Genomic DNA, 115343 nt, shown 5'->3' with positions numbered 1-115343 from the left:
ATCGACCAGTGTAAACTCACCTGATTGCCTACCAGCGCACCAGCGCCAATACCGATATTAAAGATACCTGAGAATAGTGCCATTGCGACGTCAGTCGCATCCGGAGCAAGCGCCAGCACTTTCACCTGCATTCCCAGACCTATCAGCATGATGGCGACGCCCCAGAAAATACTCAGGACAGCAAGGTGCATTTCGCTGTCAGCAGCGGGAAGTAACAGCACCAGGCATACCGTCAACAGGGCAATGGCACTGCTAATCAGCACGGACGCATGTAGATTCCCCAGCTTACCGAAAATGACGCTACCGACAATTCCCGCGCCACCCAGAACCAGCAACAGCACGGTAGCAAAGTTTGCGCTCAGACCCGCGACGGTCTGCACAAACGGCTCGATATAGCTGTAGGCCGTGTAATGTGCGGTGACCACAATCACCGTCAGTAGATACAGACTCATCAATGCCGGACGATGGAATAACACCGGCAGGCTTTTTAAAGAGCCGGAGTGCTCACTGGGTAGTTTGGGCAGGAGCTTTATCAGGCAAAGCAAGGTAACTAACGCCCCCATACCGATGGCGAAGAAGGTCGTGCGCCAGCCAAAATACTGACCGACGATACGCCCGATTGGCAGCCCCAACACCATCGCCAGTGCGGTGCCAGTGGCAATCAGGCTGAGAGCCTGTGCACGTTTACCGGCAGGGGCCAGGCGGATCGCCAGCGATGCGGTAATCGACCAGAAAATAGCGTGCGCAAAAGCAATACCAATACGGCTAATTACCAGCACGGTAAAATTCCATGCCAGGAAAGAGAGCACATGGCTGGCGATAAACACAACAAACAGACAGATCAGCAGTTTTCGGCGCTCCACCTGACTGGTAAGTAACATAAAAGGGAGCGACATCAGGGCGACAACCCAGGCGTAGATCGTCAGCATGATCCCGACCTGAGCGGTCTGCATATTGAAGCTTTGTGCGATGTCGGACAGCAAGCCGATAGGGACAAACTCGGTGGTATTGAAAATAAAACCGGCAATGGCAAGCGTAACTACCCGTAGCCACGCGACCTTGCGGGAAACAGTGTCTGTTGTCATATCAAATAAGAGGATTAGCTGCGAAAAGGTAAGGCCACGATCTTAAAACGTTTGCTGGCGAAAATACAATCATTTTGTGATATGGATCTCATTTCATTGGCAGGGCGCCACAATGTGCTGCCGAACATTCCTCGGATTTTTAAGTATTTCAATAATAATGAAATTCCGGGCGTATGACTTCACCCGGATTTACAGGTATTCATGTTCTTTGAGGATTGCCAGTTACTCCGGGCTCTGTGATAACTGAGGGTTCAACACCTCAATAAACGCTTCCAGCTGACGTGTCATTGCACCTCTGCGCCAGACCAGCCATGTATTCAGCCAGCGCCAGTTCTCGCTTAGCGGCCAGGCGTTGACCTGATGATGCCCTGGCATGCTCTCCAGCATCGAACGCGGGATCAGTGCGATACCCGCGCCGGCAATGACGCAGGCCAGCATGCCGTGATATGACTCCATTTCATGAATGGTGCCGGGCATGGCGCGATCGGCATGAAACCAGCTTTCAAAATGGCGGCGATAGGAACAGTTGGCGCGAAAGGCGTAAATACTGCAACCGTTGACGTCGCTGGCCCGCTGAATGGGGGGATGGCCGTGCGGCGTCACGATCATCATCTCTTCACGGTAGACCGGCATTCCTTCAAGTCCCGGATGGGTAATCGGGCCATCGACAAAGGCCGCGTTCAATGTACCGTCGAGTACTCCGTCCAGCATTGTGCCTGAAGGACCTGTCGCCAGCGCGAACTGAATTTTGGGGTAACGCTGGTTATATTCAGCCAGCGTGGCGGGGATGCGTACTGCTGCTGTACTTTCAAGCGAGCCGAGAGAGAAGAGTCCTTGTGGCTCATCCCCGGCGACGACCATCCTGGCTTCCTCAACCAGTGCCAGGATCCGCTGGCTGTAGCGCAAAAAGTTGTGCCCGGATGGGGAAAGCCGCAGGCGCTGGTTTTCACGAATAAACAGATCAACGCCCAGGTCGGCTTCAAGCTGACGTATACGGGTGGTGAGATTGGATGGCACGCGATGCACCTTCGCGGCGGCCTGCGTAATACTGCCAGTCTCCGCGACGGCATTGAACATTTCCAGCTGCGTCAGATCCATAATCTTCTCTATTCGTGAATGGTATGGTTAATATTATTCATTTTTCAGAAAGAGTAAATATGCTCATGATATAACCATACCCTGCGATAAAGAGAGGCACTTATGACTATCACAGCAGCAACACATGCGATTTCCATTGACCCTGCCAGCGGTGAAAGGCTGACGGCGATACCGTGGGCCAGCGCGGAAGAGATTGATCATGCGCTGAACCTTGCCGCGAATGGCTATAGCGAATGGAAACACACTTCCGTTGAGCACCGTGCGCAAACGCTGCGCCAGATCGGGCAATCTCTGCGCCATCGTGCGGAAGAGATGGCGCAGTGTATCTCACGTGAAATGGGTAAACCCATTAAGCAGGCGCGTGCTGAAGTCGCCAAGTCAGCTGCATTGTGTGACTGGTACGCCGAGCATGGACCGGCGATGCTCAATCCGGAACCTACGCTGGTTGAGAATAACCAGGCAGTGATTGAATATCGTCCGGTAGGAACCATTCTGGCGATCATGCCGTGGAACTTCCCGCTCTGGCAGGTAATGCGAGGTGCCGTCCCGATTCTGTTGGCCGGAAATGGCTACCTGTTAAAGCATGCGCCTAACGTAACAGGCTGTGCTGCAATTATTGCGCAGGTTTTCGCTGATGCTGGTGTACCCGCGGGGGTTTACGGTTGGGTGAATGCCGATAACGCCGGGGTCAGTCAGATGATCAATGACCCGCGTATTACGGCGGTAACGGTGACAGGCAGTGTACGTGCCGGTGCGGCGATTGGTGCTCAGGCTGGGGCCGCTCTGAAAAAATGTGTGCTTGAACTGGGCGGCTCCGATCCGTTTATTGTCCTCAATGATGCTGACCTCGATCTGGCCGTTAAGGCGGCGGTCGCTGGGCGTTATCAGAACACCGGGCAGGTTTGTGCGGCAGCCAAGCGCTTTATTATCGAAGAAGGGATTGCGGCAGAATTTACTTCACGCTTTGTGGCCGCTGCGAGCGCGCTCAAAATGGGCGATCCGCTGAACGAAGAAAACGATCTGGGGCCGATGGCGCGATTTGATCTGCGTGATGAGCTGCACCAGCAGGTAGAAGCTACCCTTGCCGAAGGGGCACGGTTACTTCTCGGCGGGGAAAAAATTGCGGGTCAGGGCAATTACTATGCCGTGACGGTACTGGGCGATGTCACTCCAGAGATGACGGCGTTCCGCCAGGAGCTGTTTGGTCCGGTTGCGGCAATTATCGTGGCGAAGAATGCTGAACATGCCTTAGCGCTGGCGAATGACAGTGATTTCGGCTTATCCGCCACGGTGTTTACTGCGGATGAAGCGCTGGCGCAGAAGATGGCGTCACGCCTGGAGTGTGGTGGCGTATTTATCAATGGTTACAGCGCCAGCGATGCTCGCGTTGCGTTTGGTGGTGTGAAGAAAAGTGGCTTTGGCCGCGAACTTTCTCACTTTGGCCTGCATGAGTTTTGTAACGTGCAGACCGTCTGGAAAAACCGCCTTTGATGGTGTGGGTGCCTCCGCTGGGGGCACCTGTCTTATTTCTGCAATTTTTCTGTCATTTACTCTCCGTACACTCGCGGCTAACGCTTTGATACAGAAGAGTAATATGAACATAACGCAAATTTTCCATCGTCTAATACCCCGTCAGTTCGGTCTGTTAACCGGCATTTTTTGCATTATTGCGCTGTTCTCTGTTTTGCAGGTCGTGTCCTCCTTGATGCTCTCGGCCTCAGTCAGCGACGCACAGCATAATGAAGGGCGTAATCAACTCGCGCTTTTGCAGCAGGCAAAGGTCGATGAAGCGCGGGTGGCGTTATTATCTGCCAGCGATTTACTTAACCGTGCGGGAATTTATTTTATGCAGGATGCCGCCACCGGTTCGGACGGGAGTTGGCGGCCGTTAATGGAAGAGGCGTACCGGGCACTGGCGCAGTCAAAAAGTGCATGGGATGCCTGGCGGGATATGAAGCCGCAGTCGGATCAGGAACTAACTGAGAGCTATCAGCGTTTTTATAGCGGTATTCAGGAGCAGGCGGATGGGCTGATGCAGTCAGGTTCCATTGATGCGTTTTTTGCCGTACCCGTGCAGGCCTTTCAGACAGACTTTAACGGTAATTACGCGCGCTTTCAGCAGGACAGTGGGCGACATGCGGAAGCTGGACGTCAGCAGCTGTTGACCAGTCTTGAGCGTTTACAGAATCTATTTTTGTTTATTCCTCTGGTGCTGGTGGTTATCGCCTTTCTGGTCTGGCGTAGTATGTTCCGTTGGGTGATTATGCCGCTGCGACGGCTGATCGATCATATCGATATTTTAGCGGCGGGTGATCTTTCTCGGCCAGCCCCGCAGGTGAGTCAGTTTAATCGGGAAGTGACGCAATTAAGTTCGCGTATTGCTGCAATGCAGCAGGGGCTCTGCGCGTTGGTGCGGCAGGTGAATGATGCCACCACCGCAATGGTAGGAAATATCAACGAACTTGCGCAGAACAATAAACAACTATACCAGCAGTCGGCAAAACAAAGTGAAGAGTTGAGCACTGTGACATCGCATATTTCGGTTCTGGAAACGCATGTTGAGGATAACAGTGGCTTTGCTGAACTGGCGAATCAACGCGCAGTGCAGGCGCGTGATATTGCGGCAGGTGGAGACCGAATGATGGCGACGGTAAATGCGTCAATGCAGGCGATTGTGACTCGCTCGTCTGAAATGCGAGGGATTACAACGCTTATCGACAACATTGCATTTCAGACAAATATCCTGGCTCTCAACGCCGCAATCGAGGCAGCACATGCCGGGGAGCAAGGGCGCGGGTTTGCCGTAGTTGCGAAAGAAGTTGGGCTGCTGGCGCGAAAAAGTGGTCAGTCTACGCAAAACATTCAGACACTGATTAAACACTCGTTACAGGGCATTGAAGAGGGCTTTCACGCGGTTAACGGACTGGATAAGAATTTGCAGCAGGTTATCGCACTGGTGGAAAACCTCGGCGCGTTACTGAACGACATTTCGACTGCAACGTTAAATCAGGGGAACAGTATTCACCAGTTAACCCGTCAGCTTCATGTCCTGAACGGCGAAGCCCGACAAACCAGTGATCTGGTGAATGCTGCATCTGATTCTTCCTTACAGCTTCACCATGAATCTAACCAGCTTATGCAGGCCGTGGCCAGATTCCGCCTTCCGGCCTGACGCTGCGTATTCAGCTCTGTTATACTCGCAGGCCTTTCATACCTGCGAGCAAGGAGCATGTTGTGGCCAGGGCCATGGACAATTCAATTTTAGAGACCATTGTGCAGCAGGTTCGTCCGCTGATTGGTCAGGGTAAAGTCGCTGATTACATTCCGGCATTAGCCTCCGTCGACGGTTCAAAACTGGGTATTGCTATCTGTACCGTTGATGGACAGCACTATCAGGCGGGAGATGCGCAAGAACGTTTTTCTATACAGTCGATTTCAAAGGTGCTCAGTCTGGTCGTGGCGATGCGTCACTATCAGGAAGAGGAGATCTGGCAGCGCGTTGGCAAAGATCCTTCCGGTCATCCTTTTAACTCCCTGGTACAGCTGGAAATGGAGCAGGGTATCCCTCGCAACCCCTTTATTAATGCCGGGGCGCTGGTGGTTTGCGATATGCTGCAAGGGCGTCTAAGCGCACCGCGTCAACGGATGCTGGAAGTGGTGCGGGCATTAAGCGGCGTTTCGGATATCGCCTATGATGCGACGGTCGCGCGATCGGAGTTTGAGCACTCGGCGCGTAACGCCGCTATTGCCTGGCTGATGAAATCCTTCGGCAATTTTCACCATGACGTGCCCACCGTTTTGCAGAACTATTTTCACTACTGCGCGCTGAAAATGAGCTGTGTGGAACTGGCGCGGACTTTTGTCTTTTTGGCAAATCAAGGGCATGCCTTTCATCTTGCTGAGCCTGTGGTCACTCCGATGCAGGCCCGGCAGATCAATGCGCTGATGGCGACCAGCGGCATGTATCAGAACGCAGGGGAATTTGCCTGGCGGGTCGGGCTTCCGGCGAAATCAGGCGTGGGTGGCGGCATCGTGGCGATCGTGCCACACGAGATGGCGATTGCTGTCTGGAGTCCGGAACTGGATCCGGCGGGAAACTCACTGGCCGGTATCGCCGTGCTGGAGCAATTAACACAACAGCTGGGGCGCTCGGTTTACTGATGAAAACGCTCGATCCTCTTTTTGCCCGGCTGGCGAAATCAACGTTTCGCTCGCGGTTTCGTCTTGGTCAGAAAGAAAGGCAGTATTGTCTGGATAAAGGGGCACCAGTTATCGAACAACATGCTGCGGATTTTATAGCTAAACGACTGGCACCTGCGTTTCCCGCCAATGATGGAAAACAGACTCCTATGCGTGGTCACCCGGTATTTATTGCTCAACATGCTACGGCGACGTGCTGTCGAGGGTGTCTGGCGAAATGGCATGATATACCTCAGGGTGTAGCGCTAAACGATGAACAGCAACGTTACGTTGTCACGGTTATTTACCACTGGTTAGTGCTCCAAATGAACAAGCCATAGATAACATTATCCTATGATATGCCCCCTTGAGTTGTGTAATTGTTAAAAGCAGTATGAAGGGGTCAATCTAAGGAGAAACCATGGCTTCCGGCAAACCCTGCATTGTGCTGAGCGCGGCACAGATTCTGTCGAGAATCGACGAGCTCAGCGATGTTCTTGAACAGTGCGTCAATGACGGCGCCTCCATCAGTTTTATGCTGCCCTTTAATCGCGAAAAATCAGAGCCTTTCTGGATGAAGGTCGCGCAAAGTGTTTCTCGCGGTGAACGGATCGTTCTTGGTACGCAGAATGCGCAGGGGGTGCTTGTCGGTACCGTCCAACTCATTATCGATCAACCCGAAAATCAACCTCATCGTGCTGATGTCGCCAAACTGCTGGTTCACCCTTCAGCGCGACGCGGTGGCCTGGCCCGTGAATTGATGAATGAACTGGAAAGTTGCGCGCGTCAACAAGGTAAAACGCTGCTGGTGCTTGATACGGCGACGGGCAGTGGTGCGGAGTTGTTCTACCACAATTGTGGGTGGAAAAAGGTAGGGGTGATACCTGACTATGCCCAAATGCCCGACGGGACGCTGACCGGAACCACACTTTTCTATAAAACGCTCTAATTTGTCGCCGGGGATTGATCAAAACAGGGTTTCAATGTATTAAAGTTTGCTAACCTATTGGACCAATTCAATCAGGTTGTATGACTAATCATAAATGGAACCCATTGTGCAAACACTAAATCGTCGCGATTTCCCCGGTGCTCAGTATCCTGAACGCATTATTCAGTTTGGTGAAGGAAACTTCCTGCGCGCCTTTGTAGACTGGCAGGTAGATCTGCTCAACGAGCATACCGATCTGAACGCTGGTGTGGTCATTGTTCGTCCTATCGAAAGTTCCTTCCCGCCATCGCTGAGTACGCAGGATGGCCTCTATACCACTATCATTCGTGGTTTGAATGAGAAGGGCGAGGCCGTCAGTGATGCCCGTCTAATTCGTTCAGTTAACCGTGAAATCAGCGTCTATAGCGAATACGATGAGTTCCTGAAGCTGGCGCATAATCCTGATATGCGTTTTGTGTTCTCTAACACCACGGAAGCAGGTATCAGTTACCACGCGGGCGATAAGTTTGACGACGCGCCAGCGGTTAGTTATCCGGCTAAACTGACGCGTCTGCTGTTCGAACGCTTCAGCTATTTTAACGGCGCATTGGATAAAGGCTGGATTATCATCCCTTGCGAACTGATTGATTATAACGGTGATGCGCTGCGTGAACTGGTTCTGCGCTACGCTCAGGAATGGGCGCTGCCGGAAGCGTTTATTGAGTGGCTGGATCAGGCCAATGCATTTTGCTCCACGCTGGTGGACCGTATTGTTACCGGCTATCCGCGTGATGAGGTAGCTAAGCTCGAAGCTGAACTGGGCTATCATGATGCTTTCCTCGATACCGCAGAACATTTCTATCTGTTTGTCATTCAGGGGCCGAAGTCATTAGCCGCAGAACTACGTCTGGATAAGTATCCGCTGAATGTCCTGATCGTGGATGACATCAAACCGTACAAAGAGCGCAAAGTGGCGATTCTCAACGGTGCTCACACCGCGCTGGTCCCTGTTGCCTGGCAGGCAGGGTTGGACACCGTGGGCGAGGCGATGAATGACGCTGAGATTTGTGCTTTCGTGGAGAAAGCGATCTATGAAGAGATCATTCCGGTACTGGATTTACCACGTGATGAGTTAGCTTCTTTCGCCAGCGCGGTAACCGGTCGATTCTGCAACCCGTATATAAAACATCAGCTGCTGTCGATTGCCCTGAATGGCATGACCAAATTCCGCACCCGTATATTGCCGCAACTGCTGGCAGGGCAACAGGCCAGCGGTAAGCTGCCGGCGCGTTTGACGTTTGCACTTGCCGCGTTAATTGCTTTTTATCGTGGAGAGCGCAACGGTGAGTCTTATCCGGTTCAGGATGATGCGCACTGGATAGAACGTTTTCAACAGCTGTGGTCCCAGCATCGCGATCGCCAGATAAGTACCGAAGCGTTGGTCAAATCTGTACTGGGTGTCAAAGAACACTGGGAACAAGATCTGACGCAGGTTTCTGGACTGGTGGAACAGGTCTCTGCCGATCTGGATACCATTCTGGCAAAAGGTATGCGTGAAGCCGTTAAGCCACTGTGCTAAGACGACTACCGATAACCCGGCTCAGGCCGGGTTTTTTCCGGACATGCATTAGTTACAACATACTGTATGGTTTATATCATAAACCCGGTCTGTGACTTAGGTGCGGCTTCATTTTAAGCAGGGCCAAAGTTGTTGGGATAATGTTGCGATTAACTTGCAACATTGATCGCTATCGCGTCTAATGTGACGGATTTCACATTTTCCCGAAGATAACCATGATCGTTCGTCCCCAACAACACTGGCTGCGCCTGATATTCGTCTGGCATGGTTCAGTATTATCTAAAATATTCTCACGGTTGCTGCTGAACTTCCTGCTCTCCATCGCCGTTATCATCATGTTGCCCTGGTATACGATGTTGGGTATCAAATTTACCCTGGCACCGTTCAGTATTCTGGGCGTGGCGATTGCTATCTTTTTAGGTTTTCGCAATAACGCCTGCTATTCACGTTATGTCGAAGCCCGACACCTGTGGGGGCAGTTGATGATTGCTTCCCGATCGCTACTTCGCGAGGTGAAAACCACCTTACCGGATGACGCCGAACTGGGACAGTTTGTTCGTCTGCAAATCGCATTTGCCCACTGTTTACGCATGACATTACGTCGAAACCCACAGGCAGAGCCGTTGGCGAAATATCTCAGCGAGAAAGATCTGCAGACGGTATTTGCCGCACAATCGCCAGCAAACCGCATTTTATTGCTGATGGGGGAGTGGTTGGCCGTACGCAGACGTGATGGACAGCTGTCCGATATATTATTTCATAGTTTAAACAACAGATTAAATGATATGTCGGCAGTACTGGCAGGTTGTGAGCGAATCGCGAATACACCCGTTCCGTTTGCTTATACTTTGATCCTTCATCGCACTGTTTATCTTTTTTGTATCATGCTGCCATTCGCGTTGGTGGTGGATCTTCACTACATGACGCCGTTTATTTCAGTGCTTATTTCCTATACTTTTATCTCGCTCGATGCGCTTGCGGAAGAGCTTGAAGATCCGTTTGGTACTGAGAACAATGACCTGCCTCTGGATGCGATTTGCAATGCAATCGAAATCGATTTACTGCAAATGAACGATGAAACCAATGTGCCAGCAAAACATATGCCGGATAAACATTACCAACTAACTTAGTTTCGTTCAGTTTCCCACCATGCTGGCCGCATATCAGAAAACGAATGAAACTCCGGCGCCAGATCTTCATCATTAGGATCGTCAAAAGCGCCGGCTAAAAGCGCAATGACCGGAGCGTCATCGATGGCGCCCACGGAACTACCGCACTGAGGGCAAAAAGCCCGACTGGTGGTTTCAGATGAGCGCCAGGTTGTCGGTTTTCCGGCTTTTCCCGTCCATTCTACATTTTCTGCATCAAACTCAATCCAGACGACGGTCGGGGCACCCGTATGTTTTCGGCATATATCGCATGAGCAGGTATGGGAATTATTAGGACTGCTGGCAGTGAAGCGGATCGAGCCACACAGACACCCACCAATGTAGACTTTAGACATAACAACCCCCGTCAGAAACATGTGGCAAGACACTAGCAGATGCCTGACATAGCCACTAGATCCTTATGATAAAAAGGCGAGGGCGCGCATACTCGGTAGCCCTGTCCTGTGATCTGTCTGATGATAAACGCTTAACTATTGCGTCTGGCAACAATAAACAACCGCGGAAATGCCAGCAAAATATTGCCGTTTTCCTGCAACGGATATTGATCCTGAAGCAGTTCATGGTAGCGAGCCAGGTAATGACGCTGCTCGCTTTCGCTCAAATCCTGCAACCAGGGGCGTAGTCCCGTTGAGCTTACCCAGTCGATAATCGCCTGATGCGAATCCATAATGTGATAATACGTTGTACGCCAGATATCCACATCACAACCCGCTTCGGTCAAAATATCATAGTAGGCGTGAACGCCAGGAAGCGGAGCACGCCCCCGGTCGGGGTAATCTTGTTCATAAGCCACTTCGCGCATCAGTACATGCGTGGGCTCCAGCCAGTTATCCGGCATTTGCACGGCCAGAACGCCGTTGTGACTCAGTTGTGAGACCAAATGTGGGAATAATTCATAGTGATCGGGCACCCACTGTAACGACGCATTTGCATAAAGCAGATCCACGGGATGCTCGGGCTGAAACTGGCTAATATCCGCTTCGATAAAATGGCAGTCAGGTAATGCGTTGCGCGCTTCATTCAGCATAGCAGGTGAAGAATCGACACCTGTTGTCTTTGCCGTGGGCCAGCGTTGATGCAGCAATGCCGTACTGTTTCCCGGACCACAACCTAGATCAACAACTGAGCGGACATTTTCTAACGCCACACGGCTGAGTAATTCTGCTGCGGGTCTTGAACGTTCAGTTGCATATTGCAGATAAAGCGAAGGGTTCCAGTCGGCCATGTATAAATCTCCAGTATGAGAGGAAAAGTCGGAAAAGGACGGTATAAGACCTTGCCGATGAGCCACTTATTTTAGAAGATTATATGAAAATGAATGATAAGGGCAGGAATATGCTGGAAACATCAAGGTTGATATTACGACAGTGGGAGGCTAAAGACCGAGCCCCTTTTGCTGCACTCAATGCCGATTCTGACGTGATGCGTTTTTTCCCCGCGCCGCTACAGAAAGCTGAAAGCGATAACCTGGCCGATAGATTTAGTGAAGGTATTGCAGAACGCGGCTGGGGATTTTGGGCCGTAGAGCTAAAAGAAACACACCAGTTTGTGGGCTGTGTGGGGTTGCATCCACAACCTGATAAATTTCATTTTTCACCCTGTACCGAAATTGGCTGGCGCCTTGCTAAAGCATACTGGCACCAGGGTCTGGCGTTAGAAGCCGCGCAAGCGAGTCTTGCATTTGCTTTTGACGTACTGGCGCTAAATGAAGTCGTTTCATTTACTTCTGTGCTGAATAAACCGTCAGAGAATCTGATGATACGACTTGGTATGAATAAAACAGAAGAGTTCACGCATCCCGCGTTGCCGCCAGATCATCGATTGGCACAACATGTTCTGTATCGTCTTTGCCGATAATTAATCAGTCTATTTTGCTCCTTTTCTCATATCAGAGAAAATAACTAAGCCAATTCCAGCCAAAATAATGACGCTTGCGAGAAGGATTCTGACGGTGAGCGTTTCGCCCAAAAATAGGATCCCACCGAGAGTGGCCAGACAAGGTACGCTGAGTTGAATAGTACTGGCCGTTGTGGACCTGAGTAAGGGGAGCAATGAATACCAGAGCAGATATGCACCTCCCGATGTAATTGCACCAGAAAGCACGCCCAGAACTAATCCATATATATCAATATGAAGATGAGAGCGGAAGAACAGAGGGATAATCAATGCGACCGGGATTGCCAGGATGAAATTCCCCCCGGTTGAGGCAGCAGCATCCGTGATTTTTTTCCCTGTGATACTGTAGAAAGCCCAGGCTAACCCAGCAATAACCATCATTATTGCAGCATACAAGGAAGGGCGTTCTGCACCAGGAAGCAGCAATATGGCTATTCCAGCCAATGCCCCGAGTATTCCTGTTATTTTTAAAATTATGAGCTTTTCTCCCTGAGCTATCCCCCATACTGTCATGACGAGCTGAACGGTACCAAAGAGCAGCAGGGCACCAGCACCGGTGCTGAGAGAAACATAGGCAATGGAGAATGAAAAAACATAGATACAAAGGAGCAGGGCATTTAACCACTTGAACTCAAATTTTCTGCTGTCAGATGTTATCGCAATAAAAAAGAAAAGGGCAATTGCGCCACTTATCAACCGGAGGCTGCTGAATGAAATAGCATCAGCATGCATCCCCTTCAATGCGAGTCGGCAAAGTACGGAGTTGCCGGCAAATGCGACCATTGCGATGATGATTCTGATGAGCAAGATAACGTCCTTTAGTCGATACGATAATTAGCGCAAGATGCAGGTGTTGTCTTTAAAAACAGGTGTGTTGATTAACATAATTGCCAACATCAACGACTCTATTCGTGTTGGGATCGACATTAAGAACGACAAAACGCATTTGCGGGCAGAACAGCTCTGCACTTTTCTTGCTGCATTCAGTTTGTAGCCATCGATGCTCACCCTGTTCGGTTACAACCGTGTTCACGTTTCCGTATTCGCTGCACACAAAACCTTTTTCAGTTGCTCTTTGCCTTGCTCCCTCCAGGCTCAGACCAATAACATTCAGCTCATCGACCTCTTTGGCATGTGTGCTGTCGGAAACACGGGTTAATGTGCAGCTCGACAGCGTAGAGGTAGAAAGTAGTAATAATATGATACGTAAGAAGATGTTATCGTCTTTTAGGAACATGGACTGATGCCTTAAACAGATCGTTATGGTGATGATTTCACGACGCACTGCGCCGGGTCAAATACGGTCTTCCAGTCCTGTTTCATATCAACCACGGTCCAGCCATGCGATTTCGCCTGCGTTAATCCATCAACAAGTTTTCCGCTTGCGGGTGGGTGACTATCATAGGCGTATTCACGTGCGGCATCGGTATGATGGACCAGCAGTCCGAAGGTTTTCGCGTCCGGATTGGCGGCCGTGTACTGCAGCATGGCGAGATCGCCATCGCTATTGCCAAATGCGCCCACGGGGCGCTGCCCCATAAACAGGTGGATCGCCACGGGCTTGTTCGCCGCGTCATCATTGAAGGCTCCCGACATCGTCTTGGTGATTGTTGTCCCATCTCCGGATAACGCGAACTCGCCGAGCGCGAACGATCCGATCACCTGTTCTGGCGGAATACCATACATTTTTTGCGAGAGCACGCGCATGAAATCTATCCCGCCGCCGGAAACAATCCAGGCTTTAAAGCCATTCTCTCGTAGATAATCCAGCAACTGACGCATAGGTTGATATCCCATCTGGTCATACTGGCAGCCAAAACGTGGGTCTTTATGCGTTGAAACCCAGTTGGTAACGCGCTGAGTAAAGTCCTCCGTTGTCATGCCACTGTGCGTGAGCGATAGCAGGTGCATAAGCCCTTTTTCTCCTGAACCGACGACGCTTTTGAGGTCGTCTTTCAATACGGCCTGCACCAGCGGATCGTTCGACCAATTGGGATTTTCTGGGGCAAGACGTTTAATCTCGTCCAGCGCGAACTGGATCTGAAACGTCATCGGCGCTTCCGGCCACAGTGTCCCGTCATTATCAAATACGACGTAGCGTTTATCAGTGGGAATAAACGTTGGACGATCGGGGTTGGTGGCATTTTGTACCCATTCTTCAATAGCGTGTTTGGCTGCCGTGTCATTCCATGCGGAGAGGGGCTCAGCCGCGGCGGTGCTGCAAAGGCCGCATAAAGCCAGTGTAATTAACGTACGCTTCATTGTGAGTTCCTGTTATCTGGGGTTTGTCCCGGTAACGAAATCGGCTGCCAGAATCGGCACCAGCGGTGAGATAAATAACGCGCGCTACGCAGCAATGTGCGGCGGAAAATAAACATAAGAACGAGTAAAGCGAGGCTGCCCGTCAGCAGCAGCACGGTCGACCATGTGAAGGTGTCGCGGCTGCCTTTTAACACAGATTCTGCCCCAGCGGTGCGTGAAGCGGCAACGGTATATTTACTGCCGGGCAGTTCAGCGATTTGCCATTGCTGATGGGTTGTATCCCACCAACGTAATTTAATCGGCGGTAGTGTGATTTCTCCTGCAACAACCGGTAAATAGCGGAGTGTTTCCACGCGTTCAGCGCCTGTAATGTCACCGCGCCCCGACGTCAGCATACGGTTTTCAGGTGTCAACCGTTGGGTGTGCGTGCCGTTTATAGCATACAGCAGCTGTGGGATCTGAGCGGGCATGACATCGGTAGCGCTGGCGGTGACGACGCGTTCGATTACGTCACCGGCGCGCAGCGTTTTATCTTCACCACTGCGGTAAATATTGACCTTCTGGCTGAGCGAAAAGCTGGAAGCGGGCAGAAAACGGTCCGGTTGTTGGACACCTGTCGGCCAGCTAACCGCCGTTTCCAGTGCAGGCAGTTTGACCGTAACGGGTGCTTGCCCGGATGCGGTTAATGTCATTTCGAAAGCCGGTAAATCCAGCTTACCCTGATCCCATGCAGTGATTTGGCGTTCCATGCGCACGCCGCTCCAGCTTGTACCGCCATCGTGACGGGTCAGCAATTGATTCGGTGACGTGCTGGTTAGAATATCGCCATTTTCTACTGGGAAATCAGGCCACTGCGGCGGCGGGTTAAACCAGGAATCTGTCCAGAACGTTACCGCTACCCGCACCGGCTGGCCAGGGACAACGTGTTCGGGGGCGATCAATTCGCGGGAGACCGTCATTGCCGCCTGGCAGGGAAGTACCGCCAGCAGTAATAACCAGATAAGCTTCATTGGTCTTCTCCTGGCTGGGTTCGGTAGAGGCTTTCTAACAGCCCAGAAGGTGAAACCGCCAGATTTTCATACCACTGATTCACCTGTGGATTCCCTCCGGCAATGGGCTGAATATCCTTTTGTTCTGCCCCCTGGTGGGGCTTCAGGTCGTGCTTAATTTCATCGGGTTTGTAATCTTCTTCTTCTCCCTGAGCCGATTTATTTTCGCGCTCCTTTTGTCGCAGTTGCATGATGATTGCGGCGATTTTTGCGCGGTTACCCTGCGCCAGCTTCCAGTCCGGGCGCAGGCTTAATGCCCGATCGTAGCTGTTCAACGCCTGTTGCCACTGTTTTTGCTGGGCGTAGCTATTGCCTGTCCAAAGCAGCGCTTCCGGGGTTTGTTCAGCCTGTCGGAACGCGGCGGTAGCGGCGGGATAATTTCCCGCCCGATACCATGCGATACCTTGCCGGAGTGGATCGTTAAAATGCTGGGCCGCGCGTGTGTAATCCCCCCTGGAGAACGCACGCTGCCCCTGCACATCGGGGCTTATCCAGGCATCCAGCCAGGCGGCGTGGCCGGAAGGCTGCCAGAACAGCATCGGCGCGACCAAAACCCAGCAAAAGAGCTGGCGTCGCCAGATTAACAGCAGGGCAAGTATTGGGATCGTTAGCATCCAGCCATCGTTCCGCCAGTGTAAATCGCTGCGGGCATTGTTTTGCGCGGTGACACTTTGCTGGATGTGGCTCTGTACCACGGGCAGGTCTTCACCATCGGTGGTTACCAGCGTGACCGGAATTCCGTCGTCGCGCATCTGCTCGAAGCGCGAAACGTTCAACCGTGTATCCGTACCGCTGGCGGCATATTTCTCGGGCAGCGCGCCCCCTTGCGCGGTTCCGGGCACCCAGATTTGTAGCGGCGTATTTTGTTCACCAAGCCATCTGGCGTCTTCCGCGCTTAAGGTATCGGTCACCAGGATAATGCTGCGCGGCGCGGCGGGCATATTGTGCATTGCCAGCGAGACCGCATGTTGTAATCCAGAACCTTCGCCAGAGGGTAATAGTGCAGGCGTTTGCGCATGCAGGAACAGCGAGTAAAAGGCCGTATCGACGGTAAGTGGAGTGGTAAGCCAGGCCCCGGCGTTATAGACCACCAGGCCAAAGCGTGTTCCCGGCATGCGTTCCATCAGCGACATGATTTTGGTCTGCATCCGCTGATGTCGGCTGGGAGGCAGGTCGCTGGCAAGCATCGCGGTATCCTGCTGCAAAATCACCATCACGTTGCTTTCTGGCGTCAGGGCGGCGGGAAGCTGACGCTGCCAGCTTGGGCCTGCGAGCGCGATAACACCAAGCATCACCAGCCACGGCAGCGCCCGACTGAGTTTACGTTGTCGCCCGACGATCAGCGCGTTTGCCAGCGACTTATCCATAATGCGCGACCAGGCGCTACGCCCTGCAGAGGGTAACCACCACAGCGCGATGGCAGGAATCAACAGCAGCAAACGCCAGGGGTATAAAAAGTGAAAATCACTCATGCCATTCTCTCCCTGAGCGCGCGATAAATATTAAAAGCCAGCAATAAAACCAGTGCGGCAGCGAGAGGCCAGGCAAACAACGGTATTCGCCATGACCAGCCAATACTCTTCACCTGCACCGGCGTGATGGCGTCAATTTCTTGCCAGACCGCATCCAGCGACGCACCGCTGTTCTGCGCCGTCCATGCGCGCCCGCCGGTGGTATGGGCGATATCCTGCAAAAGACCTAAATCCACCTTGTCATCGCCGCTGCTGTTGACGTCGCCAAAAGCGATGGTGTGGACCTGTACGTGATGGCTGGCCGCCAGCTGTGCGGCAAGGCGAGGTGTCAACTGCGAAGCGGTGTCGTTACCGTCGGTCAGAAGAATGGCCAATTTGCTGGCTTCATTATCGCCGCTGGAATCTAACAGTTTCACCGTCACGCCCAACGCGTCGCCAATCGCCGTCTGTTGCCCCGCCAAGCCTGGCGCAAGCTGATTGATACGGGTTTCCAGCGCCTGTTTATCCTCACTGACGGGCGCAAATGGCCAGGCGCTGTTAGCAAAGATCACCAGACCGATACGATCTGATTTGCGGGCGGCCACGAATTTTTTAACCGATTCCTGCACCGCCTGTAGCCGGGTAATGCCCCCCGCAACATCGTTTTCTTCCATTGATCCAGAAACGTCCAGAATCAGCATGATGTTGCGCATTGGTTTTTCAATATGTTGTGGCGGAGTCAGCAATTCCGGGCGGGCAAGCGCGCAGACCAACAGCGCCCAGACCAGCCAGAACAGCCCGGTCGATAACTTTCCGCTGTGGGCAGGCTGGCTATTGAGCTGGAGTTCATTGATCAGCCCGGGCAAAAAAGGGACCCGAACATACTCTGTAAGTGAGCGCTCTTTGGCCATCACAAAGCGGCCTACCAACGGTAGGATAAGTAGCAGCCAGGCCCATGGCCAGGCGAACGCCAGGCGTGAGAAGTATTCAGACATGGGGTAGTCCTTCAAGCCAGGTGCGAAGCTGCACACGCAGCCGCGCGGTATCGGCATCACTCAACTGGTTGTCTGGTTGACAGTATCGTTCGCAAAGACGTTGGCGCAGCGCATTATCCAGTGGGACGGACGGGAGCCATTGGGCAGGGTCCAGCGCACCGCTAACCTGTTCACGCGGCTGATGCACCAGCAAAATACGTTTCATCAGCAGCAGCCAGCTGTCCACCGTTTGCGGTTGAGTGAGGGCCGTCAGGGCCTGACGACGCCACAGATTGCGGCGCCATCTGGCGACGCGAAAGATGAGAAAAACCAGTATCACGAGGAGCACGACGCCGCCCAGAGCGAACCATCCCGGCGGCAGGGGAAACCATGACGGTGAATCGGGGAGAACCGGTTCCGCCAGTTCGGGTACCGTAAATCCTTTCTCCAGCATCTAAACCCCTTTTTGTAGCTGTCTGAGCAGATCCCCGGCGACAACAATCTGCTTCACCTGGACGCCAAGCCGCGTGAGGCGCGACGCCTGCGCCGAAAGCCGCGCTGTAATACTCTGTTTGATGCCGTCCTGTAGTGCAGGCGAGAGTGAAAATGCCGCCTCTTGCCCTTCATAACGGGCCGCCAGTCGCCCGTGAGCAGGCAGGCGCAAATGCAGATCGTCGAGTATCACGAACGCGCTCACTTCTCCCCGACGGCGCAGGGCCGCCAGCAGTGCATCGCATTCACTATCCATATCGTGAAAGTCGCTGATTAACGCGACCCAGCAGCCGGTTGGAATCAACGGCAGGCTGTGGCGCAGGATGGCTGCCAGCGTGAGCGGATGGGGAGCTTCATGCGGATAGTTGTCCGCCACGGCGTGGTTGTACTGCACTAAATCGTCGAGAAATGCAGGGAGTGAAGCGTTTGGCGCACGGCATTTGCGCAGGGAAAAGTCCTGGTCACCAAAGACGATACCGCCTAAACGATCGCCGTCGTGCCAGCTGCGCCAGGCCAGCAGCCCGGCGGTTTTAGCCGCAGCGACGGATTTTGTCTGCGCGCGCGTCGAAAAAAACATATCCCGCCGCTGGTCGACCAACAAGAACACGGGACGTTCTTTCTCTTCGTTATACAGGCGAATCCACGGCGTACGCATGCGCGCGGTGGCCTGCCAGTCAATCAGCCGGACGTCGTCGCCGGGCTGATAGCGGCGTAGGCTGTCAAAGTTCAGCCCGCGACCTTGCTGTCGTGATGTGCGCTCTCCGCCAAGTGCACCTGGTGGGATCTGCCCTGGCGGATTGGCAATGGCTCGCGCATCGCCAGCGAGCTTCAGCAGCGTATCGCGGTCAACGCGAACGGCACTGTTCATCACGCTACCACGGCATCAAGGAGCATCCGTACGGCATCATCCGGCGTGCAGTTGTCGGCGCTGGCCTGGTAGCTGAGCATCAGGCGGTGGCGCAACACGGCCGGGGCTATCTTTTTAATGTCTTCTGGCAGCACCGCATCCCGACCTTCCAGCCAGGCCTGAGCGCGACCGCAACGCTCAAGGGCCAGGGTGCCACGGGGACTAATGCCAAAGGTCAGGTACCCGGCAAGCGTATCGCTCACCGACTGCGGATGGCGGCTTAAGTCCACCAGATTGACGATATAGTTTTCGACAGTAGAGGAAACATGAACGGCGGAAATAGCCTGCCAACATTCGGCAATTTCTTGTTGGCTCAGCATCAGCGCATCGGGTTGTTCAGGTGCGGCCGGTGTGACGTTCGTCAATTGTTGGTACTTTTGCTGCTGTTCTCTGCGCACCAGTTGCATCACTTTCTGTTCGTTTTCTTTAGACGGGTAATGCACCAGCACCTTCATCAAAAAACGGTCCAGTTGGGCTTCCGGCAGCGGCCAGGTTCCTTCCTGATCCACCGGGTTTTGCGTGGCAAGGACCATAAAAACACCGGGCAGAGGCCAACTGTTGCCCGCCACCGTTACGTGACGTTCTTCCATGGCTTCCAGCAGAGCGGACTGCACGCGCGCCGAGGCGCGGTTAATTTCATCGGCGAGAATGATATTGCCGAACACCGGGCCAGGGCGGAAGCGGAACTGATCCTCTTCGCGGGAAGCGTTTTGCTGATAGATTTCGCTGCCGGTGATGTCTGAAGGCAGAAGATCCGGCGTGAACTGAATACGGCGGTAATCCCCCTCAACGTGGCGCGCAAGCTCACGCACAGCGCGAGTTTTCGCCAGACCCGGTAGGCCTTCCAGCAGAACGTGTCCATCACAAAGCAGGGCGATGATCAGCATGCGCACCAGCTCTTCCTGACCGAGAACCTGCTCATTCATGCGTTGTTCAAGCTGTAATAATTTTTCTCGATTTATCATCGGCGTAGCCCTGCAAAATCACGTTTAAGTAAGGTTGTGATGCCCACCAGAATCGGCTCGGCATAGTTAAAAAAGGCTTTAATGCCCGGGCAAAGGTAGTTCAACCCCAGTTCGCCGTCCGGTGCGCGTACAATGCGGTTTTTCGGGCATTCGCCCCAGCACAGCTTCAGATAAGGGCAGGTTTTGCAGTAGTTGGGTAGCGTGTCGCGCTTGCCCATGCCGAAGGCTTTTTGCCGTTCGGAAAAAGCCAGGTGTGAAAGTTGGGCATGTTCAATATTGCCGATCTGGTACTCGGGATAGACGTAGTGATCGCAGGAAAAAATATCGCCGTTTTTCTCGATCGCCAGCCCTTTACCGCAGAACTCTGAATGGGTACAGATTTGAGCAGGCATTCCCATAGTCTGCGCGACCGCCGTTTCGAACAGATTGACCTGTACGCGGCCCAGATCGTTATTAACCCACTCTTCAAACACGGCGATCAGAAATGTGCCCCAGTCCTCCGGGTCAACTGACCAGTCGGTGACGATCGAATCGAGATCGCCAGGGCGCGCGCGGCGGCTACCGGTTAACGGGATGCTTTCGTCCTGCCAGAACTGTGGTGCGGTTTGCTTGAAATCGACCGGTTCGACGCACGGGTTAAACTGTACGTAGGTTGCGCCCAGTTCACGGGTGACGAAGCGGTATACTTCCAACGGAAAGCGGGCATTGGTGCGGTTTACCGTGACCAGGGCGTTAAATGGGACGCCGTGACGCTTGAGGGCCTCAACGCCCGCCATCACTTTGTCGAATGTCGGTTTGCCGCTACGGGTGACACGGTAGCGGTCATGCAGTTCTCGTGGACCATCAATGGACAGCCCCACCAGAAATTGATGTTCTTTAAGAAATTCAGCCCATTTGTCGTTCAGCAACACGCCATTAGTTTGTAAATCGTTCTCGACGCGCTGGCCGGGCTTCTGGTACAGCTTCTGAAATTTGACTACTTTCTGGAAGAATTCCAACCCCATTAACGTGGGTTCGCCACCTTGCCAGGAAAAGACCACCTGGTCGCCGTCCTGGCCATCAATGTACTGGCGAATGAAATTCTCTAGCACCTCATCGCTCATGCCAGTATGTCTGTCCTGATGCAGCAGCTCTTCTTTGTGCAGGTAAAAACAGTAGGAACAGTCGAGGTTGCAGGTCGAGCCGGTGGGCTTGGCCATTACGTGAAAGCGGCGCTTGTATTCTGGTCCTTTACCGTCATATTTTTCCGCCGACGGAAGCGCTTTAACCGGTAGTGTGGTGCTGTACTTCATATAGCAGACCCCTAACAAGAAAACGTCACTACTCTTCAAAAAACGGGCAGGCTGTCTGAACAGCCTGCCCGGAGGCTTAGGTTATTTATTGATATTAGAGCCTTGTTCCAGCATCGCCGAAGCGTCGGAAATGGTGAACGAACCCGGTTTCTGACGCGGTGGGAACTCTTTGAAGGTTTCCAGCATCTCTTTCGCGTATTTCTGCGCGCCGCCCATAAGGAACAGACGGTCGTAGAACCAGGAGTTGTAGCCCATACCGTCGCTGCCTTTCTCCAGCGGATCGACCTCAAGGTCAAAGATCAACGGCGTACGCAGCTTGGTGAACGGGTATTTCCACAGATCAAGACCGGTATGCTCCTGAATCATAAAGTGAACTTTCCAACGCTCGTAGCGCATAGCCAGCAGATCGCCGTCATCGCTCCAGTAGAAGAATTCTTTACGCTGATTCGGGCCTTTGCCCTGGAGGTAGTCGAGCTGGTTGTAGCCATCCAGGTGCACCTTGTAGGTAATGGACGGCGTTTTGTAGCCTTTTAACAGCTCGTTTTTAATGTTCGGATCGCCCGCAGCCGCAACCAGGGTAGGGAACCAGTCGTTACTGCCGAAAATGCCGTCAACAATGGTGCCTGGCTTAACGTGGCCCGGCCAACGAATCATCGCCGGTACGCGGAAACCACCTTCCCAACCGGTGTTCTTCTCGCCGCGGAAAGGCGTTTCGCCTGCATCAGGCCAGGTTGCTGTCATCGGGCCGTTATCGGTGGTATAGACGAGAATCGTATTGTCTTCGATGCCGAGATCTTTAATCTTCTGCAGCACTTCACCAATCATCTTGTCATGTTCCACCATGCCGTCGGCGTAGGTTCCAAGGCCCGTAGCACCAATGCTCCCGTCTTTCAGGTGCGTTTTGTTATGCATACGGGTGGTATTGAACCAGGTGAAGAATGGCTTACCGGCTTTAACCTGACGTTCCATGAAGTCGTTGTTGGCCGCGAGCGTTTCTTCGTCCACGGTTTTCATACGCTGGACGGTAAGCGGACCGGTATCTTCAATCTTGCCATCGGCGGTGCTCTTAATGACGCCACGTGGGCCAAACTCTTTGCGGAAGGCCGGATCTTTCGGGTAGTCCGGGTTCTCCGGTTCTTCTTCGGCGTTCAGGTGGTAAAGGTTACCCATGAACTCATCGAACCCGTGCGCGGTTGGCAGGAATTCATCGCGATCACCGAGGTGGTTTTTACCAAACTGGCCAGTAGCGTAGCCCAGTTGCTTCAGGATGTTCGCAATGGTCGGATCTTCTTTTTGCAGACCCTGCGGCGCCCCCGGCATCCCCACCTTACTCATCCCGGTACGGAACGGCATTTGTCCGGTAATGAATGAAGAACGGCCAGCGGTCGAGCTTTGCTCAGCGTAGTAGGAGGTGAACTTGGCACCTTCGGCAGCGATGCTGTCGATATTTGGGGTTTTATATCCCATGGTGCCCTGATTGTAGGTACTCAGGTTCCAGTAGCCGATGTCATCACCAAATATAACGACAATATTTGGTTTAGATGAGTCTTGCTTTGGCGCATTTTCCGGTGCGGTAGATGTCGCCGGTGCAGCATGAACAGTGGACACAGCGCCAGCTGCTAACGTTAGCACACTGGCAATCATCGTCCTTCTAAAAGGGACACTTTTATGCATGGTGGGGAACTCCGTTCATTAGGAAAGCCTTTTGAGTATAGACACGAAAAAAATCCTCCAAATTTTTTCTAATGGAGGTTAATTACTTTCACAAGATAACTATTCGAGAATTCCTGCAAAAATATGAATAATGCAGGGCATATCTTTCGCATCGTGATTAATTTAATGCAGCTTAATTAAGGCGGAGGGGTTATTCCATCTGGAAGTTATTTAATAATAAATTATGGAAGAAGTTATCATTATTGGATTTCAACATAATGCTGAATCGATGCAACACACACTGACAGTTAATTTTATGCACCAGGACGCTATGCAAGCCACGCGGATACATAGCTGCCAAATGCTCTATTCAGGTCAAAGAGGCGCTATTTCTTTACGAATGGATACGCTGACTGACCCCGTAGGGAAGCGTTATTTACCTTTTTATCAGAGGGGATAATCGAACGCTTATATTTAGTAATGAGGAAAAGAACCTTTGAAAGGCAATGTCATCTTTCACATGAAATGAAGATCTCTTTATCACTAACATTGCGTAAGTGAAAGGCTGGTCTATGCTAAAAAAAGCAATCAAATTTGCGTTGGCTTTTTGAATAATAACGATAATTCTCGTGTTTTCGGTGGCGAATATGAACAGGATTGTGATCGCTTTTTTAATGTGCTTTCTTTCCTCTTTGGTTGTTAACACATATGCGGCGGAACCTCGTCAGGAGCCCACCGAAAAGGAACGCGCGCGAACGGTTTATATTTTTCATCAACCGATTGTCATGCTCCAGGCGAAATTCGGCCTTACCACGCCAGAAGAGCGGGTGCTACGCATCCGCAATACGCTACGAAATTTCACTGAAGCCGATGTTCGCGAACCGCTACAGGTTGTGTCGGTCACGCGTTATAACCAGCCGGGAAGGCTTATCGTGATGAACGGTAAACCGGTGATGTTGCTGACACAAGGCGATCTCGACGAAGGAGACGATCTTACGCTCGACCAGGCGGCGCAGCGCGTACTGGCGCGCATGGAGGCGCAGCGGTCTGCATTGAGCGATCAGTATAACAGCGGCTGGCTGGCGCTGTCGGCGGTGAAAACGGTGGCTGGTCTGGTGGGACTGGTACTGTTTTGGTTCGGTGCATACCGTTCCTGGCGTTGGGTCAGACGCGTTTATCGTCGTCGCATTTTTGAGAACAAAAGCTGGATCCCCCAGAGTTGGCGGCGTTTTATCGGCGCTATCGAGACACGCCTGTACGCACTGTTGATGATCCTGCTGGGTATCGTTGCACTTTACGTTTGGCTGAGTTGGGTCTTTAGCCTGTTTCCCTGGACGCGCGTCTGGGGAGAGTCCCTTGGTGACTGGTCTGTACGCGTAGTGCGTGATATTGCATTGTCGATTGTCTCAGCGTTACCTGGCTTGATGATCGTCCTGATCATTTTTCTCATCACGGCCTTCATCCTGAAGTTGCTTAAAGTGGTTCTCAACCAGGTGGAGGCAGGGCGTTTGCAGTTGCCTGGAATTCACCCTGAAACCGTGGGCGCAACCCGGAAGTTGATCTCTGTGGTGGTGTGGCTCTTTGCGCTATCTGCAGCCTATCCCTTTTTGCCCGGTGCCAATTCACTGGCGTTTAAAGGTATCAGCGTTTTCTTTGGCCTGATGCTCACGCTGGGGTCGGCCGGGGTGATGAACCACGCAATGAGTGGACTGGTTTTGATCTATTCGCGCGCGCTGCGCAAAGGCGACATGATTCGGGTAGCGGACAACGAGGGATTGGTAAGCGAAATTGGTATGCTCGCGACCAAAATTATCACTCGTGAAAATTACGTGGTCACCGTGCCAAATGCGGTAGTGGTTAGTGGAAAAATTACTAACCTTAGCGCACAAAGCACTAACGGCGGCGTCAACCTGACGGTCGGCGTTACCATTGGCTACGACACGCCCTGGCGCCAGGTCCACGCAATGCTGGAGTTGGCAGCCAAGCGGGCCAAAGGAATCGATCTTTCACAGCCGCCGTTGGTGCGTCAGCTGAGTCTGATGGACTGGTATATTTCCTATGAATTGCAGGTGCGCCTGCTGCCGGATGTATCACTGGCTGATGCCCGTAATGAACTGCACAGCAATATTCAGGACGTCTTCAACGAATTTAACGTGCAGATTATGTCTCCGAATTTTGTGCTACAACCAGAAAACAGCGTGATGGTGGCCAAAGAGAATTGGTATACCGCACCCGCAACACCGCCTGAAGGCGGGAAATAATGCGTTGGCTTTTTCTGCTAATTCCTCTGCTGTGCTGGCGCGCTATGGCGACAGGGCTTATCGATCCTGAAGACGGCATGGTGGACATGAGCCGTTATTTACAAGAAAACCCGTACGGTTTTCTACCGATTCCGCTGGTTATTACCGAACCGGCCATTGGTTATGGCGGCGGCCTGTTCGGTCTGTTTCTGCATGGCAAGGGACGACAGGTTGATGGGCAGTTTATTCCCCCGGCCATGAGCGCGTTTGGCGGTGGCGGAACGCAAAACGGTACCTGGTTTGTAGGTGGAGGGCATCGCCACACCTGGCAGGATGACCACATTCGCTATCTGGTTGCAGGAGGCTATGCCGATGTCAATCTGGATATATATTCTGGTGACGTATTGGGCTTTGGCAATAACCGAGCCGTGGAAACCGAAACTCGCGGTTATGGCGGTATGCAAAAGCTTCTCTTTCGCGCAGGGGATTCTCCCGTTTTTTTGGGAGCATCACAGTTCTGGGCAAAGATGGATATCTCTGCCCGCAATAATCCGCTCGTCAACCAGGTATGGCGGCAGCTATTGGGTGAAAGCAGCATCACCTCTGCATTGGGGCTGGTAGCGGAATACGACACAACCGATAACTTCTTTTGGCCCGGACGCGGGCTTTCTCTTAGCGGCGAGTATCAATTCTACGGCCACTATCTTGGGGGCGACTATCGCTATGACCTGCTGACGCTCGAAGGCAAGTTTTTCCTGCCACTGAACGCCGACTGGACGCTTTCACTTGCAGGGGACTATCAAACGCTGTCGCAGCAGGATAAACATCTGCCACCAATGGCGCGCCCTTATATCGAACTTCGTGGTATCTCTCGCTATCGCTATCAGGGGGATGACGTGAGTACCGTTCAGACGCAGTTAGCCTGGCAAATGTCGTCGCGTTGGATTGTTTTGGGTTTTGTCGGTGCTGGAAGTGCGGCAGACAGTACATCAGAGCTTTACCGTAGCGCAGAAGTGGCCTGGGGCAGCGGTATTCGATATTTGATTGCGCGCGAATACGGACTGCGTACCGGTGTAGATGTCGCTTTTAGCGATAACGAACAAGCAGTTTATTTTAATGTTGGCTCTGGCCTGTAGGGATGAGCGGAATGAATGAGGACAAATAATGAAATGGTTCCACGCGGTTGTTCCGTTGCTGTGGGTTTCCGGCGTGGCCAGCGCAGCTGAAACTGATGCCAGCACGTTTCCGATTTGGGGCGAGGAGGCCAGGGCGCGGGGATATGCCATTCCGCTACCGTTTGGCATCAACCTGAGCTATATGAACATGCGGCAAAATATTGATGTCGATAGCATCAGTTTTTCCGGACTGGCGCTTGGCAATCACCCGATTCCTGTCGATATGTTCAATATTGATGCCGGCCATACGCGTGAACAGAGCAAAACTGAAAACCTACGTCTGGACATGTGGGTCTTCCCGTTTTTGAACATTTACGGGCTGGTAGGGCACACACGCGGATCGTCGGTCTCGAATGTTTCAGTAGATGCAGACCCTTCGCGCTACACCGGTGTTGACCGCATTATCGCATCATCTGTGCATCAGCTTTATCAGAGCGGTGAGCTACAGGATATTGATTTTGTTCTAGATTTTAAAGGCACAACCTGGGGAACCGGTATTACTTTGGCAGGAGGATACGAAAACTGGTTTGCCCTGGTGGATACCAACTATACCCGTACTGATTTTGACATTCTGGATGGCAAAATTTCAGCCCTTACCGTGTCTCCCCGTGTTGGGTATCGCTTTAAATTTCAGGGGCCGGTGGGCGAATCGCATCTGAGCGTCTGGGTGGGGAGTATGTACCAGAACGTGCAGCAGGAGTTCAGGGGTAGCCTCTCCGATCTGCATATGCCCGCTGAGCTTCAGCCACTGATCCAGGCCGTAAACCAGGATGGCAACGGGCGATTTGATGTTAAACAGAATCTGACCTCTCCGTGGAACATGCTGCTGGGGACTCAGTTTGAAATGACACCACAATTTAACGTCCTGACGGAGTTTGGATTTAACGAACGCAATAGCTTCTTTATTGCCGGTGAATATCGCTTCTGATGAACGGTTATCGCGTCATGTTGACATCGCTATTGGCTCTGACGACCTGGTCTGCGGAGGCGTTAACATTGGATCAACCCTCAATTGACGCTTTCCTCGGGAAGCTGGGTGCGGATAACCAGTACGATCCGGCAAAAGGGGTGAACTGGAGCGTGTTGCCGGGGCCATTTTACACTCCAGAGCTGAAGCTGGGTCTTGGCATGGCGGTGGCGGGGATCTACCGGGTGGATGCGGCAGATAAAACAACTCAGAACTCTTCTGTTTCCTTGACGGGTTATGTCAGTGCCAGCGGGGCGTTGGGAATGGGGATCAGCAGTTATACCTTTTTTACCGACGACCGTTGGCGATTGTTTGTGGACGGCTCAGTGAACAAAGTGCCAACGGGTTTTTGGGGCATTGGCTACGACGCAGCCCAGGGTAATGAACAGGATTACACCAACAACTCCGTGAGTTTGCATCCTGTATTGATGCGAGAAATCGCTGAACGCGTTTATCTCGGCGCGGGTTGGGATTTTTCTTCTATGCAGGCGGACGTTGACGATCCGCATCAGGGGGACGTGTTCAGCCTAAATAATGCGCAGACATCGCCGTTATCGTCTGGACCCAGTGTAAGTCTGAGTTACGACACGCGTGACGTTGTCACGCGGCCACAGCATGGACACTATTTTAAGCTGGAGTACACCTGGTTTGATCCGTCTTTTGGTTCAGATACTCATTTTACGGCAGCACAGATTCAGTACGATCGTTACCTTTTACTTGATGACAGGACTGTGCTGGCGTTCGATTTATGGGGACGTTTCACTCGTGGAGACGTGCCGTGGGATCGTTTATCAATGGCCGGAGACGACCGCCGTCTGCGGGGGTATTACCAGGGGCGTTATCGGGATAAGGATGTGGTAAGTGGGCAGGTGGAATATCGAAAAAAACTCAACTGGCGACATGGTTACGTGTTGTGGTTGGGCGCAGGAGCTTTAGGCAGAAACATTGACGATATGGGACATCATCCGATCTTACCTAATGCGGGTGTCGGTTATCGCTTTGAAGTGAAGCCCGCCATGAATATCCGCCTGGATTTAGGTTTTGGGAGAGAGAGTGCAGGATTCTATTTTCAAATTGCGGAGGCATTCTGAATGGCTAAAGGATTTCTGTTTTTACTGCTGGTAGCCGGATTTGCCTGCGCGGAAGTTCCTGGCCTCACTCTTAAACAAGCGCATAAGGCATATCCCGTTGTCGGCCATTTAGCACCGCCGGAGTCACTACGCCCATGCTGCGCGTTTGGCTATGATCTTCATGTCAGGGCGATAGGTGTGCCGATCCCTGTCTACCAGATTGGCAATGTATTAACGTTAGATTCACTGGGGCGTCATCACTATAACGATAGTGCGTTGGGGGCCGTGAAAAATATCGTTGGACTGAGTGAGGAAAAAAACGGACTGCTTTATACCCACCGTGGGGGTTTTATCGACATAGCGCACGTTCGCGATACGGCGGATAACACCTTTTACCTCTTTTCTCGTATTTATCCAAAACTTGGTCAACAGTGGCGTTTTTTTTACAGCGAAGAATTGGGCGTCAGACGGATACAGCTACACGGTTTCACACCTCCTGCAGCAATGGCGCAGCGTTACACATTGGCCGCCTGGTTGGCGGGGAATCTGGCCTTTGAACTGGCTCAATGGCACGAAATTGCACAGTGGTATGGATTCGAGTCTGTTCCCGGTTTTTCTGAGCAGATTTCTGCATTTTCCCCGGAAGATCTCTATTCAAATCTACTGGGTGCTCGTATCGCCATCAACGTGATTTTACAGGGCAGGGTGGAATCCATTGCGGCCTACAACGCGGCGGTGGATCGCGAACTGCAGCGGGTTTTACTGCAACTTGGCGTCGCAACCCGGACTGAAACTGAGCGTAAGTTTCGCGAATTGGACGGTGACTGGTGGAACAGTAAACGTAGGGTTCCAGATAAATTTCTGGTGTTAAAGCGTAACTATAATCTTGAGCATAACCGGTTACCAACCCCAGTTTCGTACGAGAACGCCACGCCACTGCAACTGACTTTTCCCGCCGTGATCGAAGGATATCGGCTTGCGCGCCTGGGCGAGTTACAAATTTACCCGGGCACTTCCATGCAATCGCTTCCGCGACCGAAAACTTATTACGCACCAGATAGTTTTCAGTCCCTGGCTGACACAGCGAGTGAAGCAGACAAAATCCAGCTCGAACGTATGCACAAGTCGCGCTTTTAATCCGGTGCTTTTGCCTGACAATTTAAATGCTGCGAGCTACGCTTTTACAGACGCTAACTACTTCAATAATGAAGAAATTCTGCAGGTGGCCTATGAAAAAATTGACCTTGATTTATCTTAGTCTTTTTTGCTCGCCGTTAGCACAAGCTAGCGCACTCTATTTTTATGAAATAGGCACCGAAGATACGGCTTTGGCAGGGGCGGGGCAGGCAGCACGTGCGCAGGATGCCTCCACCATCGTGACTAACCCCGCAGGAATGACGCGACTTCCGGATCATATGTTCACCGGTGGATTACAGGCAATGGATGGTGATGTGTCCTACACACTTGAAGACGAGACGGGGCGTAAAAGTCCCGGTGACATCATGCGCTTCTTTCCAAATGCCAGCGCATTCTATGCCCAGAAGGTGAATGACGATCTTTATGCTGGTATTGGGCTATACGGAAATTACGGTCTGGGGATCGATTTTGGCAATTGGTCCGGCGACCGGCTGATTAAGAAAAGCACCATGGTTGCGATGACGCTCAGTCCATCGCTGGCTTATAAGCTTAGTGACAGGGTTTCCGTTGGGGGCTCTGTTAACGTCAATTACGGTTTTCTGTCACTCACTCGAAATGTTGATGGCAACGATGAAAAAGAAAAGGATCATGACTGGGCGATGAGCTATCGTCTGGGATTATTAATGGAACTGACCGATCAAACCCGGGCCGGTATCTCCTGGACCAGCAAAACTGAGTACGATTTTGATATTGACGGCAAAGCGCGTTTCCCGAACTTACCGAACGTGGAATACGATTTGCCTATTTCTGCGCAGGTACGTGCTCCACAGCAGATTATGTTAAGTCTGGTTCATGACATTAATAAACAGTGGTCAGTGATGGGCGATCTTGGCTGGCAGGACTGGAGTCAGTTCGGCGCGCCGCAAATAACGGTGGTCGGGCAAGAAGTTGATAAGTCCAGTCGTCTTAAGGATTCGTGGCATACGGCTTTAGGTGTGCAATTTCGACCTACGGAACAATGGCGTTTGAATGCGGGCGTAGCATTTGATAGTACGGTCTATAATTCGCAAAGCGATGTGGCGCTGACGTTGCCGACCGGTGATGAATGGCGATTTGCTACCGGAGCGCAATATCAAATTACACCACAAAGCAATATCGGTGCTGCCGTGTCGTATCTGCATATGCAGTCGTCCCACGTACAGTCACCATCAATTTATCAGGGGAGTTACGATAATCCGTATCTGTGGTTTGCCAGTGTGAACTACAGTTATCAGTTTTAATGTTCAGTGAAGTGAGAGTCGCGGTGGAATTGTAGAAGACATAAAACAGCTATTTGCATAACCAGCTGTAGTCGAGAGCCATCATCCAGAACTGTTAGCGCTGTTGAGGCAACTGTGCTTGAAAGGGTTTTGAGGCGTCATTATTGAGCAGCACAAGGATGACCATAAAACATCAGATTCAGCCTTTATCTACGTTAGTGCGCATAATGTATATTATGTTAAATGCAATTTGATACGTACTCAGTTGAATCCCCATGTGGCCCACGTTTGGCCATTGACCTCCTCTGCTCATTACAATCATGAAAGCCTGAGAAACAGAGTTCGTCCCTGCAGTTGAGATGCTTTGAATCCGTGGTGAAGATAAAAACGTTTAGCTTCGTCTGTGAGCGCATGCACCATAACGGCACGCACGCCAATATTTTCTGCCACTTTGTAACACCGCAGTACCGCATCGTGAAGCAGATCGGCCCCTAACCCTTTTCCACGAACAGAAAGATCTACGGCCAATCTGGCAAGGATAATTACGGGGATTGGATCTGGCATGTTACGCCGAAGATTGCCTGTTGCTTCTGTGTGGTTGACGCTACCAGTGGCCAGTGAATAAAAGCCAGCGACTTGTCGCGTGTCTGTTTTGCAGACAACAAACGTCCTGGCTGCGCCGAGAGCCTGATTTTTTAGCCCTTTTTGCTTTAACCAATCATCGAGAACAATTTCTCCGCTGACAAATTCCGCCAATTGATGAATGTGAGTTAGCGGTTCTGGTGCGGTTACAAATCCCACTGTGGTTTCCTTGCCAGTAGCTTCCTGATAGCGGGATCTTCGGCAACCGGAGCATCAAGCATCTCGATAAACTCAGCGTATTGTTCATCATTAAAATTAAACACTCGGCGATCGAGAATAACGTTCTCTGCCGCCTGGCAGGCCATTTCCAGAATAAAGTCTGTACGCGATTTATGTAGAATCTCTGCGGCCGCATCAATAAGTGCGCGTTGGGATTCTTTAGCTCTAAGGTTGAGCTGGACATCTGATTTCATTATTAAGCCTCTTGTATAGCAATTGCTTTACAAGCATATCATAAGGCTTATGTATAGCAACTGCTATACAGTCTCGTACAACTCAATACTCTGATAAGCAACAATAAAAAACCCGCCAGTGCTGGCGGGTTATGGCATGGTTTGTCTCTACAGTTAAGGCGTTACCATGTTAAACCAAAAATCAAAGCTATCTAAATACCCGAGGAACTCATCAAGCTTGGCATGATTGCCGGAAATTTGTACATCACCCTTCTCTTCTGCCTGTTTCAGCGATTCTTCCTTGAGAATAATTTTGTTCAACGTTGCACGGTTAAGCGTAATGGAGGCATCAGCATTGCTGGCCTGTGCATCAGCGCTATGGTTAAGAACACCGTTTTCCAGTTCCAGTTTGTATTTACCGCCGTCAGCACCTAAATCGACGTTGAAGACTGCCTGCGCATTTGCCGCTTTTTCTCCGTTAATATGTACCGCGAGATAATCAAAGAACATCTCAGGTGACATGGCTTTAACGGTATCCGGGCTGGCGGTATTTGGCGTCGCGCCTTTCACCACACCGTTGCGTAATTCTTGTGCACCAGTCAGATAAAAATTACGCCATGGACCGGACTCAGCCTGATAACCCATTTGCTCAAGGGCATCTGCTTCCAGATTACGGGCTTCTTTATTGCTCGGATCAGCAAAGACGATATTGTTAGTGACTTGCGCCACCCAACGGTAATTGCCCTGGGCGTAATCAGTTTTCGCTTTTTGCATGATTGCATCGGCGCCGCCCATATAATCGACATATTTCTTCGCGGCATCAACGGGCGGTAATTCATTCAGTGTTGCCGGATTACCATTGAACCAGCCGAGGTAAAAGACATACGTTGCTTTCACATCATGGCTGACAGAACCATAGTATCCACGGCTGGCCCATGATTTTTCCAGGCCAGACGGCAGTTTGAAGTTAGCGGCGATTTCGTCACGGGTCAGCCCCTGGTTAGCCATGCGCAGCGTCTGATCGTTGATGTAACGGTACATATCACGCTGACTTTTCATTAACTTCACCACATTTTCATTACCCCAGGTCGGCCAGTGATGCTGAGCAATAATAATGTTTGCCTTTCCACCCCAGCGGCCAATAACGTCATTGATATATTTTGACCATGCCAGCGGATCGCGGATCTTCGCGCCACGTAATGAATAAGTGTTATGCAGCGTATGGGTGACATCCTCTGCAGCTTCGATCATTCCCTTCTCTTCTACATACCACAGCATTTCAGAAGGTGCTTCCGATCCCGGCGCCATCATGAAGTCATAGGTTAGACCGTCGATAACTTCTTTCTGCCCGGTGTGGGTAATATAGTTAGTGGGTTCAATCAGCGTCACCGTACCGGCGGAGGTTGTCGTCCCCAGACCCGCACCGACCTGACCTTTTGCATCCGGTTTCAACAGATTGCCATACATGTAACTGGCTCGGCGACTCATGGCGTTACCTGCCATAATATTTTCAGATACAGCTTCCTTCATAAAACCAGCCGGTGCATATACCTTCACTTTACCGGATTTCACATCCGCTTCATCAATCACGCCGCGGACGCCACCGTAGTGGTCAACATGGCTGTGCGTATAAATGACGGCAACAACGGGTCTTTTACCGCGATTCTTATAATAAAGGTCCATTCCCACTTTCGCGGTTTCTGCCGATACCAACGGATCAATGACCGTAATACCCTCTTTCCCTTCCATAATTGTCATATTCGAGAGATCAAGATTACGGATTTGATACACGCCATCGGTGACCTGGAACAAGCCGCCAATATTGATCAACTGCGACTGACGCCACAGGCTTGGATTAACCGTGTCGGGGGCTTTTTCGCCCTCTTTGATAAAGGCATATTGCTGAGGGTCCCAGACAACATTTCCCTGCTTACCTTTAATCAATTCACTGGGAAGCGGAGCAATAAAACCTTTATGTGCGTTTATAAAATCGGTTTTATCAGTGAATGGCAATTGACCATATAAGGCGTCATTCGCACTTTTGGTCTGAGCAGTCGCATCTTTTGCCCCTTCCTGTGCCAATACAGGTAGTGATATTAATGATGTTGAACACACACCAGCTAAAGCCAGATAACTTACTAGTTTATTAAGTTTCATAAATCCTCGCTAATAATATATTATCAAGAAGAAAGAAACCCTGCTGCTCTGATTGTTGAGAAGCTTCCGTAATACTGTATTTATCAGGTTTCTATGATCTAATGCTCGTAGGCTAACATGGTCTTATGAAACAATGTAATGCAATGACATTTATTTTTAAATTTCCTTTTGTTTTTATTTAAACAAAATAGCTGTAGACACCTGACTGTATAAAAAGATAATGGCTGGCATCCATTGCCTTTAGAACACTATATATGCGCACTCTCTATCTACTTCTCATCACTTGGATACTTTCTGGCTGTAATACTTCTCCCCCAGAGAAAGTTGTTAAAATCAATAAAATGGTGATCCCTGTTGTTCAGGCACAACCCGAGTCAAAATCAAGTAGTGACTCGGCATCCCTGTCCTTATACCAGGATAATAAACAGCAAATTGAAAACGTCGTGATTTCGTTAAAAAATGAATATCTTCATGAGGTTAAGCCAAGAGAGATGTTTGACGTTCATAGCCAGGCATACCAGGTTTATGCTTCTTTAACCAAGCTCGAACAAATGCAGCAAATGAACAATTTTTATTATAAGGAGCATAATCAAACAGGACTGTTAAGCATTAATCAGTCCGTGAACTCTCTTATTGAATAACAAAAAATCCTCCTCAGAGAATGATGAGGAGGATTTCTTGCGATTGATATATAGCATGCCACTACAATAGAATATTAAAATTAGAAAATCGATTTGTAACTTGTTTGTGGGTTTATTTAAAAGCGCTCAGGTAATTTATTGATGGAAGTAAGATACCCTCCGCGTTCAAAATCAATATACCCTCCTTTTTTTAACGCAGATACAACATTTAAAACACTGCTGCGCGATAAGTGGGTCCGATCCTGAATATAATCCAAAATAGAAACACGCTTGCGCGTCTCTTCCGGCAACAAAATCATCTCTTCGAGGTGGTTACGTATCACTGAATAAGTACGCTGCTGTACGACTAAATCATCACGATAAAAGAGATAACCCGTATGATATGAAAGCACTGCCGCCGCATCTTCCCACAAGCCTTGTTGATGAAAGAGTTCTCGTGCTTTATCGGCATCGACGCGTAATAAGGTTGATTCAGCTTCAGCGCGCAATAAATGGCCGTGTACCGGTTGGATCATTTCGGCAATACCGAACAGATGGGGTTCATAGACGGTCACGATTAACAGACCATCAGAAGAACGTAAAATGGACAGCTCCCCTTGCAAAAAAAGGTAGAGTTGAGGCTTATTCTTGTATTTCCACATGATACGCCGCCGCGGCACAACCTTCATCTTTTCTGCAATCGGTTCAAGTGCTTGCATTAAACGTTGTATGCTTTGTTCTGGGCGTACCGGAGGTGAAATTTGCATAATCAAACCTGTATTATTTAGATTGAAAACAATATGCTTTTACCTATATTCCATGAAGGTAGTACAGATTCATATTAAAACCATAAATAGCTCAATAATAAAAGTACAAATTTATTTTTATTTAAACGAGCGTGTGTGATACGACCACCAGCAGACGGTTACCAGACACTGTCGGATAGATAATCCGCTATGGTGACTATTAACAATGCGTGAGATATTTAATCGGGAATAACGGCGCTAGAATTGATAGCTGTAGTTGACACTGGCAAACCATAACCACGGGTTCTTATACTGGCCTGCAAAGATATCAGATTTGACGTTGGACGACTGCATGTGCAAATACTCAACGGCAACGCCAATATTGCTGGCTGGCGTAATCTGGTACTGTGCACCGGTGGCAAGTCGCCATTCATCGCCGGTTGGCATCGAAAGCACTACATCACTTTGCGATTTGTACGGTGAACTGTCATACGCAATACCGGCATTAATGCGCCACTGCTCATCGGGATGATATTGCACGCCCAACGCTGTATGCCATGTATCTTTCAGACGATTATCACGATCGCTTTGCTGACCATTTATTGTAATCTGCGGGCTGCCAAACTGACTCCAGTCCTGCCAGCCAAGATCGCCCATCACTGACCATTGACAGTTGATATCGTGAACCAGACTAAACATCACCTGCTGCGGAGCACGGACCTGTGTGGAGATCGGCAGATCATATCCAATATTAGGTATATTGGGAAAACGCGCTGTCCCGTCTATATTAAAATGATAATCAGTCTTGCTGGTCCAGGTTACACCCGCCCGAGTATTGTCAGTTATGTCCATTAATAACCCAAGGTGGTAATTCATCGCCCAGTCATGATCGCTTTGTTTCTCATCGTGGCCATCGACATCTCTGCTTAGCGACAGAAAACCATAGTTTAGCCCTGCAGCTGCGCCAACCGACACCTTATCACTTAGTTTCCATGCAACAGCGGGACTCAGCGTCATCGCAACCATGGTACTTTGTTTAATTAACCGATCCCCTGCCCAGTTGCCGAAGTCGATACCTAACCCATAGTTGCCGTACAAACCCAAACCGGCAGAAACGGTATCACTCAGCCGTTGCGTATAAAACATGCTGGCATTGGGGAAAAGCGTCATTACATTACCGGGGCTTTGTCTGCCATCTGTTGTATTATTCAGCGTATAGGGAATATCTCCGCCCATCGCCTGTAATCCTCCGGTGACCATATGCTCAGGTAAACGAGTCATCCCCGCAGGGTTTGTTAACAGCGTAGAGGCATCCTGAGCACGAGCGGCCTGCCCTGCACCAGCCAGTGCGGTATCCTCCGTTCCGATTTCATAGAAATAGAGCGCACTGGCGTGACCGACCGATGAAAAGATTATCCCGGAGAGAAAAATTATATTTTTTTTCATTGTATTACCTGTTTGGAGAGGTCGTTCTTTACTAAACGTAGGGTCAGCTATCACACGGTATTGATTTATGCTAATAGCATAATCAGGCATCAGGAATGATGTCGTGTTAAATTTTATCCAATATTAAATTTTATAATTCAACACAACGACATCTTAAAAGTCGACTTAATGAGAACTCTTCTTAATAAGTGATTTGACATAAATTCTAATGTAAAGAAATGAAAATTTAATCTTTTCATAAAAAAGTATGAGTGAAGTCGCCAACGGAAAAACCATAGTTATGATCATCACATAACTGTAATATGCGTTTTAAAAAGTAAAACCTTTACAGCCTTGAGGAGACCTTGTCTTCTCAAAACTTCGTGTCTCAAATATGTCTTTGATTTCAATGAGACACGATGATCATTAACCTCTAAAACCTAATATATAAGTGACGTGAATATCTTATTGTGCTAACTAATCTTCAGGAGAATAACGCTAATCTGGTCATGGATACATCATTTTTAAAATATGGACTTTTAATCATGCAATAACAATCAGGTATCTGATACGACTCATTCTTCTGTCATTTTTTGTAAGCGGAAGAAAAGAGTGATGATAGCTAATACAGGTAAAGATAGGGGTAATGACTTATGGCCTCACAATATGACTTTACTGTCACCCTGCATGATCTTGCTTTTATTCTTAAGCAGATCAAAATATCCGAAGCGGCAACTAACCCAGATGGTAGCGTTAATGCTGAATTGCTTAGAGAATTAGTTTCCAGCCCGCTATTACCTTATGGACTTCGCACGGTAGATGGTTCATGGAATAATCTTCTACCGGGTCAGGAGTTATATGGCTCTGCCGACCAGACAATGCCGAGATTAACCGCGTTAAACTGGCAAGATGCGGACCAAATGACCAGTTATATCCAAATTGGTGGCACAGTTATTGATGCCGACCCACGTATTATTAGTAACTTAATTTCCGATCAAACGGCATCTAACCCAGCCGCACTGGAGGTATTTAACGCGTTAAAAGATGCTCCCGGCGGGGGGACTATTACAGGAGACGGAGAAACGTTATCCATTCCTAACCAGTCTCCCGATATCGGTCTCTCCCCTGCTTTTAACGGCTGGATGACCTTCTTTGGCCAGTTTTTTGACCACGGTCTGGATTTGATTCCCAAAGGAGGCAACGGTATCGTTTTCATTCCGCTACAGCCGGATGACCCTTTATATGTTGAAGGGTCGTCGACAAACTTTATGCTATTAACCCGGGCAACGGTGGATGAAAACCGAGAGACAGTAAACCTGACTACCCCCTTCATCGACCAAAACCAAACCTACACCTCCCATCCTTCACATCAGATTTTCATCCGCGAATACGTCATTATTGATGGGAAACCTGAGCCTACCGGGAATTTATTAGGCGGTGCGAACGGTGGACTGGCGACCTGGGCCGACGTTAAAAACCAGGCTGAAACTCTGCTTGGCATTAAACTCACCGATCAGGATGTGTTTAATGTTCCCCTGCTGGCTACGGATCGCTATGGTAATTTGATTTTAAGTGAAAATGGAAAGGTACAGATTGTTACCACCGGGGGACTGGTTGAAGCCAACGGCGGTCTGTTGCCTGAGGGAACATTCCGCACCGGCCATGCGTTTCTTGATGATATTGCGCATACTGCCGCGCCAAAAGCGGGTCTGCTGGCAGATGATGACACTGCGATTGGGGGCGAAGGAGCGCAACCGGCAGGAACCTATGATAACGAACTGCTCGATCGTCACTTTATTACCGGTGACGGGCGTGGGAACGAAAATATAGGTTTAACCGCGGTGCATGCCGTTTTTCACAGCGAGCATAACCGTCTGGTTGAGCAATATAAAACAACACTGCTGGAAACCGGTGATATCGACCTCATTAATCAGTGGTTGATGCCCAATCATCAAATCACGGAATTACCTGCCGATACCAGTACGCTGGTATGGAACGGTGAGTACCTATTCCAGGCAGGTCGTTTCTCCACGGAAATGCAATATCAGCACCTCGTATTCGAGGAGTTTGCCCGTACCGTACAACCCGCCGTCGATCCGTTTGTTTTCTCCAACACGGCGGATATAAACCCGATGATCTTTGCCGAGTTTGCGCATGTGGTTTACCGTTTCGGGCATTCAATGCTGACAGAAACCGTAGCGCGCACCGACATTGATATGCAAAGCGGTGATATTGACCTGATTTCAGCATTCCTGAATCCGGTGGCATTTAATCAAATCAACGGGGCCACCGTCACAGACGATCAGGCTATTGGCGCAATTGTGCGTGGTATGACGCGTCAGGTGGGTAACGAAATTGATGAATTTATTACCGATGCTCTGCGTAATAATCTCATCGGCCTGCCCCTCGATTTAGGCGCGCTTAATATAGCCCGTGGCCGTGACACCGCAATGCCGACGCTGAACCAGGCCCGCGAGCAGTTTTTTGCATTAAGCGGTGATAGTCAACTGAAGCCTTATACCAGTTGGGCTGACTTCACTACCTACCTGAAAAATCCCGCTTCAATCATTAACTTTATGGCCGCCTATGGTCAGCATGAGCTGATCCTCAATGCCACCAGCCTTGAAGGTAAGCGTGCAGCGGTAAACTTCCTGTTGTTTGGTGATGCTAACAATGCCCCGCCTGCGGATGCGATGGATTTCTTTAACAGTACCGGAGCGTGGGCAACCAAAGAGACCGGCCTGAATATGGTCGATTTCTGGATTGGCGGGCTGGCAGAGCGCAAAAATGAATTTGGCGGCATGCTAGGCTCAACCTTCAACTTCGTCTTTGAAACACAAATGGAAATGCTTCAGGACGGCGATCGTTTCTACTATCTGAGCCGCGTTCAGGGACTGAACTTACTCAATGAACTGGAGGCCAACTCGTTTTCCGCACTAGTAATGCGTAACAGCGATCTTGGTGATGAGGGATCCTCCCACCTGCCCGCAAATCTGTTCCAGACACCGGACCATATTTTTGAAGTGAACCGCGTGCTGCAAACGGAAATCGACCCGAAATGGGGTAATCCGCTGAAGGATCTGCTCTCGCCGTTGTTGGTGCGTCGCGACCCAGGTGTGGATGTTGACGGCGATAGTTTTGCCGATGGCGGGTATCTGAAATATACCGGCGATGGGCATGTGGTGCTTGGAGGGACGGCAGGCAATGATACGTTAATCGGCGGTAAAGGGATCGACAGTCTGTGGGGTGATGGCGGAGATGACCGACTGGACGGCGGCGACGAAGCAGACGTGGTCCATGGCGGTGACGGTGATGACATTATTACCGATACCGGTACGCCTGTTGGTGATGCGGACTTCCTGCACGGTGATGCCGGACATGACGTTATCTTCTCCGGTAACGGAAACGATCTGGTCTTTGGTGGCAGTGGTAGCGACTTCGTGGTGGTCGGCGAAGATGCACAGGAGGTCTTCTCGGGTCAGGATAACGACTTTGCGCTTGGCGGTTCAGGTGGTGATTTCCTGATGGGCAACGAAGGCGATGACTGGCTGGAAGGCGGTGACGGGTTTGACACGCTGGCGGGTGACAACTCTGAGTTGTTCTTCAACAGTACCATTATCGGTCACGATGTCCTCAACGGTCAGGGTAACGACACCGACTACGATGGCGAAGCCGGTGACGACATCATGGTTCAGGGCGCGGGGATCCAGCGCAATAATGGCATGGCCGGTTTCGACTGGGCTATCCATAAAGGCGACCCAAATGGCGCTAACTCTGACCTTGGGATCCCTATTTTCGTCAACCAGCAGGAGTTTATTCTACGCGACCGTTTTGATCTTGTTGAAGGGCTGTCGGGCTGGAAATACGACGATATCCTGACCGGGACAGAACAGCCGATAGGTACTGCGCCTGTTCAGGGCGTTCCCCTCTCTAACAACCTGACCCAGGAAGGTGCGGATCGGATCACCGGTTTACAGGCTATTCTCGGCGTAGAGCGTTCTACAAATCCGGACGCGGTGCTCCTGAATCCTGATGATGGTAGCGATATTTTACTCGGCGGTGGCGGTAGCGACCGCATTATGGGTAAAGCCGGTAACGATATCATTGATGGTGATGCATGGCTCAACGTGCGTATTGCCGTTACGGGTATGGCGGGACTCACCAGCGCCGAAGGTATGGCTGAACTGAAATCGTACATGCTGGCCGGCACGCTGAAACCGAATCAGCTGTCGATTGTGCGAGAAATCCTGCATGAAGGTAACGGCACGGAAACTGACGTCGCGGTGTACCGTGATGTCAGCAGCAACTATGTCTTTACCCGTATGGCGGACGGTAGCCTGCGCGTCGATCACGCCACGCCGGATGCCGCGCTGAACCTGAATGATGGCATCGATCGTCTGTTGAACATCGAAAAACTGGAGTTTGGCGATGGGAAGCAGCTGTGGGTGACGGGGCAACAAGCGACGGGCGATCTGACCATCAGTAACCCTAACCCTTCGGTGGGCGACCTGCTGCGCGTCAACGTGGCGAACTTGCTGGATGGTAACGGGCTTGCGGCGGATGTGGCCATCACCATGACCTGGCAGGCATTCGTCAACGGCCAATGGCGAGATCAGGCAACCGGCGTTGAGTTCAGAGTGCCTGGTGCTATTCAGGGCGCACCGCTGCGTGTGGTAGCCAGCTTTAACGACCGCATGGGTGACGCTGAAACCCTGGTGTCGGCACAAACTCAGGCGATCCTACCGCGAAATCAGGCCACGACTGGTGTGCCGGTAATTAACGACCTCACCCCAACTGAAAGCCTGACGCTGACCGCGGTGGTTTCAGGCATTGCTGACGCCGATGGTCTGAGCGGCGGTAATTTCACTTATCAATGGAGAATGAGTTCGCCAACCGGATTCGTCAATATTAACGGCGCGACTTCCGCCACCTATACGCCGGGTCAGGCTATGGTTGGCAGAACGTTGCAGGTGGTCGTTACCGTCGTCGACGATGAAGGCAACCCCCCTGTTGTCCTGACGTCGACCACCACCCAGCCCGTGGGCGATCTGATTGTGGGTACCAACGGGGCTAACACCCTCGTCGGTACTGCCTGGAGCGATATCCTACGCGGTGAAGGCGGTAATGACACCTTACTCGGCGGTGCAGGTGACGATCTGCTCATTGGCGGTGCGGGAAACGACAACCTCTCTGGTCAGGCGGGGCAAGATATTCTGCAAGGTGATGCCGGTAATGACACGCTTGATGGCGGGCTTGGTGCCGACAGTATGACCGGCGGCACGGGCGATGATACCTACATTGTTGATGATTTCGGTGATGTAGTTATCGAAGGTGTGAATGGCGGCACGGACGTTGTCCGAACTAACCTCAGCAGCTACGACCTCACCGATAACGTGGAAGAACTGGTATTTACCGGCAGCGGTAGTTTTATCGGTACTGGTAATGCCATTGCGAACACCATTACGGGAGGGACCGGTAACGACTATCTGTTCGGCATGGGCGGTAACGACCAGTTGTTTGGTGGTATCGGGAATGACTTCCTCGATGGCGGAGATGGCGCTGATAACCTGCAAGGTGGAGTTGGCAACGACGTCATGATTGGCGGTGCGGGCGCGGATACCCTTTCCGGCGGTAGCGGGGACGATATTCTTAATGGTCAGGAAGGTAACGACATTCTGGACGGTGGTGCCGGGAGCGATATCTTCGCCTTTGGCGCCAACTTTGGGCAGGACCGAATTACCGGTTTTGACAGTAACCCCAACGGCGGGCAGGACTTCCTTGATCTCGTCTTGTTAGGTATCAACGCGGGTAATTTTGCCAGCAGCGTGTCTATCACCGGAAACAATGGCAACACCATTGTGACTATCGGTACAGATACCATCACATTGGTGGGCGTCAATTCGACCACCGTGAATATTGGTGACTTTTATCTGGAAATGCCCACTACCCTTGCCAGTAACAACGGCAATAGTTCATTGATCGTATAAGGAGAAGACTATGTCGCGCCAGCATACGCCAACAGAACTGAATGATGCATTAAAGGGAACGAAGCCCACTTTTCTGATGCTGTTGTTTTTTAGTTGTGTGATTAATATGCTTATGCTGGCGCCGGCAATTTATATGCTACAGGTTTACGACCGTGTGCTGGTCAGTAAAAATACCACCACGCTGTTAATGTTGACCTTATTAATTGTCGGCTTGTACATCGTTATTGCCATGATTGAATCTGCCCGCGCGCAGGTTATGGTCAGACTTGGCAACCGGCTTGATATAAAGCTAAGCCAGTTGGTCTTTAACGCAGCCTTTAAAAGAAAGATGGTTACCGGCGATAACAACCCGGCGCAATCTTTAGCCGAACTGGATCAGGTTCGTCAGTTTCTTTCCGGGAATAGTCTGTTCGCCTTACTGGATATTCCCTGGACGCCGATATATCTGTTCATCGCCTTTTTGGTCCATCCCCTGCTGGGATACCTTTCTCTCGGCGGAATAACGTTATTATTCATTCTGACGCTGGTATCTGAAATCTCTACCAAGCGCCCGATTCAGCAAGCGCACGCCTTAACCATTAACAATGCCAGCAAACTGAATAAACAGCTGCAAAACGCCGATGCCATTGAGGCGATGGGTATGCTCTCGACCCTGAAGTCCAACTGGCAGGAGCAACATAACAAAGTGCTGGCACTACAAACGCAGATTGCCGACAAAACGGCCGGGTTAAGTAGCCTCAGCCGCTTTGTGCGGGTGTTGCTGCAATCTATTGCGCTGGGTGCCGGGGCTTTACTGGTGATCGGCGGCCATATTACTCCGGGCTTGATGATCGCCGCCTCGATCATTCTTGGCCGCGTCCTCAACCCGGTAGAACAAGTTATTGGCAGCTGGAAGCAGTTCGTGCAGTTTCGTAGCGCGTGGCATCAGCTCTCAACCTTGCTGAAGGAGTATCCGGCACCGAAAGAGGTACTGACCCTGCCGCGTCCGAACGGCAACATCAGCGTCGAAAGCGTCTTCGCCGCTGCCCCCGGCCAGCCTTCCCCGCTACTGCGTAATATCTCATTCCAGCTGGAGCAAGGTGAAGTTCTGGGGATTATCGGCCCCTCAGCCTCAGGGAAAACCTCGCTGGCAAAGGTTCTGGTTGGCGTCTGGAAACCGCTATCAGGGAAAGTCAGATTAGACGGCGCAGATATTTGTCAGTGGGATAAAGCGCTACTAGGCCCGTCTATTGGCTATCTGCCGCAGGATGTGGAACTGTTTGACGGTACCATCGCGCAAAACATTGCCCGCTTCGCGCAGAATGACAGTGAGCTTATCGTCGCCGCCGCATTACTGGCAGGCGTTCATGAGATGATCCTGCGCTTGCCGCAAGGTTATGACACGCTGTTGGGCGCAGGCGGATACCAGCTCTCCGGCGGGCAGCGGCAGCGTATCGGGCTGGCACGCGCCGTGTATAACAATCCTGCGTTCATCGTGCTTGATGAACCGAATGCTAATCTTGACGACGCGGGTGAATTTGCACTCGTTAAAGCCATCAATACCCTGCGTACACAGGGACAAACTACCGTCATTATCTCACACCGCCCGACGCTGCTCGGCGTGGTCAATAAGGTTTTGCTGCTTAACGATGGCGCCATACAGGAGTTTGGTACTCGCGATCAGGTTTTTGCCCATTTGCGTCAGGCCAACGTACTGAAACCGGTGGCTACGCCTTCTCCATCCACGACTGAACAGCAACGTGAGGCCTGATGATGAAAAAGAATCCCCACAACACGGCATCTGCTGGCGTAGATACCAATATCTGGTCGCCGATTATCCGGGGCGTGATCGTCATTGTGCTTGGTGTCGGTAGTTTTATCCTCTGGGCAGTGCAAGCTCCATTAGATGCGGGCGTGGTCGCTGATGGTACGGTAACCGTATCGAGTAACCGCAAAACCATTCAGCATCTGAGCGGCGGTCGGGTAACGGATATCTTTATCAAAGAAGGCGACTTCGTGAAGAAAAATCAGGTTCTCGTCCGGTTGGATAAAATGCAGCTCGAAATGCGTTTCAGCGCGTTAAATGCCCAGTATATTTCTGCAAAAAGTATCGAAGATCGCCTGTTGGCAGAACGCGATGGCCTGGAAGCGATCCGCTTTAATACGACGCTGACGCAGCAATTCTCTGGCAATAAACGGCTGACAGAAGTCAGAAATCTGCAGGCTAAGCTTTTCGATACGCGTCGCAAAACGATTCAGGACGAACTGTCGATGATTGAGGAGACGCTCGATGGTCTGGTTGGGCAAACGGATAATCTCAATAAAATAAAAGGCTATCGCGACCACCAGTTTTCTCTGATTAACCGGGAGTTGGGGGCTATTCGCGCGCTGAGCGAAAAGAACTATTACCCCAAAGCGCAATTACTGGTGCTGGAGCGCGAAGCGGCTGAAATATCTGGCAGCGTTTCAGAAGATATTCTTAATATTGCCAAACTGAAATCGCAGCAAAACGAATTAAAAATTAAAGCCTACCAGGTGCGTCATCAATATTTACGTGAAGTTGAGTCTGAACTGACGGAAAACCAAAAAGAAGTGGCGATGCTGGAGGATGAACTGGTGTCCACCCGTCACGAGCTGGATAACACCGAGATCCGCTCACCGATTAACGGTATCGTGCTGGATGTTAAAGTCAGTACCGTGGGCGGCGTCATTCAACCCGGCGAACATCTTATGGATATTGTCGCCGCCGGACAACCCATGCAAATTGATGCCAAAATACCCGTGCATGCCATTGATAAACTGGTCCCCGGCTTAACCGTTGATGTGCTTTTCCCTGCTCTTAACCATGCCCTGTTGCCGTCGGTTCCGGCCCGGGTTCTGACTATCTCGGCGGACCGCTTAATTGATGAAACCACTCAGCAGCCTTACTACCTTGCGGAAGTACAGGTTTCAGCAGAGGGCGCGCGTTTGCTGGGCGATTACAAAATTAAAGCGGGAATGCCCGCCAGCGTGACGATCAAGACCGGTGAACGAACCCTGATGAGTTACCTGTTTAAACCGTTGATTGCCCGTCTGGAACTGGCTTTTAAAGAGTATTGAACCATCCATTGCCGGTATGGCGTACGGCTTGTCGCGCCATACCGCTTTCTGTCGTTGCTGGCAGCTTTGCTTTCTTGTAACCTTCTTCCCGTCACACTACTGACAAAATCTGGAACCACTGAACTGGACTTCATATGAATGCTCATATTTCTAAAGACCCTTTACATGGCGTAACGCTTGAAATGCAGGTCAATGCCCTGGTTGAACGTTATGGTTGGGCTGAACTGGCGCAACGCATTAATATCAACTGCTTTAAAAATGAACCGAGCGTTAAATCCAGTCTGAAGTTTCTGCGCCGTACGCCGTGGGCGCGGGCAGAAGTTGAAGCGCTGTACCTTGATTCGCTGCATGACCTGGCCTCAAACAACACCCCCGAACCGGCCTTCGATCCCTGGGCTAACAGCCGCAATAAAAAGAAATAAGAGCAAAATCAGATGGCAGCATCCGGTTTCTTTTCAGGAAATTATCAGAAAAAACTGGCGAAGATTCTCGCCCGTTCTCGTGCCAGACTACCGCTGACCAACATGAAATGGTTTGCTGTACTTGTGGGCAGTATGTTGTTACTTGGCAGCTGTTCTTCACAACCGCCCGGCCCCAAAACCACTCCGCTACCTCCGGTGAGCAAACCACAGCAGAGCAAGGAGCCAGTGCGCGGGATCTGGCTGGCCACGGTTTCTCGTCTTGACTGGCCGCCTATCTCATCCGTGAACATCAGTTCGCCTGCCGTACGCATCAGCCTGCAGCAAAAAGCGCTGACGGATAAGCTGGACAACCTGAAACGGCTTGGTATTAACACCGTTTTTTTCCAGGTTAAGCCCGATGGGACCGCATTGTGGAAGTCAAAGATCCTACCGTGGTCAGATACCCTGACCGGTACGATTGGCCAGGATCCGGGTTACGATCCGCTGCAGTTTATGCTCGATGAAGCGCATAAACGTGGAATGAAAGTTCATGCCTGGCTTAACCCCTACCGCGTGTCCGTAAACACCAAACCTTCGACGGTCTCTGAATTAAACAGCACGCTGTCACAGACGCCGTCCAGCGTATACGTCCTGCATCGTGACTGGATCCGCACTGCGGGTGAGCGTTTTGTGTTAGACCCCGGTATTCCCGACGTGCGCGACTGGATCACCAGCATCGTGGCTGAAGTGGTTGAGAATTACCCGGTTGATGGCGTGCAGTTTGATGATTACTTCTATACCGAATCTCCCGGCTCTGCGCTCAACGACAGCCAGACCTTCAGAAGATACGGCCAGGGATTCGCTTCCAAGGCTGACTGGCGTCGCGATAACACGCAACGGCTGATTGCCCAGGTTTCGCGGACCATCAAGAAACTTAAGCCTGAGGTTGAATTCGGCGCCAGTCCTGCGGGCGTGTGGCGCAACCGTTCGCACGATCCAGCGGGCTCCGACACGCGCGGCGCGGCAGCGTATGATGAGTCGTATGCAGACACCCGCCGTTGGGTGCAACTAGGTTTGCTGGATTACATTGCACCGCAACTCTACTGGCCTTTTGCCCGCGACGCAGCGCGTTACGATGTACTGGCAAAATGGTGGGCAGATGTCGTGAAATCAACCAACACCCGCCTCTACATTGGTGTAGCGCTGTATAAAGTTGGTGAACCATCGAGAAAAGAGCCAGACTGGACGGTAAAAGGCGGTGTGCCGGAACTGAAAAAGCAGCTCGATTTAAACGAATCCGAACCGTACATCAACGGCACGATCCTGTTTCGCGAAGATTATCTTAATCAACCGCAAACGCAGGAAGCCGTGACCTATATTCGTAATCGTTGGGGACGTTAATAGTTGTCCTGAGTGGGAAGTCTGAGCCAGACGCTCACGTAGCGGGTAAATTTCCCCACAAAAACGCCGGCGAACATGCCGCCTGTAATGATAGCCAGAGCGCTCATTGCGGGTTGACGTAAAACGTCGGGAGCAGTGGCGTTAAGTACGCCAAGAACGTACTTAACGCCAAATGCCAGCAGCATAAATGGCAATGCGGAATAATCTGCCGGACGATGAATACTCCGCGGTGCGCTACTGCGGCTCAAACGGTCTGGGTTAATTAATATGTAGCCAATTATCGCGCCGCTGATAATACCTATCGTCCACTGGATATAGGTAATGAGGGTCGGGTCGCGATAAGTGATTAAATCGTAGATATCCCAGAACAGAAAAATAGCCGGGATCAGCGCCAGCTTTTCCAGCGTGACGGTGGCGGGTGTTCTGGCTTTAATCCCTCTGTAAAGTAGAAAGGCAAACAGCAGATACACCCAAACTGGCGTGTGTTCCAGCATACCCAAGACAAATTCAGCCATAACATTGCCCCGCTCAGGTTTAATTCTTCGCTAAGTGTAGCGGCTGTATCTGCGTTACCGGGACATTAACCGACGGACATTATCATCAATTTGTTTCTGAATCGTCTTCAGCGTGGATTGCGTTATCTGATCGGGGTATTTGTCCCTGGCGATAGCGCTCAATGCCGTGGCAAAGTGACAGACTTTTTCGATTATGCCGTTCACATGGTCAGCAGATAACTCAGCTTCCTGAACGCCAAGCGACTGAAGGTGCTTTCTTTCGATATCCAGCGCCTCTCCCTGCACGTCCATTTGGTGATACCCGCCAGGCCCTTCGCACCAGGTGACATCGTAAGCCGGAGCCAGAGTCCAGTCTCCATCAGCTGACATTAAATAGGCAAAATTTTTCGGATGATCGTCGCGGTTGTTAAATGCCACGTTGAAAACCACGCGTTCGAACGCTTTTGCCTTTTCTCTGACATCATTGGTACAAATCTGCGTGGCGCGCAGAAAATCCCGGTAGTCTAAAGCGCCGGGTATCTGGTAATTTGCCCCGGTAAGTGCCGCCAGGCTCTGCATAGGAATACGTATCGACTGGTCACGGTCGAAACGGCGAGTGGCAAATGCCGCCTGTCCGCCGGGCAGATTGAAATACGCAGTATCGGGCGTGGTGATCCCACATTGGCGCAAGCATTCAGCATAAACCGCTTCGATGGCACATACCTCAGCATGCTCATGCCTGGCGGGAAATTTTATCAGCCAGCTTTCGCTCCCGGGTAGCGGCGCCGTGGTGAATTTAGACGTGACAGTGTCACGATAAAGTAACGCCTTAGGCCTTGCTCCCTGTGGCGAACCGCCCATCTGGAGTAGTTTTTGCAAGAATTCCCCGCCTTCGCCGCTCAGGACTTCCTGAACCTCAGCGGCCAGTTGTGCGAGAGGAACATCCTCTTTTGACAGCGTCTCGGCATCTGACTGAACGGGCTGGAATGTCATGGCGCCCATCGCGTTGTTGCCGACCCAGGTTAAGCGCTCCAATGGACCAATGCGTGCTGCGTTGAGCCCGCGGCGTTTAAATAGTCGGTCCATCAACAGCATACCCCAGCCGTCAGGTAGCGAATCATAGACTGGCCCAGGTAATCCCAGCTGATGAGCCGGGAAATCCCTGCGTAAACGGGGACCGTTCAGCGGTAACATCAGTCGGGACAGTTCCAGCCCCTTACGTAAGGCCTCTTCACTGTATTCAAAGGCGATCAACGGACGTCCGGTCAGGGCTGTGGAAGACACCAGTTTGCCCCACAGCCATTTCTCACCCCAGCCTTCATAGAAGACATCAACTTGCTCAGGCATCAGAATTTTTCCTTTTTATCCGCTGGCGCGTTGCGCTCTTTTCGTAACGCAAAATATCATCGAGACTATCAATCCTGGGTTTGAATAACCCCTCCAGCGCATCGCCATAGCCTAACACCATCGCGACTTTGACCAGATTCTCAAATCCTACATTCTTACCGGTTTCCAGATTCGACACGGTATTCACACCGACCCCTGAACGCGCGGCAACATCAGCCTGCGTCATTTGCCGGGCGAGTCGTTCTTTACGCAATCTGTCGCAAAGTAGTTTGACGATATCGGCTGCAGTATTTAGCGTTAAATCCATAATATTGGCTCTTATTGGGATAAAAACGACTTTACACCCAATATTATAGAGTTAAGTGGGGAATGATTCAAAACCTTATAAGGCACAATAAAAAGGAGTTAAACCGGAAAATCTTGCTTAAGGGCCATTATACTGGAGTTATCCGGGCGCATTGTCTGTACCCGGATATGGTGTTGTTATCAGGCAACGGAAGGTTCAGGTAATCTGAAGGATGAGACCAGCAATGCCAGTTGTTCCGCCTCCTCTTTCAGCGCCTGCGTCCGTGCTGCGGCATCATCAATTAATGAGGCGTTTTGCTGAACGGTGCTGTCCATTTCGGTAACGGCCAGCGTAACTTCGGAAACGCCCTTACGTTGTTCTTCACCCGCAACGCGTATTTCCCCCATCAACTGGCGCACCTGACGCACATTGTTGACCAGTTCTCCCAGACGCTCACCTGCATTGTGAATTTGCTGACTTCCGCTACCAACATGAGAAACGGATTCATCAATCAACGTTTTAATTTCCTGGGCGGCGGTGGCACTGCGCTGAGCCAGCGTGCGCACTTCGGAGGCCACGACGGCAAACCCTCTGCCAGCATCACCCGCTCTGGCGGCTTCAACCGCGGCATTCAGGGCGAGAATATTGGTCTGGAATGCAATGCTGTCGATGACCGCGACAATTTCCACCATTCTGCCGGATGAGGCGCTGACGTTATCCATTGTTGAGATCACGCCCTGCATCACATCGCCGCAGCGGTTGGCCGTTTGCGCGGTGCTATCGGATAGCTCATCCGCCAGTTGTGTGTTACTGGCGTTTTGATGAACGGTCGCATTTAACTGCTCCATGGCCGCCGAACTCTCTTCCAGCGCAGCGGCCTGCTGCGTTACGCGAGATGAAAGCTCCATATTACTGTCAGCCAGGCTAACGGCGTTATTCGCTACCACTGTGCTACTGCTTCTGACGGTGATCAGGATGGCCGAGATTTTATCGACGAACAGGTTAAACGCCTCGGCGATAGCCGAAATCTCGTCTTTGCCACGAACATCCAGACGACGGGTAAGATCGCCTTCTCCCTGCGCGATGTCATCAAGTGCCTGACGAGTATCATCGAGACGTGAAATTAGTCGACGAACCACCAGCCATGATCCCACCAGCAACAGCGTCATGATAGGGATCAATACTTCCAGAACGTCCTGCATCATCACTTTGGCAAGACCGACAATACGAGATTCCGGGGTTGCAAGTCCTACGACCCAGCCGGTATCTGGCATCGGGAACAGCATTACCTGTGACGCGGTATTCAGGACGTTGTCGTTTGCCAGCGTGATAGTCTTCACCCCATCTGTCGGGCGCAAAGATTTCAGACCGTTTTGCACCGGGATAAGCCACTGCGCGCTTTGCGCCAAATCGTTAATGGTTTTATATTTTGCCAGGTCGGCCTGCGGGAAATAGAGAATTTGTCCCTGCTTGTCTACCACAAATGCGTAACCACCGGTGCTGTTTCCCTGCTGCTGCATGAAAGTGGCGACGTTATCCAGACGGATATCAGTGGTAGCGACACCGGCAAACTTGCCCGCCTGTTGATAAGGCACGCTGCATGTCACCATGTTGACGCCTGAACTGGCATCCTGGTAAACGTCAGACCATAAACAGCTGTTTTGTGAATGGCCTTTGGCCAGTTGATACCAGCTTTCATTGTGGTATCCACTCGATCCTTCGACGTTATAATCATTGGAATACACCAGCTTTCCTTCAGCATTACGCGCCCAGAAAAAGCTTCTTTTCTCCACACCTCCGGTGAAGGCGTCTGGTTCTGGCCAGATGCCGCCGCCGGTTATAATCGAGTCTTTACCTTCACCAATAAGATGCGGAACAACGCTTTGGTACAGTGATTCATCGTTAGGCAACACTTCAGCCAATCGCGACAGGCTGACGGTCTCACCTTCAATTCGGGACAATACGGTACTCAACTGACGGGTTAAACCTTGCCCTGTTTCTTCGATCAGAGCGGTGTTGATTTCAACGACGCGCGGCTGACCGCGCCAGAGTATAATCACCACGATAACAAGGCTCGTTACTGCAAGCAGCAGAATGCCGCCAATGGTTAAACGCGTTGAAATACGAGTAGGATACCAGGCCATACAAACTCCTTCTGCAAAAGGCTAACTTTTATCCAGTATCGGCACAGGCGTTTATATCTTTATAAAGTTTTCTTAAGTATTGCAAAACAAACAAGTGACAGCGTCACAAATAACAAAACCCAGCACTTTGGCTGGGTTTTAATAACGGTTTAATCTTATTTAGATAATTCTTTTTTGATTTCGTCTTTTATTTTACTTAATTCACTCTGCGGATGTTTCTTACAAAGTTCAACGGTCAGAGGAACTGCAGTCGTAACGGTTTCGTTATAGTCGACGTAGTCACCACCTTTGAAGTCTTCGTCTTCATTGAGCACCCAGAAGGCCACCGGAGCCATAGTTTGTGGGTTCAAATCAATAAACTCCTGGCAGTTCATACCTTTCGGAGTCACTTCAGTTTTAGCGTTATCTGTTGCTGCATTGACGCTGACACTGGTTAACAGCGCTGCGACCAGAATACCTGCTGTAGAAAGGGAGAATTTATTCATTGTAGTACTCCATTTATAATATAAATAATATCTACACTTGCGCTTAACACCGTTAATGTAGCTCGCAAAAAATAATACCCCTACCGTCATAAGAATAAAGATTGCTGTTATTGATATGGCTGAAATTTATATTTCCCATTACTGATTCTTATGTCTGAGGGATAAATGTTGCCCACAATGTGATCGTTCCGACGAAATCAGCAGATTCATACCCCTCTTCCTCTACCGTTGCACCAAAACTGAACTACGCTGCACAAATGTTGATCATTAGTTAATGAATATCGGTTGGTTTTTAACAAAAGCAGTCGGCGTGCCGCTGTTACGCACATGGCACGCGTCCTGCATTGTTAATTCGCTAACAGAAATACGGTATCTGACAGGCAACTAACAGCGAGAAGGTAATGACAGCCAAACCAGAGTTATTTACCCGCATAGAGCAAACCTTTAGCCAGCTGACGCCCAGCGAAAAGCGCGTGGCCGGGTGGCTGTTAGCCCATGCTGTGCAGATCCCATTTGAAACCGCAGATGGCATCGCCAAAGCAACCGGAACCAGCGGCATTACCGTCGGACGTTATCTGCGTAAACTGGGCTTTCGTAACCTGGAGGATGCAAAAGCCAGTCTGCGTGAGCTGCCCGTTGTTCCGTATCAGCCCTGGGGAATGAATGAACGACTGGATTCCTGGCACCAGCAACAAAGCCTGCCGGATCGGGCACAGCAGTCGCTGTTACTGGAGATCGACGCCATTACCCACGTCTATCAACTTGCCCAGGGTGAGACGTTTCAACGCATTGCGCAGCAGCTGGCGCATGCGGAAGCCGTATACATCCTCGGGATCCAGTCCACCCGCGGGATCGCCAACGCCTTTTTTAGTCACCTGGAATACCTGCGACCTAAAGTCAGCTACTCCGAAGGCCTTTCCGGCAGTTGGGTAGAGTCGCTGAACTCGGGATTCAGCCAGCCTTACGTGGTTATTACCGATATGCGCGCCTACTCCGCTATTTCGCGACAATATTGCCGCGTCGCCACAGAACGCTGTATTCCGCTGGCGCTCATTACCGATGTGTGGTGCCCATGGGCCAGGGATTATTCCATTGATTTACTTCAGGTAAAAACTGACACCGGGCATTTCTGGGACTCACTGGCACCGGTGAGCTGTCTGTTCAACTTATTACTTTCTGCGGTGGTGGCGCAACTGGGTGACGCACTCGCAGGACGCCTGCAAACCAATCGCCAGTTACAACAACAATTTGGTCAATTCGAACAATAAACAGGAAACGTGCTATGTCAGAACTCCCAGAACTGGTCGATCTGTCGGTGATATTTCCGTCGCTGCATATCGATCTTAAATACGCTACTGCCGACAACATTACCGGCGCACCTATCTACCGGGAAGCGCGTTGTCTGTTGCACACTGAGGCGGTAACCGCGCTGGCTAAAAGCATCAGCATTGCGCAACTGGCCGGCCTGCAGCTTGTGGTGTACGACGCGTATCGCCCCCAGCAGGCGCAGGCGATACTGTGGAATGCCTGTCCCGACCCGCAGTATGTTGTCGATGTCGCAATTGGTTCCAATCACAGTCGCGGAACGGCCATTGACGTTACGTTGATGGACGATCGCGGCCATCTCCTTGATATGGGGGCCGGTTTTGATGAAATGCACGACCGTTCCCATGCCTGGCACCCGTCTGTACCTCCGGCAGCGCAGCGTAACCGCCTGCTGCTCAATGCCATTATGTTTGGCGGTGGTTTTGTCGGTATTAACAGTGAATGGTGGCATTTTGAATTACCTGATGCCGCTCGCTATCCGCTGCTTGACGATCAAATAGATTGTTACACTGTCACGCCTATAACAACACAACATCCCCTTTAATTCTGGAGCCTGGTTATGAAGACTACACCTGCGTTAAACGCGTTTTGCCGCCCCGCTCTGATAGCCGTTGCGTTAGCATTTACCCTGCCCGCCGCACAGGCTGCCGTTCCCAAAGATATGTTGGTGATTGGTAAAGCCGCCGATCCGCAGACGCTCGACCCCGCCGTGACCATCGATAACAATGACTGGACGGTTACCTATCCCTCTTACCAGCGGTTGGTTCAATACAAAACCGACGGAGGTAAAGGATCCACAGAAGTTGAAGGTGATTTAGCCAGCGGCTGGAAAGCCTCTGACGATCAGAAAGAGTGGACGTTTACCCTGAAAAACGATGCCAAATTCGCCGACGGAACGCCGGTAACGGCAGATGCGGTAAAGCAATCCTTTGAACGTTTGCTCAAAATTGGTCAGGGGCCTGCGGAGGCTTTCCCAAAAGATCTGAAGGTCGACGTCATTGATAACAACACGGTGAAATTTACCCTCAGCCAGCCGTTTGCCCCGTTTCTGTATACGCTGGCAAATGACGGTGCCTCAATCATTAACCCGGCCATCTTAAAAGAGCATGCCGCAGACGATGCCCGCGGATTCCTGGCGCAGAACACGGCGGGCTCTGGTCCCTTCATGCTGAAGAGCTGGCAAAAGGGACAACAACTGGTGCTGGTGCCGAACCCGCATTATGCCGGGGCGAAACCGACATTTAAGCGTGTCTCAGTCAAAATCATTGGTGAAAGCGCCTCCCGTCGCCTGCAACTGTCACGTGGTGATATCGACATTGCCGATGCGCTTCCTGTTGACCAGCTTGCCGCTTTAAAACAGGAAGGCAAAGTGAACGTGGCGGATTATCCCTCATTGCGCGTGACCTATCTGTATCTCAACAACAGTAAAGCGCCGCTCAATCAGGTGGATTTACGCCGCGCCATCTCGTGGGCCACCGATTATAAAGGCATGGTCAACGGGATCCTGAGCGGCAACGGGAAGCAAATGCGTGGCCCGATCCCTGAAGGCATGTGGGGTTTTGACGACAAGGCCATGCAGTACAGCTTTGATGAAGCCAAAGCCAAAGCAGCGTGGGACAAAGTTGCCACCAAACCTGAAAGCCTGAGCTTCCTGTACTCCGATAATGACCCTAACTGGGAACCTATCGCGCTCGCCACCCAGGCAAGCCTTGGCAAACTGGGCATTAAGGTGAAACTGGAAAAACTGGCAAACGCCACCATGCGCGACCGCGTGGGCAAAGGCGATTACGACATTGCCATTGGCAACTGGAGTCCGGATTTTGCCGACCCGTACATGTTTATGAACTACTGGTTTGAGTCAGATAAGAAAGGCTTGCCGGGTAACCGTTCGTTCTATGAAAACGGTGAGGTCGATAAACTGCTGCGCAGCGCGCTGGCCACGACCGATCAGGTGGCCAGAACCAATGACTACCAGCAGGCGCAAACCATCGTGATTGATGAAGCGGCCTACGTCTATTTATTCCAGAAAAACTATCAGCTGGCGATGAATAAAGACGTCAAAGGATTTGTATTCAACCCCATGCTGGAACAGGTCTTCAATATCTCCACCATGAGTAAATAAGCCACGTTTATGCGGAGCCGCTCTGGCTCCGCAAGGGGAAGCTAATGACGTTCTGGAGTATTTTACGCCAGCGATGCTGGGGACTTATTCTGGTGGTTATCGGTGTTTGCGTAATCACCTTTATTATTTCACACCTGATACCTGGCGACCCCGCGCGGCTGCTGGCGGGCGATCGCGCCAGTGATGAAATTGTCGAAAATATTCGCCAACAGTTGGGGCTGAATCAACCGCTGTATGTCCAGTTTTTTCGCTATGTCAGCGATATTTTTCACGGCGATTTAGGCACTTCCATTCGCACCGGACGTCCGGTACTGGATGAGCTGCGCATTTTCTTCCCCGCGACCCTTGAATTGGCTTTCTGCTCTTTGTTGCTGGCGCTGGTGATAGGTATCCCGCTGGGTATTTTATCTGCGGTCTGGCGTAACCGCTGGCTTGATCACCTTGTTCGGCTAATGGCAATTACCGGTATCTCCACGCCTGCATTCTGGCTGGGGCTGGGGGTTATCGTGCTGTTTTACGGTCATCTGCAAATTTTACCCGGCGGTGGGCGTTTAGACGACTGGCTGGATCCACCTGCTCACGTCACCGGTTTCTACCTGATTGATGCTCTGCTGGAAGGCAACGGCGAAGTCTTTTTCAATGCGCTTCAGCACCTGATTTTGCCAGCGCTGACATTGGCTTTTGTACATCTTGGGATCGTTGCCCGTCAGATTCGTTCCGCCATGCTGGAGCAACTGAGTGAAGATTACATACGTACCGCCCGCGCCAGCGGACTGCCGGGCTGGTACATCGTGTTGTGTTACGCGTTGCCGAATGCGCTTATCCCATCAATCACCGTCCTCGGCCTGGCGCTGGGCGATCTGCTCTACGGTGCGGTATTGACCGAAACGGTCTTTGCCTGGCCTGGCATGGGCGCCTGGGTGGTGACCTCAATTCAGGCACTCGACTTCCCGGCGGTAATGGGATTTGCGGTGGTGGTCTCGTTCGCCTATGTGCTGGTCAACCTGGTGGTGGATTTACTCTATCTGTGGGTAGACCCTCGAATTGGACGTGGAGGTGCTGAATGATGCTCACACAAGAAACACCGACCGCCCCTCAGACTGCACGCCGCCGCACGGACTGGGCCAAACTGTTCTGGATGATGAAAAGTAGCCCGCTGACGCTGGTTGGCGGGGTCATCATCGTATTGATACTGCTGCTGATGGTGCTGTCGCCGTGGATAACACCCCACGATCCGAATGCCATCAATTTGAGTGCGCGCCTGCTGCCCCCGTCAGCCGCTCACTGGTTTGGAACCGATGAAGTCGGTCGCGATCTGTTCAGCCGCGTTCTGGTAGGAAGTCAGCAATCTGTCGTTGCGGGTCTGGTGGTAGTGGGTATCGCCGGGGGATTGGGCTCACTGCTGGGTTGCTTGTCGGGTGTCATGGGTGGGCGTGCCGACGCGATAATTATGCGGATGATGGACATTATGCTGTCCATTCCTTCGCTGGTGTTGACGATGGCGTTAGCCGCCGCGCTGGGCCCCAGCCTGTTTAACGCCATGCTGGCGATTGCAATCGTCCGTATCCCTTTCTATGTACGCCTCGCCCGTGGTCAGACGTTAGTGGTACGCCAGTTTACTTTTGTACAGGCTGCCCGGACCTACGGCGCTTCACGCTGGCATCTGATTAGCTGGCACATTTTACGCAATTCTCTGCCCCCGCTCATTGTGCAGGCATCACTGGATATCGGCAGCGCGATCCTGATGGCCGCCACGCTCGGGTTTATCGGTCTGGGCGCCCAGCAGCCCAGCGCTGAATGGGGGGCGATGGTCGCAATTGGCCGCAATTACGTGCTTGATCAGTGGTGGTATTGTGCTTTTCCCGGCGCCGCCATTCTGATTACCGCCGTGGGCTTTAATCTCTTTGGCGATGGTATTCGCGATCTGCTGGATCCGAAAGCCGGAGGAAAACAGTCATGACACAACCCGTACTGGAAATCGAAGATTTGCATCTGAGTTTCCCCGGCTATAAAGCTGACGTGCATGCGCTGAACCATGTATCACTGCACATCAACCGCGGAGAAATCGTTGGTGTGGTGGGTGAATCCGGTTCCGGTAAGTCCGTGACCGCCATGCTCACCATGCGTCTGCTACCGGAGGGAAGCTATCGTATTCACCAGGGACGCGTTTCGCTGCTGGGTGAAGATGTGCTCAACGCCAGTGAGAAACAAATGCGCCAATGGCGCGGCGCACGTGTCGCAATGATCTTTCAGGAGCCCATGACGGCACTGAATCCGACCCGCCGTATCGGCCAGCAAATGGTGGAGGTGATCCGCCATCATCAGGCGTTAAGCCGCACGGATGCCCGCCAGAAAGCCGTCGCTCTACTCGAAGAGATGCAAATTCCGGACGCGCCGGAGGTCATGAAACGATTTCCGTTTGAGCTTTCCGGCGGTATGCGCCAACGCGTGATGATTGCGCTGGCCTTTTCGTGCGAGCCGGAGCTTATCATTGCCGATGAACCGACCACTGCTCTGGACGTCACGGTGCAACTGCAGGTGCTGCGTTTGCTGAAGTTAAAAGCGCGCGCCAGTGGAACAGCCGTGTTATTTATCAGCCATGATATGGCGGTGGTTTCACAGTTATGCGACCGGTTGTACGTCATGTATGCCGGGAGTGTGATTGAGAGTGGCCCGACGCAAACTGTTATTCAACGCCCGACTCACCCCTATTCCATCGGCTTGCTGAAATGTGCACCGGAACACGGCGAACCGCGCACATTGCTGCCCGCCATTCCCGGCACCGTGCCGAACCTAACCTGCTTACCTGCCGGATGCGCGTTTCGCGACCGCTGCTTTGCCGCTGGTCCTCGTTGTGAAGAAACGCCGGCGTTAAGTAGTCAGGGAGGTGCAGATCAACAATCTGCCTGCTGGTATCCGCAACTGGAGACAACACATGTCTGATTTTTTACTGGCGCTGCAGGATGTTCATGTCAACTTTCCTGCGCGTAAAAACTGGCTTGGCAAGGTTACGGAACGGGTGCATGCGCTCAACGGTCTGGATTTACAGATTCGTCAGGGTGAAACGCTGGGGATTGTTGGCGAATCCGGCTGTGGAAAAAGTACGCTGGCGCAACTGTTGATGGGCATGTTGAAACCCAGCCAGGGAAGCTATTCTCGCCGTGGTGATAAGCAGCATAATGGTATGCAAATGGTCTTTCAGGACCCTCTTTCATCACTGGATCCGCGCTTACCGGTGTGGCGGATAATTACCGAACCGGTGTGGATCCAAAAACGGAGCCCGGAGCGTGAACGACACATACTTGCCGAGGATTTGGCACGACAGGTGGGGATTCGTCCTGAATATCTCGATCGATTGCCGCACGCGTTTTCCGGTGGACAGCGCCAACGTATTGCTATTGCCCGGGCGCTATCGTCAGAGCCGGATGTTATCGTCCTTGATGAGCCAACTTCAGCACTGGATATCTCCGTGCAGGCGCAAATTCTCAACCTGCTGGTGTCGCTACAGGCGCGCAGAAACCTGACCTACGTATTGATATCACATAACGTGTCGGTGGTCCGCCATATGAGCGACCGTGTGGCGGTGATGTACCTCGGGCAAATTGTTGAGCTGGGCGATGCCCAACAGGTTCTCACTCACCCCGCCCATCCATACACACGATTATTACTGGACTCGGTCCCTAAAACGGGCGCACCGCTGGCGGAAGATTTGGTGTTACGTAAAACCGAGCTACCGGGAAACCGAACGTTGCCCCAGGGCTGCTTTTTCCGTGACAGATGTCCATTGGCAACCCACGGTTGTGAGAAGAAACAGGCATTGCTGAAGAGTGATACCGGATGTGACGTTCGCTGCTGGCGGGCGGTTACATGACCTGAGCCGTTGAGAAAAGTCAGGTGCAATACGCCTTTTTCAGTGAATCCACCAGCACCTCGGAAGCGGTAGATAATTTATGATGCGCCGAACGCAAAACCCCGATCCGACGCTGGATCACCGGCGTATCCAGATCGATACAGGTTGCGCCTAACTCTGTCATTTGCGTGCTGCATAGCGCAGGTACGGCGCTACCGCCCAGACCGTTAGCCACCAGACGGCCAACGGTTACCAATTGATGGCTCTCCAGCGCTACTTCCAGCGTATGTCCGCTTTGCACCAGTTGTTCTTCCAGCATCAGCCGCACGGCGGACGGGCGTTGCAGGGTGATAAAATCCAGCGTCAGCAGTTCGCGCCACGCAATACGATCCCTGTCTGCCAGCCGACAGGTTGGCGGCACAATCGCGATAAAACGATCCACGCCGAGCGGCGTGAAATGCAGATGTCCCGAATAGTCCGGCTCGAAGGCTATGCCCATCTCGACCCGCCCTTCACTGACCATTTCAATCACGTGTTCATTAATTACATCGTGAACCGTTACGTTGATACCGGAATAAGAATCACGAAATGTTTTCAGTACCGATGGCAGGACGTTAGCGGCAAATGAGGGCATGGCGGCGATCGATATTTTACCGCGCTGCAGCGTAAAGCGCTGGCGCATGGCTTCTTCCGTATTCTCCCAGTCCGCCAGCAGCTGTCGCCCCATATTCAGCAGCGTTTCTCCCTCCTGCGTCAGGGTCACTTTGCGAGTTGTTCTTAACAGTAACGCCCCGCCCAGCGAATCTTCCAGTCCTTTAATCGCCAGGCTTAACGCGGGTTGCGACATATTCAGTCTTTCGCTGGCATGAGCAAAATTCAGAGTGTGAGCTACCGCTAAAAATGCGCGTAACTGTTTGATGCTCATTCCCATTTCGCATTCCTTTAACTTGTTGAATACCTTTAATTAACATTAAATTGATAAAAAAACCCAATGAGTGAGTCACAAATTTAAAATTAACAAATCATTTTTCACCCCCAATGATGTCGGCAAGGACAACTGGGGAGGCAAGTGTATGGCTGGACTGGATAAACGTGTTGCCACTTATCAAGAGGCGCTGGAAGGACTGACCGACAACATGACGCTGCTGGCAGGTGGTTTTGGTCTATGTGGGATCCCTGAAAACCTGATTACCGAAGTACGCCGTCGGGAGGTTCAGGGACTTACCGTTGTATCAAACAACTGCGGCGTGGATGGCTTTGGCCTTGGCGTGCTGCTGGAAACGCGTCAGGTGCGCAAAGTGGTCGCGTCCTATGTGGGGGAAAACGCCCTGTTTGAGAAACAGGTGCTTAGCGGCGAACTGGAAGCCATCCTGACGCCACAGGGTACGCTGGCAGAGCAGTTGCGCGCGGGCGGCGCGGGGATCCCGGCATTTTTTACCGCGACCGGATATGGAACCCCCGTGGCGGAAGGGAAAGAGGTTCGCGAGTTTGCCGGACGCCCTTACATCCTTGAGCAGGCGATAACCGGTGATTTTGCGTTGGTTAAAGGCTGGAAAGCCGACTGGTACGGCAACGTCATCTATCGCCACACCGCACAGAATTTTAATCCGCTGATGGCCGCCGCCGGGCGCATTACCGTCGTGGAAGTCGAAGAAATTGTCCCTCCTGGAGAACTGGACCCTGCTGCGATTCACACTCCCGGAATTTTCGTTAACCGCATCATTCAGGGGCAGTTTGAAAAACGTATTGAACAACGCACCCTGCGCCAGAAAGGAGCCTGACCATGTTAACGCGTGAACAAATGGCGATGCGAGTCGCCCGCGAGCTGCGAGACGGATATTACGTCAACCTTGGAATCGGCATTCCCACGCTGGTGGCAAATTACATCCCTGACGGCATGGACGTGATGCTGCAATCAGAAAACGGTTTGCTGGGTATGGGCCCGTTTCCCACAGAAGACGAAATTGATGCCGACATGATCAACGCCGGGAAACAGACTGTGACGGCGCGCAAAGGCGCGGCGATTTTCGACTCGGCGCAATCCTTCGCCATGATCCGCGGCGGCCACGTTGATCTGACGGTGCTCGGTGCGTTTGAAGTCGATGTTAACGGCAATATCGCCTCATGGATGATCCCCGGAAAAATGGTGAAAGGCATGGGCGGCGCGATGGATCTGGTTGCTGGAGCCGACAATATCATTGTGGTAATGACCCATGCTTCCAAAAGCGGTGAGTCCAAACTGCTTCCCGCCTGCACCCTGCCGCTGACCGGCGTGGCCTGCATCAAACGTGTGCTTACCGACCTGGCTCTGCTGGAAATTGCCGACGGTGCGTTCATTCTGCGTGAACGCGCACCGGGCATTAGCGTGGATGAGATTGTCGCCAGAACCGCAGGCAAGCTGATCGTTCCCGAAACTGTCCCCGAAATGCACTTTAGCTGAGGAGCTGACCATGCAGGATGTTGTCATTGTCGCGGCGACGCGCACCCCGATTGGCAGTTTTCATGGCGCGCTGGCACCACTTTCCGCGGTTGAGCTTGGTTCAGTGGTGATCCGTTCGCTGCTGGAAAAAACGGCTGTGGCGCCTGAGCAAATTGATGAGGTGATTTTAGGTCAGGTTCTGACTGCGGGCTGCGGCCAGAATCCAGCCAGACAAACGGCGTTACGGGCAGGACTGCCGGTCACCACGCCCGCGTTAACCATCAACCTGCTGTGTGGCTCAGGTTTGAAGGCGGTGCATCAGGCGGTACAGGCGATTCGCTGTGGCGATGCGCAAATCGTGATCGCCGGAGGCCAGGAGAGCATGAGCAATGCGCCCTATTTTCTCGACGGCGCGCGGGCCGGTTTGCGGTTGGGTCATGCCAGTATGAAAGACAGCGTGGTGCATGACGGCCTGTGGGATGCGTTCAACGACTATCACATGGGTATTACTGCCGAAAATCTGGCGGATAAGTTCGTAATCAGTCGTGAGCAGCAGGACGCTTTTGCCCTGCACTCCCAGCAAAAAGCTGCCGCCGCCATTGAAGCGGGTCGTTTTAACGCGGAAATCACGCCGGTCAGCGTCCCACAGGGCAAAAAGCCGCCACGTGTGGTGGACCGTGACGAACAACCTCGCCCGGATACTCAGGCCGACAAGCTGGCGCAACTTAAACCGGCGTTTCGTCCGGGTAACGGCACGGTGACCGCCGGAAATGCATCATCCATCAATGATGGTGCCGCCGCGGTGATGTTGATGAGCGCCGCCAAAGCGGCGGAACTCAATCTGCCAGTGCTTGCCCAGGTGGCGGGCTACGCGGTTTCTGGCGTCGATCCCGCCATTATGGGGATTGGGCCGGTAGAAGCGTCACTCCAGTGCCTGAAGCGTGCTGGCTGGACGCTAAATGACGTGGATCTTATCGAAGCCAACGAAGCCTTTGCTGCGCAAGCGCTGGCGGTTGGCGAATCCCTGAACTGGGACAGCAACCGGGTAAACGTGAACGGCGGTGCGATTGCGCTGGGGCACCCGATTGGCGCATCAGGTTGCCGAATTCTGGTAACGCTGCTGCATGAAATGGCGCGTAGCAACGCAGCCAAAGGATTGGCCACGCTGTGCGTAGGTGGTGGTCAGGGGGTGGCGCTGGCGGTAGAACGTCCGCAGGGGGTAGCTCATGCAAAGTAAGCCTATCTGCATTCTGGGCGCGGGATTAATGGGGGTCGGCATTGCTACCCACTTCGCCCGTTTTGGTTACGATGTCTGGTTATACGATACCGATAGCAGCCGAATTGCAGAAATAAGCGGAGTTGCTGGCGGTATCCTGGATGAGCTGATTGTCACCGATCAATTTGCAATTGGTGAAAAAGCGACGGTCGTGGCTCGCCTGCACGGCACAACTTCGCTACAGGATATTGCCGCATGCCGGTTACTGATTGAAGCGATCCCGGAGCGGCTCGAACTTAAACACGCACTGTATGCGCAACTGGAAGAGCTGATCGCGCCGGAGGCCGTTATTGCCAGTAATACCAGCGGCCTGCCGCCGGATGCGTTGGCAGAAAAACTCGCCCATCCTGAACGGTTGCTGATCGCCCATTTCTGGCACCCGCCACATTTTATTCCGCTGGTCGAAATTGTACCTGGCACCGCAACGAAGCCGGAGTATCTCCATGAATTGCAACAACAACTGATCGCGATGCAACTTGAGGCCGTGGTGCTCGACCGCGCAGCACCAGGGTTTGTTGGCAATCGACTGCAGTTTGCTCTGCTGCGTGAAGCGCTACATATCGTTAAAAGCGGCATCGCCAGCGCAGAAGTGGTTGATCAGGTGATGCGCGCCTCGCTCGGACGTCGCTATGCAATGGTCGGTCCGCTGGAGGCTGCTGATATGACCGGACTTTCTACGGTGCAGGACATTTGTCGGCATCTGCTTCCGGAACTGGCAACCGGCAGCGACATGATGTCGCTGGTCGCTGACAAGGTTGCCAACGGTGATACCGGGTTGCGCAGCGGCCAGGGATTTTATCGCTGGGATGATTCGCGCAAGGAATACATCCAGCAACGCAGGGAGCATCAACTGCGCTTTGCCCTGAAACCGTAACTTCTCTTTCTGTACCCCACTATAACAATGATATTGAGGAGTCATGATGAGTGTATTAATCGCCCTGGCAGCGTTGGGCCTGCTGATGCTGGCAGCCTATCGCGGATACAGCGTCATTCTGTTTGCCCCCATCGCAGCATTAGGTGCTGTATTGCTTACCGAACCCAGCGCCGTCGGCCCTGCCTTCACCGGCCTGTTTATGGAAAAAATGGTCGGTTTTGTGAAGCTGTACTTCCCGGTGTTCTTGCTGGGGGCAGTGTTTGGCAAGTTAATCGAGTTATCTGGATTTTCACGTTCCATTGTTGCCGCCGCTATCAACATCCTCGGTCGTCGTCATGCCATCCCGGTGATTGTGCTGGTATGTGCGTTGTTGACCTACGGCGGCGTATCGCTGTTTGTGGTGGCCTTTGCGGTGTATCCGTTCGCGGCTGAACTGTTCCGTCAGAGCAATATTCCTAAACGCCTGATCCCGGCAACCGTTGCGCTGGGCGCGTTCTCCTTCACCATGGATGCCCTGCCAGGCACACCGCAGATCCAGAACATTATTCCGACCAGTTTCTTCGGTACCAACGCCTGGGCCGCGCCGTGGCTGGGTTTGATAGGTTCCGTATTTATCATCATTGTTGGTCTGGTTTATCTCGAACGTCAGCGTCGTAAAGCACAGGCTAAGGATGAGGGTTATGGCACTGAACTGTTAAACGAGCCGGAAACGCCGGATAACATTAATCTGCCGAACCCGATCATCGCGATCTCTCCGCTGATCCTGGTTGGGGTATTTAACCTGCTGTTTACCCGCTGGATCCCACAATGGTATGGCGCCACGCATCAGCTTGAACTTCCGGGCCTTGCCAAGCCGATTACCACCGAAGTCGGTAAAATCACCGCTATCTGGGCAGTGGAAGCGGCGCTGATTTCTGGGATCCTGCTGGTGGTGCTCTTCGGCTATCGCAACATTAAAGGTCGCCTGGCGGAAGGCAGCAGAACGGCGGTTGGCGGCGCGATCCTCGCAGCGATGAACACCGCGTCAGAGTACGGTTTTGGCGCAGTGATCGCCGCCCTGCCAGGTTTCCTTGTACTGTCAAAAGCACTGGCGGCTATTCCTGACCCGCTGCTCAATGAAGCTATCAGTATCACTACGCTCGCCGGGATCACCGGTTCGGCGTCTGGCGGGATGAGTATTGCCCTTGCCGCCATGTCTGACACCTTTATCGCGGCCGCTCACGCTGCCAATATCCCACTTGAAGTCTTTCACCGCGTGGCGTCTATGGCCAGCGGCGGTATGGACACCCTGCCGCATAACGGCGCAGTCATTACCTTATTAGCTATCACCGGTCTCAGCCACCGTCAGGCGTATGGCGGAATTTTTGCTATTACCGTCATTAAAAGTCTGGCCGTACTGTTTGTCATCGGCGTCTTCTACACCACCGGAATTGTTTAAGGAGAATCATCATGAACTTAACGGGAAAAACCGCCCTGGTTACCGGCTCGACCAGCGGTATCGGATTAGGTATCGCACAGGTGCTGGCGCAATCGGGCGCCACCCTGATCCTCAACGGGTTTGGTGATGTGGATGCCGCCAAAGACGCTGTTGCGCAATATGGCAAAACGCCAGGTTATCATGGCGCGGATCTGAGCGATGAAGCGCAAATTGCCGACATGATGCGCTATGCCGAGAGCGAATTCGGCGGTGTTGATATTCTGGTCAACAACGCGGGAATCCAGCATGTATCCCCGGTGGAAACCTTCCCGGTTGATAAATGGAACGCGATTATCGCCATTAATCTCTCTTCCGTTTTTCACACCACGCGTCTGGCGCTTCCTGGTATGCGCGCGCGAAACTGGGGGCGCATCATTAATATCGCTTCTGTTCACGGCCTGGTGGCCTCAAAAGAGAAATCTGCCTACGTAGCGGCGAAGCACGGCGTGGTGGGATTCACCAAGACCATCGCACTGGAAACCGCGCAGACGGGTGTCACCTGCAATGCGCTGTGTCCCGGCTGGGTGCTCACGCCGCTGGTCCAGCAGCAGATCGATAAGCGTATTGCCGAAGGCGCAGAGCCTGAGGCTGCGCGTGACGCCCTGCTGGCGGAAAAGCAGCCGTCGCGCGAATTCGTCACGCCGGAACAGTTAGGTGAGCTGGCACTATTTCTGTGTTCAAACGGTGCGGCGCAGGTGCGCGGCGTGGCGTGGAATATGGATGGCGGTTGGGTAGCGCAATAACATCATCAGGTGCCGGATAAGACTGACTTACATCCGGCACAGTCGTAGGTCGGATAAGACGCAGTCACATCCGGCGCGCCATGATTAAGACTTCAGCTGATAATCCAGCGTAATTTCCGCGTTTAGTACCTGCGATACCGGGCATCCGGCTTTTGCTTTCTGGATGATGCCGTCAAACGTGGCGGCGTCTATCCCCGGCACGCTCACCTGGCTATGCAACGCGACTTTAGTTATCGCAAACCCGGCATCTACTTTATCCAGAGAAACATCGGCAGTGGTATCAATGGCATCTGGGGTAAACCCCGCTTCACCCAGCATCAGCGAAAGCGCCATCGAGAAGCAGGCTGCATGGGCCGCGCCAATCAACTCTTCAGGATTGGTGCCTTTCTCACCTTCAAATCGTGTATTAAACCCATACGGTTGCTGATTCAACACGCCACTTTCGGTCGACACAGTGCCTTTGCCGCGCTTAATGTCGCCTTCCCAGTGTGCCTGACCTTTCTTATGGATAGTCATTACCGCTCTCCTGTGTTGTCGTCGGAGTTACTAGTATAGGACGGCTGAGAAAAAGCATGTTACATACGGGATAGTTCTCATTTGCCGCTTAAGCATTGACCTTTCAGATAAAATGACCGACCATCCAGAAAGCCGTTATGTTGAACATCGGCTTTATATCAGGTTGTATTTCGTCCGTTCTCATACGGGCTCGCCCTTGAAACCAGTAACAGGATTAAGGAGTTAGAATGAAATCGAACCGTCAGGCCCGTCATATTCTCGGACTGGACCACAAAATCTCAAATCAACGTAAAATCGTGACCGAAGGTGACAAAACCAACGTGGTCAATAATCCTACTGGAAGAAAGCGCCGCACTGACGGCAAGTAGCCTTTCGCACGTCTGACTGAGTAACGAGATAAACACCATTGCAACCGCAGTGGTGTTTTTGCTTATAAAACCCCTTAACCCATTCACAATGCTTTATACTTCGCCCGTTTCCCTGGCGGACAGGCCACATACGATCATAAAGAGCGCCAGGGACGGTTATTCAAAAAAGAGTGAGTGACATGGAAAACGAAACCAAAAAACTGCGTTCCCTTTACATCCCCTACGCTGGCCCGGTACTGCTGGAATTCCCTTTACTGAATAAAGGGAGCGCCTTCAGTGTGGAAGAACGCCGTAACTTCAACCTGCTGGGGTTACTGCCGGAAGTGGTCGAGACGATTGAGGAACAGGCTGAACGCGCCTGGATCCAATATCAGGGATTCAAAACCGAAATCGACAAACATATTTACCTGCGCAACATCCAGGACACCAACGAAACCCTGTTTTACCGACTGGTGCATAATCACCTGGATGAAATGATGCCAGTTATCTATACCCCAACGGTCGGCGCGGCCTGTGAGCGTTTCTCTGAGATTTATCGTCGTGCGCGCGGCGTGTTTATCTCTTATCAGAACCGCCACAATATGGACGATATCCTGCAAAACGTCCCTAACCACAATATCAAGGTCATCGTTGTCACCGATGGCGAACGTATTTTAGGTCTTGGCGATCAGGGGATCGGCGGGATGGGTATTCCAATCGGTAAACTGTCGCTATATACCGCATGTGGCGGAATTAGCCCGGCCTATACTCTTCCGGTGGTACTGGACGTGGGGACCAACAACCAGCAACTGCTGAACGATCCGTTGTATATGGGCTGGCGCAATCCGCGTATCACTGATGATGAATACTACGAATTCGTTGATGAATTCATCCAGGCCGTGAAGCATCGCTGGCCGGACGTGCTGTTGCAGTTTGAAGATTTCGCCCAGAAAAACGCTATGCCACTGCTGACCCGTTATCGTGATGAAATTTGCTCGTTTAACGACGATATTCAGGGCACCGCGGCGGTTACTGTCGGTACGCTGATTGCGGCTAGCCGCGCGGCCGGTAGCCAGTTGAGCGAACAGAACATCGTCTTCCTCGGTGCGGGTTCCGCCGGTTGCGGGATCGCCGAGCAGATCATTGCGCAGATCCAGCGTGAAGGTCTAAGCGAAGAAGCGGCGCGTCAACGCGTATTCATGGTCGACCGCTTCGGCCTGTTAACAGACAAAATGCCGAACCTGCTCTCCTTCCAGACCAAACTGGTGCAAAAACGCGAAAATCTCCAGCATTGGGATACCCAAGAAGATGTGCTGTCGTTGCTCGATGTGGTCCGCAACGTTAAGCCGGATATCCTGATTGGCGTTTCCGGACAAACCGGCCTGTTTACCGAAGAGATCATCCGCGAAATGCACAAGCATTGTCCGCGTCCGATCGTCATGCCGTTGTCTAACCCCACTTCCCGTGTTGAAGCTACGCCACAGGATATTATCGCCTGGACCGAAGGTAACGCGCTGGTTGCGACCGGTAGTCCATTCGCACCGGTACTGTGGAAAGATAAAATTTACCCAATCGCCCAGTGTAACAACGCCTATATCTTCCCGGGTATCGGCCTGGGTGTGATTGCGTCTGGCGCATCGCGCATCACTGATGAAATGCTGATGTCGGCGAGTGAAACGCTGGCGCAGTATTCGCCGCTGGTGCTCAACGGTGAAGGTCTGGTGCTACCGGAACTGAAAGATATTCAGACCGTTTCTCGCGCCATTGCCTTTGCCGTCGGTAAAATGGCTCAGCAGCAAGGTGTGGCAGTGAAAACCTCCGCCGAAGCGCTGCAACAGGCAATTGACGATAATTTCTGGCAGGCAGAATATCGCGACTACCGTCGTACCTCTATTTGACGGTTTGCCCGGCGGCACACTGCTGCCGGGCGTTCAACACTTGCGCTTTTGCGTAACTTACGATTACACTTTCACCACCGATTAACATTCTGAAAAATAAAAGGAGGATACTTATGCTGTACTGTGAACGTTTTATCGTTTCACATGCTTTTGGCGATCGCCAGTGCTCAAGCGTTATCGGTATCGTGCTGCGATAACTTCTGCTTGAGCGAAGCTAACTTCTAAATCCCCTTCTCTCGGGCTTACCGGGTTATCGTCAGCGATGTTTGACGAGGCGTTTTCACGCCTGTAACTCTTGAGTAAGCAACAATGAGCACATTACTAACCGCACAATCCTTACACGTTGATACGGCATTCGGCACGCTATTCGACGATCTTTCCTTTACCCTGAAAAAAGGCGACCGCATCGGGCTTATCGGTTATAACGGCTGCGGCAAAAGCACGCTGTTAAAACTGCTCGATGGCACGATCTCGCCCACCAGTGGGGCAATCGCGCAGGCGAATCACTGCCATCTCGCGCGTGTAGAACAACATCTACCTGACGATATACTGCCGCTTACGCTACAGGAAGCCGTTCTCGCTCAACTTCCCGAGCATGAACGCGCAGCTCAGCAGTGGCGAGTTGAAGCACTGCTTGCCGAAATGGGTTTTACGCCAGAGAATTTATCTCTGACTGCGCAAACGTTGAGCGGTGGCCAGCACACGCGCTTGCTATTAGCGCGGGCACTGATGCGTAATCCTGACCTGCTGCTGCTGGATGAACCGGGTAACCACCTGGATTTGCCTACATTACTGTGGCTTGAGCAGTTCTTACAGAACTGGTCTGGCAGTTTTGTGGTGGTCTCCCACGACCCGCAACTGCTGGACGCGGTGACTCATGGAACCTGGATCTTGCGCGATCGCACTCTCCATGCGTTTGATCTACCCTGTAGCGCGGCGCGTCAGGCTCTGGCAGAAAGAGATGTCAGTGATGCTCTGCGCCACAAGGCTGAGCAAAAAGAGATAGACCGGGTGACTGCCAGCGCCAAACGGCTGGCAACCTGGGGGCGGGTCTACGACAACGAAGATCTCTCCCGCAAGGCCAAGCAGATGGAAAAACAGGTACAGCGCCTGAAAGAGGTGCAAACAGAAGTAACGTCAGGAAGTCAGTGGACGCTAACATTGCAGGGGGATGCTCTGCGTGCGGATCGTTTGCTGGAGATGACCAATCTGTCTGTAGCCCCTGCTCCCGATGCAGATACACTGTTTTCCATTGCCGGTATCCGGTTAAAAAGCGGCGATCGCGTGGCGATTGTCGGGCGTAACGGTTGCGGGAAATCATCGCTGTTAAGGCTTATCTGGCAACAGTTTCAGTCACAGCTGGCATCACCTTCACTGGTGTTACACCCGCGCGTTACCCTGGGTTATTACGACCAGACGCTGCATCAGCTTGCCGATAACGATTCATTGTTTGATGCGCTGGAAGCGTTTGCCCCGCAGCCAGAGATTCGCAAGATGGCGCTGATTAGCGCGGGATTTCCGTGGGTTCGTCATGCGCAGCGAGTCAGCACGTTAAGCGGCGGTGAGCGCTCCCGGTTACTGTTTGTTGGGTTGACGCTTGCGCGCTACAGTCTGCTGATGCTCGATGAACCGACCAATCATCTGGATATGGAAGGCAAAGAGGCGCTGGCAGAAACGCTGCAAAGCTATAACGGCGGCGTGTTACTGGTCAGTCACGACCGGCAGCTTATCAGCCAAAGCTGCAACCGGTTCTGGTTAATCGACAATGGCGAACTCAGTGAATGGCACGATCTGGAGGCGGTCAATGCGCGTATTCGGGAAACGTCCGCGGAGATAACCGTTCCCAAAACGGTGGCTGAAGCGAAAACTGAAATAAGCGGTGACAGCGATAGATTGCTGGAACAACTTCTCGATCTTGAGCAGCGTCTGGCCGACGATCTCGCCCGCAAGCCGAAACATCAAAAACCGTTGTTACAGGCGCAATGGCGCAAGGAGATTGAACGTCTGAACGCACAACTTGAGTAATCTTTATTGCCGGATGGCGCAAGCTTATCCGGCCTACATCAGCAAAATGCGCGTGTAGGCCAGCCATCCGGCAATTCTTGCGTGACGCTTTCCAGTTATTCCCCTTCTCTCTTTTTCTTTTTGCACATTCGCCGCACAATTTTAAATATCGCAATCTTGGTGTTGCGTTGAACGGAACATTGATGGTAGTGTTCCTCTTGAAGGAACAAGGATGATACGGATGATCATGAACTTCAGGCACAAGGGATTGCGCGATTTGTTTCTTCATGGACGAACATCAGGCGTTATGGCGAAACATGTCCGACGATTACGACACAGACTTGCCGTTATTGATGCGGCAAGCAAGGTTACAGATATCAATATGCCCGGTTATAAGCTACATCCTCTGGTGGGGGAACGCGACGGCATATGGGCAATTTCTGTTTCAGGTAACAGGCGTATTACGTTTGAATTCGTCAATGGCGACGCGTACATACTGGATTACGAGGACTATCATTGATGAAGATGGCAAATCATCCCCGTCCTGGGGATATCATTCAGGAAGCGCTGGAAGAACTCAATGTCAGCCTGCGCGAGTTTGCCAGAGCTATGGAGATTGCACCGTCAACGGCAAGTCGACTATTAACCGGGAAAGCGGCTCTGACGCCTGAGATGGCGATTAAACTCTCCGTAGTGATTGGCAGTTCACCCGAAATGTGGTTAAACCTGCAAAATACCTGGAGTCTGGCAGAGGCCCAAAAAAGCGTGGATATTTCACGTCTGCGTAAGCTGGCGGTACAGTGATATAAATGCCGGATATACTTTTGTCATCCGGCATACCATTTATTGCTGCGGTTTTTTCTCTTTCCAGGCATCCCAGGCCTGTTTGATCTCTTGCTTTGCCGTAGCGGCGTCATTGAAACCGTTTAATTCGACCTTCTTGCGCCCTTCCGGCAGATCTTTGTACACGCGGAAGAAAGATTCCAGACGTTGAACTTCAATCTTGGGCAGATCGCTTAACTCTTTGATGTCGTCATAAGTGGGGTCAATTTTACTGGCCGGAACGGCGACAATTTTGTCGTCCTTTTCACCGCCGTCGATCATCTTCAGTACGCCAATAGCGCGCAGCTTAATCAACGTTCCCGGAGCAAGCGGCGCACGGGTATAAAAAATGACGTCCAGCGGGTCACCGTCACCGGCTAAAGACTGGGTGAGTGAACCGTAGTTGGCGGGATAGGCAACCGGCATTGACTGGAAGCGATCGGCAACGATAAAACCGGTTTTGGCGTCGGTTTCATATTTAATCATTCCACCTGCCGGAATTTCGGTTACGGCATAAAACTCTTCCGGGTTGTTCTCCGGCTGAGGAAATTCGAGGATGTTCTGTGCCTGAGCTGAAGCACAAAGAAACACGCTGACTGCGAGTAATTTTTTCACCAGATGCATTGTCTTTTAACTCTTCTATTATCGGAAAGACAACACCTTACGTTCAGCAGATGACAGAAACATGACGTTTTTTTGGCAAAAAAATGGCGCTACCGATGTAGCGCCATTGCGTAGAGGGAACATCAGGGATTAGTTAACCCCTTCCTCGCTCTCTTTTTTCGCTTCTTGTCTTTCAACTTCGCGATACCAACGTGGGTGATGTTTCTTCGCCCAACGACGGCTCACTTTCCCTTCGACCATACCTTTAATCGATCCTTTCACCCAGAATGCCATATACATATGGATGAGGATGGCGTGCATCAGGATAATCCCCGCAGCCGCATGGATCAGCAGGCTATAGCGCACGACCTGCATCGGGAAGAACTGCGCAAAGTACGGACGCCAGATAATGATACCGGTAATCAGCAGCACGAAAATCATGCTCATAATCGACCAGAACATCATTTTCTGCCCGGCGTTGTATTTGCCCACATCCGCCACTTTGTGTTCATTGCCTTTCAGTACTTCCACAATGTTTTTCAGCCACGGAATATCTTTCTTATCCGGGATGTTGTGGTGCACAAAGCGTACAAACATGAACATCAGCGCCACGAAGATTAGTATGCCGAAGAACGGGTGCAAAATACGTCCCATCTGCGGCGTACCGAAGGTTTGCGTCAGCCATTGCAGAGTCGGGAAGAAAAATGAAATCCCCGACAGCGCTACCAGGAAGAAGCAGATCACCACCGTCCAGTGACAGGCGCGGTCGATAAACTTCGTGCGCACAATCATTTTCGACTTACTCATGATGATCCTCCTCGTCGTCGTCCACTTCCTTATTCGGACCAATACCAATGTAGTGGTAAATCAGTCCGGCGAAGGTGGCGATAAATCCGGCAGCGGCCAGCGGCTTCAGCGCCCCTTTCCACAGATTGATAGAGGTATCTATCTGCGGGTCTTTTGGCAGACCGTGATACAGTTCAGGCTGGTTGGCATGATGCAGAACGTACATGACGTGCGTGCCGCCCACACCTTCCGGGTTGTAGAGACCGGCATGTTCAAAACCGCGAGCTTTCAGTTTTGCCACACGCTGTTCGCCCATTTCCAGCATTTCCTGCTTGGTGCCGAAATGTATTGCCCCGGTCGGACACGTTTTCACGCAGGCAGGTTCCTGCCCGACGCTGACGCGGTCCACACACAGCGTACATTTATACACCCGGTTATCCTCTTTATTGAGGCGCGGAATATTAAATGGACACCCGGCAATACAGTAGCCGCAGCCAATGCAGTGCTCTGACTGGAAATCGACAATCCCGTTGGCGTACTGGATGATGGCCCCGGCAGACGGGCACGCCTTCAGGCAGCCCGGATCTTCACAGTGCATACAGCCGTCTTTACGAATCAACCACTCCAGCTTGCCGTTCTGTTCGGTTTCGGTAAATCGCATCACCGTCCAGGACTTGGCGCTGAGATCGGCGGGGTTGTCATAAACCCCGACGCAGTGGCCAACTTCATCGCGGATATCGTTCCACTCTGAGCATGCCACCTGACAGGCCTTACAGCCTATGCAGGTGGAAACGTCGATCAGCTTCGCGACCTCTGCTTTGTAATCACGAGCCTGAGGTGGCGGCGTGATGGAGTTTGTTGCGGACCGTTTGATGATGTCCTGCGTTTCCATAGACATATGTTCGCCTCCCTTACGCCTTCTCGATGTTAACTAAAAACGCTTTGTATTCCGGCGTTTGCGAGTTTGCATCACCGACGTTCGGCGTCAGGGTGTTGGCGATAAAGCCTTTACGCGCGACTCCTTCAAAGCCCCAGTGGATTGGGATCCCAACCGTTTCTACCTGCTGACCGTTGACGTTCAGGGTACGCAGACGACGAGTGACCACGGCAACTGCGCGAATAAATCCACGTTTGCTGCTGACTTTCACGTGATCGCCGTTGTTGATCCCCTTCGCTGCCGCCAGCGTTTCGCTGATTTCCACAAACTGCTCCGGCTGGGCAATCGCATTCAACAATGCGTGCTTGGTCCAGGTATGGAAATGTTCGGTCAGACGATAGGTCGTCCCGACGTACGGGAAGTCCTGTTTCGTGCCCATACGAAGTTTATCCGCCTCGTACAGACGCGCTGCCGGGTTGGAGATCACATTCGGGTGCAGCGGGTTAGTGCCCAGCGGCGTTTCCATCGGCTCGTAGTGTTCCGGGAACGGACCTTCCGCCATCTTATCGATAGCAAACAGACGCCCCAGCCCTTCCGGCTGCATGATAAACGGATTGGTGCCACTGCCCGGTGCTGCGGTATTGAAGTCCGGGATATCGTTCCCTGTCCACTTCGTACCGTTCCACTGGATAAGCATGCGTTTTGGATCCCACGGTTTACCCTGCGGATCCGCCGAAGCGCGGTTATACAGCACGCGACGGTTCAGCGGCCATGCCCAGGCCCAGCCCAGCGTATTACCGAGACCTGACGGGTCAGCGTTATCGCGATTGGCCATCTGGTTGCCCTGCTCGGTCCAGCTACCGGTATAAATCCAGCAGGATGATGACGTAGAACCATCATCGCGCAGCAGCGCAAAGCTGTTGAGCAACTGACCTTTCTTCGCAACCAGCACGCCGTTGGCATCATAGAGATCTTCCAGCGCATAGCCGTTGTTCTCTTTCGCCACTTCTTCGGAGTGCGGTTCGTCCGGCTGCTTATAGTTCCAGCTCATTTTCAGAACGGGTTCTACAGCTTTACCGCCTTCAGTGCGATACATGTTACGCAGACGGTGGTAAATACCGGCAAGGATCTCGCCGTCGTTGCGGGCTTCACCCGGTGCGTCCTGACCTTTCCAGTGCCACTGCAGCCAGCGGCCGGAGTTGGCGATGGAACCGTCTTCTTCTGCAAAGCAGGTAGAAGGCAAACGGAAAACTTCGGTCTGAATCGACGCCGGGTCAACGTCGTTTGATTCACCGTGGTTCTGCCAGAACGTTGAGGTTTCGGTCACCAGCGGATCGATAACCACCAGATACTTCAGTTTGCTGAGGCTCTGCACCACTTTGTTTTTGTCCGGGAAGGACGCAACAGGGTTAAAGCCCTGACAGATGTAGCCGGTGACTTTCCCGCTATCCATCATGTTGAAGTATTTAATGACGTCGTAGGACTGATCCCACTTCGGCAGCCACTCAAAGCCCCAGTCATTTTCTTTCTGCGCTGCATTGCCGTAGAAAGATTTCATCAGGCTGACGAAGAACTTCGGATAGTTGCCCCAGTAGTTAACCTGATCGGCCAATGTCGCTTTTGGCGTGTTTGCGGCCAGATAGGTTTGCAGGTCTGTCTGTTTCTCTGACGGCAGCGTCAGGTAGCCCGGCAGGCTGGTAGAGAGCAGACCTAAGTCGGTTAACCCTTGAATGTTGGAGTGGCCGCGCAAGGCGTTGACACCGCCACCTGCCATCCCCATGTTGCCGAGCAGCAACTGGATCATCGCCATGGTGCGGATGTTCTGTGCCCCGACGGTATGTTGAGTCCAACCCAGCGCGTACAGGAACGTGGTGGTGCGATCGGCTGCGCTGGTGGAAGCCAGCACTTCGCAGACTTTCAGGAAGTCTTCTTTCGGCGTACCACAAATGTTTTCCACCACATCCGGCGTGTAGCGGGAAACGTGCTGTTTTAGCAGGTTCCAGACACAGCGAGGATGGCTTAACGTTTCATCGCGTTTCGCGTAGCCGTTTTCATCGAACTGGTAGTTCCAGGACGATTTATCGTATTGGCGTTTTTTCGCATCGTACCCGCTGAACAGACCGTCTTCAAAAGCATAGTCATCCCGCACCAGCAGGCTGGCGTTGGTGTAATGCTTAACGTATTCAGCGTTAATTTTGTTGTTTTCAATCAGGTACAGCAAGACGCCGGACAGGAACGTAATGTCCGTGCCGGAACGAATTGGCGCATAGATATCCGCCACCGAAGCTGTACGTGTAAAACGAGGGTCAACAACAATCAGCGTGGCATCATTGTTGTTTTTGGCTTCCATCGCCCAGCGGAATCCCACTGGATGTGCTTCAGCGGCGTTACCGCCCATCACCATCACGACGTTAGCGTTTTTAATATCAACCCAGTGGTTGGTCATCGCACCGCGACCAAATGTTGGAGCAAGACTTGCTACCGTTGGTCCGTGTCAGACGCGCGCCTGGTTGTCTACTGCCAGCATGCCGAGTGAGCGCACAAATTTTTGCGTCAGCATGCCGGTTTCATTACTTGCCGCAGATGCACACAGCATCCCGGTTGAAAGCCAGCGGTTTACCGTTACGCCCTGCTCATTCTTCTCAATAAAGTTGGCGTCACGGTCAGTTTTCATCAGCTTCGCGATACGGGTGAATGCTTCATCCCAGCTGATACGCTGCCATTTGTCGGAACCTGGTGCACGGTATTCCGGGTAACGCAGACGGTTTTCACTGTGCACGTAATCCAGTAATCCTGCGCCCTTAGGGCATAATGCCCCACGGCTCACCGGATGATCCGGATCCCCTTCAATATGGTAAATCGACTCTTTGGCGTTTTTTGCTCCATCTCCCAGGCTATACATTAATAGCCCGCAACCTACGGAACAGTATGTGCAGGTGTTTCGGATCTCTTTGGCGCGTAACAGTTTATAGTTTCGCGCCTGAGCCAGTGCCATTTTGGGTGCAAAACCCAGAGCAGCTACTGTTGTTCCCGCCATACCGCCCGCGCAGATTTTAAAAAATTGTCTGCGGCTGACGTCCATTGCTTTCCTCTTTTTTGCAGGGATTCGTACAGGACATCTCTCAGATCGCGCCAGCGCGGCATAATTGAAAGATGACATGTACAACTTCGCGACGAAACTATCAGCTATATCCATATTTTTTTTGCGTCAAATCAATAACGAAACGGTTCCGCTACTAAATAGTGCACTTTGTTTAACCTTTGTACCTATAAGGGGGTAGATAAAAGGTAATTAGTTAGCGCGCTACGGTGTAAAAGTGCTATAAATTTCAGCTTAAATTTTTACCAGCACCATGGACAGATAATCAGAATGACAAAACATAAAGCGACGTTAATTGGGCTCATTGCCATCGTGCTCTGGAGCACGATGGTCGGGCTAATGCGTGGGGTAAGTGAAGGACTGGGTCCTGCAGGTGGCGCAGCAATGATTTTTTCGTTAAGTGGCCTGTTGCTGATTTTTACCGTCGGCTTTCCGAATATCAGAAAAATTCCTGTGCGTTATTTAATCGCGGGTAGCGTGCTTTTTGTTACCTATGAAATATGTTTAGCGCTGGCTCTCGGTTATGCGGCTACTCGTCACCAGGCTATCGAAGTCGGTATGGTCAATTATCTCTGGCCGAGTCTGACGATATTGTTTGCTATTTTATTTAATGGTCAAAAAACAACCTGGCTGGTAATCCCAGGATTAATTATCGCATTGACCGGGGTTTGTTGGGTATTGGGTGGCGAAAATGGCCTTAATCCTGGTGAAATTATAAACAACGTTGCCAGCAGCCCGCTGAGCTATTTCCTCGCCTTTCTTGGCGCATTTATCTGGGCAACGTATTGCACGGTGACCAATAAATACGCAAAAGGCTTTAACGGTATTACCGTATTCGTTTTACTAACGGCTGCAAGTTTGTGGATTTACTATTTTATGACTCCGCAACCAGAAATGATTTTCAGCACTTCGGTGACTATTAAAATGTTCTCAGCGGCATTAACGTTAGGATTTGCCTACGCGGCGTGGAATATTGGCATTTTGCATGGCAACGTGACCATCATGGCCGTAGGTTCCTATTTTACCCCAGTGCTATCCTCCGCTCTGGCTGCTGTGTTACTCAGCGCCCCGTTGTCGCTATCTTTCTGGCAGGGTGCATTGATGGTTTGTGCGGGTTCGCTACTTTGCTGGTTGGCAACACGCCGCGCCTGAAAAAAAATCCGGGTTTTATCGCGCAAATCTAAAACCCGGCTACACTGTAATCAAATTAATGAATAATAAATGTTCATTCCACCTGTGGGTTATGTTTATTTTTGTTTAATTTAATGTTAAATAATTGGTGATTAATTAACTCCCGAAAATATTGCATGCTTATCTATATCCCTCAGTATGTATATATTATACCTGCGTGACTAACGCCATTTAAACCATAGACGGCACAATAGTCCCCTACGTAAATATACCCATTCAGATTTGTCACATATAAAGATTAATACAATCAGCTATATTATGTAGATCTGGATCACACAAATTCAAATATTTCGCAATATTATGAAACTTATTATTGAACTTATACCACTGCGTCATTTAAAAATAGTTTGCCATTGACGAACCCCTTCATTTAGCAATGGTTTAGGAAACACACCAAGAAAAAATTATAAGGATTATTTAGAATGAAACTTAAATTAGTTGCAGTGGCAGTGACTAGCCTGTTGGCGGCAGGTGCGGTAAACGCAGCTGAGGTATATAACAAAGACGCAAACAAACTGGATATCTACGGTAAAGTTCACGCTCAGCATTACTTCTCTGACGACAACGGCAGCGATGGCGACAAAACCTACGCGCGTCTGGGCTTCAAAGGCGAAACTCAGATCAATGACCAGCTGGTTGGTTTTGGTCAGTGGGAATATGAATTCAAAGGTAACCGTACTGAATCCACCGGTGGTTCCAACAGCGACAAAACTCGTCTGGCATTCGCTGGTCTGAAATTCGCTGAATACGGTTCTTTCGACTACGGTCGTAACTACGGCGTAGCATACGACATCGGCGCATGGACCGACGTCCTGCCTGAGTTCGGTGGTGATACCTGGACCCAGACTGACGTATTCATGACTGGCCGTACTACTGGCGTTGCAACCTACCGTAACACCGACTTCTTCGGTCTGGTTGAAGGTCTGAACTTTGCTGCTCAGTACCAGGGCAAAAATGACCGTGACAACCTGAAAGAAGCTAACGGTGACGGCTTCGGTCTGTCTACTACTTATGAGTATGAAGGCTTTGGCGTAGGTGCTACCTATGCGAAATCTGACCGTACCGACAAACAGTCTGTAGGTAACGGCGGTTTCATGGCTTCCGGTAAAAACGCTGAAGTATGGGCTGCTGGTCTGAAATATGATGCGAACAACATCTACCTGGCAACCACCTACTCCGAAACCCGCAACATGACCACCTATGGTGGCTCCGGTGTTACTGGTATTGCAGATAAAGCACAGAACTTTGAAGTTGTTGCACAGTACCAGTTCGACTTCGGTCTGCGTCCGTCCGTTGCTTACCTGAAATCCAAAGGTAAAGACATCAACGGTTACGGCGACCAGGATCTGGTTGAATACGTAGACCTGGGTGCTACTTACTACTTCAACAAAAATATGTCCACCTTCGTTGATTACAAAATCAACCTGCTGGATGACAACAACTTCACCAATGCAGCGAAAGTGTCAACCGACAACATCGTGGCTGTTGGTCTGAACTACCAGTTCTAATTTTGTTGTAGTCTGAATACAAAGCCAGTCCTCCAAGGGCTGGCTTTTTCTCTTAATGTAGACTCGGTCATAAGGAGTATGCCGTGCAGACATTCACTGGTCGTTGTCTTTGCGGACAGAGTCATTTTACCGTTGACGTCGAAATGCTGGATGTCTATGCCTGCCACTGTACGCTGTGTCAGAAATGGTCAGGCGGCATCGCCATGTATCTGGAAGCCAGCGCTCATCCGCTAATGTCGCCAGAATCGGCAGAACCTTCGCACTTTCCTTCCTCAAATCGTGGTGAACGGTTCTTCTGTTCCGGCTGCGGATGCCCACTGTGGTTTACGTTGACGGACAGCGATCGCTACTTTATTCCATGGACACTTCTGGAACTTAATGAGGTAGATCGCCGCCGCCTGATATTAGCGGCAGAGATCTATACGGAAACGCAACCTGCGTTCTGGAGACTGACGGGGCAATACGCTCGACTGAGTGGGAAAGAAGTCGAAGAGATGGATTACCCCTGTCATTTAGCTCACTAGTTATTAACGTTGTACCTTTGCCAGACTGAACCACATTCCTATCGCTAATATGATAAGCATGCTGCCGGCGCTGCTTAAGGCCACGCTATGTGACCAGGTGAACGCTTCTCTGGCAGCCGTCAGCAATGCCTCACTCAGTGACGACGGGAGCGAGTGCGCCAGTTGTACCGCCTCCCCCATTGACGATGTGGCTCGTTCTACTTCCTGCGGATTCAGTCCGGCTGGCGGCAGAATCGATGCAGAAAAGCTACGGCTCAGCAGTAAGCCAAAGATAGCGATCCCAAGTCCTGCTCCCAGTTCATAAGCCATTGTCTCGATGGCGCCAGCGGCCGCGGCTTTTTCCGCCGGCGCTGCTGCCATGATAGCTGCCGTTGAAGCCAGGAGCGCACTGGCGGCGCTGAAGCCGAGCAAAGCCATCAAAATCCAGGCTTGTACCTGTTGGCTACTGAAATCCGTCATCGCCAGGCCGTAAAAACTGACGGCGCTCAGTGCCATGCCCGCCGTTGCCACACAACGTAATCCAAGGCGTGAAACCAACATACCGGCAATCGGTCCGCTGAAACCACTTGCCAGCATCACAGGCAGCATGAACAATCCAGCCTGATACGGTGTTAAACCGTGAACAAACTGTAGTTCCTGAGCCATCAGCAACTCAAAACCCACCAGCGTTATCATCGCGGTCATCGCCATCACTACACCGCTCAAGATAATGCGATGCGTGAACAGACGCATATCAATCATCGGGCGAGCTGCCGCAAGCTGGATACGGACAAACTGCCACAACAGTAAAGCGCCGGTTAACAGCGTCAGGGCGATGGCAACGGTCGCCGTATGCCCTTTCAGCGCAGTTTTAGCGCTGTAAACCAACAGCAGAATGGCAACAATCAGCATTATCGCATGACCAAAATTTAACGATTGATCGCGACGTCCGGCCTGGCGTGGCACTAAGCGTGCGGTTAAGGCCATTACCACCAGAACAATCGGCACATTAATTAAGAATACGGACCCCCAGTAGAAGTGCTCCAGCAGCATCCCGCCAACCAGTGGGCCAAACGCCGCACCGCCGGAACCGACCGCCGCCCAGACGCCGAGCGCCATATTTCGATGCCGTTGCTCAGAGAACGTGGCGCGAATACCCGCCAGCGTTGCCGGAACAATCATCGCCGCGCCAATTGCCAATACCGCCCGGGTTGCAATCAGCCAGCTTGCGCTATGAGCAAAAGCGGCCGCCAGCGATGCGAGACCAAATAATCCACCGCCTAACAGCAGCAGACGTTTAAAGCCGATGCGATCCCCCAGCGCACCCATTGGCAATACCATTCCGGCCATTACCAGGGAATAAATATCAATGATCCACAGCAGCTCGTTACCACTGGCACCCAGCGTCATACTCAGCGTGGGCGCGGCAACGTGCAGCACCGTTGCATCAATCGCAACAGGGATGTAGACCAGCACAATAATGACTAACGTTAACCACTGACGAAACATAAAACTCCCTAACGAAACCAAAGCTGGACACATGTCCAGCTTTAGCGATCCTACGGAAAATTGAACATATGTCCAACTTTTTGTTAGACTGCGATCTATACGGGTACAGGAGGAATGATGAGCTATCTAAATCGGGATGAACGTCGGGAAGTGATTCTGCAAGCAGCAATGCGTGTCGCACTTGAAGAAGGATTTTCCGCCATGACGGTTCGACGCATTGCTGCAGAAGCTCACGTCGCGACGGGCCAGGTACATCACCATTTCGCCTCTGCCGGCGAACTCAAATCCCAGGCATTTGTGCGCCTTATCCGCACCCTACTTGATGCCGAACTGGTCAGCGAAGACGCCAGTTTCCGTGAGCGACTGCATGCGATGCTAGGCAGTGAAGATGGTGGTCTGGAACCCTATATTAAGCTATGGCGTGAAGCACAGGTTGTTGCGGGTAAGGATCCGGAAATTAAAAGCGCCTACCTGTTGACCATGCGAATGTGGCACGAAGAAACCGCCAACATCATTACACAAGGACAGAAAGCCGGTGAGTTCTCATCCGCGCCTGATGCCGCCGACGTCGCATGGCGCTTAATCGCATTAGTCTGCGGTCTGGATGGTATGTACATATTAGGTATTGAGGAAATGGCCGATCCTGCATTCGATCGTCATCTTGATCGTATGATAACGCAGGAGTTATTTATTTGATGTAATAGATGGATTAACAATACATCTTTTATGTTTACAATTAGTAACACTTAAGCAACGTGTAATTCTCCCATCACGCCGCGTTATTGCGCTTTTTTATCTATTCTTTCAGTCAATATTCCTAAAACTTTTCAATAGTTTCTAAAAAGAAGCCGCGCGGCGCTGCATGCGTTTATTTCTTTTTCATGAACGGCATGTGCATGGAGAATAATATGTCATCATCAAATGAGAAAAATAATCGTTATCTTTTAACTGACTGGAAACCAGAGAACCCCGGCTTTTGGGAAAATAAAGGCAAGCACATTGCGCGCAGAAACCTCTGGATATCAGTAAGTTGTCTGCTGCTTGCGTTCTGTGTCTGGATGTTGTTCAGCGCCGTAGCCGTCAATCTGAATAAAATTGGTTTTAATTTCACCACCGACCAACTGTTTTTATTAACGGCATTGCCATCTCTTTCTGGTGCAATATTACGCGTGCCCTACTCCTTTATGGTACCTATATTTGGTGGTCGTCGCTGGACCATTTTTAGCACGATTATTCTGGTTATTCCCTGCGTCTGGCTCGGATTTGCCGTGCAAAATACCGCTACTCCGTTTGGAGTATTTATAATCATTGCGCTGATGTGTGGTTTTGCTGGCGCTAACTTTGCCTCCAGCATGGGCAATATCAGCTTTTTCTTCCCCAAAGCGAAGCAAGGTAGCGCATTAGGCGTTAACGGTGGTCTCGGCAACCTCGGCGTCAGCGTGATGCAGTTGATCGCGCCACTGGTGATCTTTCTGCCCATATTTACCTTTTTGGGCGTACAGGGCGTACCGCAAGCTGACGGCTCGTTATTGTCGCTGGCCAATGCAGCATGGATATGGGTGCCGTTACTGCTGATAGCCACCGTGGCAGCGGGCATGGGAATGAACGACATTGCCAGCTCGAAGGCCTCAATTGCCTCTCAGTTACCGGTCCTCAAGCGTTTTCATCTGTGGTTATTAAGTCTGCTGTATCTCGCCACCTTCGGTTCATTTATCGGTTTTTCGGCAGGCTTTGCCATGCTGGCGAAAACCCAGTTCCCCGACGTGAATATCCTGCAACTGGCGTTCTTCGGCCCCTTCATCGGCGCGCTTGCACGATCGGCGGGTGGTGTTATCTCTGACAAGTTTGGTGGTGTGCGTGTCACCCTAATTAACTTCATCTTTATGGCACTGTTCAGCGCCCTGCTGTTTCTCACTTTGCCCGGCTCGGGCGAAGGTAGCTTTATCGCGTTTTACCTGGTGTTTATGGGCTTGTTCCTGACCGCGGGTCTGGGCAGCGGTTCAACCTTCCAGATGATTGCGGTGATCTTTCGCAAAATCACAATTTATCGGGTGAAGCTGCATGGTGGTACCGAAGAACAGGCTCAGCGGGAAGCGGTAACCGATACCGCAGCCGCCCTGGGATTTATTTCCGCTATTGGCGCAGTGGGGGGCTTCTTCATTCCTAAAGCGTTCGGCTCATCGCTGGCGTTGACCGGCTCTCCGGTGGGTGCCATGAAAATATTCCTCGTGTTTTACATCGTCTGCGTGCTGGTGACCTGGTTGGTCTATGGCCGTAAATCACAAAAAAAATAACAAAATGGATACCGCAGGATCGGACATTTAGGTAGGTCGGATCAGGCCTGGAGTTCGATTCACCGTCGGCAATATTATCGAAGCAGGAGTTATGTCATGAGTAAACTGTTAGACCGCTTTCGCTACTTTAAACAAAAGGGCGATACGTTTGCCGAGGGGCATGGGCAAGTAATGCACACCAACCGGGACTGGGAAGACAGCTATCGTCAGCGCTGGCAGTTCGACAAAATTGTGCGTTCTACCCACGGCGTTAACTGTACCGGCTCATGCAGCTGGAAGATCTACGTTAAAAACGGGCTTGTGACCTGGGAAACGCAGCAAACCGACTACCCGCGTACTCGTCCTGACCTGCCAAATCATGAGCCCCGTGGCTGTCCACGCGGCGCCAGCTACTCGTGGTATCTCTATAGCGCTAACCGCCTGAAATATCCGCTGGTGCGTAAACGCTTAATCGAATTGTGGCGCGACGCCCTCTCCCGCCAGCCCGATCCGGTGCTGGCCTGGGAATCCATTATGAACGACCCGCAAAAATGCCAGAGCTACAAGCAGGTACGCGGGCGCGGTGGATTTATCCGTTCGAACTGGAAAGAGCTTAATCAGCTGATTGCTGCCGCCAACGTCTGGACGGTGAAAACCTACGGCCCGGATCGCGTGGTCGGCTTCTCCCCGATCCCGGCGATGTCGATGGTTTCCTATGCCGCCGGCACACGCTATCTCTCGCTAATCGGCGGAACCTGTCTGAGTTTCTATGACTGGTACTGCGACTTACCGCCCGCGTCACCGATGACCTGGGGCGAGCAGACCGACGTTCCTGAATCCGCCGACTGGTATAACTCCAGCTATATCATCGCCTGGGGCTCTAACGTGCCGCAGACCCGTACCCCGGATGCGCACTTTTTCACAGAAGTACGCTACAAAGGCACCAAGACGATTGCCATTACGCCGGATTACTCGGAAGTCGCTAAACTGTGCGATCAGTGGCTGGCACCCAAACAAGGGACAGACAGCGCGCTGGCAATGGCGATGGGCCACGTCATCCTGAAAGAGTTCCACCTCGACAATCCCAGCGATTATTTCCTCAATTACTGTCGTCGCTATACCGACATGCCGATGCTGGTTTTACTGGATGCCCGCGAAGATGGCAGCTACGTGCCTGGACGCATGATGCGTGCTTCAGACCTTGTCGATGGTCTGGGCGAAAGCAACAATCCAGAGTGGAAAACGGTAGCCTTTAACAGCGCTGGCGAACTGGTTGTCCCGAACGGATCTATCGGTTTTCGCTGGGGGGAAAAAGGCAAATGGAACCTGGAACCACTGGCGGCTGGCGCTGAAACTGAACTTTCTCTTTCGCTGCTTGGTCAGCATGATGAAGTGACCGGCGTGGCATTCCCCTATTTTGGCGGCAACGAAAACCCACATTTTCGCAGTGTAAAACAAGAACCGGTGCTGATCCGTCAACTGCCGGTAAAACATCTTACCCTCGCTGACGGTAGCCGTTGCCCGGTGGTGAGCGTCTATGATCTGGTGCTGGCGAATTATGGCCTCGATCGTGGTCTGGATGACGTTCATAGCGCGCAAGATTACAGCGAAGTGAAAGCCTACACCCCGGCCTGGGGCGAGCAAATTACGGGGGTGCCACGCCGTCATATCGAACAGATCGCCCGTGAGTTTGCTGATACTGCGCACAAAACGCATGGCCGTTCGATGATCATTCTCGGGGCTGGCGTGAACCACTGGTATCACATGGATATGAACTACCGTGGCATGATTAATATCCTGGTGTTCTGTGGCTGTGTGGGACAAAGCGGCGGCGGCTGGGCGCACTATGTGGGTCAGGAGAAACTGCGTCCGCAAACCGGTTGGTTGCCGCTGGCCTTTGCGCTGGACTGGAACCGACCACCGCGTCAGATGAACAGCACTTCGTTTTTCTACAACCATTCCAGCCAGTGGCGTTATGAAAAACTTACCGCACAGGAACTCCTCTCTCCACTGGCCGATGCGTCGAAGTTTAGCGGACATTTGATTGACTTTAACGTGCGGGCTGAAAGGATGGGCTGGCTGCCGTCTGCGCCGCAGCTTAATCTCAACCCTTTGACTGTTAAAGCAAAAGCCGAACAAGCAGGGCTATCTCCTGCGCAATACACCGCACAGGCGCTGAAGTCAGGTGATATTCGTTTTGCCTGCGAACAGCCAGATAACGGCAACAACCATCCGCGCAACCTCTTCGTCTGGCGCTCTAACCTGCTCGGCTCCTCCGGTAAAGGGCATGAATACATGCTCAAATATTTGCTGGGTACCGAAAGCGGGATCCAGGGGGAAGCGCTCGGTTCAAGCGAGGGTATTAAACCTGAAGAGGTTGAATGGCAGTCGGCGGCGATAGAGGGCAAGCTCGATCTGCTGGTCACGCTCGATTTCCGTATGTCCAGTACCTGTTTGTTCTCCGATATCGTTCTGCCAACCGCTACCTGGTATGAAAAAGACGATATGAATACCTCGGATATGCATCCGTTTATTCACCCGTTGTCTGCGGCGGTCGACCCGGCATGGGAATCGAAGAGCGACTGGGAAATTTATAAAGGCATCGCCAAAGTATTTTCTAAGGTTTGCGTCGGACACCTTGGACAAGAAACGGATGTGGTATTGCAACCGCTGCAACACGACTCTCCGGCAGAGCTGGCGCAGCCGTTTGACATTCAGGACTGGCGCAAAGGCGAATGCGATCTCCTCCCGGGCAAAACGGCACCGAATATCGCCGTTGTGGAGCGTGACTACCCCGCCACCTACGAACGCTTTACTTCACTTGGCCCGCTCATGGACAAACTCGGTAACGGCGGGAAAGGCATTGCGTGGAATACCCAGGCGGAAGTCGATTTCCTAGGCAAGCTGAACTACACCAAGCGCGAAGGCCCGGCAAAAGGACGCCCGCTGATTGACACTGCGCTGGATGCATCTGAGGTGATCCTCGCCCTGGCACCGGAAACAAACGGTCAGGTGGCGGTGAAAGCCTGGGAAGCGCTGGGGGCGATGACCGGACGCGACCATACGCACCTGGCATTGAACAAAGAAGACGAAAAGATCCGTTTTCGCGATATCCAGGCGCAGCCGCGCAAAATCATCTCCAGCCCCACCTGGTCTGGGTTGGAAAGTGAACATGTTTCCTATAACGCAGGCTATACCAACGTCCACGAGCTGATCCCATGGCGTACTCTGTCCGGTCGCCAGCAGCTGTATCAGGATCACGCGTGGATGCGAGCGTTCGGTGAAAGTCTGGTGGCGTATCGTCCACCTATCGATACCCGCAGCGTCAGTGAAATGCGCGAGGTTCCGCCTAACGGCTTCCCGGAAAAAGCGCTCAACTTCCTGACGCCGCACCAGAAATGGGGGATCCACTCCACCTATAGCGAAAACCTGCTGATGCTGACGCTGTCGCGCGGCGGACCGATTGTCTGGATCAGTGAAACCGATGCCAAAGAGCTGGGCATTGAGGATAACGACTGGATTGAAGCCTTCAACGCCAACGGTGCGCTCACCGCGCGTGCAGTGGTGAGTCAACGCGTGCCACCGGGAATGACCATGATGTATCACGCTCAGGAGCGAATCATGAATATCCCTGGCTCAGAAGTGACCGGGATGCGCGGCGGGATCCATAACTCGGTGACCCGCGTCTGCCCGAAACCCACGCACATGATAGGTGGCTATGCGCAGCTGGCATACAGCTTCAACTATTACGGTACGGTCGGCTCTAACCGCGATGAGTTCATCATGATTAGAAAAATGAAAAATATTAACTGGCTGGATGATGAAGGTCGCGATCAGGTACAGGAGGCGAAAAAATGAAAATACGCTCACAGGTAGGCATGGTTCTTAATCTGGATAAGTGCATCGGCTGCCACACCTGCTCCGTTACCTGCAAAAACGTCTGGACCGGACGTGAAGGGATGGAATACGCGTGGTTTAACAACGTCGAGACCAAACCGGGTATTGGTTATCCGAAGAACTGGGAAGATCAGGAAGAGTGGCAAGGCGGCTGGGTTCGCGATGTTAACGGCAAAATAAGACCGCGTCTGGGCGGCAAGATGGGCGTCATCACCAAAATTTTCGCCAACCCGGTGATCCCGCAAATTGACGACTACTATGAACCGTTTACCTACGATTATCAGCATCTGCATAGCGCGCCGGAAAGCAAGAATCAGCCCACCGCACGCCCACGTTCGCTGATCGATGGTAAACGGATGGACAAGATTATCTGGGGTCCAAACTGGGAAGAACTGCTTGGCGGTGAATTTTCAAAACGTGCCCGCGACCGTAACTTCGAGAAGATGCAAAAGGAGATGTACGGCCAGTTCGAAAACACCTTCATGATGTATTTACCGCGCCTGTGCGAGCACTGCCTGAATCCAAGCTGTGTCGCCACCTGCCCAAGCGGTGCTATCTATAAGCGTGAAGAAGACGGCATTGTGCTGATCGACCAGGACAAATGTCGCGGCTGGCGCTTGTGCATCAGCGGCTGTCCGTACAAAAAAATCTACTTTAACTGGAAGAGCGGTAAGTCAGAGAAGTGCATTTTCTGCTACCCACGTATTGAGTCCGGCCAGCCGACGGTATGTTCGGAAACCTGCGTTGGACGTATTCGTTATCTCGGCGTATTGCTGTACGACGCCGACCGCATCGAAGAAGCGGCCAGCACCGAGCATGAGACCGATCTCTATGAGCGTCAGTGCGATGTATTCCTCAATCCGCACGATCCGGCGGTCATTGAAGAGGCGTTAAAACAAGGTATTCCGCACAACGTCATCGAAGCGGCCCAACGTTCGCCAGTCTACAAAATGGCGATGGACTGGAAGCTGGCGCTGCCGCTGCACCCGGAATATCGCACCCTGCCGATGGTCTGGTATGTACCGCCATTGTCACCGATTCAGTCGGTCGCCGACGCGGGCGGACTGCCGCACAATGGCAACATTTTGCCTGCGGTTGAGTCGCTGCGAATTCCGGTTCAGTACCTCGCCAACATGCTCAGTGCGGGTGATACCGGTCCGGTGCTGCGCGCGCTGAAACGTATGATGGCCATGCGCCACTATATGCGTGCGCAAACAGTGGAAGGCGTGACGGACACCCGCGCGATTGAGGAAGTAGGTTTGACCGTTGAGCAGGTTGAAGAGATGTATCGCTATCTGGCCATCGCCAACTATGAGGACCGCTTTGTGATCCCGACCAGCCACCGTGAAATGGCGCGCGATGCCTTCCCGGAGAAAAACGGCTGCGGATTTACTTTCGGTGACGGCTGCCATGGCTCAGATACCAAATTCAACCTGTTTAACAGTAGCCGTATTGATGCCATCGACATCACCGAAGTGCGCGATAAAGCGGAGGGTGAATAATGCAAATCCTGAAGGTTATCGGCCTGCTGATGGAATATCCCGACGAGCTGCTGTGGGAGTGTAAAGACGACGCGCTGGCGCTTGTGGCCAGCGATGCCCCCATGCTTACCGAATTTAGCCAGGGGTTGCTCAATGCGCCACTGCTGGATAAACAAGCGGAATGGTGCGAAATCTTTGACCGGGGCCGGGCCACCTCTCTGCTGCTGTTTGAGCACGTGCACGCCGAGTCCCGTGACCGGGGTCAGGCGATGGTTGATCTGCTGGCGCAGTATGAAAAGGTCGGGCTACAGCTCGACTGCCGCGAACTACCGGATCATCTGCCGTTGTATCTGGAGTATTTGAGCGTGTTGCCGGAGGACCAGGCCAAAGAAGGACTGCAGAACGTTGCTCCGATTCTGGCTCTGTTAGGCGGGCGCTTAAAACAGCGCGATACGCCATGGTATCAACTGTTTGACGCCCTGCTGCTGCTTGCCGGAAGCCCTCTTTCAAGTGACAGTGTCACCAAACAGGTTGGTGCTGAAACCCGCGATGATACTCGTCAGGCGCTGGATGCGGTGTGGGAAGAGGAACAGGTGAAGTTTATCGAGGATAACGCCACCGCCTGCGACAGTTCACCGTTACAAAACTATCAACGACGCTTTAGCCAGGACGTTGCGCCGCAGTATGTCGACATCAGCGCGGGAGGCCCGAAATGATACAGTACCTGAACGTCTTTTTTTACGATATCTACCCGTACCTGTGCGGTACGGTATTTATCCTCGGCAGTTGGCTACGCTATGACTACGGGCAATACACCTGGCGCGCCTCTTCCAGCCAGATGCTGGACAAACGCGGCATGGTGCTGTGGTCAAACCTGTTCCACATCGGCATTCTGGGGATCTTTTTCGGTCACCTGTTCGGCATGCTAACGCCGCACTGGATGTATGCCTGGTTCCTGCCGATTGCGGTGAAACAACAGATGGCGATGATTGCCGGTGGGCTTTGTGGCGTACTGACGCTGGTTGGTGGCGCAGGTTTGCTGGTGCGGCGTCTGACCAACCCGCGCATTCGTGCAACGTCTTCCACCGCTGATATTCTGATCCTTTGCGTTCTGCTGATTCAGTGTATCCTCGGCTTAACCACCATCCCGTTCTCCGCACAGCATCCTGACGGCAGTGAAATGCTGAAACTGGTTGGTTGGGCGCAGTCAGTGGTGACCTTCCAGGGCGGCGCGTCTGCACATCTGGATGGCGTGGCGTTGATTTTCCGTGTGCACCTGGTTCTGGGGATGACTATCTTCCTGCTATTCCCGTTCACCCGTCTGGTCCACGTATGGAGTGCGCCGTTTGAGTACTTCACTCGCCGCTATCAGATAGTGCGTTCCCGCCGATAATTGAACTCTGATGCCCGGTAGCGCTTGCGCTTACCGGGCCTGCATCGCTATCCCGCTTTTTGTACGTTATGATGCTTCTCCATTTCAGGGAGAACACTAATGAAACCACAGGTTTACCACGTCGATGCCTTTACCTCGGTCCCTTTTCGCGGCAACTCAGCAGGTGTGGTTTTACATGCTGATGGACTGAGTGACGCGCAGATGCAGCTCATCGCTCGCGAGCTGCGTCATTCAGAAACCGCATTTCTGCTGACCAGTGACGACAGCGATGTTCGCATCCGCTATTTCACCCCGACGGTCGAAGTTCCTATCTGTGGGCATGCTACCGTCGCCGCGCATTATGTGCGGGCCAAGGTGCTGGGTCTGGGCAACTGCACGGTCTGGCAAACCTCGCTGGCCGGACGTCATCGGGTGGATATTGACGCTACCGGGAACGACTATCGCATTAGCCTTGAGCAAGGTGAACCGGGTTTTGAACCTCCGCTGGAGGGCGCTGTTCGTACTGCGATTCTCGATGCGCTGCACCTGAGCGAAGACGATATGCTGGCAGGCTTACCCATTCAGGTTGCCACGACCGGGCATTCGAAAGTGATGATTCCACTGAAACCCGAGGTGGACCTTGACGCCCTTTCCCCTGATTTACCGGCTTTGACCGCTATCAGCCAGCAAATTGGCTGTAACGGTTTCTTCCCTTTTCAAATCCGCGAGGGCGAAAACGCCACTGATGGCCGCATGTTTTCACCTGCTATTGGTATTGTGGAAGACCCGGTTACCGGCAATGCCAACGGTCCAATGGGCGCATGGTTGGTCCACCATGGGTTGATGGCGCATGATGGGAAAACGTTACGTGTTCAGGGGCATCAGGGCCGTGCGCTCGGGCGCGACGGGATTGTTGATGTGACGGTGACTATCCGTGAAAACCAGCCGGAAAAAGTCACCATTACCGGTTCGGCGGTGATCCTGTTTCACGCAGAATGGGCGATAGATTTTTAATTGTTCCCGTAGGCCGGATAAGGCGATGACGCCGCATCCGGCATTAATTCCGATGCCCCTATTTCCCCGCCTCCGGATGCGTATCAAACGCCGCCATGACCGTCGCCAGCTCATCTTCGGTAAATCCATGCTTCACGTCATCCACACCCAGTCCAAATCGTTCTTGCAACAATGCATACAAACTGGCGACGTCAGGCAAATTAATCTGCTCTACCGCATGTCCATCCTGATAATGGGTAAAGTGAAAATTGGTTAACGTTAATTTCCCGCCGTCGGGCAGATGACGGCACATCAGCAGATGATGGCGAAAATGTGATTGCGGCCAGTGTGCGGACCAGAAGTTGCCCATCAGATAATCGCTCTGATGCTGCGCGACCAGATCGAAACGATACATTGACTGCCAGTGTTCGTGATGACGGAACTGGAGGATCCAATCTTCACCTTCCTGAATCAGCCGATATTCGCCGTGTGGCGTCTTCTGCTCAGTGTTGGCCTGCAGACGAATTGGTGCTGTCAGAGTTTGCCCGCCGAAGCCAACGTCGGCTATCCACTGTTCACCCTGTAATTCAACCAGCAACAGACGATGCGTGCGCGGCGGCAGGCTTGACGGATTTGCCAGTACCACGCGACCGAGAAGGCTACGTACGTTAAAACCGATTTCGCGTAACGCGCGCTCAAACACGCCATTCTGTTCAAAGCAATAACCGCCACGACGCGCCGTTACCAGCTTCTCTTCCAGCGACAAATCGTCAAGCTGCATCTCTCTTGGCAATAATACGTCCAGGTTTTCAAAGGGAATTGCGCTGTTGTGCAGTAGATGTAGCGCTTGCAAGGTTTCAAGGTTGACGTTGGCCGAACCTGACCAGCCAATACGGGCAAAATAAGCGGTTAAAAAAGGCGTCATACGGAGTTCCTGTTCGATTAATGCAGTACTTATAACGTATTTTTCGTTTTACGCTGTCGATTTTGTGCGTTGTTAATTCCTGTGAGGCGACAAAATCGCTAATACCGTTAATATCTATGTTTATTGTGGTGTGTTATCTCTCAGCCAAGGAGCATCCATGAGCCATTTTCGTCCGATCGAATTAAAACATGCCAGCCGGCTACTCAATCATGGCCCAACGATATTGATAACCAGCCAGGATGAGCATACCGAGCGGCGAAATGTGATGGCTGCGGCATGGTCAATGCCCGTGGAATTTGAGCCGCCGCGGGTAGCAATTGTTGTTGATAAGACCGCCTGGTCGCGAGATCTCATTGAACGTAGCGGTAAATTCGGCATCGTTATTCCGGGTATCGCCGCCGTCAACTGGACCTGGGCCGTAGGCAGCGTTTCCGGTCGCGTGGAAGATAAATTCAACTGTTACGGCATTCCCGTGGTGCAAGGACCCGTGCTAGGTTTACCGCTGATAGAAGCGAAATGTCTGGCCTGGATGGAGTGTCGCCTGTTGCCAGCCACGGCGGCACAGGAAAAATATGACACTCTGTTTGGGGAAGTAGTCTCCGCTGCTGCTGATGAGCGAGCCTTCGTGGAAGGACGCTGGCAGTTTGATGATGGCAAGCTCAATACTCTGCATCACCTTGGGGCCGGAACGTTTATCTCCAGCGGGAAACGCATTATCGCAGGTGAATGATAGTATGCTAACGGATGGCAGTTCTGCTCTGTCATCCGCAACTGTTTTCTTAAAACTTCTGAAAAACCAGTTAGATAAATTACTCTGCCTTCCTTGCCTAATCATTAATGTGAATTATAGTTAATCTTGCACTAACGCAAATACCTAATCAAAACGCTATCCGTCAAAGCAGCATCCCCAACTGTACTTTGAAGTGTCAGAGAGGTTTTACGATGCAACTTAATAGAATCGCACAAAGTTTTATACTTGCTGGGTTACTCACATCGTTTTCTATTCCCTTATGGCCGCTGAAGCCCCCAAAGACGCTACAGCCGCCACGCAACAAGCCAACAACGCGCTTTACAATCAACTGCCCTTCTCCGATAACACCGACTTTACCGACGCCCACAAAGGCTTTATCGCCCCACTCCCGCAGGACGTGATCAAGGGCGAGCAGGGAAATGTTATCTGGAATCCGCAGCAGTACGCGTTCATCAAAGAAGGCGATAAAGCCCCGGATACGGTAAACCCGAGCCTGTGGCGTCAATCTCAGTTGATCAACATCAGCGGGCTGTTTGAAGTAACGGATGGCGTTTACCAGATTCGTAACCTCGATCTGTCAAACATGACCATTATTGAAGGTAAAGAAGGCATCACCGTTGTTGACCCGCTGGTCTCGGCAGAAACGGCCAAAGTCGGGATGGATCTTTACTTTAAAAACCGCGGTCAAAAACCAGTTGTTGCGGTGATTTATACCCACAGCCACGTTGACCATTACGGCGGCGTACGCGGCGTTGTCGATGAAGCCGACGTTAAAGCGGGCAAAGTGAAAGTTTATGCGCCAGCCGGCTTTATGGAAGCCGCGGTCGCTGAGAATATCATGGCCGGTAACGTCATGAGCCGCCGCGCGAGCTACATGTATGGCAACCTGTTAAAACCTGATGCCAAAGGCCAGGTCGGCGCGGGACTGGGAACCACGACCTCCGCGGGAACCGTTACCCTGATTGCGCCAACAAATATCATTGAGAAAGATGGACAAAAAGAGGTCATCGACGGCCTGACCTATGACTTCATGCTGGCTCCGGGTTCCGAAGCACCATCGGAAATGCTGTGGTACATCGAAGAGAAGAAACTGATTGAATCCGCAGAAGATGTTACCCACACCCTGCACAACACCTACTCCCTGCGCGGAGCCAAAATTCGTGAGCCGCTGCCGTGGTCCAAATACATCAACGAAGCGATTGTGCGCTGGGGTGATAAAGCCGAGGTGCTGATGGCGCAGCACCACTGGCCAACCTGGGGTAATGACAAGGTGGTCAGCCTGCTGAAAAGTCAGCGCGATCTGTATCGTTACATCAACGACCAGACGCTACGCATGGCTAACGAAGGTCTGACCCGCGATGAAATCGCTGCCAACTTTAAGCTGCCGGACTCACTGGCACATACCTGGGCTAACCGCGGTTACTATGGCTCAGTGAGCCATGACGTAAAAGCGACCTATGTGCTCTATCTCGGCTGGTTTGACGGCAACCCGGCAACGCTGGATGAGCTGCCGCCGGAAGAGTCTGCGAAGAAATTTGTCGACTACATGGGTGGTGCGGACGCCATTTTGCAGAAAGCAAAAGCAGACTATGACCAGGGCAACTACCGCTGGGTGGCACAGGTGGTAAGCAAAGTCGTGTTTGCCGATCCAAATAACCAGGCCGCACGTAATCTGGAAGCAGATGCGCTTGAGCAACTGGGTTATCAGGCTGAATCCGGCCCGTGGCGTAACTTCTACCTGACCGGCGCGCAAGAGCTGCGTAACGGCGTGGTCAAAGGCCCAACCCCGAATACCGCCAGCCCGGATACCGTTCGTGCTATGACGCCGGAAATGTTCTTCGATTATCTGGCAGTGCATATTAACGGACAAAAAGCGGGTGATGCGAAGTCGGTGTTTAACATCGATCTTGGCAGTGATGGCGGTAAATATAAGCTTGAGCTGGAGAATGGCGTCCTGAACCATACCGCCAATGCCGAAGCGAAAGATGCCGATGCTACGATCACGCTTAATCGCGATACGCTGAACAAAATCATCCTCAAGGAAGTGACGCTGAAACAGGCACAAGACAGCGGTGACGTGAAGATAACCGGTGACGGCGCCAAGCTTGATGCCATGCTCGGCTATATGGATAAATTCGAATTCTGGTTCAACATCGTTACGCCATAAGCACAACGAAAACGGGCGGAAATCCGCCCGTTTTTTCTTACATACTGTAGCCAGGTTTTTTAATTAATCTCGCCATCTGCGGCACAATTTCCTTATCCCACACGGCCTGCCACGCCTCTGGCTCAACTTCATTGAGCGCCACGCTGACTGAACTGTCTTTGCTTTGCAAATGACGAATAATAACCTCGGTAATATCCGCCGCCAGGGCGGTTTTCTGTTCGTCGGTAAGAGAGCGAGGAAAACATTTAATATCAACGTGCGGCATAGCAGATTCCTTATTGTTTTGGGTTGCAGGTAACTTATGCGGACTCTCGTTCTACCAGATGAAAACCGACATCAATAATATCGTCTTCACGCGGAATTTGTTCGATACGATCGGCAAGCAGTGAGGCAGCACGTTGCCCGATGGCCCGTCTGTCGACGCTGACGGTGGTGATGGCGGGCCGATTGCTGGCAGCAAAATCCAGATCGCCAAAACCGATTACCGCCAACTCTTGCGGCACGCGTATACCGCGACTTTCGGCCTCCATGATCGCCCCCTGGGCTAGCGTATCTGAGCTACAGACAATGACATCAAACGCGCCTTCAGCCAATAGCTGCGTTAATCCAGAGCGTCCCAATGCCAGAGAGGCCGGAAGTGGGACGTCCACCTGTGCGTCAGCAGCAATACCATGACGACTCAACGCATCGCACAGTCCTTGTTTACGCTGGCCTGCCCGGCGATCGGCAGTCCATAACAACCCCGGACGTCGATAGCCTTTATTCAGCAGATAGTCTGCCACCGCTTGCCCGACCTTTTCATGCGAAAAACCGACCAGCATATCGATGGGTGTTGGGGTTAAATCCCAGATTTCCACGACCGGGATGGCCGCATTAAGAATCACTTTTTTAAGCTCGGAGGTATGATGAATACCGGTGAGTACTACACCATCCGGGCGACGAGAAAGCAGCGTCGCCACCAGCTCCGCCTCTGTTTGCGGCGTATAACCCGACACGCAGAGCAAAATGTGGTATCCGCGTTCTGCCAGTTCATCACTTAATGACTGGATGGTATCGACAAACATATTGTTGTTAATTTGCGGAATAACCACGGCGATAAGCTTGCTGCGACGCGACGCCAGTCCCCCAGCCAGTGCGTTGGGAATATAGCCGGTGGCGCGCACCGCCTGCATCACTTTTTCAACCGTTTTCGGGCGCACCAGGTGCGGGGTATTCAACGCCCTGCTCACCGTCATGGGTGACAATCCCGCGGTACGGGCAACATCTTCCAGCGTGGGTGCGCGCGGAGGTCTGGAGTTTTTCACTGTCGATGCCCTTGTCAAAAATTGCCGATTTATGCTGGCATTATTCATCATGATTTTGGCTATTGCCAGCGTCGCTCGGTGATAACGCAGGGAAAACAGCAGCTTAGTTAATTAAGCTTCATTCATAATGATAGCGCAATCACAATGATTTGTGCATTTCTCCATAAAGTACTGGAATGTGACGTCGTTTATAATTTACCACCCTTCTCTCTCTGAATTTGTGAGCAATTGTTCAAATCGCAGTCAATTCGCTGGCACAGTGATTGCGCTAACATTAAAAATGATAGCGCAATCATTTGTTATCACCAGGAGAGAACAATATGTCTTTAAGTGCCAATTCCGATGCCGTGACCTATGCCAAATCGGCTAACGCTAAAACCGCAGCAGAAACCGGTGACCGTATTGAATGGGTAAAACTGTCTCTGGCTTTCCTTCCTCTGGCAACCCCCGTGAGCGATGCCAAAGTGCTCACCGGTCGCCAGAAACCGCTAACTGAAGTCGCCATAATCATCGCCGAGATCCGCAGCCGCGACGGGTTTGAAGGTGTGGGATTTAGTTACTCCAAGCGGGCTGGCGGCCAGGGAATCTATGCGCATGCCAAAGAAATTGCCGATAACCTGTTAGGTGAAGATCCAAACGATATTGACAAGATCTACACCAAGCTGCTGTGGGCTGGCGCTTCCGTGGGGCGCAGCGGCATGGCGGTACAGGCCATCTCCCCTATCGATATCGCATTATGGGATATGAAAGCCAAGCGTGCAGGATTGCCGCTGGCAAAACTGCTTGGCGCGCATCGGGACTCCGTGCAGTGCTACAACACCTCCGGCGGATTCCTGCATACGCCGCTGGATCAGGTGCTAAAAAACGTGGTTATTTCCCGTGAAAACGGCATTGGTGGTATCAAACTCAAGGTTGGTCAGCCAAACTGCGCCGAGGATATTCGCCGCTTAACCGCGGTGCGTGAAGCGCTGGGGGATGACTTCCCGCTAATGGTCGATGCCAATCAGCAGTGGGATCGGGAAACCGCCATCCGTATGGGACGTAAAATGGAGCAGTTCAATCTAATCTGGATTGAAGAGCCGCTGGACGCCTACGATGTTGAAGGCCACGCCCAACTGGCCGCCGCGCTTGATACCCCGATTGCCACCGGTGAAATGCTGACCAGCTTCCGCGAACATGAACAGCTGATCCTCGGCAATGCCAGCGATTTTGTGCAGCCCGATGCACCGCGTGTGGGAGGGATTTCACCGTTCCTGAAAATTATGGACCTGGCGGCTAAACATGGTCGCAAGTTGGCTCCACACTTCGCTATGGAAGTTCACCTGCATCTGTCCGCTGCTTATCCGCTTGAGCCATGGCTGGAGCATTTCGAATGGCTGAACCCGTTATTTAACGAACAACTTGAGCTGCGCGATGGCCGGATGTGGGTTTCCGATCGTCACGGTCTGGGCTTCAGCATCAGCGAGCAGGCGCGCCGCTGGACGCAATTAACCTGCGAGTTTGGCAAACGTCCTTAATTAATTTGGCGGGTAAGCAATACCCGCCCTCCTCCCCTACAAAAACGCTCTCAACCTTATGAAAGGAGTGGGTGATGAACACAATAATAAAGCGTACAAAAGTGCGTTACGGCATTCTGATATTTCTGTTTCTTGCGACCGTATTTAATTACGCCGATCGCGCGACGTTATCCGTCGTGGCGCCGATTATGAGCAAAGAATTAGGTTTTGATCCTGAAGCAATGGGGCTGGCCTTTTCTGCCTTCGGTATTTCTTATGTCATTATGCAACTCCCCGGCGGCTGGCTGCTGGATCGCTATGGCTCGCGTCTGGTATACGGCTGCGCACTGATTGGCTGGTCGCTGGTCACTATGTTTCAGGGCACCATTTATCTGTACGCCAGCCCGCTTGTCGTATTGATTATCTTACGATTACTGATGGGTGCGATTGAAGCTCCGGCCTTTCCGGCCAATAGCCGATTAAGCGTGCAGTGGTTTCCTAATAACGAACGGGGCTTTGTTACCTCTGTCTATCAGGCCGCGCAATATATCTCGTTAGGGATTATTACGCCGCTAATGACGATTATTTTGCATAATCTCAGTTGGCACTTTGTGTTTTATTACATTGGGGCAATAGGCGTTATTCTTGGCATCTTCTGGTTGGTCAAAGTCAGAGACCCTATGCATCATCCAAAGGTGAACCAGCAGGAAATTGACTATATTCGGGAAGGCGGTGGTGAACCGTCGCTGGGTAATAAAAAAGAACCACAGAAGATTACCTTTGCGCAAATTAAAAGCGTCTGCGTCAACCGCATGATGATTGGCGTATATATCGGACAGTTCTGCGTGACATCCATTACCTGGTTCTTCCTGACCTGGTTCCCTACTTATCTGTATCAGGCGAAAGGCATGTCGATCCTCAAAGTGGGGTTTGTCGCCAGTATCCCTGCCATTGCCGGTTTTATCGGTGGATTATTAGGCGGTGTTTTCTCCGACTGGCTTTTAAAGCGCGGCTACAGCCTGACGATTGCCCGTAAGCTGCCGGTTATCTGCGGAATGCTGCTTTCCTGCGTCATCGTTATCGCCAACTACACCTCGTCAGAATTTGTGGTGATCGCGGCGATGAGTCTGGCGTTTTTCGCCAAAGGTTTTGGCAATCTGGGATGGTGCGTACTTAGCGATACCTCGCCAAAAGAAGTGCTCGGTATTGCAGGTGGCGTTTTCAATATGTGCGGCAATATGGCCAGTATCATCACGCCACTGGTGATCGGCATCATTCTGGCGAATACCCAGTCTTTTGATTACGCCATTCTGTACGTCGGTTCGATGGGGCTGATTGGTCTGATTTCTTATCTGTTTATCGTGGGTCCATTGGATCGTATTACGCTGACCCCTTCTGTCGCGTAATTTAAAACTTATGGCGATAGTTCGCCCGCTGTTCCGGGATTTGCACTCCTGCGGAACAGCGTTTTTTACTCAAATAATCTTATTGCTTTTCAGTACGGTACGCAGCCTCGGATGCTGACAAACCGCATCGGCGATGGCGCTAATATTCGGCGTGTTGTCCTGAAACCAGTCATGCCCTGGTCCCCAGGTGCGCATAACGGCAATGTAAATGTCCAGCAGTGTTAGCTGATCCCCAAATGCGTACGGCTCGGCGCTTAGCTGGTTGTTCAGCCACATATAGAGGGATTTACGGTACTCAATGCAGTTCTTTTTCAACTGCGCCGGGGCGTCCGGTACCCATCGGTCAGGATAATCGGCATAGGTAAACGTGGGATAGACATTTGCCACCAACCATATCAGCAGACGCTGAAACTGCTGGCGTTCGGCGTGTCCAACGGGTGGTGAAAGTTCGGGGCGACGATCGAGGATCATCAGCGCGATCGCCGCCGTTTCCGTCAACACGCTGCCATTTTCCAGTACCAGCGTGGGCACCTGGCATAGTGGATTCATTGTTTTAAGCAACTCCCGCGAAGGACCATCGCTGTCAAAACCGTCCACATCAATAAAGCTGTAAGGGATCTCCGCCAGTGTGAGCATCACTTCACTGATGGCCGATCCCCAGCCCGGTACCCCATAGACCTTAATCATGCTGCAACCCCCAACGTTAAAACCCTAAGTGTAGAGCAGCATTCGGCAACCTATGCAGACATGATTATTACTTTCATAATAACAATGGTCGAATACCGGGGGAGAATAAGCAATGCGTTCCAGTATGTTTGAATACATGAACATTTTTGTACAGGTTGTTGAGCAAGGTGGATTTGCCAGAGCCGCAGATGTGTTACACCTGCACCGCCCTGCGGTGACCAAAGCTATCCAACATCTTGAAGACGATCTGGGGGCAAAGTTGCTTAACCGCACGACTCGTAAAGTGAGTCTGACAGAAGAAGGTGATGCTTTTTACCAACGCACAAAAATACTGCTCAGTGACGTTGATGACATCATGGCTTCTTTCTCGCCAACTCGCCCGCCACGCGGAAAACTCAGGGTTAATGCACCTCTGTCGCTGGCGCACTCCGTGTTAGTTCCTGCGCTGAAAGATTTCCAGTCGCGGTATCCTGACATCGAGATGGTGCTCACCTCCACCGACCGTAGAATCGATATGCTTGCCGAAGGCATCGACTGCATGATCCGTATTGGCGAGCTACAAGATTCGACCTTGATCTCCAGGCAGCTTGGTGAGGTCAAAATGGTGACCTGTGCTTCACCGGATTATCTGCAAAAACAGGGGGTGCCGCAGGTACCAGAGGATTTATCCCGACACCAGGCGCTTAACTTTTTTAGCGAGCGTCATCGCGAAGCGCTGGAATGGACCTTCGTCAACAGAGGTAAAACCGAATCGTTCACCCCCGCAGGGCGGATAAGCGTTGATAACTCCGATATTCTGTTGACCGGCTGCTTATCTGGACTCGGCATTATACGTGGCGTTCATGCTGTCCTTGCGCCCTATCTTCAGTCAGGCCAGCTTGTTGAGGTGCTGGCCGATTATACCGGAGAATCAAAACCAGTTTCGGTGCTTTACCCGGACAGACGTCATCTCGCCCCTCGGGTTCGGGTATTCATTGACTGGTTATGCGAACTTTTTAGCCAACAAAAACCGCGACTTCAGGGATTATTACAAAATAAGTAATAGTGAAGTTCCGCAACAACGGTTTTTCACTCTCATCTGAGTCGTTAAATTGTGCAGACCCAATACAGAACAATTTACTGAGGTCTGCTATGTCTAAGGTCGTAGTTTTTAATCAAATTGGTGGCGCTGAAGTCCTGAAGATTCAGGAGATGCAGGTTCCCGCGCCTGATGCAAATGAGGTTCAGATCCGCGTGCGGGCTATTGGTATCAACCGTGCGGAAGTTATGTACCGCACCGGACAGTATATTTACCAACCTAATTTCCCGGCGCGACTGGGTTATGAAGCTGCCGGAGTCATTGAATCAGTGGGAGACAATGTACGTGAGTTTGCACCTGGCGATTACGTTAGCGTCATCCCGGCATTCAGCTTTCATCAATATGGAATGTATGGTGAAGTCGTTAATGCCCCCGCTCACGCGGTCGTAAAGCATCCACAAAACCTGAGCTTTACCGAGGCTGCTGCCAGCTGGATGATGTATGTGACCGCTTTCGGTGCGCTGGTTGAATATGCGGATATTAAGCCCGGTGATAACGTGCTGATCAATGCTGCTTCCAGCAGCGTCGGACTGGCGGCAATTCAGATTGCTAACATGCGGGGAGCAAAACCGATTGCGATGACACGGACCAGTGAGAAACGTGATCAGTTGCTGCAACTGGGCGCGGCAGAGGTTATTGCAAGCCAGGAGCAGGATCTGGTGGCCGAGATTCAGCGGATTACTGAGGGTAAAGGAACACGCGTGGTGTTCGATCCGGTCGGTGGCCCAGCGGTGGCAAGAATTGCCCAAGTGATGCCAGCCGGTGGGCTCTTTTTCCAGTATGGTTCGCTTGATTCACGTGACCTTTCTATCCCGGTCATTGAGATACTCGGTCGTCATCTGACCTTCCGCGGCTATGAGATTTTCGAAATCACCACGGACGCAGAAAAACTTGCGCGGGCGAAACGGTTTATCTTTGAAGGATTGCAGTCTGGCCAGCTCAAGCCGCTGATTGATAAAACCTTTGCCTTTGATGATATCGTCGAAGCACATCAATACATGGAAGCCAACGGCCAGGTAGGCAAAATCGTCGTCACTCTGTAACCTCTGTGCGGCACAGCCTTGTGCCGCATTGTGTCTCAAAGCACTTTCGACAAAAACTGCTGAGTGCGCGTGTGGCTTGGATGATTCAGCACTTGCTCGCTGCTGCCCTGCTCGATGATTTTGCCATCGACCATAAACACCACCTGATCCGCCACTTCCCGGGCGAAGCCAATCTCATGCGTTACCACAACCAGCGTGGTTCCCGACTTCGCCAGCGCTTTAATGACATCCAGTACTTCACCGACCAGTTCAGGATCCAGTGCAGATGTAGGCTCATCAAACAGCATGACGCGCGGATTTAACGCCAGCGCACGGGCAATAGCGATACGCTGCTGCTGACCTCCGGATAAGTGACGCGACCAGGCATCGGCTTTATTCCGTAACCCTACTGCATCAAGCAGAGTTAATGCCCGCTCGGTGGCGGTTTTACGCGTTGCCAGTCCGTGCGCAATGGGCGCTTCAATCAGATTCTCCAGAACCGTTAAGTGCGGGAACAGATTAAAGTTCTGGAACACATAGCCGACGTTAACGCGCTGGCGCAAAATTTCCGCCTCTTTCAGCTCATACAGCTTGTCTCCCTGCCGACGATAGCCAATGTAATCGCCATCGATTTGAATAAACCCCTCATCGACGCGTTCCAGATGGTTGATGGCCCGCAGGAGTGTGGATTTCCCTGAACCGGACGGGCCAAGAATAACCGTTACCGTACCGGGAGGGATCTCCAGCGACACATTATCCAGCGCTTTGTGGCGACCAAAGTATTTGCTAACGCCGGTAATAGAAATATGGCCTTCAGGCGAGCGGGACATGGACGGCCTCCTGCTGTGGACGTTGACGACTGCGTTTTTCTGCACGCCTCACCCGGGTTGTGTTGATCGCTGAACGTCGTTCGCTGCGTGCCAACGCACGTTCAACCAGGTGCTGAATTAACGACAGGACGCTGGTGATCACCAGATACCATACCGCACCCACCATCAGCAGCGGGATCACTTCCTGCGTGCGGTTATATATCATCTGGATGGTGTAGAACAGCTCCGGCATTGCCAGCACATATACCATCGCCGTCCCTTTCGCCAGGCTGATGATTTCATTGAATCCAGCAGGCAAAATGGTGCGTAGCGCCTGCGGCAGAATAATCCGCAGCGTACGTCGCCCTGCCGGTAAGCCCAGTGCTGCCGCTGCCTCGTACTGACCGTGATCGACCCCTAAAAATCCACCCCGAATAATTTCAGCGGTATAGGCGCTTTGCACCAGCGTCAGGCCAACCACCGCAGTGGAAAACTGACCGAGTACATTGATGGTCTCAAAACTTCCCCACTGAATGGGAGTAAACGGAATACCAATCGTCAACGTGTCGTACAGATAGGAGAAGTTGTACAAAACGATCAGCACCACAATCAGCGGTAACGAACGAAACAGCCAGATGTATCCCCATGCCAGACCGTTCAACAGCCAGGAAGATGAAAGCCGCGCCAACGCCAGCAGACCGCCGATGACAATACTCAACAGCGTCCCGATCAGCGTCAGTAACAGCGTTTGCCCGAGGCCGGACAAGATAACCGGATCAAAGAACCAGCGGGCAAACACGCTCCATTCCCAGCGCGGATTAAACGCCACGGACTGGAGAATTACCGCAAGGGCAAATAAGGCAATGACCGCGCCTACGGTACGCATGGGATAACGTGCCGGTACGACTCTAATGCTATCTGTCGTTTTCATTTTCTCTCCTCAGGCGATTCTGGCCTGACCGGCAATAGTCAGCAGTTTGGTAAAGCGCAGCCGTCCATCAAACGGCGGCAGGCTGTACTCTTCGGGATCGCGCGTCGTATCAAATTGCGGATCGTAGCCCTGGCTTAAATAAAGTCTGACGGCCTCCGGCTGGCGAAATCCCGTGGTCAGATAAATCCGGCTGTAGCCTGCGAGCAGCGCTCTACGTTCCAGTTCCTGCACCACGCGCGCCGCCAGCCCCTGCTGACGCAGGCTGCTTTTTGTCCAGATACGCTTAATCTCGGCGGTGTCCTTGTCGTAAGGTTTGTAAGCCCCGGTGGCGATAATTTCGCCGCGGCGCTCCAGTACCACAAAAAGTCCCTGCGGCGCCAGATACCATTCGGTCAGTTCCAGTTCAGCGTCGCGAGAAAAGTAATCGCCATAGCGGGCGGCATATTCACCGAACAGACCGTTCAAAATGGGCTGCAGCTCGCTGGCTTCCGGTGAGAGCACGCGAAATTGATCGCTCACGATGACCTCCTTAGTCGCCTAAACCGGCCGGGTTGATTTCAGATTGTGGAATGCGTTCCACCCCTTCTCCCCAGCGATTCAGCACCTTGTCATAGTCGCCGTTGCCAATCACGCCGTTGAGGGCGGTTTGTACCGGCAGAACCAGACCGCTGTCTTTTTTCAGCGTCACAGCGATATGTGCCGCTTTTGGCCAACCGCCATCAACGCTACCCACTAATTGCGTTTTACCGTTGAGTGCAGCTTTCCACGCGCCGATTACATTAGGACCGAAGTAGGCATCGGCGCGGCCTGACTGTAGGGCCAGGGTTTGCGCGGCATCATCTTTGGTATATACCGGCGTAAACGGCTGTAACCCTTTCTTCACGTTCTCATCGTTCCAGGCCAACAGAATGGCTTCCTGGTTAGTCCCCGAACCGACGATAATGCGTAGTCCTGCGATATCTTCCGCCTGCTCGATTTTCTTCAGCTTGCTACCGGTTTTGACATAAAAGCCAAGAGAGTCCTTCCGATACGTCGCGAAATCGAATTTTTCTTTGCGTGCTTTGGTGACGGTAATATTGCTGATCGCGGCATCGTATTTGCCGGAAGTGACGCCCAGCGGCCAGTCTTCCCATGACGTAGGTACAACGTTGAGTTCCAGCCCCAAACTGTCAGCCACCAGACGCGCGATATCCGCCTCGCTGCCGATCAGCGTTTTATTGTCATCGGCAAATACGGTCAGCGGCGGCTGGCTGAGCCCGGCAATCGCCACGGTGAATTTACCCGGTACGGCCAGGTGCAGGTTTGCGGGCAACTGCGCAATCGCCTGCGGATTCTTTGCTGTATTGATCGGCGCTTTATTGGCTTCCAGGCTTACGCCGGTGCCGTTAATCGTCACCTCATTTGCCCAAACGGTCGCGCTGAAAGCCAGTGACAGCGCGAGAAATACTGATTTTTTCTGCATAGCATTTTTCTCTTATTGTGTGAATTGATTTGCAGGTATCGCTAATCCCAGGCTTGCGCGCAGGGTCGTACCGGGATATTCATGGCGGAACAGGCCGCGCGCCTGAAGCACAGGGACAACCTGTTCGACAAAACGCGGGAAGGTATCCGGCGTGCCACCCTGGATGATAAAACCGTCTGCGGCTTTTTCGTCGAACCACTGCTGCAGGCCGTCGGCAACCTGTTGTGGCGTGCCGCTGAAACGCGGACGTGGACTGGCCGCTTCCAGAGCAACCTGACGAAGTGTTAAACCACGCTCACGTGCGTTGCGTTTGATCTCATCAGTCGTACTGCGAAAGCTGTTTTGTCCGAGAGAGCCCAGATCCGGGAACGGTGCGTCCAGCGGATATTGGGCAAAATCATGATGTTCAAAGTAGCGGCCAAGATAGTTCAGCGCGTCAGTAACGGAGACCAGCGCCGCGGTAGTCTGATACTGCTGCTCAACGTCTTCTGCGCTGTCGCCAACAATAACGCTGACGCCCTGGAATATATGCAGTTGTTCGGGATGTCGTCCGGCGACTTCCAGCTGGCTTTTTACATCCTGATAGAAAGCTTTAGCCTCTGCCAGCGACTCCTGATGGGTAAAAATGGCATCAGCATGCTGCGCCGCTAATTTTTTACCATCTGCTGAAGCGCCCGCCTGAAATATAATCGGACGACCTTGTGGTGTACGCCCAATATTTAAGGGCCCGGCAACCTGGAAATAATCTCCATGATGATTAAGCGTATGCAGTTTTTGCGGATTAAAAAATTCCCCACTTGTTTTATTACGGATAAAAGCATCATCTTCCCAGGAATCCCACAGCCCTTTCACTACCTGTAAATATTCATCGGCAATACGATAACGCTGGGCATGCTCTGGATGCTGAGCGCGAGAATAGTTTTTTGCCGATCCTTCCAGAGGCGACGTCACCACGTTCCAACCCGCGCGCCCCTTGCTGAGATGGTCCAGGCTAGCGAACTGCCGTGCGGTCGTAAACGGCTCGCTGTATGATGTGGACACCGTGCCAACCAGCCCCAGATTCGTGGTGATACTGGCCAAAGCGGATAATACTGTCAGCGGCTCAAAACGATTTAAAAAGTGTGGGATTGATTTTTCATTAATATACAGACCATCGGCGACAAAAATAAAATCCAGCTTCCCTTTTTCCGCAATAAGCGCCGTCTCTTTGACAAAATCAAAATTAATACTGGCATCAGCCTGAGCCGCCGGATGGCGCCATGCGGACATATTTCCCGATGCGCCATGTAGAATAGTGCCGAGCCGTAGTTGCCGATTTTCAGCCATAATAACCCCTACCCAACAGGTAAACTTAAAGGTGTGCGAATGCCGTTTTTGCTAACTGCGCAAAGTAGTGCGCGGCAGGTTCAATTAAACGCTCGTCCGGATTAAATCCCGGGTGATGTAATCCGTATTCACTGGCGCTGCCAATACTGACAAATGCGCCAGGTGTATTTTGCAGGTAGACGGCAAAATCCTCCCCGCCCATATGCAGGTCGGCATGGTGGGTGGTATAGCCTGACTGTTTCGCCACCGCGGTGGCAATATCGGCCCAACGATCATCATTTACCAATGCGGTTGGTCCCGCATGCCAGATTACGTCGATTTGTGCGCCAAAGGCGTGGGCAAATCCGGCGGCGATGTCATTAACGCGGGCCTTAACCTGCTGCTGTACCTGGGTTCGGTGCGTTCTGAGTGTCCCTTCCAGCTCAACGGACTCCGGCAGTACGTTCCATGTGTTTCCTCCCTGAATACGGGTCACGCTGAGCACCACCGAATCCAGCGTGTTTATGTCGCGGCTGGCAACGCTTTGCAGCACCGTTACCAACTGGCTGGCGAGCAGGATGGCATCTTTACCTTCATGCGGACGCGCCGCATGTGCGCCCTTGCCATTAATGCGCAGTACGAAGCGGTCGACATTGGCATAAAATGCGCCGCCGCGTGTGGCAAATTCGCCCACTGGCAAACCGGGCTCATTGTGCATACCGAAAATAGCCGCTACGTTTTGCAGCGCACCGGCGCGGATCAACGTTTTTGCGCCGCCGAAACTCTCTTCAGCTGGCTGAAACAAAATACGTACTCGTCCCGGTAAGGTTATTTCCTGCTGTTTTAGCAGCAGTGCTGCACCAAGCATGACGCTGGTATGGACGTCATGCCCGCAGGCATGCATCACGCCCGGCGTGAGTGAGCGAAACGGAACGTCGGCGCTTTCTTCTATCGGTAGCGCGTCGATATCCGCCCGCAGCGCGATGACATCTTCACCCTGACCAATTTCAGCGACCAGACCGGTTTTCAGCTCGAACGGCAGAATGTCGACGTCCGCAGCGTGCAACCAAGCGTGAATGCGCGCCGTGGTTGCTTCCTCCTGCAGGGAAAGCTCCGGATGCTGATGTAGTTCACGACGCCAGTCGATAAGCGTTGAGCCGAGAGTCATCAGAGCACCTCCACGGCGTTATGGGCTTGCGCCAACAAACGCAGCGATGTCAGACGCGCATGCCCTTGCGCCACTGGCGTGTCGATAATGAACTCGTCAATGCCAAATTGCGTATGCAGAGCATTCAGCTTTGCCATCACCTCCTGAGCGGTGCCGTGTAGCAACGCCTGCTCACGACGCGCGATTTTGCGTGGTGGGCTGCCAGACTGAGCGGCAAACGCCAGCGCCTGTTCTTCGCTGGCTACCGTGACACGTTGACCATCTTCCAGCTCCACGCCCCAGATTTGTACGTTTTCCGCCAGTTGCGCAGCGGTGTCGTAACTGTCAGCCACAATCACCTGGACGGCGACTATCGTCGGGCGTGCACTGTGGGTCTGCCAGAAGGACAAAACGTCATGCAATAACGCTTTGTCACCATTGAGGTGCGCTGCGAAGATGAAATTCCAGTCGGATTGCGCTGCTAACTGCGCGCTTTGCACACTGGCTCCCAGTACAAACTTTTCCGGTGGTATCGGTGGAATTGGCGTCGGGAATACCGTTTCCCCGCTTTCCGTTCCGCTCAGCACCAGCCAGTCGTTAAGCTGGGAAAGCTGGTCAGCAAAACTGCCTTTTTCATCCTGATGTAGTCCCTGCTGTAACGCCTGGGTCGAAAGCGGTAAGCCGCCAGGGGCTTTCCCTACGCCGAGATCGACACGTCCAGGGGCCAGCGATGCCAGAAGATTGAAGTTTTCCGCCACTTTGTACGGGCTGTAATGTTGCAGCATTACGCCGCCGGAACCTACGCGGATACGCTGGGTTTGCCCGAGGATCCAGGCGATCACCAGCTCCGGCGATGGGCTGGCCAGCTGTGCCGTATTATGGTGTTCCGCGATCCAGAAACGATGGTACCCCCACTCTTCTGCCAGTTGCGCCAGGCGCAACGTCCGGGAAAGCGCGGTCGCGGCAGTTTCACCTTCATCGATGGGGCTTTTATCCAGAATACTCAGGCGATATGACATGTTACGAGCCTATGTTTGTTAACATGTCTTTATTATTAATTTATCAAATAGCCATACTGAAACATTTAATTCACATTTACTCAGCTAAAAAGTAGATAACAGCCCCTGTCGCTGCCAGGGTTAAAATTTGGATCGCCCAGTACTGGTTGTAACGCTAAACAGAAAAACACCCGCAATTAATAGCCTACAAAATATAATAGGGTCGTTGGCATCACGGTAATAGCATCAAAATCATTTCATGCCAGTTTTCTTTTTACGAAAAGGTTTTTTAACGCGATTTACGTTAAGTCAGTTTAAACGACTTGTCACGTTATGCGCTTGTATTAATTGTTTCACTTTTATGACACAGGATGAATGATTTACATAGGAGTTTTTATTTTAACTACTTCCACAGAATTGATGATTAGTAGAGAATGCAACGTTCTTATTAAAACGGTTTAAAACAGATTTTAATATCCCCCGATTTTATTGCGGGGATTTTTGTATGGATTATACATAGCACCATGGGACCTCTATGAAAAGTAACATGCCCGTTACACAAATTGAGCACGCACTTAACGATAAAGCGACGCTGCTTTCTACGACGGATAAAGAAAGTCATATTACCTACGCCAACTCCGCGTTTATTGATGCCAGCGGATTTAACGAACACCAGTTAATGGGCGAACCACATAATATTATTCGCCATCCCGATATGCCTCCCGCGGCGTTCGCCGATATGTGGTACACGCTACAGCAGGGAGACAGCTGGACGGGGATGGTGAAAAACCGTCGACAGAATGGCGACCATTACTGGGTTCGCGCCAACGTTACGCCAGTCTGGCACAATGAAAAACTCACCGGCTACATCTCGGTGCGTACCGTTCCTTCGCGCGATGAAATAACTCAAAGCGAAAGCTTATATCAAAAAATTAATAATCAGCAGCTTAAAGGGTTTCGTCTTTTTAAAGGCATTATCATACGTCGCGGAATATTGTCATGGGCATCAATGTTTAAATGGCTGAGTATTAGCCAGCGCGTCAATTATTCTTTAGGGGTAATCGCCCTGCTCGCTGTGCTATTTCTCTTCGCTCCTGTTAATCCATTTATTCAGGCGGGAGGGTTATTGTTCTTATTTCTGATGCTTGCTATTTACCTTAAGTATCAAATTTGTCAGCCAGTTAATACGCTACTGACGCAAATGAAGAAAGTGGTATCCGGGAGAAAACCTGATAACTGTCATTTAAATCGGGTGGATGAGATCGGAATGCTGATGCGTCTGGTTAATCAGTCCGGGCTTAATCTGAGTTCCCTGGTCGATGATGTCAGTACGCAAATATCCGGTATTCGCGCCATCAGTCAACGGGTATCAAAAGAAGGTACGGCGCTGCACAAGCGTTCAGAAGAAACCTCCGCCGACCTGCAACAAACCGCTGCCGCCATTGAAGAAATTGGTAGCGCGGTACAGCAAACTGCTGAGACTGCGGTTCATACTATGACCATGGCCGATAAAACCAGCGCCAATGCGGCAGAAGGCGGCGATATTATGAAACAAACTATCGCCATGATGCAGGCGATATCGCGTGACAACGGGCAGATAGTCGACATCATCGGCGTTATCGACAGTATTGCTTTCCAGACTAATATTCTGGCGCTCAATGCCGCGGTTGAAGCCGCGCGGGCCGGGGAGTCCGGGCGTGGTTTTGCCGTTGTGGCGGCAGAGGTCCGTAATCTGGCGCAGCATTCGGCGTCTGCAGCAAAAGAGATCAAACAGCTGATTGAGAAGAATGTCGCTAACGTTAACAGCGGTGTCAAAATGGTGGAGCAAACGGAAACGCATCTCACAGGGATGATTGGCGATGTCCTGCAGATGTCGATGATGATCAAAGATATTAGTCTGGCGACGCGTGAGCAAACCCAGGCGCTGGATCTGATTAACGATTCGATTTCACGCGTTGGCACCATGACACACAATAACGCCGAGATGGTGGAGCGTGTCACCGATGCTACCGCCGATCTGACTCAACGTTCATCGCGCTTACAGCAGGCCGTTCAGGTCTTTGGCGTATCAGCATAACCTTACGGCGCTTATCGGGTGAATGTCTCGATAAGCGCACACCTCTCCACGTATTTACGCCCTTCTCTTTTATTGGCTGAATCGAGGCCACACCGCGCCAGTACTGGCTGTACAAAAATGCTGAATTCTTGTTATCGGGGCTTTGCGGAACCGAACAATTGAATGTAGGATGCTCGGCCGGCAGTTTTCCCCCGTAACACAATGAAGGGTAAGGCTGTTTTCGCCGCAGCAGGTGCGGCAAAAAGGATTTTGTATTTTTGTCAGGTCAACAGGAAAAGTAATGAACACAAACAACACGCAAGCCGCGGAACAACATGCGGCGAAACGACGCTGGTTGAATGCCCACGAAGAGGGGTATCACAAAGCGATGGGTAATCGACAGGTACAAATGATCGCCATTGGCGGCGCAATCGGTACCGGGTTGTTTTTAGGGGCTGGCGCACGCTTGCAAATGGCGGGTCCTGCTTTGGCGCTGGTTTATCTGGTGTGCGGTATTTTTTCGTTCTTTATACTGCGTGCGCTTGGTGAACTGGTTTTACATCGCCCTTCCAGCGGCAGCTTTGTCTCCTATGCTCGCGAATTTTTAGGTGAGAAAGCTGCCTATGTGGCTGGCTGGATGTACTTCATCAACTGGGCGATGACCGGCATTGTCGATATCACCGCGGTGGCGTTGTATATGCATTACTGGGGCGCATTTGGTGATGTACCGCAGTGGGTGTTCGCCCTCGGCGCGCTGGCCATTGTCGGCACCATGAACATGATCGGCGTGAAGTGGTTCGCGGAGATGGAGTTTTGGTTTGCGCTGGTCAAAGTGCTGGCGATTGTGATTTTCCTGGTGGTGGGTACCGTCTTTTTAGGCACTGGAAAGCCGCTGGATGGTAACGCCACCGGTTTTCACCTAATCACCGACAACGGTGGGTTCTTCCCACATGGTCTGCTTCCAGCGCTGGTACTGGTTCAGGGGGTAGTTTTTGCGTTTGCCTCCATTGAACTGGTGGGCACCGCTGCTGGAGAATGCAAAGATCCGCAAACCATGGTGCCAAAAGCGATCAATAGCGTTATCTGGCGTATTGGTCTGTTCTATGTGGGTTCTGTCGTGCTGCTGGTTCTGTTACTACCGTGGAATGCCTATCAGGCGGGGCAAAGCCCGTTTGTTACCTTCTTCTCCAAACTGGGCGTGCCGTATATCGGCAGTATCATGAATATTGTGGTGCTCACCGCGGCGCTTTCCAGCCTTAACTCTGGGCTGTACTGCACCGGGCGTATTTTACGTTCCATGTCGATGGGCGGATCGGCGCCTAAATTCATGGCTAAAATGAGCCGTCAACAAGTACCCTGGGCTGGGATCCTCGCCACGTTGGTCGTCTATGTCGTCGGGGTATTTCTGAACTATCTGGTACCGTCGCAGGTGTTTGAGATCGTGTTGAACTTCGCGTCGTTGGGCATTATTGCGTCGTGGGGCTTTATCATGGTCTGTCAGATGCGTCTGCGTCGGGCCATAAAAGAAGGTAAAACGGCAGACGTCAGCTTTAAACTGCCGGGCGCTCCGTTTACCTCGTGGCTAACCCTACTGTTCCTGCTGAGCGTGCTGGTGCTGATGGCGTTTGACTATCCAAATGGCACCTACACCATCGCGTCATTACCGTTGATTGCCATCCTGCTGGTTGCAGGCTGGTTCGGCGTACGTAAACGCGTCGCGGAAATCCACCGCACCGCGCCGTAATGGCTGAAGGCCTGACTGGTTAACCCTTCAGGCCTTCATTTTTAGTTCGCTTCAATCAACTGCGCTACATCGTTGCTGTTAATTTCCCGCGCATTTCCATCCTGATCGGTATAGCTGGTCATTCCCGTATCTTTGTCCAGTTTTGGCTTACCCTGGGTGGTGATGGTTTGTCCGCTTTTGGTCGTCATGACGTAATCGGTGGTACATCCTGCAAGGGTAAAGAGCATTACGCCTGCACAAAGACAGATAAATGGCTTTTTCATGGTATTCCCGTGTTATTCAGTTAGCCGTTGAGGGCGTAGTGTAAGTCCCTGAAGTGGCTCGGGCTACTGGCGGGGTGTAACGAGGCGTATCGTGGGGTTTAGAGAAATGACAGGAGGGGTTTCCCCCTCCGGATGTTTTATAGCGCAATACGAATAACATCGTCCGGCTGAGTGGCTTCCTGCTCGCGGGTAGATTTCTGTTTCACGCTGACGTACAGGGTTTTACCATCGGCGGAGAGCGCCAGGCTATTCGGGAACGTTGGGGTCTCGAATGTTTTGACGACTTTATAGCTTTTCGCGTCGATCACACTCACTTTACCGGCCTGGCGATGAGTCACGTAGGCTTCATTACGCGTTGGGTTGAACAACACGGCCAGGGATTCCGGCGCGGCGACTTTTGCCAGTACATTGCCATTACGGGTATCGATTACCAGCACTTCCGCCGCTTTAGAGTCGGTGACAAATGCGCGGTTGCCCGCTGTGTCCAGGCTCAGGTTGATAAAGAAATGCTCTTTCCCGTCATCCAGCAGTTTTTTGCGGCTGAGAATTTTGTTAGTGGCGGTGTCAATGGTAATGAATTCACCGTCGGCATTGGCGGTGTACAGGCGTTTAGCCTTGCTGTCGACAGCCAGAGCGGTGCTCATTTTGCCGGTATTCTGGATGGTGTCCTTCAGCTTGATTGTCTCACCGTCCACCACCCAAATCACGCTCTCTTTACCAATACCGCTAATGTATACCGTGTTGGTGGCATCATCGGCGACCAGCTCACGCGGCTGCAGCGGGCGAACGTCTTCAGAACGCTTACGCGCATCCAGCACCAGACGTCCTTTCACCGCACCGGTTTTGGCATCCATCGCCGTAACCGCGCTGTTTACCGTGTTGCCGAACCACAGCGTTTGCGTGGCGTTGTTGATGGTGGCACCAAATGGTTTGAGATCGTTATGAATCACCTGGGTCACTTCGAGGGTGACCGGGTCAAGACGATAAACCACCCCGCCGGTATCCAGTTTGCGGCTCTGTGAGGTCGCCAGCCACAGCGCGTTCTCTTGCTGGCTGTACGCCATTTCATAGGCGCCTTTGCCGACGGCTTTGCGCAGCAGTTCTTCTGCAGCCTGCGTAGTAAAAGATGATGCAACGAGCAGTGAACCTAACAGTAAAGAACCACGCAGACGCGGCGAAAACAGATGACGTAAAGACATGACGACTCCCTTTGATAAATTCGTTTGTTACTGCTTCACATAGCTTCAATGAGCAAAATCATGGTTTTGCCTTTTTAAGAATGAGAATAGTAATCATTATTTATCTCAATGTGGAGTGTTTATTCGCTTTCGGGTAGTAACCTTCTTATTTTCTCCATGAATACCAGTTAACGACATTGGCATTTTACCAGGCCTACATTTTGTACGAAGCAGGCCTGGTTACAGGCATTCACCGTCTTCCACCTTTACGCATCAATCCTCAGCAAGACGAATCACTACCTTGCCGAAGTTTTTGCCGGTCAGCAGACCGATAAAGGTTTGTGGCGCATTTTCCAGACCGTCGGTCACCTGCTCGCGGTAGTGGATTTTGCCCTCTTTAACCCAGCGCCCCATC

The 115343-nt window shown here is 51.9% G+C and carries 100 protein-coding genes and 2 pseudogenes (2 of these 102 only partly in view); 56 read left to right on the top strand and 46 right to left on the bottom strand.

Annotated elements, in window-relative coordinates:
* Nucleotides 1-1085: the 5' portion of a sugar transporter gene (locus OGY67_RS05570; RefSeq protein WP_286573719.1), read on the bottom strand. 112 nt of this gene lie to the left of the window's left edge; the window shows 1085 of its 1197 coding nt (coding positions 1-1085); it begins with the start codon at nucleotides 1083-1085; its stop codon lies off the left edge, out of view.
* Between the two features lie 222 nt (nucleotides 1086-1307).
* A complete protein-coding gene (ptrR, locus tag OGY67_RS05565) occupies nucleotides 1308-2183 on the bottom strand; it encodes a putrescine utilization regulator PtrR (RefSeq protein WP_048214206.1) in 876 nt (291 codons plus the stop codon).
* Between the two features lie 102 nt (nucleotides 2184-2285).
* On the opposite strand from ptrR, the gene sad reads away from it, so the two are divergent.
* The 7 genes from sad (at nucleotide 2286) to OGY67_RS05530 (ending at nucleotide 9999) form a co-directional block, all read left to right on the top strand.
* Nucleotides 2286-3674 carry a succinate-semialdehyde dehydrogenase gene (sad, locus tag OGY67_RS05560; protein ID WP_286573716.1) on the top strand — a complete coding sequence of 463 codons (1389 nt, stop codon included), beginning with the start codon at nucleotides 2286-2288 and terminating at the stop codon, nucleotides 3672-3674.
* 103 nt (nucleotides 3675-3777) lie between these two features.
* Entirely contained in the window at nucleotides 3778-5355 is a 1578-nt protein-coding gene (locus tag OGY67_RS05555; protein ID WP_286573714.1) for a methyl-accepting chemotaxis protein, read from the top strand.
* Between the two features lie 62 nt (nucleotides 5356-5417).
* A complete protein-coding gene (gene glsB, locus OGY67_RS05550) occupies nucleotides 5418-6344 on the top strand; it encodes a glutaminase B (protein WP_003832944.1) in 927 nt (308 codons plus the stop codon).
* Entirely contained in the window at nucleotides 6344-6703 is a 360-nt protein-coding gene (locus OGY67_RS05545) for a DUF4186 domain-containing protein (protein WP_008784753.1), read from the top strand. Before glsB ends, OGY67_RS05545 begins: the two co-directional genes overlap by 1 nt.
* A gap of 80 nt (nucleotides 6704-6783) precedes the next feature.
* Nucleotides 6784-7311: a GNAT family N-acetyltransferase gene (locus tag OGY67_RS05540; protein WP_286573712.1), complete on the top strand. Its 528-nt coding sequence runs from the start codon at nucleotides 6784-6786 to the stop codon at nucleotides 7309-7311.
* A gap of 106 nt (nucleotides 7312-7417) precedes the next feature.
* Nucleotides 7418-8869 carry a tagaturonate reductase gene (locus OGY67_RS05535; protein WP_286573710.1) on the top strand — a complete coding sequence of 484 codons (1452 nt, stop codon included), beginning with the start codon at nucleotides 7418-7420 and terminating at the stop codon, nucleotides 8867-8869.
* Nucleotides 8870-9084: 215 nt separating this feature from the next.
* Nucleotides 9085-9999 (top strand): bestrophin family protein, encoded by a 915-nt coding sequence (locus tag OGY67_RS05530; RefSeq protein ID WP_032943428.1) that lies wholly within the window; start codon nucleotides 9085-9087, stop codon nucleotides 9997-9999.
* Here the strand turns inward: OGY67_RS05530 and OGY67_RS05525 are convergent.
* Nucleotides 9996-10373 carry a GFA family protein gene (locus OGY67_RS05525; RefSeq protein WP_003832953.1) on the bottom strand — a complete coding sequence of 126 codons (378 nt, stop codon included), beginning with the start codon at nucleotides 10371-10373 and terminating at the stop codon, nucleotides 9996-9998. The two genes, OGY67_RS05530 and OGY67_RS05525, sit on opposite strands and share 4 nt — an antisense overlap.
* Before the next feature lie 131 nt (nucleotides 10374-10504).
* The gene (gene tam, locus OGY67_RS05520) at nucleotides 10505-11263 is read right to left on the bottom strand and encodes a trans-aconitate 2-methyltransferase (protein ID WP_032943429.1); all 759 of its coding nucleotides are present in this window, start codon (nucleotides 11261-11263) and stop codon (nucleotides 10505-10507) included.
* A 110-nt stretch (nucleotides 11264-11373) separates the two neighbouring features.
* Here tam and OGY67_RS05515 point away from each other — a divergent pair, with 110 nt between their 5' ends.
* Nucleotides 11374-11895 (top strand): GNAT family N-acetyltransferase, encoded by a 522-nt coding sequence (locus OGY67_RS05515; RefSeq protein WP_048226507.1) that lies wholly within the window; start codon nucleotides 11374-11376, stop codon nucleotides 11893-11895.
* 9 nt (nucleotides 11896-11904) lie between these two features.
* Here the strand turns inward: OGY67_RS05515 and OGY67_RS05510 are convergent, their stop codons facing one another.
* The 11 genes from OGY67_RS05510 to OGY67_RS05460 all read right to left on the bottom strand — a co-directional run bounded on the left by OGY67_RS05510 (nucleotide 11905) and on the right by OGY67_RS05460 (nucleotide 23000).
* Nucleotides 11905-12741 carry a DMT family transporter gene (locus OGY67_RS05510; protein ID WP_111465643.1) on the bottom strand — a complete coding sequence of 279 codons (837 nt, stop codon included), beginning with the start codon at nucleotides 12739-12741 and terminating at the stop codon, nucleotides 11905-11907.
* A gap of 52 nt (nucleotides 12742-12793) precedes the next feature.
* On the bottom strand, nucleotides 12794-13171 hold the full coding sequence (locus tag OGY67_RS05505; RefSeq protein WP_048235393.1) for a hypothetical protein: 378 nt from the start codon (nucleotides 13169-13171) through the stop codon (nucleotides 12794-12796).
* Nucleotides 13172-13194: 23 nt separating this feature from the next.
* A complete protein-coding gene (locus tag OGY67_RS05500) occupies nucleotides 13195-14196 on the bottom strand; it encodes an HAD family hydrolase (RefSeq protein WP_286573708.1) in 1002 nt (333 codons plus the stop codon).
* Nucleotides 14193-15206 carry an oxygen tolerance domain protein gene (locus OGY67_RS05495; protein ID WP_286573706.1) on the bottom strand — a complete coding sequence of 338 codons (1014 nt, stop codon included), beginning with the start codon at nucleotides 15204-15206 and terminating at the stop codon, nucleotides 14193-14195. Before OGY67_RS05495 ends, OGY67_RS05500 begins: the two co-directional genes overlap by 4 nt.
* Nucleotides 15203-16717 (bottom strand): tetratricopeptide repeat protein, encoded by a 1515-nt coding sequence (locus OGY67_RS05490; protein WP_286573704.1) that lies wholly within the window; start codon nucleotides 16715-16717, stop codon nucleotides 15203-15205. Before OGY67_RS05490 ends, OGY67_RS05495 begins: the two co-directional genes overlap by 4 nt.
* Nucleotides 16714-17691: a VWA domain-containing protein gene (locus OGY67_RS05485; RefSeq protein WP_286573702.1), complete on the bottom strand. Its 978-nt coding sequence runs from the start codon at nucleotides 17689-17691 to the stop codon at nucleotides 16714-16716. Before OGY67_RS05485 ends, OGY67_RS05490 begins: the two co-directional genes overlap by 4 nt.
* Nucleotides 17684-18124 (bottom strand): DUF4381 domain-containing protein, encoded by a 441-nt coding sequence (locus OGY67_RS05480; protein WP_079934027.1) that lies wholly within the window; start codon nucleotides 18122-18124, stop codon nucleotides 17684-17686. Before OGY67_RS05480 ends, OGY67_RS05485 begins: the two co-directional genes overlap by 8 nt.
* Nucleotides 18125-19030: a DUF58 domain-containing protein gene (locus OGY67_RS05475; protein ID WP_286573699.1), complete on the bottom strand. Its 906-nt coding sequence runs from the start codon at nucleotides 19028-19030 to the stop codon at nucleotides 18125-18127. It lies immediately after the preceding gene.
* Nucleotides 19030-20034 carry an AAA family ATPase gene (locus OGY67_RS05470; RefSeq protein ID WP_079934029.1) on the bottom strand — a complete coding sequence of 335 codons (1005 nt, stop codon included), beginning with the start codon at nucleotides 20032-20034 and terminating at the stop codon, nucleotides 19030-19032. Before OGY67_RS05470 ends, OGY67_RS05475 begins: the two co-directional genes overlap by 1 nt.
* Nucleotides 20031-21326, bottom strand: a complete 1296-nt coding sequence (locus tag OGY67_RS05465) for an anaerobic sulfatase maturase (RefSeq protein ID WP_219988087.1) — start codon at nucleotides 21324-21326, stop codon at nucleotides 20031-20033. The genes OGY67_RS05470 and OGY67_RS05465 overlap by 4 nt, the downstream gene beginning before the upstream one ends.
* Nucleotides 21327-21407: 81 nt before the next feature.
* Nucleotides 21408-23000: an arylsulfatase gene (locus tag OGY67_RS05460; protein ID WP_079934031.1), complete on the bottom strand. Its 1593-nt coding sequence runs from the start codon at nucleotides 22998-23000 to the stop codon at nucleotides 21408-21410.
* Between the two features lie 626 nt (nucleotides 23001-23626).
* On the opposite strand from OGY67_RS05460, the gene OGY67_RS05455 reads away from it, so the two are divergent.
* The 6 genes from OGY67_RS05455 to OGY67_RS05430 all read left to right on the top strand — a co-directional run bounded on the left by OGY67_RS05455 (nucleotide 23627) and on the right by OGY67_RS05430 (nucleotide 30848).
* On the top strand, nucleotides 23627-25240 hold the full coding sequence (locus tag OGY67_RS05455) for a mechanosensitive ion channel family protein (protein ID WP_032943434.1): 1614 nt from the start codon (nucleotides 23627-23629) through the stop codon (nucleotides 25238-25240).
* Entirely contained in the window at nucleotides 25240-26355 is a 1116-nt protein-coding gene (locus OGY67_RS05450; protein WP_286573694.1) for a BamA/TamA family outer membrane protein, read from the top strand. Before OGY67_RS05455 ends, OGY67_RS05450 begins: the two co-directional genes overlap by 1 nt.
* Nucleotides 26356-26383: 28 nt before the next feature.
* Entirely contained in the window at nucleotides 26384-27322 is a 939-nt protein-coding gene (locus tag OGY67_RS05445; protein WP_008784763.1) for a hypothetical protein, read from the top strand.
* 17 nt (nucleotides 27323-27339) lie between these two features.
* Complete coding sequence (locus OGY67_RS05440) at nucleotides 27340-28452, top strand: BamA/TamA family outer membrane protein (RefSeq protein ID WP_240500723.1); 1113 nt, start codon at nucleotides 27340-27342, stop codon at nucleotides 28450-28452.
* A complete protein-coding gene (locus OGY67_RS05435; RefSeq protein WP_079934033.1) occupies nucleotides 28453-29568 on the top strand; it encodes a DUF4056 domain-containing protein in 1116 nt (371 codons plus the stop codon).
* A gap of 92 nt (nucleotides 29569-29660) precedes the next feature.
* On the top strand, nucleotides 29661-30848 hold the full coding sequence (locus OGY67_RS05430) for an OmpP1/FadL family transporter (protein ID WP_079934034.1): 1188 nt from the start codon (nucleotides 29661-29663) through the stop codon (nucleotides 30846-30848).
* A 297-nt stretch (nucleotides 30849-31145) separates the two neighbouring features.
* Here the strand turns inward: OGY67_RS05430 and OGY67_RS05425 are convergent, their stop codons facing one another.
* The 3 genes from OGY67_RS05425 to OGY67_RS05415 all read right to left on the bottom strand — a co-directional run bounded on the left by OGY67_RS05425 (nucleotide 31146) and on the right by OGY67_RS05415 (nucleotide 34018).
* Complete coding sequence (locus tag OGY67_RS05425) at nucleotides 31146-31628, bottom strand: GNAT family N-acetyltransferase (RefSeq protein WP_286573688.1); 483 nt, start codon at nucleotides 31626-31628, stop codon at nucleotides 31146-31148.
* A complete protein-coding gene (locus OGY67_RS05420) occupies nucleotides 31616-31882 on the bottom strand; it encodes a type II toxin-antitoxin system TacA family antitoxin (protein WP_008784769.1) in 267 nt (88 codons plus the stop codon). Before OGY67_RS05420 ends, OGY67_RS05425 begins: the two co-directional genes overlap by 13 nt.
* Before the next feature lie 153 nt (nucleotides 31883-32035).
* Nucleotides 32036-34018, bottom strand: a complete 1983-nt coding sequence (locus tag OGY67_RS05415) for an alkyl/aryl-sulfatase (protein WP_213752245.1) — start codon at nucleotides 34016-34018, stop codon at nucleotides 32036-32038.
* A 254-nt stretch (nucleotides 34019-34272) separates the two neighbouring features.
* On the opposite strand from OGY67_RS05415, the gene OGY67_RS05410 reads away from it, so the two are divergent.
* The gene (locus OGY67_RS05410; protein ID WP_286573685.1) at nucleotides 34273-34659 is read left to right on the top strand and encodes a KPN_03583 family lipoprotein; all 387 of its coding nucleotides are present in this window, start codon (nucleotides 34273-34275) and stop codon (nucleotides 34657-34659) included.
* Nucleotides 34660-34775: 116 nt separating this feature from the next.
* Here OGY67_RS05410 and OGY67_RS05405 read toward each other — a convergent pair whose 3' ends face one another.
* A complete protein-coding gene (locus tag OGY67_RS05405; RefSeq protein ID WP_008784772.1) occupies nucleotides 34776-35405 on the bottom strand; it encodes a winged helix-turn-helix transcriptional regulator in 630 nt (209 codons plus the stop codon).
* A gap of 237 nt (nucleotides 35406-35642) precedes the next feature.
* On the bottom strand, nucleotides 35643-36830 hold the full coding sequence (locus OGY67_RS05400) for an OmpP1/FadL family transporter (RefSeq protein ID WP_286573683.1): 1188 nt from the start codon (nucleotides 36828-36830) through the stop codon (nucleotides 35643-35645).
* Between the two features lie 632 nt (nucleotides 36831-37462).
* Here OGY67_RS05400 and OGY67_RS05395 point away from each other — a divergent pair.
* The 5 genes from OGY67_RS05395 to OGY67_RS05375 all read left to right on the top strand — a co-directional run bounded on the left by OGY67_RS05395 (nucleotide 37463) and on the right by OGY67_RS05375 (nucleotide 47676).
* Nucleotides 37463-42796, top strand: coding sequence for a peroxidase family protein (locus OGY67_RS05395; protein ID WP_008784774.1), 5334 nt, complete (start codon nucleotides 37463-37465; stop codon nucleotides 42794-42796).
* A 10-nt stretch (nucleotides 42797-42806) separates the two neighbouring features.
* Nucleotides 42807-44546, top strand: a complete 1740-nt coding sequence (locus tag OGY67_RS05390) for a type I secretion system permease/ATPase (RefSeq protein WP_057067763.1) — start codon at nucleotides 42807-42809, stop codon at nucleotides 44544-44546.
* The gene (locus OGY67_RS05385; RefSeq protein WP_194841943.1) at nucleotides 44546-45874 is read left to right on the top strand and encodes an HlyD family type I secretion periplasmic adaptor subunit; all 1329 of its coding nucleotides are present in this window, start codon (nucleotides 44546-44548) and stop codon (nucleotides 45872-45874) included. The genes OGY67_RS05390 and OGY67_RS05385 overlap by 1 nt, the downstream gene beginning before the upstream one ends.
* A 134-nt stretch (nucleotides 45875-46008) precedes the next feature.
* Nucleotides 46009-46296 carry a VF530 family protein gene (locus tag OGY67_RS05380; RefSeq protein WP_032943454.1) on the top strand — a complete coding sequence of 96 codons (288 nt, stop codon included), beginning with the start codon at nucleotides 46009-46011 and terminating at the stop codon, nucleotides 46294-46296.
* A gap of 12 nt (nucleotides 46297-46308) precedes the next feature.
* The gene (locus tag OGY67_RS05375; protein WP_286573675.1) at nucleotides 46309-47676 is read left to right on the top strand and encodes a glycoside hydrolase family 10-like protein; all 1368 of its coding nucleotides are present in this window, start codon (nucleotides 46309-46311) and stop codon (nucleotides 47674-47676) included.
* Here OGY67_RS05375 and OGY67_RS05370 read toward each other — a convergent pair.
* From OGY67_RS05370 to hdeB, 5 genes are all read right to left on the bottom strand, one after another.
* Nucleotides 47673-48191, bottom strand: coding sequence for a hypothetical protein (locus OGY67_RS05370; protein ID WP_008784779.1), 519 nt, complete (start codon nucleotides 48189-48191; stop codon nucleotides 47673-47675). The two genes, OGY67_RS05375 and OGY67_RS05370, sit on opposite strands and share 4 nt — an antisense overlap.
* A gap of 54 nt (nucleotides 48192-48245) precedes the next feature.
* Nucleotides 48246-49517, bottom strand: a complete 1272-nt coding sequence (locus OGY67_RS05365; RefSeq protein ID WP_267440101.1) for a type II toxin-antitoxin system HipA family toxin — start codon at nucleotides 49515-49517, stop codon at nucleotides 48246-48248.
* Nucleotides 49510-49824, bottom strand: coding sequence for a helix-turn-helix domain-containing protein (locus tag OGY67_RS05360; RefSeq protein WP_123267191.1), 315 nt, complete (start codon nucleotides 49822-49824; stop codon nucleotides 49510-49512). The genes OGY67_RS05365 and OGY67_RS05360 overlap by 8 nt, the downstream gene beginning before the upstream one ends.
* A 179-nt stretch (nucleotides 49825-50003) precedes the next feature.
* Nucleotides 50004-51947 (bottom strand): methyl-accepting chemotaxis protein, encoded by a 1944-nt coding sequence (locus tag OGY67_RS05355; RefSeq protein ID WP_286573669.1) that lies wholly within the window; start codon nucleotides 51945-51947, stop codon nucleotides 50004-50006.
* Nucleotides 51948-52102: 155 nt separating this feature from the next.
* Nucleotides 52103-52432 carry an acid-activated periplasmic chaperone HdeB gene (gene hdeB / locus OGY67_RS05350; protein ID WP_003019999.1) on the bottom strand — a complete coding sequence of 110 codons (330 nt, stop codon included), beginning with the start codon at nucleotides 52430-52432 and terminating at the stop codon, nucleotides 52103-52105.
* Nucleotides 52433-52833: 401 nt separating this feature from the next.
* Here hdeB and OGY67_RS05345 point away from each other — a divergent pair, with 401 nt between their 5' ends.
* Genes OGY67_RS05345 through OGY67_RS05315 form a run of 7 tightly spaced genes read left to right on the top strand, consistent with a single transcriptional unit; the run spans nucleotide 52834 to nucleotide 59751 of the window.
* Nucleotides 52834-53700 carry a MurR/RpiR family transcriptional regulator gene (locus OGY67_RS05345; protein WP_003832990.1) on the top strand — a complete coding sequence of 289 codons (867 nt, stop codon included), beginning with the start codon at nucleotides 52834-52836 and terminating at the stop codon, nucleotides 53698-53700.
* 14 nt (nucleotides 53701-53714) lie between these two features.
* Nucleotides 53715-54302, top strand: coding sequence for a D-alanyl-D-alanine dipeptidase (gene ddpX / locus OGY67_RS05340; RefSeq protein ID WP_003832991.1), 588 nt, complete (start codon nucleotides 53715-53717; stop codon nucleotides 54300-54302).
* Nucleotides 54303-54317: 15 nt separating this feature from the next.
* On the top strand, nucleotides 54318-55880 hold the full coding sequence (locus OGY67_RS05335; RefSeq protein WP_286573667.1) for an ABC transporter substrate-binding protein: 1563 nt from the start codon (nucleotides 54318-54320) through the stop codon (nucleotides 55878-55880).
* 44 nt (nucleotides 55881-55924) lie between these two features.
* Nucleotides 55925-56947: an ABC transporter permease gene (locus tag OGY67_RS05330; RefSeq protein WP_286573665.1), complete on the top strand. Its 1023-nt coding sequence runs from the start codon at nucleotides 55925-55927 to the stop codon at nucleotides 56945-56947.
* Nucleotides 56944-57840: a D,D-dipeptide ABC transporter permease gene (gene ddpC, locus OGY67_RS05325; protein WP_008784785.1), complete on the top strand. Its 897-nt coding sequence runs from the start codon at nucleotides 56944-56946 to the stop codon at nucleotides 57838-57840. The genes OGY67_RS05330 and ddpC overlap by 4 nt, the downstream gene beginning before the upstream one ends.
* Nucleotides 57837-58823: an ABC transporter ATP-binding protein gene (locus OGY67_RS05320; RefSeq protein WP_071446392.1), complete on the top strand. Its 987-nt coding sequence runs from the start codon at nucleotides 57837-57839 to the stop codon at nucleotides 58821-58823. Before ddpC ends, OGY67_RS05320 begins: the two co-directional genes overlap by 4 nt.
* A complete protein-coding gene (locus tag OGY67_RS05315; protein ID WP_286573662.1) occupies nucleotides 58816-59751 on the top strand; it encodes an ABC transporter ATP-binding protein in 936 nt (311 codons plus the stop codon). The genes OGY67_RS05320 and OGY67_RS05315 overlap by 8 nt, the downstream gene beginning before the upstream one ends.
* Before the next feature lie 19 nt (nucleotides 59752-59770).
* Here the strand turns inward: OGY67_RS05315 and OGY67_RS05310 are convergent, their stop codons facing one another.
* Nucleotides 59771-60661, bottom strand: a complete 891-nt coding sequence (locus OGY67_RS05310; protein ID WP_286573660.1) for a LysR family transcriptional regulator — start codon at nucleotides 60659-60661, stop codon at nucleotides 59771-59773.
* 142 nt (nucleotides 60662-60803) lie between these two features.
* Between OGY67_RS05310 and OGY67_RS05305 the strand changes: the two genes are divergently transcribed.
* From OGY67_RS05305 to OGY67_RS05280, 6 genes are read left to right on the top strand one after another with little or no spacing between them, the layout of a single operon-like run.
* Entirely contained in the window at nucleotides 60804-61511 is a 708-nt protein-coding gene (locus tag OGY67_RS05305; RefSeq protein WP_003020020.1) for a CoA transferase subunit A, read from the top strand.
* A 2-nt stretch (nucleotides 61512-61513) separates the two neighbouring features.
* The gene (locus OGY67_RS05300) at nucleotides 61514-62170 is read left to right on the top strand and encodes a CoA transferase subunit B (RefSeq protein ID WP_032943469.1); all 657 of its coding nucleotides are present in this window, start codon (nucleotides 61514-61516) and stop codon (nucleotides 62168-62170) included.
* A 10-nt stretch (nucleotides 62171-62180) separates the two neighbouring features.
* Nucleotides 62181-63386 carry an acetyl-CoA C-acetyltransferase gene (locus tag OGY67_RS05295; RefSeq protein ID WP_286573658.1) on the top strand — a complete coding sequence of 402 codons (1206 nt, stop codon included), beginning with the start codon at nucleotides 62181-62183 and terminating at the stop codon, nucleotides 63384-63386.
* Nucleotides 63376-64299: a 3-hydroxyacyl-CoA dehydrogenase family protein gene (locus OGY67_RS05290; protein ID WP_048214185.1), complete on the top strand. Its 924-nt coding sequence runs from the start codon at nucleotides 63376-63378 to the stop codon at nucleotides 64297-64299. Before OGY67_RS05295 ends, OGY67_RS05290 begins: the two co-directional genes overlap by 11 nt.
* Nucleotides 64300-64342: 43 nt before the next feature.
* A complete protein-coding gene (locus tag OGY67_RS05285; protein WP_199771095.1) occupies nucleotides 64343-65737 on the top strand; it encodes a GntP family permease in 1395 nt (464 codons plus the stop codon).
* Between the two features lie 11 nt (nucleotides 65738-65748).
* Nucleotides 65749-66519: a 3-hydroxybutyrate dehydrogenase gene (locus tag OGY67_RS05280; RefSeq protein ID WP_128317398.1), complete on the top strand. Its 771-nt coding sequence runs from the start codon at nucleotides 65749-65751 to the stop codon at nucleotides 66517-66519.
* 84 nt (nucleotides 66520-66603) lie between these two features.
* On the opposite strand, the gene osmC is transcribed toward OGY67_RS05280, so the two are convergent.
* Nucleotides 66604-67035 carry a peroxiredoxin OsmC gene (osmC, locus tag OGY67_RS05275; protein ID WP_003833007.1) on the bottom strand — a complete coding sequence of 144 codons (432 nt, stop codon included), beginning with the start codon at nucleotides 67033-67035 and terminating at the stop codon, nucleotides 66604-66606.
* Between the two features lie 227 nt (nucleotides 67036-67262).
* Between osmC and sra the strand changes: the two genes are divergently transcribed.
* The 5 genes from sra to OGY67_RS05250 all read left to right on the top strand — a co-directional run bounded on the left by sra (nucleotide 67263) and on the right by OGY67_RS05250 (nucleotide 72088).
* On the top strand, nucleotides 67263-67403 hold the full coding sequence (gene sra / locus OGY67_RS05270) for a stationary-phase-induced ribosome-associated protein (RefSeq protein WP_003833009.1): 141 nt from the start codon (nucleotides 67263-67265) through the stop codon (nucleotides 67401-67403).
* 179 nt (nucleotides 67404-67582) lie between these two features.
* Entirely contained in the window at nucleotides 67583-69280 is a 1698-nt protein-coding gene (gene maeA, locus OGY67_RS05265; protein ID WP_003833011.1) for a malate dehydrogenase, read from the top strand.
* A gap of 309 nt (nucleotides 69281-69589) precedes the next feature.
* Nucleotides 69590-71305, top strand: coding sequence for an ABC-F family ATP-binding cassette domain-containing protein (locus OGY67_RS05260; protein ID WP_286573654.1), 1716 nt, complete (start codon nucleotides 69590-69592; stop codon nucleotides 71303-71305).
* Nucleotides 71306-71525: 220 nt separating this feature from the next.
* Complete coding sequence (locus OGY67_RS05255) at nucleotides 71526-71804, top strand: type II toxin-antitoxin system RelE/ParE family toxin (RefSeq protein ID WP_137377931.1); 279 nt, start codon at nucleotides 71526-71528, stop codon at nucleotides 71802-71804.
* A complete protein-coding gene (locus tag OGY67_RS05250) occupies nucleotides 71804-72088 on the top strand; it encodes a HigA family addiction module antitoxin (RefSeq protein WP_003833018.1) in 285 nt (94 codons plus the stop codon). Before OGY67_RS05255 ends, OGY67_RS05250 begins: the two co-directional genes overlap by 1 nt.
* 41 nt (nucleotides 72089-72129) lie before the next feature.
* Here OGY67_RS05250 and OGY67_RS05245 read toward each other — a convergent pair.
* From OGY67_RS05245 to fdnG, 4 genes and pseudogenes are all read right to left on the bottom strand, one after another.
* A pseudogene (locus OGY67_RS05245) lies at nucleotides 72130-72730 on the bottom strand (inorganic diphosphatase); the annotation flags it as partial.
* A 129-nt stretch (nucleotides 72731-72859) separates the two neighbouring features.
* Entirely contained in the window at nucleotides 72860-73516 is a 657-nt protein-coding gene (gene fdnI, locus OGY67_RS05240) for a formate dehydrogenase-N subunit gamma (RefSeq protein WP_003020054.1), read from the bottom strand.
* Entirely contained in the window at nucleotides 73509-74393 is an 885-nt protein-coding gene (gene fdnH, locus OGY67_RS05235) for a formate dehydrogenase N subunit beta (protein WP_003833024.1), read from the bottom strand. Before fdnH ends, fdnI begins: the two co-directional genes overlap by 8 nt.
* Nucleotides 74394-74406: 13 nt before the next feature.
* On the bottom strand, nucleotides 74407-77454 hold the full coding sequence (fdnG, locus tag OGY67_RS05230; RefSeq protein ID WP_122973786.1) for a formate dehydrogenase-N subunit alpha: 3048 nt from the start codon (nucleotides 77452-77454) through the stop codon (nucleotides 74407-74409).
* A 288-nt stretch (nucleotides 77455-77742) separates the two neighbouring features.
* Between fdnG and yddG the strand changes: the two genes are divergently transcribed.
* The 3 genes from yddG to OGY67_RS05215 all read left to right on the top strand — a co-directional run bounded on the left by yddG (nucleotide 77743) and on the right by OGY67_RS05215 (nucleotide 80695).
* On the top strand, nucleotides 77743-78624 hold the full coding sequence (yddG, locus tag OGY67_RS05225; RefSeq protein WP_286573651.1) for an aromatic amino acid efflux DMT transporter YddG: 882 nt from the start codon (nucleotides 77743-77745) through the stop codon (nucleotides 78622-78624).
* A gap of 461 nt (nucleotides 78625-79085) precedes the next feature.
* Nucleotides 79086-80171, top strand: a complete 1086-nt coding sequence (gene ompD, locus OGY67_RS05220; RefSeq protein ID WP_137377932.1) for a porin OmpD — start codon at nucleotides 79086-79088, stop codon at nucleotides 80169-80171.
* 83 nt (nucleotides 80172-80254) lie between these two features.
* The gene (locus OGY67_RS05215; protein WP_003833032.1) at nucleotides 80255-80695 is read left to right on the top strand and encodes a GFA family protein; all 441 of its coding nucleotides are present in this window, start codon (nucleotides 80255-80257) and stop codon (nucleotides 80693-80695) included.
* Between the two features lie 3 nt (nucleotides 80696-80698).
* Here the strand turns inward: OGY67_RS05215 and OGY67_RS05210 are convergent, their stop codons facing one another.
* Nucleotides 80699-82183, bottom strand: a complete 1485-nt coding sequence (locus OGY67_RS05210) for an MFS transporter (protein WP_008784803.1) — start codon at nucleotides 82181-82183, stop codon at nucleotides 80699-80701.
* Nucleotides 82184-82300: 117 nt separating this feature from the next.
* Between OGY67_RS05210 and OGY67_RS05205 the strand changes: the two genes are divergently transcribed.
* The 7 genes from OGY67_RS05205 (at nucleotide 82301) to OGY67_RS05175 (ending at nucleotide 92220) form a co-directional block, all read left to right on the top strand.
* Nucleotides 82301-82879 (top strand): TetR family transcriptional regulator, encoded by a 579-nt coding sequence (locus tag OGY67_RS05205; protein WP_057068227.1) that lies wholly within the window; start codon nucleotides 82301-82303, stop codon nucleotides 82877-82879.
* A 212-nt stretch (nucleotides 82880-83091) separates the two neighbouring features.
* Entirely contained in the window at nucleotides 83092-84477 is a 1386-nt protein-coding gene (locus tag OGY67_RS05200; protein ID WP_008784805.1) for a NarK family nitrate/nitrite MFS transporter, read from the top strand.
* Between the two features lie 96 nt (nucleotides 84478-84573).
* Complete coding sequence (locus tag OGY67_RS05195) at nucleotides 84574-88314, top strand: nitrate reductase subunit alpha (protein WP_286573647.1); 3741 nt, start codon at nucleotides 84574-84576, stop codon at nucleotides 88312-88314.
* A complete protein-coding gene (gene narH, locus OGY67_RS05190; protein WP_008784807.1) occupies nucleotides 88311-89855 on the top strand; it encodes a nitrate reductase subunit beta in 1545 nt (514 codons plus the stop codon). The genes OGY67_RS05195 and narH overlap by 4 nt, the downstream gene beginning before the upstream one ends.
* The gene (gene narW, locus OGY67_RS05185) at nucleotides 89855-90550 is read left to right on the top strand and encodes a nitrate reductase molybdenum cofactor assembly chaperone (RefSeq protein WP_286573645.1); all 696 of its coding nucleotides are present in this window, start codon (nucleotides 89855-89857) and stop codon (nucleotides 90548-90550) included. Before narH ends, narW begins: the two co-directional genes overlap by 1 nt.
* On the top strand, nucleotides 90547-91227 hold the full coding sequence (gene narI, locus OGY67_RS05180; protein ID WP_003833047.1) for a respiratory nitrate reductase subunit gamma: 681 nt from the start codon (nucleotides 90547-90549) through the stop codon (nucleotides 91225-91227). The genes narW and narI overlap by 4 nt, the downstream gene beginning before the upstream one ends.
* 99 nt (nucleotides 91228-91326) lie before the next feature.
* Nucleotides 91327-92220 carry a PhzF family isomerase gene (locus tag OGY67_RS05175; RefSeq protein WP_137377935.1) on the top strand — a complete coding sequence of 298 codons (894 nt, stop codon included), beginning with the start codon at nucleotides 91327-91329 and terminating at the stop codon, nucleotides 92218-92220.
* Between the two features lie 58 nt (nucleotides 92221-92278).
* Here OGY67_RS05175 and nhoA read toward each other — a convergent pair whose 3' ends face one another.
* Nucleotides 92279-93124 (bottom strand): N-hydroxyarylamine O-acetyltransferase, encoded by an 846-nt coding sequence (nhoA, locus tag OGY67_RS05170; protein ID WP_060682190.1) that lies wholly within the window; start codon nucleotides 93122-93124, stop codon nucleotides 92279-92281.
* A 157-nt stretch (nucleotides 93125-93281) separates the two neighbouring features.
* Here nhoA and OGY67_RS05165 point away from each other — a divergent pair, with 157 nt between their 5' ends.
* Complete coding sequence (locus tag OGY67_RS05165; RefSeq protein ID WP_008784810.1) at nucleotides 93282-93854, top strand: flavin reductase family protein; 573 nt, start codon at nucleotides 93282-93284, stop codon at nucleotides 93852-93854.
* Between the two features lie 212 nt (nucleotides 93855-94066).
* Nucleotides 94067-96042, top strand: a pseudogene (locus tag OGY67_RS05160) (alkyl/aryl-sulfatase).
* Between the two features lie 37 nt (nucleotides 96043-96079).
* Here the strand turns inward: OGY67_RS05160 and pptA are convergent.
* Complete coding sequence (gene pptA / locus OGY67_RS05155; protein ID WP_032943490.1) at nucleotides 96080-96307, bottom strand: tautomerase PptA; 228 nt, start codon at nucleotides 96305-96307, stop codon at nucleotides 96080-96082.
* Nucleotides 96308-96341: 34 nt separating this feature from the next.
* The gene (locus OGY67_RS05150; RefSeq protein ID WP_448899707.1) at nucleotides 96342-97394 is read right to left on the bottom strand and encodes a LacI family DNA-binding transcriptional regulator; all 1053 of its coding nucleotides are present in this window, start codon (nucleotides 97392-97394) and stop codon (nucleotides 96342-96344) included.
* A gap of 272 nt (nucleotides 97395-97666) precedes the next feature.
* On the opposite strand from OGY67_RS05150, the gene OGY67_RS05145 reads away from it, so the two are divergent.
* On the top strand, nucleotides 97667-98863 hold the full coding sequence (locus tag OGY67_RS05145; protein ID WP_032943493.1) for an L-talarate/galactarate dehydratase: 1197 nt from the start codon (nucleotides 97667-97669) through the stop codon (nucleotides 98861-98863).
* A 74-nt stretch (nucleotides 98864-98937) separates the two neighbouring features.
* A complete protein-coding gene (locus tag OGY67_RS05140) occupies nucleotides 98938-100248 on the top strand; it encodes an MFS transporter (protein WP_008784815.1) in 1311 nt (436 codons plus the stop codon).
* A 69-nt stretch (nucleotides 100249-100317) separates the two neighbouring features.
* On the opposite strand, the gene OGY67_RS05135 is transcribed toward OGY67_RS05140, so the two are convergent.
* A complete protein-coding gene (locus OGY67_RS05135; RefSeq protein WP_126318050.1) occupies nucleotides 100318-100935 on the bottom strand; it encodes a glutathione S-transferase family protein in 618 nt (205 codons plus the stop codon).
* Between the two features lie 112 nt (nucleotides 100936-101047).
* Between OGY67_RS05135 and OGY67_RS05130 the strand changes: the two genes are divergently transcribed.
* Complete coding sequence (locus OGY67_RS05130; RefSeq protein WP_286573640.1) at nucleotides 101048-101977, top strand: LysR family transcriptional regulator; 930 nt, start codon at nucleotides 101048-101050, stop codon at nucleotides 101975-101977.
* An 89-nt stretch (nucleotides 101978-102066) separates the two neighbouring features.
* Entirely contained in the window at nucleotides 102067-103056 is a 990-nt protein-coding gene (locus OGY67_RS05125) for a zinc-dependent alcohol dehydrogenase family protein (RefSeq protein WP_071445645.1), read from the top strand.
* 35 nt (nucleotides 103057-103091) lie between these two features.
* Here the strand turns inward: OGY67_RS05125 and OGY67_RS05120 are convergent, their stop codons facing one another.
* From OGY67_RS05120 to OGY67_RS05095, 7 genes are read right to left on the bottom strand one after another with little or no spacing between them, the layout of a single operon-like run.
* Nucleotides 103092-103865 carry an amino acid ABC transporter ATP-binding protein gene (locus tag OGY67_RS05120; RefSeq protein ID WP_279850606.1) on the bottom strand — a complete coding sequence of 258 codons (774 nt, stop codon included), beginning with the start codon at nucleotides 103863-103865 and terminating at the stop codon, nucleotides 103092-103094.
* Nucleotides 103849-104775 carry an amino acid ABC transporter permease gene (locus OGY67_RS05115; RefSeq protein ID WP_048214165.1) on the bottom strand — a complete coding sequence of 309 codons (927 nt, stop codon included), beginning with the start codon at nucleotides 104773-104775 and terminating at the stop codon, nucleotides 103849-103851. Before OGY67_RS05115 ends, OGY67_RS05120 begins: the two co-directional genes overlap by 17 nt.
* Before the next feature lie 9 nt (nucleotides 104776-104784).
* On the bottom strand, nucleotides 104785-105294 hold the full coding sequence (locus OGY67_RS05110) for a GNAT family N-acetyltransferase (RefSeq protein ID WP_286573636.1): 510 nt from the start codon (nucleotides 105292-105294) through the stop codon (nucleotides 104785-104787).
* A gap of 10 nt (nucleotides 105295-105304) precedes the next feature.
* The gene (locus tag OGY67_RS23770; RefSeq protein WP_032943502.1) at nucleotides 105305-106237 is read right to left on the bottom strand and encodes an ABC transporter substrate-binding protein; all 933 of its coding nucleotides are present in this window, start codon (nucleotides 106235-106237) and stop codon (nucleotides 105305-105307) included.
* 12 nt (nucleotides 106238-106249) lie between these two features.
* Nucleotides 106250-107563, bottom strand: a complete 1314-nt coding sequence (locus OGY67_RS23765) for an LLM class flavin-dependent oxidoreductase (protein WP_502872176.1) — start codon at nucleotides 107561-107563, stop codon at nucleotides 106250-106252.
* Between the two features lie 25 nt (nucleotides 107564-107588).
* Complete coding sequence (locus OGY67_RS05100) at nucleotides 107589-108710, bottom strand: amidohydrolase (protein WP_008784823.1); 1122 nt, start codon at nucleotides 108708-108710, stop codon at nucleotides 107589-107591.
* Nucleotides 108710-109708: an MsnO8 family LLM class oxidoreductase gene (locus tag OGY67_RS05095; protein ID WP_286573634.1), complete on the bottom strand. Its 999-nt coding sequence runs from the start codon at nucleotides 109706-109708 to the stop codon at nucleotides 108710-108712. The genes OGY67_RS05100 and OGY67_RS05095 overlap by 1 nt, the downstream gene beginning before the upstream one ends.
* Before the next feature lie 514 nt (nucleotides 109709-110222).
* Between OGY67_RS05095 and OGY67_RS05090 the strand changes: the two genes are divergently transcribed.
* On the top strand, nucleotides 110223-111764 hold the full coding sequence (locus OGY67_RS05090) for a methyl-accepting chemotaxis protein (RefSeq protein WP_286573631.1): 1542 nt from the start codon (nucleotides 110223-110225) through the stop codon (nucleotides 111762-111764).
* Nucleotides 111765-112044: 280 nt separating this feature from the next.
* A complete protein-coding gene (gene ansP / locus OGY67_RS05085; protein WP_003833088.1) occupies nucleotides 112045-113487 on the top strand; it encodes an L-asparagine permease in 1443 nt (480 codons plus the stop codon).
* Nucleotides 113488-113528: 41 nt separating this feature from the next.
* Here the strand turns inward: ansP and OGY67_RS05080 are convergent, their stop codons facing one another.
* The 3 genes from OGY67_RS05080 to curA all read right to left on the bottom strand — a co-directional run.
* Nucleotides 113529-113750, bottom strand: a complete 222-nt coding sequence (locus tag OGY67_RS05080) for a YgdI/YgdR family lipoprotein (protein ID WP_003020157.1) — start codon at nucleotides 113748-113750, stop codon at nucleotides 113529-113531.
* Nucleotides 113751-113887: 137 nt separating this feature from the next.
* The gene (yncE, locus tag OGY67_RS05075) at nucleotides 113888-114949 is read right to left on the bottom strand and encodes a 7-bladed beta-propeller protein YncE (protein WP_003833093.1); all 1062 of its coding nucleotides are present in this window, start codon (nucleotides 114947-114949) and stop codon (nucleotides 113888-113890) included.
* A gap of 252 nt (nucleotides 114950-115201) precedes the next feature.
* A protein-coding gene (curA, locus tag OGY67_RS05070; protein ID WP_286573629.1) for an NADPH-dependent curcumin/dihydrocurcumin reductase crosses the window boundary here: on the bottom strand, nucleotides 115202-115343 show its end. It continues 893 nt past the right edge of the window; only the last 142 of its 1035 coding nucleotides appear in the window; its start codon lies beyond the right edge, outside the window — the gene reads right to left on this strand; it ends in the stop codon at nucleotides 115202-115204.

This window comes from Citrobacter sp. Cpo015, from assembly GCF_030333035.1.
GTDB lineage: Bacteria > Pseudomonadota > Gammaproteobacteria > Enterobacterales > Enterobacteriaceae > Citrobacter > Citrobacter portucalensis.
This window is presented reverse-complemented; position numbering and strand designations above follow the sequence as displayed.

What these genes read in the sequence shown, in the direction of transcription:
- OGY67_RS05410 (WP_286573685.1), top strand. Translation starts at nt 34,273, where the DNA reads ATGCGCACTCTCTATCTACTTCTCATCACTTGGATACTTTCTGGCTGT.
- OGY67_RS05135 (WP_126318050.1), bottom strand. Translation starts at nt 100,935, where the DNA reads ATGATTAAGGTCTATGGGGTACCGGGCTGGGGATCGGCCATCAGTGAA.
- OGY67_RS05385 (WP_194841943.1), top strand. Translation starts at nt 44,546, where the DNA reads ATGATGAAAAAGAATCCCCACAACACGGCATCTGCTGGCGTAGATACC.
- OGY67_RS05305 (WP_003020020.1), top strand. Translation starts at nt 60,804, where the DNA reads ATGGCTGGACTGGATAAACGTGTTGCCACTTATCAAGAGGCGCTGGAA.
- OGY67_RS05335 (WP_286573667.1), top strand. Translation starts at nt 54,318, where the DNA reads ATGAAGACTACACCTGCGTTAAACGCGTTTTGCCGCCCCGCTCTGATA.
- ansP (WP_003833088.1), top strand. Translation starts at nt 112,045, where the DNA reads ATGAACACAAACAACACGCAAGCCGCGGAACAACATGCGGCGAAACGA.
- OGY67_RS05460 (WP_079934031.1), bottom strand. Translation starts at nt 23,000, where the DNA reads ATGCATAAAAGTGTCCCTTTTAGAAGGACGATGATTGCCAGTGTGCTA.
- OGY67_RS05200 (WP_008784805.1), top strand. Translation starts at nt 83,092, where the DNA reads ATGTCATCATCAAATGAGAAAAATAATCGTTATCTTTTAACTGACTGG.
- OGY67_RS05115 (WP_048214165.1), bottom strand. Translation starts at nt 104,775, where the DNA reads ATGAAAACGACAGATAGCATTAGAGTCGTACCGGCACGTTATCCCATG.
- OGY67_RS05250 (WP_003833018.1), top strand. Translation starts at nt 71,804, where the DNA reads ATGAAGATGGCAAATCATCCCCGTCCTGGGGATATCATTCAGGAAGCG.
- ddpC (WP_008784785.1), top strand. Translation starts at nt 56,944, where the DNA reads ATGATGCTCACACAAGAAACACCGACCGCCCCTCAGACTGCACGCCGC.
- OGY67_RS05295 (WP_286573658.1), top strand. Translation starts at nt 62,181, where the DNA reads ATGCAGGATGTTGTCATTGTCGCGGCGACGCGCACCCCGATTGGCAGT.
- OGY67_RS05530 (WP_032943428.1), top strand. Translation starts at nt 9,085, where the DNA reads ATGATCGTTCGTCCCCAACAACACTGGCTGCGCCTGATATTCGTCTGG.
- OGY67_RS05485 (WP_286573702.1), bottom strand. Translation starts at nt 17,691, where the DNA reads ATGTCTGAATACTTCTCACGCCTGGCGTTCGCCTGGCCATGGGCCTGG.
- OGY67_RS23770 (WP_032943502.1), bottom strand. Translation starts at nt 106,237, where the DNA reads ATGCAGAAAAAATCAGTATTTCTCGCGCTGTCACTGGCTTTCAGCGCG.
- OGY67_RS05475 (WP_286573699.1), bottom strand. Translation starts at nt 19,030, where the DNA reads ATGAACAGTGCCGTTCGCGTTGACCGCGATACGCTGCTGAAGCTCGCT.
- OGY67_RS05320 (WP_071446392.1), top strand. Translation starts at nt 57,837, where the DNA reads ATGACACAACCCGTACTGGAAATCGAAGATTTGCATCTGAGTTTCCCC.
- OGY67_RS05395 (WP_008784774.1), top strand. Translation starts at nt 37,463, where the DNA reads ATGGCCTCACAATATGACTTTACTGTCACCCTGCATGATCTTGCTTTT.
- OGY67_RS05500 (WP_286573708.1), bottom strand. Translation starts at nt 14,196, where the DNA reads ATGAAGCGTACGTTAATTACACTGGCTTTATGCGGCCTTTGCAGCACC.
- OGY67_RS05495 (WP_286573706.1), bottom strand. Translation starts at nt 15,206, where the DNA reads ATGAAGCTTATCTGGTTATTACTGCTGGCGGTACTTCCCTGCCAGGCG.
- OGY67_RS05470 (WP_079934029.1), bottom strand. Translation starts at nt 20,034, where the DNA reads ATGATAAATCGAGAAAAATTATTACAGCTTGAACAACGCATGAATGAG.
- OGY67_RS05095 (WP_286573634.1), bottom strand. Translation starts at nt 109,708, where the DNA reads ATGTCATATCGCCTGAGTATTCTGGATAAAAGCCCCATCGATGAAGGT.
- OGY67_RS05280 (WP_128317398.1), top strand. Translation starts at nt 65,749, where the DNA reads ATGAACTTAACGGGAAAAACCGCCCTGGTTACCGGCTCGACCAGCGGT.
- OGY67_RS05125 (WP_071445645.1), top strand. Translation starts at nt 102,067, where the DNA reads ATGTCTAAGGTCGTAGTTTTTAATCAAATTGGTGGCGCTGAAGTCCTG.
- OGY67_RS05555 (WP_286573714.1), top strand. Translation starts at nt 3,778, where the DNA reads ATGAACATAACGCAAATTTTCCATCGTCTAATACCCCGTCAGTTCGGT.
- OGY67_RS05370 (WP_008784779.1), bottom strand. Translation starts at nt 48,191, where the DNA reads ATGGCTGAATTTGTCTTGGGTATGCTGGAACACACGCCAGTTTGGGTG.
- narH (WP_008784807.1), top strand. Translation starts at nt 88,311, where the DNA reads ATGAAAATACGCTCACAGGTAGGCATGGTTCTTAATCTGGATAAGTGC.
- OGY67_RS05205 (WP_057068227.1), top strand. Translation starts at nt 82,301, where the DNA reads ATGAGCTATCTAAATCGGGATGAACGTCGGGAAGTGATTCTGCAAGCA.
- narW (WP_286573645.1), top strand. Translation starts at nt 89,855, where the DNA reads ATGCAAATCCTGAAGGTTATCGGCCTGCTGATGGAATATCCCGACGAG.
- yncE (WP_003833093.1), bottom strand. Translation starts at nt 114,949, where the DNA reads ATGTCTTTACGTCATCTGTTTTCGCCGCGTCTGCGTGGTTCTTTACTG.
- OGY67_RS05195 (WP_286573647.1), top strand. Translation starts at nt 84,574, where the DNA reads ATGAGTAAACTGTTAGACCGCTTTCGCTACTTTAAACAAAAGGGCGAT.
- OGY67_RS05405 (WP_008784772.1), bottom strand. Translation starts at nt 35,405, where the DNA reads ATGCAAATTTCACCTCCGGTACGCCCAGAACAAAGCATACAACGTTTA.
- OGY67_RS05315 (WP_286573662.1), top strand. Translation starts at nt 58,816, where the DNA reads ATGTCTGATTTTTTACTGGCGCTGCAGGATGTTCATGTCAACTTTCCT.
- maeA (WP_003833011.1), top strand. Translation starts at nt 67,583, where the DNA reads ATGGAAAACGAAACCAAAAAACTGCGTTCCCTTTACATCCCCTACGCT.
- OGY67_RS05480 (WP_079934027.1), bottom strand. Translation starts at nt 18,124, where the DNA reads ATGCTGGAGAAAGGATTTACGGTACCCGAACTGGCGGAACCGGTTCTC.
- OGY67_RS05505 (WP_048235393.1), bottom strand. Translation starts at nt 13,171, where the DNA reads ATGTTCCTAAAAGACGATAACATCTTCTTACGTATCATATTATTACTA.
- narI (WP_003833047.1), top strand. Translation starts at nt 90,547, where the DNA reads ATGATACAGTACCTGAACGTCTTTTTTTACGATATCTACCCGTACCTG.
- OGY67_RS05540 (WP_286573712.1), top strand. Translation starts at nt 6,784, where the DNA reads ATGGCTTCCGGCAAACCCTGCATTGTGCTGAGCGCGGCACAGATTCTG.
- tam (WP_032943429.1), bottom strand. Translation starts at nt 11,263, where the DNA reads ATGGCCGACTGGAACCCTTCGCTTTATCTGCAATATGCAACTGAACGT.
- OGY67_RS05355 (WP_286573669.1), bottom strand. Translation starts at nt 51,947, where the DNA reads ATGGCCTGGTATCCTACTCGTATTTCAACGCGTTTAACCATTGGCGGC.
- OGY67_RS05310 (WP_286573660.1), bottom strand. Translation starts at nt 60,661, where the DNA reads ATGGGAATGAGCATCAAACAGTTACGCGCATTTTTAGCGGTAGCTCAC.
- OGY67_RS05430 (WP_079934034.1), top strand. Translation starts at nt 29,661, where the DNA reads ATGAAAAAATTGACCTTGATTTATCTTAGTCTTTTTTGCTCGCCGTTA.
- OGY67_RS05515 (WP_048226507.1), top strand. Translation starts at nt 11,374, where the DNA reads ATGCTGGAAACATCAAGGTTGATATTACGACAGTGGGAGGCTAAAGAC.
- sra (WP_003833009.1), top strand. Translation starts at nt 67,263, where the DNA reads ATGAAATCGAACCGTCAGGCCCGTCATATTCTCGGACTGGACCACAAA.
- osmC (WP_003833007.1), bottom strand. Translation starts at nt 67,035, where the DNA reads ATGACTATCCATAAGAAAGGTCAGGCACACTGGGAAGGCGACATTAAG.
- OGY67_RS05130 (WP_286573640.1), top strand. Translation starts at nt 101,048, where the DNA reads ATGCGTTCCAGTATGTTTGAATACATGAACATTTTTGTACAGGTTGTT.
- fdnH (WP_003833024.1), bottom strand. Translation starts at nt 74,393, where the DNA reads ATGTCTATGGAAACGCAGGACATCATCAAACGGTCCGCAACAAACTCC.
- OGY67_RS05390 (WP_057067763.1), top strand. Translation starts at nt 42,807, where the DNA reads ATGTCGCGCCAGCATACGCCAACAGAACTGAATGATGCATTAAAGGGA.
- OGY67_RS05165 (WP_008784810.1), top strand. Translation starts at nt 93,282, where the DNA reads ATGAGCCATTTTCGTCCGATCGAATTAAAACATGCCAGCCGGCTACTC.
- OGY67_RS05365 (WP_267440101.1), bottom strand. Translation starts at nt 49,517, where the DNA reads ATGCCTGAGCAAGTTGATGTCTTCTATGAAGGCTGGGGTGAGAAATGG.
- OGY67_RS05545 (WP_008784753.1), top strand. Translation starts at nt 6,344, where the DNA reads ATGAAAACGCTCGATCCTCTTTTTGCCCGGCTGGCGAAATCAACGTTT.
- OGY67_RS05375 (WP_286573675.1), top strand. Translation starts at nt 46,309, where the DNA reads ATGGCAGCATCCGGTTTCTTTTCAGGAAATTATCAGAAAAAACTGGCG.
- hdeB (WP_003019999.1), bottom strand. Translation starts at nt 52,432, where the DNA reads ATGAATAAATTCTCCCTTTCTACAGCAGGTATTCTGGTCGCAGCGCTG.
- OGY67_RS05345 (WP_003832990.1), top strand. Translation starts at nt 52,834, where the DNA reads ATGACAGCCAAACCAGAGTTATTTACCCGCATAGAGCAAACCTTTAGC.
- pptA (WP_032943490.1), bottom strand. Translation starts at nt 96,307, where the DNA reads ATGCCGCACGTTGATATTAAATGTTTTCCTCGCTCTCTTACCGACGAA.
- OGY67_RS05415 (WP_213752245.1), bottom strand. Translation starts at nt 34,018, where the DNA reads ATGAAACTTAATAAACTAGTAAGTTATCTGGCTTTAGCTGGTGTGTGT.
- OGY67_RS05400 (WP_286573683.1), bottom strand. Translation starts at nt 36,830, where the DNA reads ATGAAAAAAAATATAATTTTTCTCTCCGGGATAATCTTTTCATCGGTC.
- OGY67_RS05450 (WP_286573694.1), top strand. Translation starts at nt 25,240, where the DNA reads ATGCGTTGGCTTTTTCTGCTAATTCCTCTGCTGTGCTGGCGCGCTATG.
- OGY67_RS05290 (WP_048214185.1), top strand. Translation starts at nt 63,376, where the DNA reads ATGCAAAGTAAGCCTATCTGCATTCTGGGCGCGGGATTAATGGGGGTC.
- OGY67_RS05175 (WP_137377935.1), top strand. Translation starts at nt 91,327, where the DNA reads ATGAAACCACAGGTTTACCACGTCGATGCCTTTACCTCGGTCCCTTTT.
- OGY67_RS05525 (WP_003832953.1), bottom strand. Translation starts at nt 10,373, where the DNA reads ATGTCTAAAGTCTACATTGGTGGGTGTCTGTGTGGCTCGATCCGCTTC.
- OGY67_RS05440 (WP_240500723.1), top strand. Translation starts at nt 27,340, where the DNA reads ATGTTGACATCGCTATTGGCTCTGACGACCTGGTCTGCGGAGGCGTTA.
- OGY67_RS05445 (WP_008784763.1), top strand. Translation starts at nt 26,384, where the DNA reads ATGAAATGGTTCCACGCGGTTGTTCCGTTGCTGTGGGTTTCCGGCGTG.
- nhoA (WP_060682190.1), bottom strand. Translation starts at nt 93,124, where the DNA reads ATGACGCCTTTTTTAACCGCTTATTTTGCCCGTATTGGCTGGTCAGGT.
- OGY67_RS05360 (WP_123267191.1), bottom strand. Translation starts at nt 49,824, where the DNA reads ATGGATTTAACGCTAAATACTGCAGCCGATATCGTCAAACTACTTTGC.
- OGY67_RS05455 (WP_032943434.1), top strand. Translation starts at nt 23,627, where the DNA reads ATGAACAGGATTGTGATCGCTTTTTTAATGTGCTTTCTTTCCTCTTTG.
- OGY67_RS05120 (WP_279850606.1), bottom strand. Translation starts at nt 103,865, where the DNA reads ATGTCCCGCTCGCCTGAAGGCCATATTTCTATTACCGGCGTTAGCAAA.
- ptrR (WP_048214206.1), bottom strand. Translation starts at nt 2,183, where the DNA reads ATGGATCTGACGCAGCTGGAAATGTTCAATGCCGTCGCGGAGACTGGC.
- OGY67_RS05285 (WP_199771095.1), top strand. Translation starts at nt 64,343, where the DNA reads ATGATGAGTGTATTAATCGCCCTGGCAGCGTTGGGCCTGCTGATGCTG.
- OGY67_RS05100 (WP_008784823.1), bottom strand. Translation starts at nt 108,710, where the DNA reads ATGACTCTCGGCTCAACGCTTATCGACTGGCGTCGTGAACTACATCAG.
- OGY67_RS05210 (WP_008784803.1), bottom strand. Translation starts at nt 82,183, where the DNA reads ATGTTTCGTCAGTGGTTAACGTTAGTCATTATTGTGCTGGTCTACATC.
- OGY67_RS05465 (WP_219988087.1), bottom strand. Translation starts at nt 21,326, where the DNA reads ATGAAGTACAGCACCACACTACCGGTTAAAGCGCTTCCGTCGGCGGAA.
- OGY67_RS05330 (WP_286573665.1), top strand. Translation starts at nt 55,925, where the DNA reads ATGACGTTCTGGAGTATTTTACGCCAGCGATGCTGGGGACTTATTCTG.
- OGY67_RS05435 (WP_079934033.1), top strand. Translation starts at nt 28,453, where the DNA reads ATGGCTAAAGGATTTCTGTTTTTACTGCTGGTAGCCGGATTTGCCTGC.
- OGY67_RS05490 (WP_286573704.1), bottom strand. Translation starts at nt 16,717, where the DNA reads ATGAGTGATTTTCACTTTTTATACCCCTGGCGTTTGCTGCTGTTGATT.
- OGY67_RS23765 (WP_502872176.1), bottom strand. Translation starts at nt 107,563, where the DNA reads ATGGCTGAAAATCGGCAACTACGGCTCGGCACTATTCTACATGGCGCA.
- sad (WP_286573716.1), top strand. Translation starts at nt 2,286, where the DNA reads ATGACTATCACAGCAGCAACACATGCGATTTCCATTGACCCTGCCAGC.
- OGY67_RS05300 (WP_032943469.1), top strand. Translation starts at nt 61,514, where the DNA reads ATGTTAACGCGTGAACAAATGGCGATGCGAGTCGCCCGCGAGCTGCGA.
- ddpX (WP_003832991.1), top strand. Translation starts at nt 53,715, where the DNA reads ATGTCAGAACTCCCAGAACTGGTCGATCTGTCGGTGATATTTCCGTCG.
- yddG (WP_286573651.1), top strand. Translation starts at nt 77,743, where the DNA reads ATGACAAAACATAAAGCGACGTTAATTGGGCTCATTGCCATCGTGCTC.
- OGY67_RS05380 (WP_032943454.1), top strand. Translation starts at nt 46,009, where the DNA reads ATGAATGCTCATATTTCTAAAGACCCTTTACATGGCGTAACGCTTGAA.
- OGY67_RS05255 (WP_137377931.1), top strand. Translation starts at nt 71,526, where the DNA reads ATGATCATGAACTTCAGGCACAAGGGATTGCGCGATTTGTTTCTTCAT.
- OGY67_RS05260 (WP_286573654.1), top strand. Translation starts at nt 69,590, where the DNA reads ATGAGCACATTACTAACCGCACAATCCTTACACGTTGATACGGCATTC.
- OGY67_RS05145 (WP_032943493.1), top strand. Translation starts at nt 97,667, where the DNA reads ATGTCTTTAAGTGCCAATTCCGATGCCGTGACCTATGCCAAATCGGCT.
- ompD (WP_137377932.1), top strand. Translation starts at nt 79,086, where the DNA reads ATGAAACTTAAATTAGTTGCAGTGGCAGTGACTAGCCTGTTGGCGGCA.
- OGY67_RS05150 (WP_448899707.1), bottom strand. Translation starts at nt 97,394, where the DNA reads ATGAATAATGCCAGCATAAATCGGCAATTTTTGACAAGGGCATCGACA.
- OGY67_RS05080 (WP_003020157.1), bottom strand. Translation starts at nt 113,750, where the DNA reads ATGAAAAAGCCATTTATCTGTCTTTGTGCAGGCGTAATGCTCTTTACC.
- OGY67_RS05140 (WP_008784815.1), top strand. Translation starts at nt 98,938, where the DNA reads ATGAACACAATAATAAAGCGTACAAAAGTGCGTTACGGCATTCTGATA.
- fdnI (WP_003020054.1), bottom strand. Translation starts at nt 73,516, where the DNA reads ATGAGTAAGTCGAAAATGATTGTGCGCACGAAGTTTATCGACCGCGCC.
- OGY67_RS05090 (WP_286573631.1), top strand. Translation starts at nt 110,223, where the DNA reads ATGAAAAGTAACATGCCCGTTACACAAATTGAGCACGCACTTAACGAT.
- OGY67_RS05420 (WP_008784769.1), bottom strand. Translation starts at nt 31,882, where the DNA reads ATGAAATCAGATGTCCAGCTCAACCTTAGAGCTAAAGAATCCCAACGC.